Below are 110762 nucleotides of genomic sequence, written 5' to 3'. Positions count from 1 at the left end.
GGCCGTGCTGCCGAGCGTGCTGACCCCGATCGCCGACTGACTCGATAACCGCCGGTCAAGGCGGCAGGAGTTCACCTCGTGTTGTCCGCCGTACGGCACAATCTCCCGCGTGACCACTCGGATCTCTGTTGCAGGACTCGGCTACGTCGGGCTGTCGATGGCGGTGCTGCTCGCGCGCCACAACACGGTCGTGGGCCTCGACCTCGACGAGCGCCGGATCGAGGGGCTCAAGCGCGGCGAGAGCCCGATCCACGACGACGACATCTCCCGCTTCCTCGCCGAGGAGGAGCTCGACCTCGCGTTCACGACCGACGCGGAGGAGGCCCACACCGGCGCCGACTTCGTGATCATCGCGACGCCGACCAACTACGACCCGGTGACCAACTACTTCGACACCGGCTCGATCGAGGCCGTCATGCGTGACGTGCAGCGGCTCAACCCCGACGCGACCATGGTCGTGAAGTCGACCGTGCCGGTGGGCTACATCGACGACGTACGCGCACGGCTCGGCACCGCCAACGTCATCTTCTCGCCCGAGTTCCTGCGCGAGGGCCGGGCGCTGCACGACAACCTGTTCCCTGCCCGCATCGTCGTCGGCGAGGACTCCGAGCGGGCCCGGGCCTTCGCCGAGCTGCTGGTGAAGGGCGCCGACGCGGACGACGTACCCCTGCTCTTCACCGCCCCCACCGAGGCCGAGGCGATCAAGCTCTTCGCCAACACCTACCTCGCGATGCGGGTGGCGTACTTCAACGAGCTCGACTCCTTCGCGCTCTCGCGCGGGCTCGACTCGCGCTCGATCATCGACGGCGTCGGGCTCGACCCGCGGATCGGCACGCACTACAACAACCCGTCGTTCGGCTACGGCGGCTACTGCCTGCCGAAGGACACCAAGCAGCTGCTGGCCAACTACTCCGACGTCCCGCAGACGCTGATCTCCGCGATCGTCGAGGCCAACACCACCCGCAAGGACTTCATCGCCTTCGACATCATCGACCGCGAGCCCGAGGTCGTCGGCATCCACCGCCTGATCATGAAGGCCGGCTCCGACAACTTCCGCGAGTCGTCCGTGCAGGGGATCATGAAGCGGCTCAAGGCCAAGGGCATCGAGGTCGTGGTCTACGAGCCCGAGCTCGAGGACGACCACTGGTTCGGCTCCGAGGTCACCCGCGACCTGGCGTCCTTCAAGGAGCGCTCCGACCTGATCGTCGCCAACCGCATGGTCGACGAGCTCCGCGACGTGAAGGACAAGGTCTACACCCGCGACCTCTTCGGCGGGGACTGAGACGCCCTCTTGCTGGTCGAGTAGCCCGCGAGCGCCAGCGAGCGGGCGTATCGAGACCCACTGATACAGCCAGGTCTCGATACGCCTCGCTCGTTCCTCGCTCGGCTACTCGACCACCTACGGGCGGCGGCGGCCGAAGAGACCCTTCTTCTCGACCTCGGGCTCGGACGCAGGAGCACGCTCCGAGGCATCGGCCTTCGCCAGGGCGCGGCGCAGCTTGTTCTCCGACTTGACCGGGTCCATCGCGGGCCGCGCGCCGAGGACGAAGCGCTCGACCTCGCGCTCGGCGGTGGGCACCCAGCCGACGGAGGCGGCGTCGTACTCCTTCACCCCGAACGACTCGTCGAGCAGGGCATCCCGGTCGTCGCCGTCACCGGCCAGTCGGGCGACGCGCGCGCTCGCGGCGGTGCGCTCGATCCGCGCCGCGACCCCGGTGCCGTACGACAGCAGGCGGACGCCGTGGTGGGTGCGCTCGAGGTCGTCGAGCACCGCCGAGACGGCCGGTGCCAGCGGCGCGAGCGAGACGTCGGGCAGCGTGAGCAGGAACTCCGCGTCGGTGGTGCCGTCGAACGACTCGACCAGGCGCACGCGCGGCTCGTGGAGGTAGGAGCGATGCACCAGCCGGGTCTCGAGCACCGGGTCCTCGACGGGCTGGACGCGGTCTTCGTGCACCGACGACCACGGCCCCACGATGGTGATCCGGAGGTCGGGGACGTCGCCGTCGAGCAGCGAGTCGACGACCCGGATCGTGTCGTCGGCAGGCCCGGCCTGGAGGACGACCTCGAGGTAGGGCACCTGGTAGGTCCGGCCGTGCCTGTTGCGCTTGGGTCGCATCGTCGGCACGAGGTCGGCGAGGTAGGGGTCGTTGTAGCGGTTGACCTGCTCGGCGCGGCGCAGCACCTGGGAGCGGCCGAGGTGCCAGCTGCGGGCCTCGCGGTCGACGACGAAGACGCCGCCGGCCTGGGCGAGCGAGTGGCCGAGGTGCATGTCCTCACCGAGGCGGAGCTGGCGGTCGAAGCCGTCGGAGTCGAGGTAGAGCGCCTTCGTCACCGAGCCGGTCATGCCGATGTGGTAGCGCTGGGCGCGCGGTCCGGCCGTGCGGAGGTCGTCGGTCTTGGCCCAGTAGTCCTCGACCCACTGGTGCGGCTCGTGCTCCTCGCCGGGGAACAGGTCGGCCGCCTCGCCTGCCGCCACCCGGTCCCGTACGACGGCCGGGTCGAGTTCGAAGAGCGAGGTCGGGTCGACGAAGAGCTTGTGCCCGCCGGGCACGGCGTAGTCGATCAGGTGGTGCCAGCGCGCGTGCGCCTCGACCTCCTCGCGGTGGGCCAGCATGTCGGCGTCGTACCAGTGCAGGACCTCGCCCTCCGCGGCGAGCGCGCCGAGGTGGCAGGCGTTGGCTCGGCCCCAGCCCTCCTCGACACGGATCAGCCGCGTGTTGTCGGGCCGGACCTCCGGCAGCTCCTGCGTCGGCGAGCTCTGGTCGTCGACGACGAGCACCTCGAGGAGGTGCGACGGGTAGGACTGCGCGGCGAGGCCGGCGAGGACGTAGGGCAGCTTCTGCTGGTAGTTGAAGGTCGGGACGACGACGGTCACCGACAGCGTCGGCTCCCAGTCGCCGAGCGTCGCGGGGGTCAGCGAGCCCCAGTCGTTGTGGCGCACCACCGGCTGACGGGCCATGTCCTAGTCACCCCCCGTCGGGTCCTGGTCGGGACGGTCGAGCGGATCGATCTCCAGCGCCGCGCTGGGCTGGAAACCCTGCCACTCGGCAGCCACGATGTCAGGTCGGCGGAACTCCTCGTCGTCACGCTGCCAGGTGTGTCCGGCACCGGTGCGCCGGAGGATGTAGCCGAGCCCGTGGGTGCGGTAGATCCGGCCGCCGGCGGCCTCGACGCCGGCCAGCAGCTGGGCGTCGACGAACTTCCGCACCCGCCGGAAGTCGCCGAGCGAGTGCAGCAGGCCGCGATCCATCAGCAGGGTCCCGCCGGCGACGAAGCGGGCGAAGATCTCGGACGGGTGGTTGCGCCGCACGGTGAGGTCGTCGCGGTGCTCGTTGGCGTGGAGGTAGACGAACTCCGACGGCATCCCGACGACGTCGGCGCCGGAGAAGCGGCGGGCCATCAGCAGGTCGTGGACGGCGTCGGGTGAGTACCAGTCGTCGTCGTCGACCTTGAGCAGCACCTCGCTCGACGCGGCCCGTGCAGCTGCGGTCAGCACGTCGCCGAAGAACGTCGACTCCCCGAAGGTGAGCACCTGGTGCGGGCGATCGCCGAGCGCACGTCGTACGGCGTCGCGGTCGGGCTCCCAGCCGTGGGCCGCGAGCACCAGCTCGACGTCGGCGCCGCGCTGGCGCGCGATCTGGCGCAGCGCGAAGTCGAGCATCTGCGGACGCTTGGTCGCGAGCAGCGCGCTGACCGGCGGCAGCCCGACGTGGCGCACGCCGGCGCGCGAGGCGAGCGACGCGCGCCAGGCCAGCGTGGAGTGGTGGTCGAAGGCGGCCCGGCGGACGGCGAGGCTGTGCTCCTCGCGCCGCAGCGCGTCGTCGAGGTCGACCTGCGCGTCGAGCGCGGCCGCCAGCCGCGGCGCCACGTCGAGCACGCCCTCGGTCACGAGCGGGACGCCCGAGATGGCGAGCGCGAGCAGGTCGGCGGTGCGGGTGTCGGCCGGCAGCCGGACGCCCTGGAACCCGCGCGCCGAGGCGATGACGTCCTCGGTGACCGGGCCGTTCGTGATGCGGGAGAGCTCGACGACGCCGTGGTCCCAGTCCTTGCGGAAGCCGATCGGGTTGAAGACCCGCTCGTCGACGGGCTCCGGGCCGGGGTCGGTGACGACAGTGGGCGCGCGGTCGATCACGTGGTGCTCGGCGACGCTCTGCTGACCGGTGGCCCCGCGACGGGCGACGACGACGTCGGGTGGCACGTCGCGCTCGGCGTCACCGGCGCCGGCCACGTCGGGCAGCAGCACGGACCGCGCGTCGAGGCCGGGGGCCGCGGGCCGACCGGCGTACGACACGACGAGCCCGCCGTGCGTGGTGTCGCCCGGTCCGGCCGCCTGGCGCGCCATCTCCATGACGACCAGCTGGGCGCGGGCTCCGGAGGCGAAGCGGACGACCGTCAGGACGCCGCGGTCGCCGGCCTCGCGTGCGGCGAGGTGGACCAGCGGCGGCCACTCCGGCCGGGGCACGAGCACCCACGGGGTGGGCGCGTCGGTGAGCCAGCAGGCGATGACCTTCGCCTGCCCGAGGAGGGGTACGGCGCTCGCCATCCGCCGCAGCCGGGCGCGGTCGGCGGCCACGACGAGCACCGAGCCCCAGCCCTTCAGCGGCCCGTCGAGCGATGACAGCGTGACCACCTGCGGCTTCAGGCCGGGCACGTCCTCGATGCCGTGGAGCGCGTCGAGGGCGAGCCCGTCGGAGTCGTCGACCAGGACCAGCGTGGGGCCGGGCATCCGGAGGTCGTGGAGGGGATGGGTCACGGTCGGACGCGCTCCTTCAGCGAGGCAGGCAGCGAGTGCTTGACCAGCGGTCGCGGCTGGCGCCAGAGCCAGTCGCGGCTGACGAAGTCGATGATGTGGACGCCCTCGGGCGCGGTCACCTTGACCAGCCCGCCCAGCGCCTCGGGGTCGCCGTTGCGGATGGCCTCGTCGACCTCGAACTCGCGGAGCTTGCGGTAGAGCCGGGTGTTCGTGAAGTCGACGCCGTCGCGCCGCCAGTGGGCGTACTCGTCGGCGTCGAGCCACTTCACCTCGAGCACCAGCCCCTGCTGGAGCACGATCCGCTCCACGCCGGGCGGGAACTCGCGCAGCTCCCAGTCGAAGGCCTTCACGAACGTGAAGTCCGGGCCCATCGGGTAGACCCACGGCTCGAGGAAGCGCAGCGACAGGTCGAGCCAGCCGGTGGACTCGTCGACGACGGTCAGCGGATGGCGCGGCATCGCGACGATCGCGCGCGTCGACTGGAGCTGCCACGACAGGTCGCGCAGGATGCCCGCACCCTCGGGCGTGAGCACCATGTCGCCGTCCCACTTCATGGAGTACGTCGTGCGCACGTGGGAGAAGCACCAGTTGTAGAAGTGCGTCAGCGAGTGAACGCTCGTCGCCGGGGTCGCGAGGTGTTCCCCACCGGCGCGCGCGACCTGGTGGGGGTAGTCGAGGACGGTGAGCCGGTCGGCCGCGCCGCACTCCTCCGCGACCTTCCGCGCGACGTCGGCCGTGCCGTCGTCGGAGCCGTTGTCGACCAGCAGCACGTGCTGCACCGCGGAGAAGATCGGCGGCAGGACCCACGGCAGGTTGCGCGCCTCGTTGCGGACCCGGAAGACGCACGTCAGCCCGGGCGTCAACGGCTCGCCCGAGGTCCACGGCCACGTGACGTCGTAGCCGGGCTCGCGCTCCAGCGAGGCGATGTCGGGCATCAGGCTCCTTGGCCCCGTTCACGGCCCATCGCCTTGCGCAGCTTCTGGCGGGCGGCCGGCGGCACCATCGCCCGCACGGCGTGGGGCACGCGGTCGGCGCCGCTCCTGCCGGGGGCCTGCTCGGACGCCTCGCGCCGCGCCTCCGCTGCCGCCGTACGACGCTGGGCGACGACGGTCGAGTGGGCGAACGCCTCGGCGTCGGCGTACTGCTCGGCGTAGGCGGCCCGCAGCTGGTCGCAGGTCTCGTGGAGGGCGGCCGAGTCATCCGTGGCGAGGGCGTCGAGCGCCTGCCAGGTCTCGTCGGCGAGCTCGCGCAGCCTCATCGGTACGCCGATGTCGTCCCACGTCATCGTGACGCGGCGCAGCGAGGGGTCGATGAAGCGGTGCACCTCGGCGATGTCGACGGCCATCGCGGTCTTCACGCCCGCCAGGTCGAAGGCCTCCCCGAGCGCGAAGACCGGCTGGGTCCAGTCGTCGAGCAGGTCGCCGTAGCGGACGAAGGCCCGCTGCTGGCCGCGCGTCGCGCGCTCGGTGTGCAGCATCATGTTGATCCAGGCAGCCGTGCGGGTGATCGCGCCCTGGTCGGACCCGGCGCCCATCCGGCCGTAGTAGGTCTGCTTCGAGCCGACCACCTCGGTCACTGGCCGCAGCATGGTGACGTACGACGACGTCGCGTCGCAGCGGTCGGCCGCGGCGCGCCACAGCCCGAGGAACCAGGCGGCCCGCGGGTCCTTGATGACGAGCTCGTCGGCGACGCCGAGCTGCTCCTCGAGCCAGGTCGTCACCCGCTCACGGGTGGCGTGGTCACCGCTCGTCGTGCCGGTGTCGAGCCACGCGCGCGGGCGGGCGTCGGAGACCTGCACGTTGCTGCGCTGCAGCAGCTCGGCGTGGAGGTCGACCACCCACCGCGGCTCGCCGAAGCCCTTCGGGTTGGTCGCGTCGGCGACCACCTCGGGCGGGGGCACGTGGAGCCCGAGCGTGCGCAGCGTGCCGGCCATGGTGCTCGTGCCGCTGCGGCCCGAACCCACGACGAACACGACGCGGCGGTTGCTCATGTCGCGAGCCTATCGATCGACGGACGCGGATCTCGATACGGCCTCGTCGCGACTTCGTCCCTCAGTCGCGGGCCTACTCGATCTGGCCGAGCCGACGCGCCGACCTCGTTCCTCGGTCGTCGCTGCTCGTCTCACAGGTGCTGGGGCTGCGCGGCGATGAGGTCGGCGTACCAGTGGAAGGAGTTCTTCCGGGTGCGCTTCAGGGTCTTGTAGTCGACGTGCACCAGGCCGAAGCGCTGGGTGTAGCCCTCGGCCCACTCGAAGTTGTCCATCAGCGACCACGTGTAGTAGCCGCGGACGTCGACGCCGCGGGTGATCGCCTCGGAGACGGCGTTGAGGTGGGAGCGGAGGTAGTCGATGCGGGCCTGGTCATCGACGACGCCGTTCTCGTCCGGGCCGACGTTGTAGCTGCAGCCTGACTCGGTGATCATGATCGGCGGCAGCGCGGCGCGGAAGCGGGCGCGGAACATGACCAGCCACTCGCGCAGCGCGTCGGGCACGATCGGCCACCCGAAGTCGGTCGTCGGGTAGCCGACGACCTCGCGGAAGTCGAAGGGGATCTCGGAGTCCTCGTCGGCGGCCGCGATCTTCATCGGGTTGTAGTAGTTGACGCCGTAGAAGTCGAGCGGCTGACGGATGGTCGCGAGGTCGCCGTCGGCCATCACGTCCTCGAAGAGCGGCATCAGGTCGGCGGGGTAGCGCCCGAGCAGCATCGGCTCGAGGAACATGCCGTTCCACAGCGCGTCGAAGATCTTGCTCATCCCGACGTCGGCGTCGTCGTCGCTCGCCGGCCAGATCGGCGCGTGGTTGTTGGCGCAGCCGATCGAGGTCGCGCCGGCCTTGCGCAGCTCGATCGCCGCGCGGCCGTGCGCGAGCAGCAGGTGGTGGGCGGCCGGCAGGCAGTCGAAGAGCATCGCCTTGCCGGGCGCGTGCGTTCCCATGCCGTAGCCCAGGATCGAGGCGACGTTGGGCTCGTTGATCGGGATCCAGTGCTCGACCCGGTCGGCGAAGCGCTCGCCGACGATCGCGGCGAACTCGGCGAAGCGGTCGACCGTCGCGCGGTTGAGCCAGCCGCCGTCGTCCTCGAGCGCCTGCGGCAGGTCCCAGTGGTAGAGCGTGACCATGGGCTGCTGGCCGTTGGCGAGGAGCGTGTCGATGAGCCGGTCGTAGAACGCCAGGCCCTTCTCGTTGGCCGGACCGCTGCCGGTCGGCTGGATCCGCGGCCAGCTGAGGGAGAACCGGTAGCCACCGGTCCCCAGCTCCTTCATCAGCGCCACGTCCTCCTCGACCCGGTGGTAGTGGTCGCAGGCGACGTCGCCGGTGCTGCCGTCGACGATCCGGCCGGGCTCCGCGGTGAAGGTGTCCCAGATGCTCGGGCCCTTGCCGTCCTCGTGCGCCGCACCCTCGATCTGGTAGCTGGCCGTGCTCGTGCCGAACCGGAAACCGGGCGGGAGCATGGGGAACTGATGCGGGGGAGGCACATCCGCGAAGATATCGGCATGTCCATGGCTCTGTACGCCGGTTCCACGAGGACGTCGGAGACCGTCAAGGGGCGCTTGACCAGGCATTCCTTCTCCTTCGGACCCCACTACGACCCGGCGAACCTCGGCTTCGGGCCGCTGGTCTGCCACAACGACGACCTGCTCGACCCGGCTACCGGGTACGCCGAGCACCCGCACTCCGAGCTCGAGATCGTCACCTGGGTGCTCGAGGGGGCGCTGGTCCACACCGACTCGACGGGCGCGTCGCACGTGGTCGAGGCCGGCCGGGCGCAGGTCCTCTCCGCGGGGTCGGGCATCCGGCACAGTGAGGTCGCCGACCGCTCGTCCGGCCGCTGCCGGTTCGTCCAGGCCTGGCTGGTGCCGTCGGCTGCCGGCACCGAGCCGTCGTACGTCCTGGGCGAGGCGCCGCCGCCCGCCTCCGGCCTGGTCGAGGTCGCCGGCGGCTCCGGCCTCCCGATCGGCACCGCCGGCGCCCGGCTGATGGTCGCCCGCCTGGCGGCTGGTCAGGCGGTCGCCCTCCCGGACGACCCCCGCCACCACGTCTTCGCCGCCACCGGCGCGGTCGACCTCGGCGAGCACTCCCTGCGCGGGGGCGACGCCGTACGCCTCACCGACGAGGGCGGCCAGCAGGTCCGGGCCACCGAGCCGACCGAGCTCCTCGTCTGGTCCTTCGCCACCTGAGCAGCTGCCGGATGGATTTCCACCCGAGTGCGTGGAAGTTCAGGCCCAATCCGGGCCGACCACGCTCAACCCCCGATGAACTTCCACCCGAGCGCGTGGAAGTTGATCGAGCGGCCAGATCAGGGGATCAGCACGCCCGGGTTGAGGATCCCGGCCGGGTCGAGCTCGGCCTTGACCGCGCGGAGGACCCGCACCCCGACGTCACCGATCTCCCGGGCGAACCACGGCTTGTGGTCGGTGCCGACGGCGTGGTGGTGGGTGATGGTGGCGCCTGCGGCGATCATCGCGTCGCTGGCGGCGGCCTTGGCGACCTGCCACTGCGCGATCGCGTCGTCGGCCTGGCGGGCGGCGACGGTGAAGTAGAGCGAGCAGCCGGTCTCGTAGACGTGCGAGATGTGGCAGAGCACGAGCGAGCCCTCGCCGAGCGACGACTGGAGGGCGGCCTTCACGTCGGCGTACAGCCGCTCCCGGTTGGACCAGAACGTCGCGGTCTCGAGCGTCTCGACGAGCACGCCGAGGTCGAGGAGCGAGTCGCGGAGGTAGGGCGCGTTGAAGCGGCCGTGCACCCACTTGTCCCCGGGCTCGGTGCCGAGCGCCGTGCCGCCGAGGTCGGTGAGCACCGCGGTGACGGCGGCCTGCCGGGCCGCGACCTGCGACGAGGCGCCCTCGTAGCCGGTGATCATCAGGCAGCCGGGGTCGTCGGTGCCGCCAATGGACGACGGGTCGGCGAGGTTGATCGCGGTCTCGGACTCGTCGGAGAGCCGGATGACCGTGGGCAGCAGCCCCGCCTGGGCGAGGGTGCGCATCGCGTCGGAGCCGGCGTCGAAGGACGGCCAGCGCCAGCCTTCGTACGACGTCACCTCGGGGACGCGGCGCACGCGGACCGTGACCGACGTGATGACGCCGAAGGCGCCCTCCGACCCGAGCAGCAGCTGGCGCAGGTCGGGCCCGGCGGCGTTGGCCGGCGAGGAGCCGAGGTCGAGCGAGCCGGTGGGCGTGGCGGCGGTGAGCCTGACGACCATGGCGTCGAAGCGGCCGTAGCCCGCACTCGACTGGCCGCTCGAGCGCGTGGCCGCGAAGCCGCCGATGGAGGCGTGCTCGAAGGACTGCGGGTAGTGCCCCAGCATCAGCCCGTGCTCGCCGAGCAGCGCCTCGGCCTCGGGCCCGCGCAGGCCCGGCTCGAGGGTCGCGGTCATCGAGACCTCGTCGACGGCGAGCACGCGCTTCATCCGCACCAGGTCCAGGCTGACGAGCCCGGCGAAGCCGTCGCGGCGAGCCGCGAGGCCGCCCGTCACGCAGGTGCCGCCGCCGAACGGGACGACGGCCACCCGGTGCTCAGCCGCCCAGGCGAGCACCGCGACGACATCGGCATGACCCATCGGGCGGACCACGGCGTCGGGGGCGTCGGCGAGGTCGCCGGACCGGGCGCGCAGCAGGTCGGGGGTCGACTTGCCGCGGGTGCGCAGGGTGCGGGTCGCGTCGTCGGTCAGCACGTGCTCGGCGCCGAGGACCCCCCGCAGCTCGTCGAGCAGCGCCCCGTCCAGCGCGGACGCGGGAGGCACGGCGTCGGTCACGGCCGGCCGGTCCTGCCGCCCGAAGGCCAGCTCGACCAGCCCACGTGCCGACTCGGGCAGCTCGGCGGCGGCAGCGGGGTCGCCCCAGCGCTGGGGGTGCATCTCGACGGTGGGCTCGAACAGGCTCATGCGTTACAGTGTGACATATGTCGTCACTTCGTCACATACCTGATGCGCGGCTCGATGCCTACCTCGACGCCGCACGGGACTGCATCCTCGACGTCGGCTGGCGTCGTACGACGCTGACGGAGGTCGCCAAGCGCGCCTCGGTCTCGCGGATGACGATCTACCGCGCGTGGCCCGACATGGGCTCCCTGCTGGGCGACCTGATGACCCGCGAGTGGGTCGGCATCGCCGCCGCCACCCGCGTCGCCGCCCGCGACACGACCACGCCCACCGGCATCGCCGCCGCCGCGCTCAGCACCGTTCGGGCACTGCGCGACAACGAGCTCTTCGTCCGCATCGTCGAGCTCGACCCCGACCTGATGCTCCCCTACCTGCTCTCGCGCCGCGGCCGCTCGCAGGAGGCGCTGATCGAGATCCTCGCCGCCGAGATCGAGAGCGGCCAGGCCTCCGGCGCGATCCGCCCCGGCAACCCGGTCCTGATGGCCCGCACCCTCACCCTCGCGGGGCACGGCTTCGTCTTCTCGGCGCTCACGATGGTCGACGCGGACGTCTCGCTCGAGGACCTCGACGAGGAGTACGTCCGGCTCATCACGCGGACGCTGGAACCCTGATGACGCGGATCGCTCCCGGGCTCGCCGGCATCCCCACCGAGGTCGACGTGGTGGTGGTCGGCCTCGGCATCACCGGCGCCGGCGTCGCCCTCGACGCGGTCACCCGCGGCCTGTCCGTGCTGGCGGTCGACGCCCACGACCTCGCCTTCGGCACCTCGCGCTGGTCCTCCAAGCTGGTGCACGGCGGCCTGCGCTACCTCGCGCAGGGCCAGTTCGCGATCGCCCACGAGAGCGCCGTCGAGCGCGGCATCCTGATGCAGGTCACCGCCCCGCACCTGGTCCACGCGCTGCCGATGCTCACGCCCGTCAACGACGCCATGCCCCGCAGCCGTACGGCGCTGACCTGGGCCGGGCTGCACGGCGGCGACGTCTTGCGTCGCACCGCCCGCACCTCCGCCCGCACCCTCCCCCGCCCGCGCCGGCTCAACGCCACCGAGGCGCTCAACCTCGCGCCCGCACTGCGAGCGGACACCCTCCGCGGCGGCTACCTCGCCTGGGACGGGCAGCTCGAGGACGACGCGCGGCTGGTGACCACCGTGGCGCGCACCGCGGCGTCGTACGGCGCCGAGGTGCGCACCCGCGCCCGCGTCACCTCGGCGACCGGCACCGCCGTCGAGCTCCGTGACGAGCTCACCGGGGAGGCCCACCGCGTCAGCGCGAAGGCCGTCGTCAACGCGACCGGCGTCTGGGCCGGCGACCTCGACGACCGGGTGCGGCTGCGCCCCAGCCGGGGCACCCACCTGGTGCTGCGCGGCTCCGCGCTGCCGGAGACCCGGGTCGCAGTGATGGTGCCGATCCCCGGCTCCCGGGCGCGCTTCGCGATGGTGCTGCCGCAGCCCGACGGCACGATCTACGTCGGCCTCACCGACGAGCCTGTCACCGGACCGGTGCCCGACGTCCCGGTGCCGAGCGAGGGCGAGATCGACTTCCTCCTCGACGTGGTGGCCACGGCGTTCGCCACCCCTCCCACGCGCGACGACGTGGTGGGCGCCTTCGCCGGCCTCCGGCCGCTGCTGGAGGTCGCCGACACCGACGAGACCTCCGACCTCTCACGCCGCCACGCCGTCCTCACCTCGCCCGCCGGCGTGACCACGGTGGTCGGCGGCAAGCTGACGACCTACCGCCGGATGGCCGAGGACGCCGTCGACGCCGTGGTCGCCTCGACCGGCCTGGCCGCGGACCCGTGCCGCACGGCCACCGTTCCGCTGCTGGGCGCCGCGTCGGCCGAGGAGCTGCGCCACAGCACCGCCCCCGCCCGGCTCGTACGCCGCTTCGGCACCGACGCCGACCTCGTCCTCGCAACGGCCCGCGAGGTCACCCGGCTCCCCGACGACGAGCTGCTCGCGCCGGCCTCCGACCTGGTGCCGGTGACCCTCGCCGAGCTGGTCTTCGCGATCACCCACGAGGGCGCCCACGACGTCGACGACCTGCTCGACCGGCGCACCCGCGTGGGCCTGGTCGCCGCCGACCGTGCGGCCGCCGAGCCCCTCGCGAGACGCGCCCTCGAGATCGTGGCCACGACGTCGCAACCAAACGCGCACGGCTAGCGTCTCCCGTCCAGGCGCACGGTGCGCCGACCGATCGGGGGATCACATGCTTCGTCGTCTCGGGGGCTGCGCGGTCGCGCTGGCCCTCCTCGTTCCGGCCCAGGCCACCGCCTCGCCCACGGCTCCCGCCGAGCGCGCGCAGGCCACCACGAAGACCAAGATCGTGAAGCTCGGGCACAAGCCCGTGCGCGCCACCACCTCGACCAAGGTCCGGCTCGTCTTCGAGGGTCGCAAGGGCCAGTTGGTCAACCTCGCCCGCGTCGGCGCGACCGATGAGTGCGGCGGCCGGGTCCTGCGATCCGGCGGCAAGACCGTCAAACACTGGGCGCAGGGCTTCTGGCGCCTGCCGCGCACCGCGACCTACACCGCGATCAACAAGCCGTGCCGCGGCGCCGCCAAGGCGTCCGTCAAGCTCCAGGTGCGCAAGGTGGTCCGTGAGGACCGTCTTCTGCCCGACTCCTCGACCGCCGTGGGCTCCAGCACGAAGGTCACCCACCTCGTGCCGTTCCGGATCCTCGCCCAGCAGATCGCCCAGGTGAACGCCGGCACCTTCGACCTCCTGCGGCCCGACCGCAGCATCGTCCGCAACGTGGGCAACGACGAGCTGGCCCACCTCGTCAGCGACATGCCCGGGCCGATGAGGTACGACCAGCCGAGCCCGGTGGGGCGCTACTTCGCGGTGGTCGACCCCGGTACGACGGTGAGCCTCGGCGTCACCCAGCTGCAGCCCGTCGCCGTGGACGGACCTGCCGTCACCGTGACGCGCGGAACGAAGGACAACGTGGCTGCCTACCTCGTCTTCACGGGCGAGGCCGGCCAGTGGATCTACCCCGAGCTGACCAGCGCGACCAACGACCCGACCGAGGTCCGGTGGTGGATCCCGCAGACGCTCGACGTGCTCGGCGAGTCCCCGGCAGCGGCCCGGGCCACGTGCCCGGGCGGCGACCAGACGTCGTACTGCCCGATCATCCAGCTCCCTGCGAGCGGGACCTACGTGATGAACGTGATCAACGGACCGGGCTACGGCACCGCGGTCAACGTGCGCGTCAGGAGCGCCGCCCGTGCCACCCCGGCCACGGTCAACGGGTCGACGGTGACCTACACAGTGACGAACCCCGGCCAGTGGGTCGTGGGCGAGCTGCCCGAGCTGCCCCGGCAGGCGTCCGGCGGGTCGGACGCGACCGTCACGCTCAGCAACCCCACCGGCTCCCTGGGTGACTGGCGGGTCCGGACGGTGAGCGGCTACGGACGGTGCAACGCCTCGGTCGACTTCGCGGCCTGCTTCGACATCCACGCACCGGCCAACGCGTTCACCATGACCCCCACGTCGCTGACCTCGCCAGCTCCGTGGGACGCCTTCGAGCACTCGTCGGTCGCCATCCTCGCCGTGCCTCCGGGCGCCACCGGGAGCCTCGACCTGGCCGTCACGCGTCCGGCCTCCTGATCCGCCATGAGCACCACATCGAACGGACACCCCATGTTGCGCCGTCTCGGGGACTGCGCCGTCGCGCTCGCCCTGCTCGTGCCCGTCCACGCCGCCACGGGCCGGGGCCGCGGGAGCGACCCCCTGCAGCCAAGCCCGGCGCCGGTCCCATCGCCCGCGACGTCCGCCTCGGTCACCGGCCGGTCCGGTACGACGGTGAGCGCCCCTCGGTGCGGCTCACCTTCCACGCCCGCAAGGGCCGGCTGGTCGAGCTCGCGGACTGGGAGGAGTGGCCGAGCCACCCGTGCGTGCGCAAGAGCCTGCGCACCTCGACCGGGAAGAAGCTGGCGAACTGGGCGACCGGCTACTGGCGCCTGCCGCGCACGGGCAGCTATACGGCAGTGCTGCGGCCGTGCGGTGCCGTCGACGATGTGATCCACGTCCAGGTGCGCAAGGTCGTGGTGCAGGACGCCGTCGTCGACGGGGGCGCCACCGCCGTCGGCGCCGACCCCGACGTCACCCACCTCGTCGGAGCGACCGTCACCGCCGACCAGCCACCGCTCGCGGTCGACGTCAGCCGCACGCCTCGGCACATCGTGCGTCCCGACGGGCGCCTCACCGAGGGCCTCCCCTACGGACGTCTGACGTTCGACCCGACCGGCACGACAGCGTGGTCCGGAGGGCCGGGCCGCTACTACGTCGCGGCCCGGCCCGACACCACCGTGACCGTGACCCGCACGCTCCGGCAGCAGAGCATGCTCGACGGCGCCGAGGTGGTCCTCGACAACCAGGGCGTGGGATCGCGGAGACACGAGGTCGTCTTCACCGGCCGCGCCGGCCAGTGGGTGTACCCGCAGCTGCAGGACACCACCGGTGCGCTCGTCAACGATGGCCAGCGCAACGTGGGACTGATCGGCCCGACGGGCGGCTCGGTCAACGACCGCGTGATGACCAGCTGCCCCGGCAAGGCGACCAGTGAGCAGTGCTCGTACCGGTCGGCGGCTCCGCGCCGGCGGACCTGTTCACGCTGCGGGTCCGGTCCGCAGCCGTTGCCGAGCCACTGACCCTCGACGGACCGGCGGTGACGTACACCTCGACGACGCCGGGACAATGGGTCGTCGGCCCCTACACCGAGCACCTCCCCGGCTACGGCCCGATCGTCACCGCGAGCAACGCCTCGGTCGACCTGACCGACTGGCGGATTTCGCTCGCCAGCGGCTTCCCCAACGTCTGCCCGCCCTACGACACCTCCAACGGATGTCCCGACTACTGGCACGTCACGCTCACCCCGGACAAGCCCCGGATGCTCGCTCCGTCGGACGGCAACGCCGGTCCCTCGATCGCCGTGCTGGCCGTCCCGCCGGGCGTCAAGGGCTCCCTCGAGGTGCGCCTCACCAGCCAGTGACCGAGGCGACAGCAAAATCCACCGGGCACTTCCCACGAACTCCGGACAGGACGCCGGACAGGGTGGGAAGGTTCTCCACGGCGCGCCCCTTGCTGACCCCATGCAGCAAGGGGCGCCCAGTCCATTTCTGTGCTGGTGTGGCTGCACCACCGGACGAGGATCGACCGCCCCGGGCGGGGATTGAATTGACCTCAAGTCAATCCGGACGAAAGCGGGGTTTCGCGGGCCGCTGGTTGAGCAGGGCGCCCTGGCGCCCGTGTCGAAACCAAGGCCTACCGGTGCCCTTGGTTTCGACACGCTCGCTTCGCTCGCTGCTCAACCAGCGGGGGGACTTCGCTCGCTGCTCAACCAGCGGGGGGACTTCGCTCGCTGCTCAACCAGCGGGGAGGTGCGTTCGCTGCTCAACCAGCGGGCGACAGAGCTACTCGACGGTGACCGACTTGGCGAGGTTGCGGGGCTTGTCGATGTCGTGACCCAGGTGTAGCGCGGCGTGGTAGGCCAGCAGCTGGAGCGGGATGGTGAGCAGGATCGGGTCGAGCTCCGGCTCGTTGCGGGGTACGACGATGCGGCGGGCGGCGAGCTCACCGAGGTCGACCTCGTCGTGGGTGATCACCACGAGCGGGCCGTGGCGCGCGTCGATCTCGTGCAGCGCACCGACGTTGCGCTCGGTCAGCTCGTCGTGCGGCACCAGCGCGACCGTCGGCACCTCGGGGTCGATCAGGGCGAGCGGTCCGTGCTTGAGCTCGGAGGTCTGGTAGGCCTCGGCGTGCCGGTAGCTGATCTCCTTGAACTTCTGCGCACCCTCGCGCGCGACCGGGAAGCCGCGCACCCGGCCGATGAAGAACAGGCTCTGCGCCTCGGCCAGCGACTTCGCGACCTCGACCATCTCGTCCTCGCCGCCGAGGATCTCCTCGATCTGGCCGGGCAGCTTCTCCAGACCGGCGACGAGCCGCTTCCCGTCGGCGATCGAGAGGTCGCGCACGCGACCGAGCTGGAGGGCGAGCAGTGCGAAGCCAAGGAACATGTTGGTCAGCGCCTTGGTGCTCGCGACCGCGACCTCAGGGCCCGCGTGGAGGTAGATGCCGCCGTCGCACTCACGCGCGATGGCCGACCCGACGACGTTGATCAGGCCCACGCAGCGCCCGCCCTTGCGTCGTACCTCCTGCACGGCGAGCAGCGTGTCGATGGTCTCGCCCGACTGGCTCACCGCGACGTAGAGGGTGTCCGGCTCGATGACCGGGTCGCGGTAGCGGAACTCGCTCGCCGCCTCCGCGTCGGCGGGGATGCGAGCCAGCTCCTCGATCAGGCCGGCGCCCATCTGGCCGACGTAGTAGGCCGAGCCGCAGCCCAGGATCTTCACGCGCCGCACCGCGCGGAGGTCGCGCGCGTCCATGTCGAGGCCGCCGAGGTGCGCGGTGCCGAAGCGCTCGTCGAGCCGGCCGCGCAGCACCGCCTGGGCGGTCGTCGGCTGCTCGAGGATCTCCTTGCGCATGTACGACGCGTGGTCGCCCGCCTCGTAGGCATCGGCGTCGATGTCGACCTCGGTCGCGGTCTTGCCCGTCGCCGCGAGGTCGTGGTGGCGCATCGTGCTGAAGCCGGCCGCGGTGATCGTGGCCATCTCGCCGTCGTCGAGCATCGCCACGGTCGTGGTGTGGCGCACGATCGCGGCGAGGTCCGAGGCGACGTACATCTCCTTGTCACCCACACCGACGACCAGCGGGCTGCCGTTGCGCGCCGCGACGATGCGGTCCGGGAAGTCGGCGTGCACGACGGCGAGGCCGTAGGTCCCGACCACGGCGCGCAGGGCGTCGCGCACCTTCCCCTCCAGGGTGTCGGCGTCGCTGCGCGCGACCAGGTGGGCGATGACCTCGGTGTCGGTGTCGCTGGCCAGCGAGACGCCGGCGTCGGCCAGCTCCGCGCGGAGGGCGGCCGAGTTGTCGATGATGCCGTTGTGCACCACCGCCACCTGCCCGAGCTCGTCGGTGTGGGGGTGGGCGTTCACGTCGGTCGCCGGGCCGTGGGTCGCCCAGCGGGTGTGGCCGATGCCGGTCGAGCCGGCGAAGCGCTTGGGCAGCGAGTCCTCGAGGTCGCGCACCCGCCCGGCCTGCTTGGCCACCCGGATCCCCCGGTTGCCGATGACGGCGACGCCGGCCGAGTCGTAGCCGCGGTGCTCGAGCCTGGTCAGTCCCTCGAGGACGACCGGAGCGGCGTCCTGGCGGCCGATGTAGCCGACGATTCCGCACATGGGTGGGTGTCTCCTATCCGTAGATGATCCGGCGCAGCTGCCTCTCGGACAGCTCGGGTGGTGCCACGACGCGCTCGCGCAGCTCCTCGGCGATGAGCGCGAAGATCTCGGGGTTCTTCGCGCCGTACGTCTTGAGGCTGGCGTGGCGCGCCCGGACGTAGTCCTCCACCGGCTGGGCGTGGAAGGCGATCACGTCGTCGATCACCCGGGCCGCCTCACCGGGCGTCAGCGACGTGGTGGCGACGACGTGGGACACGAGCGCGGGGTCGGGCACCGGAAGATCGTGCGTCCTGACGGGAGCAAAGGCAACTTCCTGCCCGAAATCGGGCAGAATGAGCGCATTGCCCGGACTGCTGTCCCGAGCACGGCAGTCACACCGGCCACAAAGGGAGGAAGATGCCCCCACTCGCCCTCTCGGAGTAGTCCGAGTGGAGGATCTTCGCCGATCTCCAGCGAAAAGATGGTGCGCGAGTGGGGACGTGATACCTTAGGTGAACAGAAAGTGAACGGGAGGTGTCACATGAGCAAGCACACGACGACTGGTGCGCCGGTCTGCACCTGGGTGGCCGTCACCGATGCGTCGGGTCGCACCCACATGGAGGCACGCTGGTCGATCGCCGGAGCAGCCCAGACCAAGGCCGCCTGAGCGCAGATCCCAGGAATTCGAGCCGCGTCCCCACCGGGGGCGCGGCTCGGTGCATGTCCGGCCCACACCGGTGGCACGGCAAAAACTTCCGCGGCGCGGGAATAAACCGTGGAAGCTCCTCGTTACTGTGGTTGAAAGTTCTACCAACCACCACTTCAGGAGCTCTCCCCATGACCACCGGTTTCGACGCCCCCACCACCGCCATCGACGACATCTCGGGCTCGTACGCCCTCGACGTGAGCCACAGCCGCCTCGGCTTCGTGGCGCGCCACGCGATGGTGACGAAGGTTCGCGGCCAGTTCGGCGCGTTCACCGGCACCGCCACCATCGACGAGGCCACCCCCGCCAGCTCGAAGGTCGAGCTCAGCATCGACGTCACCTCGATCGAGACCGGCAGCGCGGACCGCGACGGCCACCTCAAGTCGGCCGACTTCTTCGACGCCGAGACCTACCCGGCCATCACCTTCACCTCGACCGACGTGAAGCGCGACGGCAGCGACTGGACCATCACCGGCGACCTGACCATCAAGGACGTCACCAAGCCGGTCACCATCGAGTTCGAGCAGACCGGCTCGGCCGTCGACCCGTTCGGCAACACCCGCGTCGGCTTCGAGGGCGAGACCACCATCAACCGCAAGGACTGGGGCCTCACCTGGAACGCCGCACTCGAGACCGGCGGCGTCCTCGTCTCCGAGAAGATCAAGCTCGAGTTCGACGTCTCCGCCATCCAGGCCTGATCCACCGGGCACTTCGTGCCCGTCCTGATCATCGACCGGGCAGTTCGTGCCCGTCCTGATCACCCACCGGGCAGTTCGTGCCCGTCACGCGACAACGCCCCCTTCCTCAGCCGAGGGAGGGGGCGTTCGTCATGTCCGGACGGGCACGAAGGGGGGAGGTCAGCGGGGGTTCTTGCCCTTGTAGCCGCCGCCCCTGCGGTGTCCCTGGCCGCCGTGACCGCCACCGGGACGGCCGCGGTAGGGGCCGTTGTCGGGCTTGATCTCGATCAGCTTGCCGGAGATGCGGGTGCCGGCGAGGCGGTCGAGGGTGCCGGCCGGCAGGTCGGCGGGGAGCTCGACGACGGAGAAGTCGGGCTTGATGGAGATGTAGCCGAAGTCGCCGCGCGACAGGCCGCCCTCGTTGGCCAGCGCGCCGACGATCTGGCGCGGCTCGACCTTGTGCCGCTTGCCCACCTCGATGCGGTACGCCGCCATCGGCGCGCGGCTGCGCGACTCCCGCGGGTGCCGGTCGGCCTTGCCGCCGTGGCTCGAGCGCTCCTCGAAGGACCGCTGGCGCGGCTCGGGCTCCGGCTCGAGCAGCAGCGGCTGCTCGCCGTGCATGACCGCGGCCAGGGCGGCGGCCACGTCGACCTCGGCCACGTCGTGCTCGCTGACGTAGTGCGAGACCACGTCGCGGAAGAAGTCGATCCGCTCGGGCTGGGTGAGCGCCTGGGTGATCTGGTCGTCGAAGCGGGTGAGGCGGGTCGCGTTGACGTCGTCGACGGTCGGCAGCTGCATCTGGGTCAGCGGCTGGCGGGTCGCCTTCTCGATCGAGCGCAGCAGGTGGCGCTCGCGTGGGGTGACGAAGGCGATCGAGTCGCCGCTGCGACCGGCACGACCGGTGCGGCCGATGCGGTGGACGTAGGACTCGGTGTCGGTGGGGATGTCGTAGTTGACGACGTGGCTGATCCGCTCGACATCGAGGCCGCGGGCGGCGACGTCGGTGGCGACGAGGATGTCGAGCTTGCCGGCCTTGAGCTGGTTGATCGTGCGCTCGCGCTGGACCTGCGCGACGTCGCCGTTGATGGCCATCGCGCTGTAGCCGCGGGCCCGGAGCTTCTCGGCGAGGGTCTCGGTCTCGTTCTTGGTGCGGACGAAGACGATCATCCCCTCGAAGTTCTCCACCTCGAGGATGCGCGTGAGGGCGTCGACCTTCTGCGGGTAGGACACGATCAGGTAGCGCTGGGTGATGTTGGCCGACGTCGACGTCTTGTTCTTGACCGTGATCTCGACGGGGTCGTGGAGGTACTTCTTCGAGATCCGGCGGATCTGGGCCGGCATCGTCGCGGAGAAGAGCGCGACGTGCTTGTCGTCCGGGGTGTCGGCCAGGATCGTCTCGACGTCCTCGGCGAAGCCCATGTTGAGCATCTCGTCGGCCTCGTCGAGGACGAGGAAGCGCAGCTCGCTCAGGTCGAGCGTGCCCTTCTCGAGGTGGTCCATGATGCGGCCCGGCGTGCCGACGACGACGTGGACGCCACGGCGCAACGCCGACAGCTGGACGCCGTAGCCCTGGCCGCCGTAGATCGGCAGGACCTTCACGCCCTTCATGTGGGCGGCGTACTTCTCGAAGGCCTCGGACACCTGGATCGCGAGCTCGCGCGTCGGTGCGAGGACGAGGGCCTGCGGGGTCTTCTGGGAGAGGTCGAGCTGCGACAGGATCGGCAGGGCGAAGGCCGCCGTCTTGCCGGTGCCGGTCTGGGCGAGACCCACCACGTGGCGACCCTCGAGCAGCGGCGGGATCGTGGCCGCCTGGATCTGCGAGGGCGTCTCGTAGCCGACGGCGGCGAGGCCCTTGAGGACCTCGGGCGAGAGGCCCAGGTCGGAGAAGGTCTGCTCGGGCACTACGGGCTGGTCGTCACTCACCCGACAACGGTAGGGCCTCGCGCGGGATCATGACATTCCGCGAGCCCGGATATCGGCGCGACAAGCCCCCACGTGAGCAAGCACACTCCTGCCATGGCAGACAGCGCTCCTCCGCTCCCCGCGGGCCTCACCACCCGCCCGCTCGAGAAGACCGACGCGCACGCCGTGTTCGTGCTGATGGCTGCCCAGGAGCAGGAGGACATCGGCACCGTCGCGATCGAGGAGGCCGACATCGTCAGCGACTGGGCCCGGCCCAGCCACGACCTCGGTGCCCGCTCGGTCGGCGTCTTCGACGGCGACACCCTGGTGGCGTACGCCGAGCTGATGGGCGCCGACCGCGCCGACACCTCCGTGCTCCCGAGCCACCGCGGCCGCGGCATCGGCACCTGGCTCGCCCACTGGCTCCAGGACCTCGGCCGCCGCATGGGGTCGACGGTCATCGGGATGCCGGTCCCGCAGGGGTCCCCCGGCGACCGCCTGCTGGAGGACCTCGGCTTCCACGTCCGTTGGACCAGCTGGGTGCTCAAGCTGCCCGAGGGCGCGACGATCCCCGACCGCGACCTCCCCGACGGGTACGTCGTACGGACGGCGGAGGCCGGTGAGCTGCGGGCCGCCCACGACGTCCTGGAGGACGCCTTCCTCGAGTGGTCGAAGCGCGACCGCGAGCCGTTCGAGGACTTCGCGGCCTCCACGTCCGGACGCCCGGGCTTCGAGCCGTGGAACCTCCGCGTCGCCCTCGACCCCGCCGGCGAGGTCGTCGGCGTCTCGGTGGTGCTGGTGTCCGACAACGGCGCGACCGGGTACGTCGACCGGCTCGCCGTGCGCCGCGACCAGCGCAACCGCGGACTGGCCCAGGCGCTCCTCGTCGACTCCTTCGCCCGCGCCCGCGAGCACGGCACGACCACCTCCGAGCTCAGCACCGACTCCCGCACCGGGGCCCTGAGCCTCTATGAACGGGTCGGAATGGTGGCCGACAGCACGTGGGTCAACCGTGGCATCGACCTGGTCTAGCCGAGGAAAGCGTGGTCGAACGATCGATATTCAACTGAAACCGAGGTATCACGCGGTGGTCTAGACCCCGATGCCGCCCGGTGGATTGAGGCTCCCACAAAGCGGGTATGCCACTTACCATCGATCGACGCCGTTCGGGCGGTGCCACGGCGGGGGCGTGGGGCTCCTGTCTGGAAACTGTGGGGGGTAGGACGTGCAAGATCTTCATGCTCTGGTCGTCGAGGACGATCCGGACATCTCGTCGGCGTTGGTGGAGACCCTCGAGGGGGCGGGTTTCCGCGTGACGTCGGCTCGTGACGGCAGGGCGGCGGTGGACGTGGCGGCAGCCGATCCGCCCGACCTGGTCACGCTCGACCTGACGCTGCCGCACATGGACGGCATCGAGGTGTGCCGCCGGATCCGCGAGACCAGCGACTGCTACATCGTGATCGTCTCCGCCCGCTCCGACGAGGTCGACAAGCTGATCGGCCTCGAGGTCGGCGCCGACGACTTCGTTCTCAAGCCCTTCTCGCCGCGCGAGCTGCGGGCCCGGGTCGCGGCCCTGTTCCGCCGCCCCCGCTCGGCCACGCTGGTCGACGACACCCCGGTGGCCACCGCGCCGCACGTGCCGAGCCCGTCGCAGCCTGCCGACGAGCCGAGCGTGATCGCCTGCGGCGCCGGCCTGGTCATCAACTCGGCCCGCCGCGAGGTCCAGGTCGACGGCGACATCGTCGACCTGACCCGCATCGAGTACGACGTCCTGGAGTACCTCGCCACCCACCTGTCGCGGGTCTGCACCCGCGAGGAGATGGTCCTGGCGATCTGGAGCAGCGCGCTCACGCACGACCACCACCTGGTCGACGTGCACGTCGCCAACCTGCGCGGCAAGCTCCGGCGCCACTCCGACGCCACCTGGATCCACACCATCCGCGGCATCGGCTACCGGATGGACAAGGAGGGCCAGCAGCAGGGCCGCCGGGCGGGCGGGGGCCCCTACCTGGTGGCGCGCTTCGACTCCGAGGACTGGGCCCGCGGCCTCGACTTCTGAGCACGACGCACCCGCCGCGGACCGGGCGTCGACCGGGCGTCGGTAAAGCCTCGGTCCACAGCACCGCACACATCTGGTGGGCGCTCCGACGGCCCCACTAGACTCGACCAGCGGGGGGATAGGCGGGGGCACACAACATGATCAACCAACGCACGGCCGTTGTCGTCGAGGACGACAGCGACGTGGGTGAGCTCATCTCGGGGCTGCTGGACCAGGCAGGCTTCGTGGTCACTGTCGTGCCCACCGGCGCCGAGGCGCTCGCGGTCATCCGCGAGCAGATGCCCGACCTCGTCACCCTCGACCTGTCGCTGCCCGACATCGACGGGGTCGAGGTGTGCCGGCAGGTCCGGCTGATCACCGACTGCTACGTCATCGTGGTCAGTGCCCGCACCTCCGAGATCGACCGGCTCATCGGCCTCGAGGTCGGCGCCGACGACTACCTCGTCAAGCCGTTCTCGATGCGCGAGCTCCAGGCCCGCGTGGCCGCGCTGTTCCGCAGGCCCCGCACCACGACCGAGCTCACCCCCGAGCCGCGGCGCGCCGTCGCCGCGACGGCCGCGACCAACGGGCACGCCAGGTCGGAGCCCGGTCAGCTCGGCTGCGACGACCTCAGCCTCAACACCGGCGCCCGCGAGGTGCGCGTGCAGGGCGAGGAGGTCGACCTGACCCGCACCGAGTTCGACCTGCTCGCCCACCTGGTCAGCCACCCCGGTGTCGTCGTGCCGCGCGAGGACCTGCTCCGCGCCGTCTGGGCGACCGACTTCGTCCCCGAGAGCACCCACGTCGTCGACGTGCACCTCGCCAACCTGCGCCGCAAGCTCCGTGCCGAGGTCGACGGGTCGATGGAGCACGAGTGGATCCGCACGATCCGCGGCGTCGGGTTCCGGTTCGACCCCTGCTGCACCTGAGCCGCAGGCTCAGCGCGCCGACTCGCGCAGCGTCGCGCCGCGGGCACCGCGCACGGTCATCGACGCGCTGACCAGCGCGACGGCGCCGAACACCGCCGCGGCCAGCAGCGCCAGCACCACCAGACGCAGTGGCGAGATGGCCGCCACCAGCGCCGGCGTCGTGGTGTCGTCGGCGTACCCGAGCGTGATGGTGCGCAGCACCACCCACTGCGCCAGCGAGCCGGCCAGGATGCCCGCCAGGGCGGCGCTGCCGAGCACGACCGCGAGCTCCCTCACCACCGCCACCATCACCGCGCCACGAGGTACGCCGACCACGCGCAGCGCCGCGGCGTCGCGGCGGCGGGCCGGCAGCTGGACAGCGGCGCTGACGAAGAGGCCGGCGAGGGCCATCACCAGCACCAGCGCGGCGACGACGCCGTAGAGCCGGAGCGCGAGGGCGTACGCACTCTGGTCGAGCACGTGCCGCTCCTGGGCGAGGGTCGTCCCGACGCTCAGCCCGGCCTCCGACAGCGCCTCGGTGATCGAGGACGGAGTGCCCGCGCGGGCCAGCACGTGCACGGTCATGAGGTTGTTGTAGACGGGCCGGTCGGTGATGAACGAGGAGTAGTCGACGAGCAGGCCGGACGGGCCGGTGAACGGCATGCCCTCGATCTGGCCGACGCGGTCGACCGGGATCAGGCCGTAGCCCTCGTCGAGCTTGGCGATGGCGCGGTCCTGGACCTTCGGGCCCGACAGCGCCAGCCGGTCACGGGTGAGGCCGCCCGCGGTGAGGCGGGCCATGCCGACCGAGTCGCCGGTGTCGACCGTCAGGTCGAGCTCGCCGCCGGCGTCGGTCATGTCCGTGATCGAGGTGCGCACGGCCGGGTCGGGGGTCGGCGTCCAGCCGGCGCCGTCTATCCCACCCTCGACCGGGGTGCCGTCGACCGAGATGTCGGTCAGCCGGAGCGTGCCGGACATACGGGTGTTGGTGCCGGCGCCGCCGGCGAGGGTCATGCCCTCGAGCGGGCAGCCGTCCTTGCAGAACGGGATCTTCGTGGCGTGGGTGCTCTCGCCCTTCGGGTAGGGGCCGAGGTAGGCCTTGAGCGGCGTGCCGCCGCGACTGCCGAAGCGCACCTCGACGGCGAGGTCGCGGTCCATGTCGGCCCGGTTGTCGATGGTGATCGAGAGCCGCTTGCCCTGCACGGTCGGGACGACGCCGCCGGGCTTGATCTCGTCGACCACCTGGTCGACGTCGAGGCCGGGGCTCCAGGTCGGCGGCCAGGTCGCGACCCGGGCGAGCCGGCTGCTGTCGACGATCGAGAAGTTGGCGCCGGGGTTGGCGGCGCTCGCGGCGGCCATGATCCACTCGCCGTCGGGGTCGATGCGGCGGGTGAGGTCGACCGCCTCCGACATCGTGAGCGTCGTCGACCACGTGGTGTCGGCCGGCGAGGCCGTCGCCGCGACGCTCGTGCGCCACGTGGCGGCCGAGTCGTAGACGCCCGCACCGAAGACGGCGACCGCGATGGCGGCGGTGATCGGCAGGATCACCAGCGTCCCTTCCTGACGGCGCGAGATGGCCCGCGAGGAGACGAAGCCGCTCAGCGACCGGCCGCGCGACCGCGACGTCCACCAGGTGGCGAGCACCGCGGTGAGCTTCGTCGCGGCGAGACCGGCGACGACCGCCAGCAGCACCGGCAGGACGAGGTCGGTCGCGTCGGGCTCGCCGGGTCCGCTCGCGGAGAGCTTGCTGGCCAGCACGGCCACCGCGAGGGCGACGAGGGTGAGCTGGGCGATGACCGACCAGCGGCGCGCGGCGACCGGACGTCGTACGCCGGCGAGCTGGGACGCCAGCGACTCGCGGACCACCAGGCCGACGGCCACGCAGGCGACGGCGAAGGCGGCGACGAGCACCAGCCCGGCGGCGATCCAGCTCGCCGCGGGGAGCGGTAGGGGCAGCCCCGGGACCAGCCAGCTGCGCACCAGCAGCACCGAGAGACCGAGACCGAAGCCGGCGCCGATCGGGATGGCGATGAGCAGCAGCGCGAGCGGCTCGGCGAGGCCGAGTCCCCAGAGCCTGCGCGCGGTGACGCCGCGCAGCGAGGCGAGGGCGAGCTCGGGCACCCGCAGCTCGCTCGCGGCGTTGAGCAGCCGCATCAGCAGCGCGAGCGCGACGAGCACCAGCGACAGCACGGCAGGGGCGATGGAGCTGCGGGCCGTGGACTGCTGGAAGCGGACCTCGTCGACGACGTCGGCGAGGGAGTTCGTGTCGTCCTTGCGGAGCGTGCCGCCCTCGACCTCGAGCTCCGTGTCGCTGGGCAACGCCTTCGCGGCGGCAGCGGCCTCGTCGAGCTGGTCGGGGGTCAGGTCCGGCGGGACGTCGAGGGGCGTGTCGACGCGGATGGTCCAGGAGCCCATCGCGGTCACGGTGTCCTCGGTCGTGATCAGCGGGCCGGGCTGGTAGGGCGTGTAACCGCCGTTGATGGTGGTCTGCTCGTTGGTGCGGGTCAGCCGGCCCGGGATCAGCCACCCCTCGCCGGGGCCGGGGGTGTCGTACGTGCCCACCACCGTGACCTCGGACAGGCCCGGTCGCGGCAGGTCGAGGTCGATGACGCCACCCGGCTCGAAGATCGGCAGCTGGAGCGGCTCGCCGAGCTCGACGCTGTTGGCCTCGGCGTCGGCGGTGAGCATCAGCACCTCGCCCTTCTTCTGCGGGCAGCGGCCCTCGATCGCGAGGTGCTCGCAGGCGTCGGCGCGCGACCAGAAGGTCACCACGCCGCGCAGGGCGCTGAACTTCTCGGAGACGACGGTGACGTCGGGCTCCTGCCACGGGCCGGTCGTGAGCGACTCCGACGCCGCGACCGCGTCGCGCCGCGCCTGGTCGAGCGCGGTCCCGGTGTCGGGGGTGAAGATCCGGCTGAGGCCGGTGAGCCCCTGCGGTGTCTCCTGGAGCCGGGTGACGACGTAGGAGTTGGTGACGGCCTCGGAGAAGACCGGGCCGAGGACCGCGGACCCGATGGCGAGCGCCGTCAGCAGGACCGATCCGGCCGAGAGCAGGGCACGGGCGCGCAGGCCGCGGAGGATGGCGCCGAACAGCTGGGTCATCGACCCTCCTCCTCGCGCAGCAGGCTCGGCTGGGTCGTGGCCGAGCGCACCGCGCGGGCACGACCTCCGACGAGGACCACCGCGACCGCGGCGATGACCGCCGGGACCGCGAGCGGCCACAGGTGCGGCGTGGTGTCCACGGGCATGCCGGCCGCGGGGTTCGAGAGCAGCGGGATCCCGCCGAGCAGCAGCGTGACCGCGAGCCAGCCACCGGCGACGACGATGCCGAGCACCAGCAGGGTGAGGCTGATGAGCTCGGCGCGGCCGGCCCGGCGGGCCGTGGCCACCGAGATGCCGAGGACGCGGAGCGACGCGACGTCGCGGCGGTAGTCGCGCAGGTGCCGCGCGACACCCGCACCGAGGGCGAGGAGCGCGACGAGGGCGCAGGCGAGGGCGGTGAGGGCGTACGCCACGGACTGGGCGCCGCCGTACTGCTCGCCGAGCGCGTCGCGCACCGAGTCGAACGTGCGCCACGACGAGCCCGTCGCCTTCGCGACCTCGTCGAGCATCGCCTGCGGCGTGCCGGCCGCGGCGACCACCTGGACCTCGGCGGAGGGGACGGTCGGCCCCGACCCGACGGCCGAGGTGCGGATGTCGGTGAGCAGCCCGATGCTGCCGAGCAGCGGCAGCGTGCGGGCGACGCCGATGACGTCGGTGGCGCGGTCGTCGCCACCGAGGTCGAGGGCCTGGGGCTTCGACTCGTCGGCGACCAGCGCCGGGACGGCCGAGCCGACGTCGAGGTTGAGCTCGAGGGTCACGCTCGGCAGCAGCGCCACCTGCAGGCCGTCGGGCCGGTTGACCACGATGTCGCGGGGCGGCTCGTAGCCGGGGAAGAAGTTGTTGCCCAGCAAGGTCTCGATCGCCCCCGGGTCGGGGATCCAGGTCCGGCGGGAGAGGTCGGTGTCGCCGAGGGTGAAGCTGTGCACGAGGAACGTCATGCCCCGGTTGTCGAAGACGACGTCAGCACCGCGGGCGACGTCGATGCCGGTGATCGTGCAGCCCTTGGCGCAGTCGCGGACCCGTACGGACTTCGTCACCGAGCCACCGTCGCGCGGCACCACGAAGGTGACCGCGGCGGAGCCCGTGGCGTTGGCGGAGGTGACGTAGTGGAGGGTGAGCTCGGCGTTGCCGCCGCCGAAGGGGACGCGCTCGCCGTCGGGGCCGATGAAGAAGCGGACCTTGGGCACGTCGATGCCCGAGGCGGTGACGGTGAGCCGGTCGCCCTTCACCTGGAACGGGTCGGCGTCGGTGCTCAGCCGGTCGACCGCGTCGGAGGCCGCGCGCGCGGGAGTGCCGTCGTAGAAGCCTCCGACCACGGCGTCCCAGCGGTCGGCGTCGACGTAGGCGCGGCGCTCGGGCAGGCGGTCCTCGTTGCGGACGATCGCGGTGGCGATGAGGTGGGTGGCGTCGGGGTCGACGCGCTCGGTGAGCTCGACCGCTCCCATCGCACCGGTGTCGGCGGTGATCACCCGCGCTCCCGGCACCTCGACGCGGGACTGGTCGTCGGTCCAGCCGCTGACGCTCACGGCTCCGCTCAGCGCTAGCGATCCCACGACCGCCGCCGCGACGACGAGGCGGATCGGGGTGACCAGGTCGTCGGCGCGGGCCAGCCGGCGGGCCGCCAGGAAGGCGCCCATCCCCCGCCTCTCGGTCGTCGGGGTGAGGCCGCGCGCGGCGATCCGGATCACCCAGATCGCCAGCTGGCCCAGCGCCAGGCCGACGAGGGCGGGCCCGACGAGGACCACCAGGTCGGGCTCGCCGTCCGCCCCCCTGCTGCGGTACGACGCCACGCCGGCGCCGACGAAGACCAGGACGCTCAGGAAGATGGCCAGCGTGGTGGCCCGGCGCGGGCGACGTCGCGTCGACACCTGCACTGCCAGCGGTTCGCGCAGCGCGGCGGCGGCCGACACGCCGACGATCACCAGGCCGACGCCGGCGATCGCGGCGGTGGCCAGCAGCGCCGGCCGGCCCCACGGGTCGGCAGCCTCGTCGAGCCAGGTCTTCGTCGCGAGCACGGTGCCGACGGCGCCGAGGGCGAGCCCGACCAGGGCGCCGACCACGATGGCGAGCAGCGGCTCGAGGAGCAGGAAGCGCCACAGCCGCAGGCCGTGGATGCCGCGCAGCCGGGCCAGCCCGATCTCCTCGCGGCGCGCGACCGCGAGCTCGGCGCCGATGCTGGGCACGGCGACCGCGCCGAGGAGGAGCAGGGGTGCGGTGAGCCACGGCGAGAGGTCGGCGGCGCGGGCGAACTGCAGCACCGTCACCGCTCCGGCGACGACGACCACCGTCATCAGCACCAGGGTCGTCAGGGCTCCCCGACGGCTCCAGGCGCCACGAAGGACACGGCTCAAGGACGTGACCTCTTCAGGCTCGACGAGGCCGCGCTCACCGGACGACCCGGCCCTCGTCGAGGGCGATGTGGAGGTCGCAGGCCTCGACGACGGCGGGGTCGTGGGTGGCGACCACGACCACGGCACCGCGGGCGGCCTCCTCGCGGAGCTCCTGGAGCACCACGCCGCGGTTGCCCTCGTCGAGCTCGGAGGTGGGTTCGTCGGCCAGCAGCACGTCGGCGCCGACCACGAAGCCGCGGGCGCAGGCGACGCGCTGCATCTGGCCGCCGGACAGCTCCTCGACCTGGCGCTCACCGAGGTCGGCGATGCCGAAGCGGGCCAGCGCGGCCTCCGCTGCCTCGTCGGCGTCGGCAGGCGCGACGCCGCGTGCGCGCAGCGCGATCGACACGTTCTCGCGGGCGGACAGGATCGGCACCAGGCCGTAGACCTGGAGCACGAACGCCACCTCGGGCAGCGGGTCGCCGCTGCCGGTCCACATCTCCTGGCCGTCGCCGAGCACGGCGGTGCCAGACGTGGGCTGCAGCAGGCCACCGGCGATGGACAGCAGCGTGGTCTTGCCCGAGCCGCTCGGGCCCGACAGCGCGGTGACCTTGCCGGCCGGGAAGACGACGCTCACGTCGTCGAGCAGCGTGCGCCCGGCGACGTACGTGATCGCGTCGAGGCGCAGCTCGGTGGTGGATGTCTGGCTGGACGTCTCGGGGGACGCGTCGGCGCGGTGGCTCATGACGGGCTCCCCTCGCCGCTGGCGCGGGTGACGATGATGCGGCCCTGGTCGTCGTCCTCGAAGCGGACGAGCGTGCCGGGGGGCCACTCGGCGGCGATGTGGCCGGGCAGGTGGAGCACGCCGTCCTCGCCGACGACGGCGTACTCGGAGCCGCCGTGGCCCTCGGCGCCGACGCGGCCACCCTTCATGGTCACCGTGCGCGGGAACGTCGCGGCCACCTCGGGCTGGTGGGTGACGACGACGATCGTGGTCCCGAAGTCGTCGCCGAGGGAGTGGATCAGGTGCAGGACGTGGTCGCGGTCGGCGTGGCTGAGCTGGCTGGTCGGCTCGTCGGCGAGCAGCAGGCGCGGCGAGGTCGAGACGGCGCAGGCGAGGGCCAGGCGCTGGCGCTGGCCACCGGACATGGTGGAGACGACCTGGTCGGCCTGGTCGAGCAGGCCGACGCGGTCGAGCAGCTCGGTGTCGGCCAGCGCGTCGTCGCGCTCGGAGCCGGAGAGGGAGAGCCGGGCGAAGGCGATGTTCTGGCGGGCGGTGGCGTAGGGCAGCAGGTTGCGCGTGGAGCCCTGCAGCATCGTGGAGACCTGCCGCGATCGGATGCGGGCGAGGTAGCGCTCGCCCATCCGGGAGATCTCCTCCTCGCCGAGGAAGATCTTGCCGGCGCTGGGGCGCTGGATGCCGCCGAGCAGGGCGAGCAGCGTCGACTTGCCGGAGCCGCTCGGGCCGAGGAACGCGACGCGCTCGCCGGGGCGGATGGTCAGGTCGACACCGCGCAGCGCCACCACGTCGTGGCCGCCGAAGGTCTTGTAGAGGTGGACGACACCTTCGCACCGGATGCCGAGACCACCTGTGCGGGTCTCCTCGACCGCAGTCGCGCTCTCCCGCACGAACCCCCCTTATGAGTGAACAACGGCTTCAAGATACATAAACTGACGTACGTTGAACGCATGGTGATTCGAGTCGCGCTCGTCAATGACGACGAGGTCGTCGTGAGGGGCCTCGACGCGATGATGCGCAGCTACAGCCATCGCGTCGAGGTGGTCGAGCTCGTGGCCGGCAAGCCGGTCGCCCAGCCCGTCGACGTGGCGCTCTACGACACGTTCGGGATGGGCCAGGGCAACGGCGAGGCCGTCAAGCGCCTGGTCGAGAGCCCGCAGGTGCGCACCGTCGCGGTCTACACCTGGAACTTCCAGCCCTGGCTGACCCGCGACACCCTCAACCAGGGCGTCCGCGGCTATCTCTCGAAGAGCCTGCCGGCCGCCCGGCTCGTCGACGCGATCGGTGCGATCGCCGCGGGCCAGGTCGTCGTCTCGCCGTCGCGCGGCCGCTCCGCCCTCGTCGGCGGCGACTGGCCCGGCCGCGAGGAGGGCCTGACCGCGCGCGAGGCCGAGGTGCTGTCCCTCATCACGATGGGGCTGAGCAACCAGGAGATCGCCGAGCGCACCCTGCTCTCGCTCAACTCCATCAAGTCCTACATCCGCTCGGCCTACCGCAAGATCGACGTCGACTCCCGCTCCAAGGCGGTCCTCTGGGGCGTCGAGCACGGCATGCGCGCCGACCGGGTGCGGATCAACGGCTCGCCCGCGCGCGAGTGACCGGCGAGTAACCACCGTCACGCCTGCGTCGTTGACCTCCTGAACCCCTCAGGAGGTACGTCGTGCGCCAGCACCCCGCCCGCCCGTCCGTCGCGGCCCTCGTCATCGGCCTGCTCGCCGCCCTGCTGGTGGCCGGCAGCGCCCCCGGATCGGCCGCGCCCGACCGGCAGGGCAAGGTGCGGATCCAGGTGCTCTCCAACCGCGCCGACCTGGTCTCCGGTGGCGACGTGCTCGTGCGGATCACCGCACCCCGGAAGGCGGGCGCCCTGAAGGTGACGCTGGGCGGCAGGGACGTGTCGAAGAAGTTCCGGAAGCGCTCGACCGTCCTCCTCGCCGGGCTGCGCAACGGCCGCAACGTGCTCGTGGCGCGCGCAGGATCGGCCAAGGCCGACCGGGTCGTGATCACCAACCACCGCAACGGCGGTCCCGTGTTCAGCGGCCCGGTGGCGGCGGCGTACTCGTGCCAGGAGACGGCGAGGGACGCGCTCTGCAACGAGCCGGCGTCGTACTCCTTCCTCTACAAGCCGAAGGGCAAGAAGGCCCTCGAGCCCTACGACCCGGCCCAGCCCGCGACCGACGTCGACACCGCCACCACCGACCAGGGCAGGAAGGTCCCGTTCGTGGTGCGGCGCGAGGACGGCCACCAGGACCGCGACCGCTACGCGATCCTCACCCTCTTCACGCCGGGCCAGAAGTGGAAGGCGTGGGCGCCGCAACACCAGTGGAACCACAAGGTGCTGATCACGCATGGCGGTGGCTGCGGTGCGAGCTACGCGCCGGCCGAGCCGCCGCTGGCGGACGCCTCCGGCACCCTCGACGCGATCCCGGTCCCGCTGCTCGACAACACCTACGTCGAGGCGCTCGGCCGCGGCTTCGCGGTGATGTCGACGGCGCTGGCCAACACCGGCCACAACTGCAACGTCGCCCACAACGCCGAGTCGCTGATGATGGCCAAGGAGCGGATCGTCGAGCAGTACGGCACGATCCGCTACACCATCGGCACCGGCTGCAGCGGCGGCTCGGTCGCCCAGCACACCGTCGCCAACGCCTACCCCGGCATCTACCAGGGACTGGTGACCACCTGCTCCTACCCCGACGTGATGAGCCCGGGCTCGCAGTTCGCCGACTACCACCTGATGCGCGCCTACTTCGAGAACCCCTCGAGCTGGGGTGCCGGCGTGCTGTGGTCGCCCACCCAGATGGCCGACGTCGAGGGGCACCTCACGCCGGTCAACGCGGTGACCGCCGACGAGGGCCTCTTCAAGAGCGCGATCAACCCCGAGCACGCCTGCCCGGGCGTCCCCGAGCCGGTCGCCGGTGACACCCGAACGCGCTTCGACTCCGACACCAACCCGGGCGGCGTGCGCTGCGACATCCTCACCCTGATGCGCAACCAGCTCGGCCCGCGGCCCGAGTCGGTGTGGAGCGCGCAGGAGAAGGCCGTCGGCCACGGCTTCGCCGGACTGCCGTTCGGCAACACGGGTGTGCAGTACGGCCTGGAGGCGCTCGAGGGCGGGCGGATCACGCCCGAGCAGTTTGTCGACCTCAACGAGAAGATCGGCGGCCTCGACGTCAACGCCGACCCGATCGCCGCCCGCACCGCCGGCGACCCGGCGACGATCGCCAACGCCTACCGCACCGGCCTGCTCAACGAGTTCAGCAACACCAGCGAGGTCGCGATGATCAACCACGGCGGCCCCGACCCCGGCCTCGCGCACGACTACGCCCACGCCGTCTGGAGCCACCTGCGCCTCCAGCGCTCGCAGGGCCACACCGACAACCGGGTCGAGTGGTTCGGCCTGACCCCGCTGCTCGGCGACGTGCGCTGGCCGGTCGAGGCGTTCGTGGCGATGGACGGCTGGCTCGCGAAGGTCGAGAAGGACACCCGGACGGTGCCGCTGGCGACGAAGGTCGTCGAGGACAAGCCGGCCTCGCTGCAGGACAGGTGCCTCGCCGACGGCGTGCCCGGTGTCGTGTGCCGGGCCGACCTCGCGCGCACCAACCTGTCGACGCCTCGCCAGGAGGCGGGTGGTCCGGCGGCCAACGACGTGCTGGCCTGCCAGACCAAGCCGCTCGACCGGTCGTCGTACCTCCTGCCGGGCGGGCTGCCGGTCCCGTTCACCGATGCCCAGTGGTCGCGGCTCCAGGCCGTCTTCCCGACCGGTGTCTGCGAGTGGGCGCTGCCCGGCATCGGCCAGGGCCCGGCCCGGACGTGGCTCGGCTACGGCACCGCGACCACGGTGACGTACGGCGGCGAGGAGCTCGGGCGGGTGCCCGCCGGGTCCGGCCTCGGGTGGTTCGGACGGTCGTTCCGTCCGATGTGGCACTGATGGTTTCCCCGGATATCCGGTGAATCTCCCGCTTCGTACCTGATGCTTTCGCTACAAAGCAGGAGGATCCCCGGATATCCGGGGATCCTCCTGCGACCCGTACCCTTCTCCGGTGAACGAGCAGCATCAGCAGGACCAGCAGGGCATCGATCCCGAGAAGCTGGCGATCGCGCTCGAGGTGCTCCGCGACGTCGCGACCCTCGACCCCGAGCACGACGACGTACGCACCATGAAGCGGGCCGCCTCGTACATGTACAAGCTGATCAAGAAGCAGCGTCGCGCCGAGATCCGCCAGGAGCGGCTCCAGCACGACCTCGACATCATCGCGAAGACGGCCACCGGGTCGCCGATGCGGATCGACGACGAGACCGCCGGCATCCCGCTCGTGTCCACCACCGTCGGCGCGTTCGCCGGAGAGCTGATCACCGCGCGCGGCTGCTACATCTGCAAGCAGGACTTCACCCTCGTCGACGCGTTCTACCACTGGCTCTGCCCGAGCTGTGCGGCGATGAGCCACGCCAAGCGCGACCAGCGCACCGACCTCACCGGCAAGCGCGCGCTGCTCACGGGCGGCCGCGCGAAGATCGGGATGTACATCGCGCTGCGACTGCTCCGCGACGGCGCGCACACCACGATCACGACCCGCTTCCCGAAGGACGCGGTGCGTCGCTTCGCCGCGATGGAGGACTCGGCCGACTGGCTGCACCGCCTCAAAGTCGTCGGCATCGACCTGCGCGACCCGACCCAGGTCATCTCGCTGACCGACGACGTCGCGGCCGACGGCCCTCTCGACATCATCATCAACAACGCCTGCCAGACCGTACGACGCCTCCCCGGCGCGTACTCCCACCTCATCGACGGCGAGAACGCCCCGCTGCCGACCCCCGAGGCGCTCGGTGTCCAGGCGCTCCCCGAGATGGTCACCTTCGACCGGATCTCCGAGGCGCACCCGGCCGCGATCGCCGGTGCGCTGTCCTCGACCGCGGTCGCCCACCACGACGGCGAGACCGCCGAGCACGCGCTCGCCGCGCACAACGCCGCGTCGCTGACCGCCCTCGCACTCAAGGCGGGCGGCGCTTCGCTCGAGGCGCACCTGGCCGGCACGGCGATCGACGCCGGCGGCCTGATCCCCGACATCCAGGACAACAACTCGTGGACGCAGGTGCTCGACGAGGTCGACCCGCTGGAGCTCCTCGAGGTGCAGTTCTGCAACTCGATCGCGCCGTTCCTGATCAACTCCCGGCTGCGCCCGTCGATGCGCGCGGCCGTGGAGAACGGTGCGCGACGGGCGTACATCGTCAACGTCTCGGCGATGGAGGGGCAGTTCGGCGGTCGCCGCTACAAGGGCGCCGGCCACCCGCACACCAACATGGCCAAGGCCGCGCTCAACATGATGACCCGGACGTCGTCGGGTGAGCTGTTCGAGGCGGACAAGATCCTGATGACCGCCGTCGACACCGGCTGGATCACCGACGAGCGCCCGCACCACGAGAAGCTGCGCATCGCCGCCGAGGGCTGGCACGCACCGCTCGACCTGGTCGACGGCGCCGCGCGGGTCTACGACCCGATCGTCCTCGGCGAGCAGGGCGAGGACGTCTACGGCGTCTTCCTGAAGGACTACCAGCCCGCCCCCTGGTGAGACCTGGTGACGCGCGGGCTCAGACCTCGAGCCAGGCCAGCACCGCGAGCACCCGGCGGTTGTCGTCGGGGGCGACGGGCAGGTCGAGCTTGGTGAAGATGCTGTTGGCGTGCTTGTCGACGGCCTTCGGCGTGATGAAGAGCCCGGCGGCGATGGCGGCGTTGGACCGGCCCTCGGCCATCAGGCCCAGCACCTCGCGCTCCCGCTCGGAGAGGCGGTCGACCGCTCGCGCCCGCGGCCGCGCCATGATCGCGGAGACCACCTCGGCGTCGAGGACCGTACCGCCGCCCGCCACCCGGTGCACCGCGTCGACGAACTCGCGGATGTCGCCGACCCGGTCCTTGAGCAGGTAGCCGACCGCACCGCCGCCGTCGGCCAGGAGCTCGCGGGCGTAGAGGTGCTCGACCCACTGCGAGAGCACGACGACCGGGAAGCCCGGGCGTTCGGCGCGACAGGCGATCGCGGCCCGCAGGCCCTCGTCGGTGAGCGTGGGCGGGAGGCGTACGTCGAGGATCGCGGCCTCCGCGTCGGGGTCGGCCAGCGCCTCCTCGAGCTCCGGCGCGTTGTCCACGGAGTGCAGGATCGTGAAGCCGTGGGCCACCAGGATCCGGGTCAGCCCGTCGCGGAGGAGGGCGTTGTCCTCGGCGAGGACGACTCGCACGGCACCTCCAGCGTGACCAGGGTGGGACCACCCTCGGGGCTCGAGACTCTCACGCTGCCGTCGAGGGCCGCCAGACGCCGCGCCACCCCGCGCAGCCCGGTCCCGCCCGACGGGTCGGCGCCGCCGCGGCCGTCGTCGCCCACGACGACGACCAGGAGGTCGTCGCGGCGGTCCAGCTCGACCCAGGCGTGCTCGGCCTCGGCGTGCTTGGTGACGTTGGCCAGGCACTCGAGCACCGCGAAGTAGGCCGCTGTCTCCACCGGCGCCGACGGCCGGTCGGGCAGGTCGCCCGTCACCGTGACCGGGACGGCGAGGTCGAGGGCCAGCGCCTGCACCGCACCCGCGAGGCCGCGGTCGGCGAGCACGGGCGGGTGGATGCCGCGGACGACGTCGCGGATGTCGCCGAGCGCGGCACCCGTGGTCGTCGACGCCTCGGCGAGCAGGTCACGCGCGGCGGCCGGGTCGCTGTCCATCAGGTCGCGGGCCAGGCCGAGGTTCATCTGGAGGGCCACGAGACGGGCCTGGGCCCCGTCGTGGAGGTCGCGCTCGATGCGGCGCAGCTCCGCGGCGGAGTCCTCGACCGTCTCGGCGCGGGTCTCGGTGAGCACCTGCACGCGCTCCTCGAGGAGCTCGTGGTTGCCGCGGCTCAGCAGGCGGGCGTCGGTCAGGGCGCGCACCCGCATCAGCTGCGGAGCGGCGTACCACCAGAGCACGAGGGTGACGACGCAGACCATCAGCAGGACCACGAGCAGCGAGACGGCGAAGCCGAGCGTCACCGAGGCGAAGGCCCACGCCAGCTCGCGCCACGTCATCGGGTCGCGGCCCCAGATGGCCAGCCGGGCAGGCAGGGAGCGGTCGTCATCGGGGAGCCGGTCGGCCGGCACGGGGTGGCCGAGGGTCACGGCGGCCATCGCGCGGTGACGGTCGGCGATCCAGCGCAACAGTGGCAGGCCGAGGAGCAGGAACGGGATGCCGACGACGAGCAGCGCGGTCGCACCGCCGACCGCGACGAACACGGCAGCGACCACCGTCGGCACCACCAGCGCCACCTGGGCGAGGGCGTGGCCGGTCAGCCGGAGGGGGCTCGGTCGCGGTGCCATGGCTCCATCCTCACCGATGGCGGCGGCGGGGTCGGTGGGGTTTACCCCACCTCGGACCGGGAGGTGCCACCCCTGCCCTGACGGCGCATCGCCGGGAGCGTGGAGCCGACCGATCCACCCCACCGAACGGAGCACAGCCATGGCTGCCGACCTGATCACCCGGATCCCCCAGCGAGCCGCGCGCTGGAGCGCCGAGCACCCCTGGCGGGCGATCCTCACCTGGCTCTTCCTCGTCCTCGCGGCCACCAGCCTCGCCGTCCTGGTGCCGACCCACGAGGCGGAGGACGCCGACTACCGCATCGGTGAGTCCGGCCGGGCCGACGCGATGGCCGAGAAGGCCGGCCTCACCTCCCCCGACACCGAGGTCGTGCTGCTGAGCGGCGACCGGGCCCAGCTGCCGGACGCCGCCCGGGAGGTGGCTCGGCGGATGACCGACGCCGAGGGCGTCAGCGACGTCGCACCACCGATCTGGAACGACGACCGCACCGCGATGCTGGTATCGGTCGCGCTGGCCGACGGCGTCGATGACGTCGCCCCGCTCCAGGACGTGACCGCGAAGGTCGCGGCCGAGCACCCCGACCTGTCCGTACGACAGACCGGCGGGCTCAGCCTCGACGAGGACATCAACGACCAGGTGGCCGACGACCTCTCCTCGGCCGAGGGGATCAGCCTCCCCGTCACGCTCGTGCTGATGCTCCTGGCGTTCGGCGCCCTGATCGCGGCGGGCATCCCGGTGCTGCTCGCGCTGGGCAGCGTCGCCGCGACCATGGGCATCTCCGCGGTCGTCTCGCACCTCGTCCCGGCCGAGCCGACCGTCGGGTCGATGATCGTGCTGATCGGCATGGCCGTCGGCGTGGACTACTCGCTCTTCTACCTCAAGCGCGAGCGCGAGGAACGGGCCCGCGGGCGCAGCACCCTCGACGCGGTCGAGATCGCCGCGCAGACCTCGGGCCACTCCATCCTCGTGTCGGGCTTCGCGGTGGCCGCGGCGATGTCGGGCCTCTTCCTGGTCGACTTCGTCACCTTCACCTCGCTGGCGATGGGCGCGATCATCGTCGTCGCGGTCGCCGTGCTCGGATCCATCACGGTCCTGCCCGCGCTGCTGGTGAAGCTCGGCCGCTGGGTCGACCGGCCGCGGGTGCCGCTGCTGTGGCGGCTCAACCGCCGCATCGGCGCCGGCGGGATCAGCCGCCGCATCCTCGCCCCGGTCGTACGCCACCCGGCGCTGGCGCTCGCCGGCTCGGTCGCGGCCGCCACTGCCCTGGCCGTCCCGGCGCTCGGCATGACGATGCACGCCTCCAACCTGGAGACGCTGCCTGCCGGCATCCCGGCGGTGGAGACGATGCGCGACGTGGCCGCAGAGTTCCCCGGCGAGGGCACGACCGTCACGGTGCTGGCGCAGGGCGACGGCTCGGCGCAGGCACTGGACGACCTGGCGTCGAGCGCGACGGACTTCACCGCCGTGCCTGGCGGGGTGACCACGTCCGACGACGGCAGCACCTCCTCCCTCACCCTCGCCCTGCCGTGGTCGGACTCGGACCAGCGCACGACCGACGCGATCACCGACCTGCGCGAGGACCTCGCGCCCGCTTCACTGGACGGACTCGAGTGGGCGGTGGGCGGCGACGCCGCCTCCAACCTCGACTTCGACGAGCACCTCTCGTCGTGGATGCCGGTCGTCATCGGGTTCGTCCTGCTGCTGACGCTGGTGATGATGGGCGTCGCCTTCCGCAGCGTGCCGCTCGCGCTGGTCTCGACGGCGCTCAACCTGGTGTCGGTGGGGGTGGCCTTCGGGGTGCTGACCCTGGTCTTCCAGCACGGCTGGCTCGAGGACGCGCTCGGCTTCACCAGCACCGGCTTCGTCATCGACTGGATCCCGCTCTTCGTGCTCGTCGTGCTCGTCGGGCTGTCGATGGACTACCACGTCTTCGTCACCGGCCGGATCCGCGAGCTGGTGGGCCGCGGCCTGCCGACGAAGCTGGCCGTCGAGCAGGGCATCCGCGACAGCGCCTCGGTCGTCACCAGCGCCGCGGCGGTCATGGTCTCGGTGTTCGCGATCTTCGCGACGCTGAGCATGCTGGAGATGAAGATGATGGGCGTCGCGCTCTCGGTGGCGATCCTGCTCGACGCGACGATCATCCGCCTGGTGATGCTGCCTGCCGCCCTCGTCCTGCTGGGCGACCGGGTCTGGTGGCCGCGCCGACCGGCCGGCCCGACGGGCGAGGTGGTCGACGTACGCGTCGAGGAGCCGGAGCTCACCCCGGTCGCCTGACGGCGGAGCACAGACGCGCGGACCTGCTCCGGTCCGCGCGTCTGTGCCTGTCCTAGGAGCCGGTGACGGCCTGGCTCAGGTTGTCGAGGCTGTCCTCGAGCTGGTGCTGGGAGACCAGGGGGAAGCTGATCTTCTCGAGCAGCTCCTTGTCGGTGACGCTGCTCCAGTCGTACGTCAACCGCACCAGCGTCGCGTCGGAGCCCTCGGGCTCCAGCTCCCAGACCCACTGCCAGCCGGGCGGTTCCTGCCCGGCCGGCGCGGTCTGCCAGGCGAGCAGCTTGTTCTGCGAGAAACCGGTGACGTGGTTCTCGGTCTGGTAGTCCCCGCCCATGTGGTCGCCGGTCATGTTCATGGTGAACACGTCGCCGGTGCCCTGGATCCGGTCGGTCTTCTCGTCGCTGACGACGAAGCCCGACCCGTCGAGCTCGACGTGGCGCTCGGGGTTGCTCAGCACCTCGAAGACCTCGGCGCTCGACGCGGGGATGGTGCGCTCCACACTGATCTTGTCATCGCTCATGCCTTCGACCGTGCCTCGCCGACAGGCTGCGGACCACCCCACTAGGGGTGGGCGGTGGAAGACTCCCGGGCATGAGCGAGCTGGAGTCGATCGAGGACTACTACGCGCGGATCGCCGCCGCCACCGACGACGAGGGTCGGCTGGCCGTCGCGATCGAGGCGATGCCGGGGTGGGACGTGTTCCCGTTCGAGCTCGACGGGCTGCGGATCAAGCCGCTCGAGCCGCTGGTCGACGCCGAGCCGCCCCGCAACGGCGAGGACCCGGCCGCGTGCGACTGCCGCAACCCGTTGACGCCCGAGCAGGCGGCGCGGGTCGCGTGGAACAACGAGCGGTGGCGGGTCTCCGAGATCGGCATGCAGCTGCCGGTGACGCTGATCCTCAAGCCGCACGCCCACCACGACGTCGCCGACCTGCCCGACGACCTGGCCGCCGAGATGGGCCGGCTGATCGTCGCGATCACCGCGGCCGTCGAGGAGCTGCCGAGCGTCGGGCGCTGCCACATGGGCCGGTACGGCGACGGCGGGGCCCACGCCCACCCGTTCTTCTTCGGCCGCCCGGCCCGGATGATGCAGCTGCGTGGATCACCCCTCCTGGACTGGGAGGAGAACCTGCCCGAGGTCCCCGAGGACGTACGCCGCGCGAACGCCGGCCACGTCGGGCGCCGGCTCGTCGAGCGCTTCGGCGGCGAAGGCCCGGCCTGGGAGAACCAGCCCGGCTAGCGCCGATGGTGGCGGCACATCGCACGCCCACACGTCGCTCCGACGCAATCTGCCGCCACCCCCACGACGTACGACCCCAAGGTGGCGGCACATCGCACGCCCAGACCCCACCAGACGCAATCTGCCGCCACCCCCGGCGGCAGGGGCTCAGAGCGGCTTGGTCGTCTCGTGGGTGGTGACCACGTCGTTGGCCGCCGCCCACTCGCCGATGTCGCGCTTCTCGATGGCGGCCGCCATCAGGTCGGGGAAGAGGTCGGGCGTGCAGGCGAACGACGGTACGCCGATCTCGGCGAGCGCCGCCGCGTGGTCGGCGTCGAAGGACGGCTGGCCGGAGTCGCTCAGCGCGAGCAGTGCGATCATCGTCGCGCCCGAGCCGACGACCGCGCTGGCGCGGCTGATCATCTCCTCGGCGATGCCGCCCTCGTAGAGGTCGCTGATCAGCACGAGCACGGTGTCGGCCGGCTGGGTGATCCGGTCCTGGCAGTAGGCCAGCGCCCGGTTGATGTCGGTGCCGCCGCCGAGCTGGACGCCGAACAGGATGTCGACCGGGTCGTCGAGGTCGTCGGTCAGGTCGACGACCTCGGTGTCGAAGACCACCATCCGCGTGCCCACCGACTTGATCGAGGCGAGCACCGCGCCGAAGACCGAGCTGTAGACGATCGACTCCGCCATCGAGCCGGACTGGTCGATGCAGAGGATGATCTCGCGCTCGACCTGAGTCGACCGGCGGGCGTAGCCGACGAGCCGCTCGGGCACGACCGTGCGGTGCTCGGGCAGGTAGTGCTTGAGGTTGGCCGCGACCGTGCGGCGCCAGTCGACGTCGCGCATCCGCGGGCGTCGGGTCCGGGCGGACCGGTCCAGCGCGCCCGTCACGGCCTGCACGGTGCGCTGGCGCAGCCGTTCCTCGAGCTCGTCGGTGACCTGCCGGACGACCGCGCGCGCCGTCTCGCGGGAGTGCTCGGGGATCACCCGGCCCAGCCCGATCAGGGTGCTGACCAGGCCGACGTCGGGCTGGACGGCCCGCATCATCTCGGGCTCGAGCAGCATCTGGCGCAGCCCGAGCCGCTCCATCGCGTCGCCCTGCATGACCTGCACGACCGAGGACGGGAAGTAGGTCCGGATGTCGCCGAGCCAGCGCGCGACGCGGGGTGACGACCCGCCGAGGCCGGCCTTGCGCTCACCGTCGTACAACGCGGAGAGGGCGTCGTCGCGACGCCCGTCGCCCTCCGTCAGGCCGATGCCCTGCCCGTCGGCGCCGGTGAGGCCGTCGGCCTCCTGACCGCCGAGGATCAGCCGCCAGCGCGTGAGCCGGTCGCGGCTCTCAGCCTGCTCCGTCATGGTCCACCACCTTCCAGCCGACCAGCCGTGCCACGGCCTCCAGCGCCGGTCGGGCCTGCTCGAGGTCGAGCCCGCTGCTCGCCGTCGCGGGGCTCTCGCCCGGCCGCCCGAGGCGCGACAGCTGCTCGCCGATGGTGCGGCGCTCGGGCGCGCTGAATGCGGCGAACGTACGACGCACGAGCGGCAGCAGGTCCTCGAACGCCTCCTCGTCGAGGTCGCTGACCCACGCGTCGACGAGCCCCAGCAGCGTGGCGTCGTGCACCAGCAGCACCGCGTCGCCGGCGAGGAAGCCTGCCAGCCACGCCGCGGCCTGCGGCGCCGAAGCGGCGAGCGAGAGCCGCCGTCCCATCCTGTGGGCCGTGGTGCCGGAGTCGATCCGGCCGGCGTCGAGCAGGATGCGCGTGGCTCGGCCCGCGACACCGCCGGCGACGTGGTCGGGCGCGGAGATCGACTCCAGCGCCTCCGCCCAGGCGTCGTCGAGCTCGGGGTCGGCGAGGAGGGCGAGGCCGCGCTGCGCGCCGGCGATCGCGGTCGCCACCTGCTCGGCGGCCTCCTCGTCGAGGCTCGCGCACGCCATCGGCAACCCCACGCACGCGCGTACGACGGTGGCGCCGAGGACGGTGCGCACCCGCGCGGTGTCGACGCCGCGCACGTCGCCGTAGCGGCAGGTGCGGGCCAGCGGCTCGACGGTGGAGAGCAGGGCGGGCACGTCGTGCTGGACCGCGGCCCGGGCGTCGAGCGCGTCGAGCACGGCCTCTATCCCGTCGGGCAGGTCCGCGGTCAGGCAGGTGCTGACCAGCGCGGCCAGCTCGGTGAGGTCGGCCGAGTGGGCCGCCCGGTCTGCGGCGCGGGCGGCCGCGGCGACAGCGATGGTCGTGCCCCAGATGCTCGCCTCGACGAGGTCGACGGCGAGCTCGGGCCGCCACTCGAGCGACCAGCTCTCCTTGAACGTGCCGGTCGTGCGGCCCGCGTCGGTGACCTCGCCCCACCCGATGCCGAGCAGCCGGAGCCGGTGCAGCAGCACCGACCGGGCCAGCTGGCCCTCGCGCCGCAGGTCGAGGTCGACCTGCTGGACCGCCGCTGTGGGTCTGAGGCGCAGCGACCGCTGCTGGCGGGCGAGGTCGGCCGCCAGCGGGACGACGGGCGCCGACTCCGGCACCGAGCCGAGCTCCTCGCCCACCACCAAGCGGCGGTGGACCAGGTCGAGCGGCAGCCGCGAACCCTCGCAGAGCACGGTCTCCGCGGCGTCGTCGAGCTCGCTCAGCCCGACGGACGGACGGCCGCGGACGGTCGCGAGCGTCTCGGCCAGCCGCGCGGCCTCGACGACCGACGCGGTCGAGGCATCGAGCTTCTCCTCGCGCAGGGTGCGAGCCACACGGACCAGCCACGTCGTGGCGAGGCCGCGCGGGTCGGGCTCCGGCCGGCTGAGGTGGTCGAAGAGGTGCTGGTACCACCCCGGCGCGCTGACGCCGGCGCCGTAGCCCGAGGCGTAGCTGAGCCGCGCCGCGGTCCACGGGGTCCACGCCGCCGCGACCTTCGTCTTGGGCAGCTTGGTGATCAGGTGGTTGTCGCGGCTGGCCGGCGGGAAGTCCGCCGGCACGAGCGCCGGCGCGTGCCAGGCGCCGCACACCACCGCGATGCGGGCCTCGGGAGCGGCCTTGATCTCGGCGCGCAGCACCCGGCGCATCCACTGCTCGCGACGCGCGTTGCTCCGGACGTCGGGGTCGTCGTCGGGCCGGGTGTCGGCCGATCGGACGGCGGCCATCGCCTCGCGGATCGCGGCGAAGCGCTCGGCCGGCGAGCCGTGGCGCTGCTCGACGGCGTCCTCCCACCAGCGCTCGGCGTCGTCGTAGCCGGCGGTCGCGGCGAGCGTCCCGATCGGGTCGAGCCGTGCGGCCGGGATCGGCGGCTCCTCGACGGGCTCCGCGTCGTCGTCCAGCTCGGCGGGCTCGGGCGGGGCCGAATCCTCCTGCGCCAGCGCGAAGGAGTGCGCGGCTGGCAGGTCGAGGAACCGCACGGGCACACCGCGCTCGAGCGCCCACCGCGCCGCGACCCACTCGGGCGAGAAGAGCGCGAGCGGGTAGAACGTGGCCTGCCGCGGCTCGTCGACGGCGTACACCAGCCCGGCGACCGGCGGCACCATGTCGGTCTCGCCCAGCAGGTCGACGATGGCGTCGAGCTCCGGGCAGCCCTCGATGAGGACCAGGTCGGGCGGCTCCTCCTCGAGGGCAGCGCGCACCGCCCGGGCGGACCCGGGACCGTGGTGGCGTACGCCGTAGACGTCGACGGGCATCCGCGCGGCTCAGCCCAGGTCCCGGCAGGCGCGGTAGAGGTCGCTCCACTCGCGGCGGTTGCGCATGACCGTCTCGAGGTACTCCTGCCAGACCAGCCGGTCCTGCACGGGGTCCTTCACGACCGCGCCGATCAGGCCGCCGGCGACGTCGTCGGCCCGCACCGTGCCGTCGCCGAAGTGGGCGGCGAGGGCGAGCCCGTTGGTCATCACCGAGATCGCCTCGGCCGTGGACAGCGTCGCGCTCGGTGACTTGATCGTCGTGCGCTGGTCGGTGGTCACGCCGCTGCGGAGCTCGCGCATCACGGTGACCACGCGCTGGATCTCCGACAGCGAGGCGAGGTCGGCCGGCAGCTCGAGCGAGGCGCCCAGCGCCGTCACACGGGTGCGGACGATCTCGACCTCCTGCTCGAGCGAGTCCGGCAGGGGCAGTACGACGGTGTTGAAGCGCCGCCGCAGCGCCGAGGACAGGTCGTTGACGCCCTTGTCGCGGTTGTTGGCCGTGGCGATGAGGTTGAAACCGGGCCGGGCCTGGATCTCCTCGTCGAGCTCGGGCACCGGCAGCGTCTTCTCGGACAGGATGCTGATGAGGGAGTCCTGCACGTCGGAGGGGATGCGCGTGAGCTCCTCGACGCGCGCGATCGCGCCGGTCTCCATCGCGCGCATCACCGGGCCGGCGACGAGCGCCTCCCGCGAGGGGCCTTCAGCGAGCAGGCGGGCGTAGTTCCAGCCGTAGCGCAGGGCCTCCTCCTGGGTGCCGGCCGTGCCCTGCACGACCAGCGTGGAGCGTCCGCTGATCGCGGCGGCGAGGTGCTCGCCGAGCCACGACTTCGCGGTGCCGGGCACGCCGAGCAGGAGGAGCGCACGGTCTGTGGCCAGCGACGAGATCGCCACCTCCACCAGCCGGCGCTGGCCGAGGTACTTCGGGGTGATCCGGGTGCCGTCGGGCAGGTCGCCGCCCAGGACATAGGTCGCGACGGCCCACGGCGAGAGGTGCCACGACGGCGGTCGGGGGCGGTCGTCCACGGCGGCCAGCGCGGCGAGCTCGTCGGCGTACGCGTCCTCGGCGTGCTGGCGGAGCACGTCGGGCGTGGGCTGGGTGGTGGTCATCTGAAGGCCTCCGTGAGGGATGTGCGGAACGCGTGGAGCTGCAAGGTCTCGGTGAGGGCGCGGCGCAGGTGGCCGCCGTCGTCGGGCAGCCGGGAGAGGGCTGCGTTGATCTCGGGCGCGAGCGCCGGGCTCAGCCCGACCGGCAGGAGCGGGGCGGCGGTGTAGGCGAAGGACATGTCGGTGCGCTCGCCCTGGATCCGCTTCAGCACGGCCCGGCCGAGGTCGTCGGGCCAGGGGCGGGGTGCCTCGGAGAGCAGGCTGCGCAGGTCGCGGCCACGGGAGGCCTGGGTGACCCAGACGGTGAGCAGCTGGGCGCGGTGCTCGGCCGGCAGCAGCCACAGCAGCCGCGGGTCGGGTACGCCGTGGTCGACGCACGCGGCTGCCCACTCCCCGTCGCGGTGGTCGACGACCGCCTCGACGAGCCAGGAGAGCACGTCCTTGTCGCGGACCATCTTCAGCGTGGCCGCCGGGCCCTTCCCGGTGAGGTCGGTCCAGGTGCTCAACGGTGCCCCGCGGACGATCTGCGAGAGCCATTGGGTCGGCGTGGGGTTCACGCCCTTGGCCGGAGCGGTCAGCCCGTCACGCACCGCTGCCTCGTCGGGCGCGGCGGGCACGTCGACCTCGAGGTGGCGCACGAGCGTCCCCTTCACGGTCATGAGCCGCCGCAGCCTCTCGGCCATCCGGGCCGCACGCGCGCTCCCGGGGAGCCGGTCGAGCATCGCGGCGGCCGCCTCGCGCACGGACTTCGCCTTGTCGTCCAGCGCCTGCTCGAGGAGTGGCTCGTCGGCGCTCGAGAGCCCGGGGCCGAGGGCGCGCAACGCGTCGCTGCGGACCTTGGCCGACACGGTCGACCAGTGCTCCTCGAGCAGCTCGCGGGCGACGGTGGGATCCGCTCGGCGACCGAGCGCGAACGCCGTCACCGCCTCGGCGGTCGACATCGTCGGCCAGGCCTGCACCCAGTCGACGGGCGCGTAGACCCGCTCGTCGTCGCCGTCGAGCAGCCCGCTCCACTCCTGGTTGAGCCCGGCGAGCCAGCGGCCGCGCTCACCCAGCGCGCCGCCCATCGCGTTGGCGACGCGACGCCGGGGGGTGGCGTGGTCGAGCAGCGCAGGCAGTAGCGGCCAGGGCACCCGCTGGCCCGCGCCGTTGGCGAGCCGGAGCCACTCGACGACGAGCTCGTCGCGGGCGTTCTTGGACACCGGCGGCTGGGTCAGCAACAACGTGAGCAGCTGGGTGGCGCGCTCGCCGGCAGGCGGGCGCACCTCGTCGTCCGCGGCGAGGAGGTCGTCGCTCGCCGGCGGCAGCGTCGTACCTCCTCGGGTGAGGGCGTCGGCGACGGCAGCGCTGGCGAGCAGCCGGTGCTCGGCGGACTCCTCCGCCGGGCCGACGACGAGGCTGGGTGCGGGAGGTGGCTCGCGGCGGGCGCTGCCGACGAGCGCAGCCGTGGCGACGTCGGTCAGCCACTGGTCGAGGGTGCTCACAGGCCCATCACCTGGTCGTCCAGCCAGACCGCGAGCGGGCGGAACGCGCCCGACTCGACCTCGCCGAAGACGTCGACGGGCTCACCGCCGCTCACCGCGAGCAGCACCCACACCGGGGCACCGTCGGCCATCGGGAGCGAGCCGGTCGCGTCGCTGACCCGCCACTGCTCGCCCTCGCGCACGACGCGTACGTCGGCGAGCGGGGCCGGCTGCCGACCCCGCCACGGCGTCCGGCCGAGCCCCTCGGCGGCCGCGGCGTGCACCGCGGCGAGGGTGGTGCGACCGGGAAGACCGGTGACCGGCACCGCGCCGACGGGTGGGTCGCGGAAGAGCGCCCGGCGGGGCGCGGCCCCGGGGTAGCGCGAGACCGTGACGTCGAGGCGGGCACCGCTGAGCTGCGGCACCGCGAGGGTCTGGCCGTAGCCCGCGAAGTCGAGCACGGCGACCACCTCGCCGTCGTCGTGGGCGAGCCACGTGCGCTGCTCCTGCAGCTTGCCGTCGTCGGTGCGCACGGCGCCGAGGACGGTCCACGGACCCGGGCGGGCGTCGCCGTCGCGGACGTCCTCGCTCGACTGCGCCCATCCGACCGCGACGCGCACGTCGGCCATCGCGTCGGTGTCGAGGCCCTCGCGGGCCTGCCAGGCGCAGGTGATCGTCCACCAGCGGCCGAGCTCCGCGAGGAGGTACGCCGCCCACTCGCGGCTGGCGTGCACCTGCGAGCCCGCCTCGCGGACCCGCTCGGCCAGCGCCGGCAGCTGGGCGTCGACGAGCCGGGCGGCCGCGGTGTCCCAGTAGGAGTAGGGCTGGTTGCGCGCGGCAGCCAGGCCACCGCGGACGAGGTCGGCGAGCCACAGCCGGAAGTCCTCGACGCCGGCGTCCATCCGCGCGAGCCGCTGCTCGAGCCGCTTGGCCTGGGCCGCCGGGTCGGGCGTGCTCTCGGTCGCGGCCCGGGTCGGCTTCGCCGCCTTCTCGGCGCGCTGGGTGGCCCACTCGTCGGCGAAGGCCGCGATCTGGCCGGACTCGTCGATGACGCCCTCGGACCACAGCATCAGCAGGGCGAGGGCGTGCTTGCAGGGGAACTTCCGGCTCGGGCACGAGCAGCGGTAGGCAGGCCCGACGAGGTCGACGCTCACCTGGTAGGGCGTCTTGCCACTGCCCTGGCACTGGCCCCACACGAGCACGTCGCTGCACCCGGTCTCGCGCCACGGACCCGGCAGCGCGAGCTTGCGCGCGGCCGCCAGCGAGGACGCGTCAGGCGCGACCTCGGTCACCTGGCTGGCGCTCCATCGGGTCATGGCGCGGCCATCACACCACGCGGGACCGACGCCGGGAGCCGAATTGCGGGCGCTCCGCGGACGCGGGTGACCTAGCCTCCACTCGTTGCACGCGCTGGCGCTCCGTCCCGCGGGGTGCGGGCGGCGACCTGATCCGTCATCCCGACCCGACCTTGTCCGGTCGCCTTCGTATGACGGATCCGGCGGCAGCCGGAGCCCACCCTCCGGGGTGGAACCTGCGAATTGTTTCTCCGCACGACCCATCCGTCACATCTGTCGCGTCCGAACCCCTGTCGATGCTTCTCCGACGACGCTCCGGCCTTCTTGCCGGGGACGGCTCCGTCCCGATGCCCTCGGGCTCGCGTCGTCGTACGACACTCTGGCTGCTCTCCGGCCTCGGGTTCGTCGCGTTCTTCCTGCTGCTCGGAGCGGGCTCGGCCCAGGCCGACGACGGGATCGAGGACCCCGGATCAGCTGCCCCGGGCCTGCTCGAGACCGTCGGTGACGTCGGCTCCGACCTGACCGGCACGGTCGCCGAGCAGACCACCCCCGTGACCGACGCGGTTCGCGACGAGGTCGTGGAGCCGGTCGTCGTGCCGGTGACAGAGCCCGTGCGCAACGCGGTCGAGCCGGTCACGAAGCCCGTGCGCGACCGCGTGGTCCAGCCCGTCCGCGACCGAGTCGTCGAGCCCGTCACGCGGCCCGTCCGCAAGGCGGTCGAGCCCGTCGTGGAGCCCGTGCGCGAGACCGTTGAGCCGGTCGTTGAGCCGGTCGTCGAGCCGGTGCGCGACACCGCAGGGCAGGCCGTGGACCCGGTCGTCGAAGGCAGCGACACCCCGACCGCACCGAGCACCGACGCCCCGGCCGCCGTCCAACCCACTCCCGGCTCCGATCACGTCGCCGGCACCGCGATGTCGCGCGACGGAGAAGCCCGAGGCGCGGCCCGCTCATCGGCCGCAGTCCCGGAAGCCGCGCAGGTGGACGACACGATCGCGGACCAGACCGCCGAGGACCGGCCCGCCGCCGACCACGGCGACGACCGCCAGCCGACCCCGGCGCAGCCACAGGGCGTGACGTCCGTCCTCTCGACGCCGACGTCCTCACATGCGGGCGGGCACGGCGATGCCCAGGTCGGCGCTGCCTCGGCCGTCCTCCCCGACGCGCGGAACCACGCGCGCCGCGCCACCTGGTCGATCCGCGTCATCCCGCGCGACCACGTACTCCCGGGCTCGCCGACCTATCGTCCGGGCTTCTCACCCGACTGACCTCCTTCGTCCGGTCATCCGCGTCCGCGCACCTGCGCCGACGCTTGGCTTCGCGGTCCCGCGAAGCCTCCAGAAACCGACACGAAGGAACTCACATGAACACCTGGATCAAGCGATCCCTGGCCGTCACGGCCGTGGCGGGCGGGCTCATGCTCGCCGGCGCCGCGGCTGCGAACGCCGACGACACCGAGAGCACCTCGAGCAGCGACTCGAGCCTCTCCTCGCCGATCGAGATCGGCGGCGTGGACCTGGGGCTCGACCAGTCCCAGTCCTCGAGTGACAGCTCCACCACGACCCAGACCGACGAGGACGGTACGACGACGTCGAGCGACAGCAGCTCGACCGACACCGACCGGTCGCTCGGCCTGCAGAGCGACCCGACCACCATCGACCCCGGCGGGGCGCTCTCGTCGGCCCAGACCTCCGGGTCCGACGAGGCGGGCGACGCACAGTCGTCCGAGCAGTCCTCGCACAACAGCGGCTCGGCCCAGGCCCCGGTCCACGTCGGCGGCGTCACGGCCACCGCACAGCAGGACCAGACCACGCACGAGTCGCAGTCGTCCACGACCACCGATGAGGACGGCACCCGGTCGTCCTCCTCGGAGTCGACCGGGAGCCACTCCACCGGTGGCGCGCTCGGTACGGGCGACCTCGCGGTCGACCCGCAGGGCGCCATCGAGCAGTCGAACGCCTCGGCGTCCGACGACACGGGTGACGCCGGTTCGGACGAGTCGCAGTCCAGCGGCTCGTTCGCGGGCTCGGCGCCGTACTCCTTCGACGGCTTGACCTTCGCCTTCGTCGACGACCAGGCCTCGCAGGGCTCGTCGTCCTCGAGCGTGGCCGACGAGGACGGCACCCGGTCGTCCGAGGAGTCGCACGCGGACGCGACGTCCACCGAGGGCGGCTTCGTCCTCGGCGAGATCGCCGGCAACCCGGCCGGCACGTTCTCGCAGTCGGACAGCTCGTCCTCCGGCCAGGCCGGTGACGACATCGCCGGCAACGACAGCTCGCACCAGTCGGCCGGCTCGCTGAGCGGTCCCTCGTCCTTCGAGGGCGCCGGCGGCTTCCTCGGCCAGGAGACCTCGAGCACCGACAGCAGCAGCTCCGCCGTCGCGGACGAGGACGGCACCCGGTCGTCCTCCTCGCACGACGAGTCGTACGCCGACCGCCAGCTCGGCGGCGCCTCCGGTGCCTTCACCAGCGACCCGTCGCTGGTGTTCGCGCAGCAGGGCTCCGAGGAGTCCGGTCGGGTCGGCGACGACTCCGACAGCGACTCGGCGAGCAGCGCGCAAGGCGCGTACGCGTTCCCGTTCGACTACGACGGGTTCGCGGCGTACGCCGCCTCGGTGACCGACGACCGGTCCACGGACGCCAGCACCGTGACCGACGAGGACGGCACCAGCGCCACGCAGGACGAGACGCACAACCACGACGAGACCGCGCCGACCTTCGGGTTCGACGGTCTCGCCGGCCACCCCGCCGGTGACCTCGACTCCGAGGACCTCACCGAGCAGGACTGACCGCAGCACCGCGTCGGCGGCGCGCCCTCCCCGGGCGTGTCGCCGGCGTGCGCGGTGGGCTACCCGCAGTCGACCCCGCCACCGCCGCCGCAGTCACCACCGGCGCCGTGGAACCCGACCCCGCCGCCGAGGGCGTCGCCGCCGTACCCGTGCCCGAGGTGGCCGCTGCCGCGGAAGTCGGGGTTGCCGGGCGACACGATCGCGTCGAGCACGGCAGTCAGCACCCCGATCACCACCACGCCGGTGAAGGCCGTCATGACGACGCCGACCCGGCCGGCACCCTGTAGGAGCGCCACGGAGACCGCGGCGGCCAGACCGGTCGCCGCGATGCCGCCGAAGGTCAGCCAGGACTGCCGCGGGTGGGCGGCCAGGGCACGGGAGGCTCGGGTGGTCATGGGACGAGTGTGAGGCTCGGGGGCCTCGTGCGGAAGAGGTTCGTCAGGAAGGCGCACCCGCGATGTTGAAGAGCCACGAGATCCCGAACCGGTCCTTGAACATCCCGAACTCGTCGCCCCACGGAGCGGCCTCGAGCGCCTGGCCGACCTCGCCGCCCTCGGACAGCGCGGCGAACCAGCCACGCAGCTGGTCGGCCTCGTCGTGGCCGCCCGAGATGCTCACCGAGACGTTGTCACCGAAGGTCACCTGCACCATCTCCGGCGGCGCGTCGGCACCCATCAGCGTGAAGCCGGACGGCGTCTCGAGCTGGCCGTGCATCACCTGTGTGGCCATCGGACCCTCGGTGCCCATGTCGCCGAAGGTCATCACGTTGAGCTCGCCGCCGAGGACCGAGGCGTAGAACTCCATGGCCTCCCGCGCCTTCGCGTCGGGGAAGTTGAGGTAGGGGTTGAGGGTGGCCATCACGCGCTCCTTCGGTCGGGTGCCTCCAACCTAGGACGCCCGACCGACAGCCCGGAAGGCTCAGCTCCGGACCGGCCGCTCCCAGCTCCGCAGCGCACCGCACTGCTCCACGAAAGCCGGCACGGACGACGCCGTGAGCTCTGGGCACCCGTCGTCGGGCGTGACGCCGGCCGCGTCGAGCAGCGCCTGCGCGTCGGCCACCCACCCGAGGAACTTCTGGTGCGCGAAGGCGTCGTCGACGAAGTCGCAGGCGCTCTTGCGGCCCGCGAGGTCGGCGGCGCCGTCGGCCGACGTCACCACGGCGACGGCGTCGAACAGCACCGACGGTGCACCGGGCACCGCGTGGTCCGGCGTGAGCTTGCGACCACCCTTGAACCTGAGCGGCCCGGCGGCAGGAGCGACGTACTCCACGACGGCGCCCGCCTCCGTGAACGCCTCCTCGAGCGCCTTGAGGAGCGCCCCGTCGGCACCCGGGGTCACCAGCACGCCGAGCTTGCGGCCGGCGAAGGAGTCGGGCCCGTTGCGCAGGATGCTGAGCGCCTCCGACTCCGGCAGGTCGGTCCGCGTCGGCAACGCGGGCTCGTTCGCCTCGGGCAGGGGCATGCCGAGCTCGTCGGCGACGCCCTGGGCGAGGTCCTCGTGGACGTTGCGGAGGTTGCCGAGCATGCGGGTGCGGATGGCCGGCTCCTCGCACTTGCCGAGCTCGAAGCCGTACGCCGCCACGATGTGCTGCTGCTCGACCTCGGTCTGGCTGATCCAGAACTGGCGGGCCTGGCTGTAGTGGTCGGCGAAGGTCTCCGAGCGCACGCGTCGGACCTCGCCGCCCTCCTCGCGCGGCACGCTGCGGAAGCCCTGCTCGACGTCGGCGCGCGGTCCGCGCTCGTCACCGGAGAGGGAGTTGGGCTCGTAGTTGGCGCGGCCCTCCTGGCGCGACATCTGCATGTGCCCGTCGCGCTGGAAGTGCGTCACCGGGCAGCGGGGGGCGTTGATCGGGATCTGGGTGAAGTTGGTGCTGCCGAGCCGCTTGAGCTGGGTGTCGAGGTAGGAGAAGTTGCGACCCTGCAGCAGCGGGTCGTCGCTGAAGTCCACGCCCGGCACGATGTTCTGCGTGCAGAAGGCCACCTGCTCGGTCTCGGCGAAGACGTTGCTCGCCACCCGGTCGAGCGTGAGCCGGGCGATCACCCGGACCGGGACCTGCTCCTCCGGGATCAGCTTCGTCGCGTCGAGGACGTCGAACTCGAACTCCTCGGCAAAGGCCTCGTCGAAGACCTGCACGCCGAGGTCCCACTGCGGGAAGTCGCCGGCCTCGATGGCGGCGTAGAGGTCACGGCGGTGGAAGTCGGGGTCGGCGCCGTTGATCTTCACGGCCTCGTTCCACACCACCGACTGCAGGCCCTGGCGCGGCTTCCAGTGGAACTTCACGAAGGTCGCGTCGCCGTCGGCGTTGACGAAGCGGAAGGTGTGGACGCCGAAGCCCTCCATGAAGCGGAACGAGCGCGGGATCGTGCGGTCCGACATCTGCCACAGCGTCATGTGGGTCGACTCGGGCATCAGCGAGATGAAGTCCCAGAACGTGTCGTGCGCGCTCTGCGCCTGCGGCCACCCGCGGTCCTGCTCCTCCTTGACCGCGTGCACGAGGTCGGGGAACTTCATCGCGTCCTGGATGAAGAAGACCGGGATGTTGTTGCCGACGATGTCCCAGTTGCCCTCGTCGGTGTAGAGCTTCACCGCGAAGCCACGCACGTCGCGCGCCAGGTCGGGCGAGCCGAGGTTGCCCGCCACGGTGGAGAAGCGCACGAACGCCTCGGTGCGCTTGCCCTTGCGGGCGAACGGCGTGGCCCGGGTCAGGTCGGTCACCGGGTCGAGGCACTCGAGGTAGCCGTGGGCGCCGTACCCACGCGCGTGCACGACGCGCTCCGGGATCCGCTCGTGGTCGAAGTGGAAGATCTTCTCCCGCATCGCGAAGTCCTCGAGCAGCGTCGGCCCGCGATCACCCGCCCGCAACGAGTTCTGGTCGTCGCCCATCGGCACACCCTGGGCGGTCGTCATCACCTGGCCGCGCGCCGGCGCCTGGTGGAGCTCACCGCCCGCTCCGGTCTGGTCCTGCGCCTTCGTCGTCCTGCGTGCCATCGGGCCGTCCTTTCCGAGAGGTGGCCTTCGACGCTAGGCGCGCATCGACGAGCCCGGCTCACCCGTTGGGGCTTGCCCGGGCTGCGTGGCCCACACCTCGGGGTGGGGCCTCAGTCGGAGCCGGAGTGCCCGCGCAGCAGGTCGCCGAAGGGCGTCACGTCGGCCTCGACCTGCGTGCCGGCGGTACGCCGCGGGCGCGCCGCGAGGTCGGGCGCGAAGCCGCCGACGGCGTAGCCGCCCTGGCTCAGCACGAGGTTCGCCAGCTCGGCCGCCGCGCGGGTGATCCGGTCGGCGAGGCCGTGGCTGCCGAAGTCCTCGGTGGCCGCGAACACCCCCGTGGGTACGACGATCGCGCGGAGGTAGGTGAACAGCGGCCGCATCGCGTGGTCGAGGACCAGCGAGTGCCGGGCGGTGCCGGCCGTGGCGGCGATGAGCACAGGCGTGCCGGTCAGCGAGTCCTTGTCGACGGCGTCGAAGAACATCTTGAACAGCCCGCTGTAGCTGCCGTTGAAGACCGGCGTCACCGCGACCAGGCCGTCGGCGGAGGCGACCTGCTCGCGCAGCTCGGTGAGCCGCGGCGTCGGGACGCCGCCGGTCACCATGAAGGACGCCAGCTCGCCGGCGACCTCGCGGAGCTCGACGTACTCGACATCGAGGGACTCCCCCCGCGCAGTCACCTGCGCGGAGGTCGCCTCGGCGATCTGGTCGGCGAGCAGCCGGGTGGACGACGGGACGGTGAGCCCCGCCGTGACCACGACGATGCGACGGGTCATGCCTCCACCTTGTCAGCCTCTGCCTGCTCGGCCGCTGCCTGCATCTCCTCGACGCGGGCCCGGGCGGGCTCGACGAGGTGGTGCGGGGCGTCGGGTCCGGCGGCCACGAGCGAGGCGTGGGTGGGCGGGTCGCTCGGCACGTGGGCGGGGCGACGGCGCTCGAACTCCTTGCGGAGCACCGGCACGACCTCGGTGCCGAGCATCTCCATCTGCTCCATCACCAGCGACGTCGGCAGGCCGGCGTGGTCGATGAGGAACAGCTGGCGCTGGTAGTCACCGACGTAGTCGGCGAAGCCGAGCGTGCGCTCGATGACCTGCTCGGGCGTGCCGACGGTCAGCGGCGTCATCTCCGTGAAGTCCTCCAGCGACGGGCCGTGGCCGTAGACCGGGGCGTTGTCGAAGTAGGGCCGGAAGGTGCGCTTGGCCTCGGCCTCGGTCGACGCCATGAACACCTGGCCGCCCAGCCCGACGTAGGCCTGGTCGGCGGCGCCGTGGCCGTAGAACTCGAAGCGGCGACGGTAGAGCTGCACCATCTGCTCGGTGTGCTCCTTGTTCCAGAAGATGTGGTTGTGGAAGAAGCCGTCGCCGTAGTAGGCCGCCTGCTCGGCGATCTCCGTGCTGCGGATCGAGCCGTGCCAGACGAACGGGGGCGTGCCGTCGAGCGGCGCCGGCGTCGAGGTGTAGCCCTGGAGCGGCGTGCGGAACTGGCCCTGCCAGTTGACGACCGGCTCGCGCCACAGCTTGCGCAGCAGGTGGTAGTTCTCGACCGCGAGCTTGATGCCGTCGCGGATGTCCTTGCCGAACCACGGGTAGACCGGGCCGGTGTTGCCGCGGCCCATCATCAGGTCGACGCGACCGCCGGAGAGGTGCTGCAGGAAGGCGTAGTCCTCGGCGATCTTCACCGGGTCGTTGGTGGTGATCAGCGTGGTGCTGGTCGAGAGGATGAGCTTCTCGGTCTGCGCCGCGATGAAGCCGAGGTGGGTCGTGGGGGACGACACCACGAAGGGCGGGTTGTGGTGCTCGCCGGTCGCGAAGACGTCGAGACCGACCTCCTCCGCCTTGAGCGCCAGCTGCGTGATCGACGCGATGCGCTCGGCCTCGGACGGCGTGCGCCCGGTGGTCGGGTCCGTGGTGACGTCGCCGACGCTGAAGATGCCGAACTGCATGCTTTCCTCCACTGGTTGAAGTTTGTACGACCTTCAACGGCGCCGTCGGGTCCAGTATTCCGCGGAATCGCCGGGCGACGTACGGCGTTGAGGCGGCATCCGGGCGCACGCTCGGAGTACCCACTGCCGCGGTACGTCTGCGCGAGAGGAGCGACGATGACCGACTTCACCCCCTTCGACCAGACCTCATTCGAGCAGTTGCTGCGCGGACACGCGGGCCTGCTCGAGGACTCCACCCACGACCGCTGGGTGCGCGCCCAGGCGCTGTTCGACGAGCGCGCCTACCGCGAGGCCGCCGTGCTGCTGGCCGAGCTGCTCGACGACCCGGGCGACGTGGGCCACGAGCTCACCGACGTACGCCTCCTGCTGGCACGCTCGCTCTTCCACTCCGCCCAGCTCGACGGCACCATCCGGGTCGCCACCGAGCTGCTCGAGCACGACCCCAACGAGCCCTACGCCCACCTGCTGCTGGGCCGCTCCCTGCAGCGCAAGGGCCGGCGCGACGAGGCGCAGCCGCACCTGCGGCTCGCCGAGCTGCTGGGTGGCTACCGGAGCTGATCCACCCGGCCGTGGCGCGAAGCCTCGGTGAACACTCGCTCCACGGCCCCGTCCGGGCGCGACAAGCCCGGCGGGGCCGACCCATGCTGGTTCCGTGACCAGCTACGGCGACCCCCGCTACGGACACGAGGGTGGACCGCTCGCCATCGCCCACCGCGGTGGCATGGCGCTCGCACCCGAGAACACCCTCGCCGCCTTCGGGCGTGCCACCTCCCTGGGCCTCACCTACCTCGAGACCGACGTGCACACCACCCGCGACGGGCACGTCGTCTGCTTCCACGACGCCACGCTGCGGCGGGTCACCGGCCACCCCGGCCGGATCGCCGACCTCGACCTCGCCGACGTACGACGCCTGCGGGTGCACGGCACCGACCAGGTCCCGACGCTGGCCGAGGCGATGGCGGCCTTCCCGCAGGCGAAGTTCGCGATAGACCTCAAGGACGAGGCCTCGATCGGCGCGATGGCGCGGCTGCTCGCCGCGAACCCCCGGTGGGCCGAGCGGATCCTGGTCGCCGGCGCGTGGAGCCGCTGGTTGCGACGGCTCCAGGACGAGGCACCGGGCGTGACCACCGCCCTCGGGTGGCGGTCGCTGACCACGCTCATCGCGTGCTCACGCGGCGGCGTACGACCCCTCGGCGTCGGCACGTCGGGTGGCGCGTTCGCGCACGTGCCGCTGCGGCTCGGCCGGCTGCCGATCCACTCCGAGCGGGTGATCGCGCGGGCCCACGAGCTCGGCATCCGCGTGGTCGTGTGGACCGTCGACGACCCGGCCACGATGCGTACGCTCCTCGACGCCGGTGTCGACGGGATCATCACCGACCGGCCCGACCTGCTGCGTGAGGTGCTGATCAGCCGCGGCGAGTGGACCGCCCTGCCTGCGCGGGCCGACGTGGCCGCCGAAGTGGCTCAGGGGGAGACGGTCGTCCGGACGACCTGAGTCCGGCCGTCCTGGCCCGGGTCGGCACAGGCGACGGCGCTCGCCCGCTCGAGCAGGGCCGTGCGCTCGAGCATCTCGGCACCGAGCCCGTGCGAGACGGCCCACAGGACGGCCTGGCTCCGGCTCTGGACGCCGGTCTTGGCGTAGGCGCTGCGGATGTAGGACTTCACCGAGTTGAGCGAGATCTGCATCTCGGCGGCGATGTCGACGTTGCTGCGGCCCGTGGCGATGTGGGCGAGGGTCTCGCGTTCGCGGGCGGTGAGCCGGTCGAGGTCGCTGGCGCTGTCGGCGGCGGCGGGGGACCCGGCGGGCACCGTCGGCGCAACGACCGTCTCGCCCGCGTGGATGGCATGGAGGGCGCGGCCGAGCTGCTGGGCGCTGAGGCTGGTGCCGAGGTAGCCGACGACCCCGTTGCGCACGACCTCGCGAGCCAGGCCGGGGTGGTGGTTCCAAGTGAGGACGGCGACCCGCCGGATGTAGGGGTCGGCGACCGCACGGGCAAGCGTGGTGTCGTCCGCCGCGACCCCGAAGGTCTCGAAGAGGGCGATGTCGACCGGGTTCCGGTCGCGGCCCTGGGTCGTCACCGGCTCGAAGCCGCCGAGGACCCTGAGCATGCCGTCCAGGCCACGTCGCAGGATCTCGTCGCCGCCCAGCAGCGCTACTCGGATGGTCATGTGTGGTCCTTGCACCTCGGGAGAGGACCGCGCGTGCGCACGCTCCCCGACGTCCCCCCGGACCGCCGCTCGCCACACTAGGTCGACTGGACCAGACCAGTGACCCCACGAGCCCCACCACGCTCGACTTTTGACCTCAAGTCCACCCCAATGGGTGACTTCCGGCTTGATCCAGATACCCCCTGGGGGTATCTTGGCCACATGAGCGAACAGCACGGGCACCTCGAGGGCAACGACGAAGCCGTCCAGGCCCACCTCAAGCGGCTGCGCCGCATCGAGGGCCAGGTCCGCGGCATCCAGCGGATGGTCGAGGAGGAGAAGTACTGCATCGACATCCTCACGCAGGTGTCCGCGGCCACCAAGGCGCTGCAGGCGCTCGCGCTGTCACTGCTCGACGACCACATGGCGCACTGCCTCGTCGATGCCGCCCGCCAGGGCGGTGCCGAGCAGGAGCAGAAGCTCAAGGAAGCCTCCGAGGCGATCGCCCGCCTCGTGAAGTCCTAGTCAGAGCCGACGAGAAGGAAGACGCAATGACCACCGAGACCTACACCGTCACCGGCATGACCTGCGGCCACTGCGCCGCCTCCGTCACCGAGGAGATCTCCGATATCGCCGGCGTCGAGGACGTCGCCGTCGTCGTGGAGACCGGCGCCGTCACCGTGACCAGCACCGCCCCGCTCGACGAGTCGGCCGTCCGTGCCGCCGTCGAGGAGGCCGGCTACACGTTGGTGTGACAACCCACCGTCTGGAGGAGTCATGAGTACGCCGTTGCGGGTCGCCGCGTTCGTCGCCGCCCTGGTCGCCGCCTTCGCGGCCGCCTGGGGCGGGGGGCGGCTCGTCGGGCCGATCGACACCGAGCCGGTCGCGGCCCACGACGACATGGCCGGTCACGAGGGATCCGACGAGGGTCGCGCCGAGGGCGAGGGCCACGAGGGCCACACCGCCGGCGTCGCCGAGGCGGCCGGGCTCACAGCCCGCGCCGATGGCTTCACCCTCGCGCTGGCCGACCGGGAGGTGTCCGCCGGCCGCACCCGGCTCGCCTTCCGGGTGCTGACCTCCAGCGGCCGGCCGCTCCTCGACTACACCGAGGAGCATGAGAAGGACCTCCACCTCATCGTCGTACCACGCGACCTGACCGGCTTCCAGCACGTGCACCCCACGCTCGACCGGGCGACGGGCACGTGGTCGGTCGACGTGCGCCTGACGCCGGGCGTGTGGCGGGTGATCGCCGACTTCACGCCCGAGGGCTGGAACGGCATCACGCTGGCCGACGACCTCGCCGTCGCCGGTGAGTTCGAGCCCCGGCCGCTGCCGGGCGACGACCGCGTCGCGACCGTCGAGACCGACCAGGGCACCTACACCGTGGCCCTCTCGGGCGACACGGCCCCCGGCGCGAGCACGGTGCTGACCACGCGCATCGAGCTCGACGGCGAGCCGGTGACGGACCTCGAGCCCTACCTCGGCGCCTACGGCCACCTCGTCGCGATCCGCGCGGGCGACCTCGGCTACCTCCACGTCCACCCGGAGGAGGGCGAGCCGGGGCCGGCGATCGAGTTCGCGACCGCGTTCCCCGAGCCGGCGACGTACCGCCTCTTCCTGGACTTCCAGCACCGCGGAGAGGTCCGCACCGCGGCGTTCACGGTCGAGTCGGGCGGCACGCCGACCGGCGACAACGAGGAGGGCGGCCATGACCACTGAGCAGCTCACCGACGTCGAGCTCGCGATCACCGGCATGACCTGCGCGTCGTGCGCCAACCGGATCGAGCGCAAGCTCAACAAGCTCGACGGCGTCACCGCGACCGTCAACTACGCCACCGAGAAGGCCAAGGTCTCCTACCCCGGCACCGTCTCCACCGACGAGCTGCTCAAGACCGTCGAGGCGGCCGGGTACGCCGCCGCGCTCCCAACACCGCCGTCGACCGAGGTGGCCGACGAGGTGCCGGCGGCCGACCCGCTGCTCCAGCGGCTGCTGGTCAGCGCCGCGCTGAGCATCCCCGTGGTCGCGATGGCGATGGTGCCCGCGTGGCAGTTCACGTACTGGCAGTGGGCCTCGCTCGTCCTCGCCGCGCCCGTCGTGGTGTGGGGCGCGTGGCCCTTCCACCGCGCCGCATGGACCAACCTGCGCCACGGCGCGACCACCATGGACACCCTCGTCTCGGTCGGCGTGCTGGCCGCCTTCGGCTGGTCGCTGTGGGCGCTCTTCTTCGGCACCGCCGGCGAGCCCGGGATGACGCACCCGTTCCGGATCGCGATCGACCGCACCGACGGCGCGGGCAACATCTACCTCGAGGCCGCTGCCGGGGTCACCACGTTCATCCTCGCCGGCCGCTGGCTCGAGCACCGCTCGAAGCGGCAGGCCGGAGCCGCGCTCCGCGCGCTGATGGAGCTGGGTGCCCGCGACGTCGCGGTGCTGCGCGACAGCGCTTCTGGTGGGCAGAGCGAGGTCCGGATTCCGATCGACCAGCTCGCCGTCGGTGACATCTTCGTCGTCCGGCCGGGCGAGAAGGTCGCCACCGACGGGTCGGTGGAGTCCGGCACCAGCGCGGTCGACGCGTCGATGCTCACCGGCGAGTCCGTCCCGGTCGAGGTCGGCCCGGGCGACGCGGTCGTCGGCGCGACCGTGAACGCCGGTGGCCGACTGACCGTCCGGGCCACCCGCGTCGGCGCCGACACCCAGCTCGCGCAGATGGCGCGGCTCGTCGAGGACGCCCAGAACGGCAAGGCCGAGGTGCAGCGCCTCGCCGACCGGATCTCCGGCGTCTTCGTCCCGATCGTGATCGGGCTGTCGGTCGCGACGCTCGGCTTCTGGCTCGGCGCCGGTTCCGGCGCGACGGCCGCCTTCACCGCCGCCGTGGCCGTGCTGATCATCGCCTGCCCCTGCGCCCTCGGCCTGGCGACGCCGACCGCCCTCATGGTCGGCACCGGTCGCGGCGCCCAGCTCGGCATCCTGATCAAGGGCCCGGAGGTCCTCGAGTCGACCCGTCGCGTCGACACGGTCGTGCTCGACAAGACCGGCACCGTGACCACCGGCGAGATGGCCGTCCACGAGGTCGTGGCCGCGGACGGCGAGTCCCCTGACGACGTACGACGTCTCGCTGCCGCCCTCGAGTCCGCGTCCGAGCACCCGATCGGCCGAGCCATCGCCGCCGCCGCGACATCTGAGGACGTCATGGTCGAAATCGACCCCGGATCCCGTTCGCCACGTCCTCAGATACCGGTGGTGGAGGGCTTCGCCAGCCGCGACGGCCTCGGGGTCGAGGGCGTGGTCGACGGGCACGCTGTGGTCGTCGGGCGACCGAGCCTGCTCGCCGACTGGTCGCAGCACCTCCCGCCCGCGCTGGCCGAGGCCGTCGAGCGGGCCCAGGGCGAGGGGCGTACTGCTGTCGCCGTCGGTTGGGACGGCCGCGCCCGTGGCGTGGTCGTGGTCGGCGACACCGTGAAGCCGACCTCCGCCGAAGCCGTACGACGTCTGCGCGAGCTCGGCCTCGAGCCCGTCCTGCTGACCGGGGACAACGAGTCCGCGGCCCGTCAGGTCGCCGCCCAGGTCGGCATCGGGACGGTCATCGCCGACGTGCTGCCGGCCGACAAGGTCGCCGAGGTGCAGCGCCTGCAGGCCGCCGGCAAGGTCGTCGCGATGGTGGGCGACGGCGTCAACGACGCCGCCGCCCTGGCCCAGGCCGACCTCGGGCTCGCGATGGGCACCGGCACCGACGTGGCGATCGAGGCGAGCGACCTGACGCTGGTGCGCGGCGACCTGCTGGTGGCCGTCGACGCGATCCGCCTCGCCCGCCGCACACTCTCGACGATCAAGGGCAACCTGTTCTGGGCGTTCGCCTACAACGTCGCCGCGCTGCCGCTCGCCGCCGCCGGCCTGCTCAACCCCATGCTCGCCGGCGCCGCGATGGCCTCGTCCAGCGTCTTCGTGGTGACCAACTCGCTCCGGCTCCGCGGCTTCCGCTCGTCGATCTGAGCGGTGGTCCACCTACATTTCGTCGCTCGGAAATGTGGGTCCACCACCGGCCGTCGGCGTGTCGAGACGTCGCGCTCCGAGAGCGGTGGTCCACCCACATTTCACCGGCCCAGAATGTAGGTGGGCCACCGCTGGGGCCCGGGTTCGTAGGGTGGCGGCATGGGCATCAAGGACCTCGTCACCGGCGGCCGCTCCGACGACACGCCGCGGTCGGCGCTCGACGCCGCCGCGGACCCGCGGCCCGACCCCGGGGCCGTCGACAGGATGGTCGACCTCCTCGTCGACATCGGCATCGACGGCCGTGGTCCGCTCGACCCGGTGCGGTCGGTCGCCGGTCAGGCGCTCGACAAGGCCGGTGGCGACCGCGAGAAGGCGATCGCCGCCCTCGCTCGCCGGTCGATGGTCACCGGCGGCGTCGGCGGCTTCGTCACCGGGCTGGGTGGCTTCGTCACCATGCCGGTCTCGCTTCCGGTCAACGTCGCCGAGTTCTACCTCCAGGCCACCAGAATGGTCGCCGGGATCGCCTCGCTGCGGGGGTACGACGTCGAGGACCCGCACGTGCGCAGCGCGATCCTGCTGACCCTCGTGGGGTCCGATGCCGACGAGGTCCTCAAGAAGGCCGGGATGACCTCGGCCACCGGCGCGGTCACGTCGTATGCCCTCAAGGGCCTGCCGCCGGCGGCCCTGATGATGATCAACAAGGCCGTCGGCTTCCGGCTGCTGCGCGGCGTCAGCGAGAAGGTGCTGTCCCGCTTCGGCCGTGGTTTGCCGCTCGCGGGCGGCGTCCTCGGCGGCGGGATCGACGGCTTCATGATGAAGAAGATCGCCGACCACGCGATGAAGGAGTTCCCGCCGGTCAACCGCTGATCGACTCCCGGATGGCGTCGGCCTCCTGCTGGACCGTGTCGGCGTCGACCAGGTCGCCCGCCTGCTCGGTGAGGACGGTGGACCAGCGGCCGAGGACCTCCTCGGCGTAGCCGCTGTCGTAGAGCTCGGCGGTCAGGTCGGCCTTCGCCTGCTCGACGAGGTCGGCCCACTCGTCGACGGCGGTGAAGCGCTCCACCAGGACGTTGGAGCGACCGCCCATCCCGCCACCGCCGCCGGGACCGCCGCCCTCGGGGCGAGCGCCCTCGGGCATGTCGGTCGGCATCCCCTCGGGACGCTCGCCGTCACCACCGCCGCCGGAAAAGCCCCCGGCCCCGCCACCACGCCCGCCGAAGGCGAGGTTGTGGTCCCACGCCACGACGGTGAAGCCGCCGGTCTCGGCGTCGTACCGCAGGAAGGAGTTGTTGCCCGGCCCGTCGATGTCGTCGAAGTTGTCCACGAGCTCCTCGAAGGCGAGGTAGCGTGCGAACGACGCGACGTCGAGGCGGTCGGGCAGCTCGGCGGCGAAGTCCTCGTCGCTGCTGTTGTTGAGGAAGTCGAGGAAGTCGATCAGCGGCGCGAGGTCGTCGTCGCCGGTCTCCTGGTCGAAGACGTCGGTGTAGGAGTCGGGGTCGTCGCCGCGGTAGGACCAGTCGCCACCGGCATCCGCCTTGTAGAGCAGCCCGTCCCCCGCGAAGTTCTCCGCCTCCCAGTCCTCGTCGAGGTTCTGCACGACGAGCCGCAGCCGCGCGTCGGCGCCGTTGATGCTGAACGACGAGGCGACCGCGTGCTCGCTGGCCAGCCCGGCCTTCGCGAGCAGGTCGAGGGCGACCGCCTCGTTGAGCGCGGTCTCGGAGCTGTTCGACCGGACGATGAGCTCGCTCGAGCCGTCGATCGCCTGGCCGTCGACGTACTTGTCGAGGCGGATCAGCCACGGCAGGTCGGTGGGCTCGGCATCGTCGGTGACGCCACGTAGCGAGGAGTTCCCCTTGAGCCGCAGCCCGGCCTTCAGATAGGTCTCGCCGTCGATCGTGACCGTCGCCTCGACCCACTCCTTCTCGCCGGACTCCTGGTAGGTGTCGACCATCGCCGCGACCGCGTCGTCGTCGACCTCGATCGAGATGTCGTGCACGGTGTCGGCGTCCCACACCCCGTCGCCGTCTTCCACGGTCCGCGTGGCGGGCGCGACGCCGCTCGTGGAGACCGAGTCGTCGCCGGTGATCGCGGCACAGCCACCGAGGGCCATCGTCGCGGCGACCGCCAGGGCAGCGACGCGGGACCTGACCGGCCTCACGCCGCGGCCCCGGTGCGGACCGTGAGGTGCTCGGCGAGGTGGCGCGAGGTGACGCGGTGCCAGCGGTTGGTCTGCAGGTCGGGGGTCAGCAGCGCCAGCCCGGTGCCGTACTTCGAGATGCGCGTCGGCCGGTGCCCGAGCTCCCACAGCCGCCGGTCGAGCGGACCGGGACCGGCGGAGGCGGCCTTCGTCTCGACCACGAGTACGTCGCCGACCTCCGCGGTGCCGTGGGCCGAGGTCCAGCGCAGGTCGCGGTCGATGGTGGCGCGGCCGGCGCCGCCGGGCAGCAGCAGGGTCGTGCGGAGGTAGCTCGTGTGCAGCGTCGCGACCAGGCCGGTCGGGTCGACGCCGTGCACGTGGGCCGCACCGAGCCTGTCGCGCACCCAGGCGTCGGCGCCGTCGGACACCTCGACGCCGTCGTGGGCCAGCCGCTCCTTCACGGTCGAACCTCGCGTGCCGCGGGTCTTCACCTCGAGCCAGCGCTCGCCGGTGTCGGCGTACACGCGCGTGCGGACCTTCCAGCGGCGCCGGCGCCGGTGGGCGGAGGCAGTCCAGCTGTCGAGGTCGACGGTGTCGAGGTAGGTCGACTCGTAGCGCGAGGCACGTCGGCCGTCGATCTCGAGCACGCGCAGTCCGACGATGCCGGTGACCAGCGCGTCGAGGTCGCCGGCGGGGACGACGTACTTCCGGTCGACGCGGGTGAGCAGCTCGGCCTCGGCGTTGAGCTCCGCGAGGGTGACGGTCGGCAGCCGGTCGACGGCGCTCATTCCGGGGTCCCTGCGGCGTTGTTCGGCGGAGCGAAGCGGGGGAGAAGAACGTCGTGGGGTGGTCATCGCGTCAGCACCGGGGCGTCGTGGCGCTCGGCGCGCGGGAGGGCGGGAGCCGACGAGGCGGCGTAGTGCACCTCGACCGTGGTGGTGTCGTTGACCAGGTCGACGCGGATCGGGGTGACGCGGGTGACCCGCGCGTCGAGGAGCAGCTCGAGGCGCGCGACGAGCGTCGGCTCGTCGGTGATCGCCGAGTCGAGTACGACGACCTGCCGCAGGCCGGTGCTGTGCAGCAGCCGGCTGTCGGCGAGGGCGAGCACGCCGACGAGTCCGAGCATGAGCGTGATCGAGAGGGCGGGGTCGCCGGTGCCGAGGCCGCCGAGGAGGCCGATGGCGAGGGCGGCGAAGTAGTAGGCGATCTCGTGCTGGCCGAGCTCGTCGGAGCGCAGCCGGATGATCGAGAGGACACCGAACAGGCCCAGCCCGAGGCCGACGGTCGCGGTGCTGCTGGAGAGCACGATCGTGACGGCCAGGACGCCCATGTTGACCGCGACGAAGGCGGTGACCAGGTCGGCGCGGCGGTGGCGCGGGTAGTAGACGGCCAAAGCGAGCACCAGCACGGCGACCAGGTCGACGGCGGCGAGCAGGTAGGTGGGGTTCATGCGGGTTCCTTCGGGTCGGTGTGCCCCCGACGCTCGCGTGTTCACCTGTTGTTCACCTGCCACGGACCTGTGGCAGGTCTGTGAGGTCTGCTCTGCGAGAATCCGACCTCGTGGACGGACCCCTGCCCCTGGCGCTGATCGCGGCCTCGCTGGCCTTCACCCTGGTGGCGCTGGCGTACGTCGCCCTCGACCGCACGCCCGACTGGGGCCTGCTCGGCTTCGCGGGCGTGATCGAGCTCGGCACCCTCGTGCTGCTCGTCGTCGCGGCCTTCCAGGTGGGCGACGTGTCGATCCCGGGCGCCGGCGAGATCACCCTCTTCGGCTACCTCGTCGCCGGGCTCGTGCTGCTGCCGATCGGCTTCGCGTGGTCGCTCGCGGAGCGCAGCCGCGGTGCCACGGCGGTGCTGATGGTGGCCGGGCTCGCGCAGGCGTTCGTCGTCGTACGCACCCTGCAGGTGTGGCCGGCATGAGCTCGACCCGCACCGGCGCCGGCCGCGTCCTCGTCGCGATCTACGGCGTCTTCGCCCTCGCCGCCACCGCGCGCTCGCTGGTCCAGCTGCTCACCAAGGCGTCCGAGGCACCGCTCGCCTACTCGCTGTCCGCCCTCGCCGGCCTCGTCTACATCGCCGCCACCCTCGGCCTCGCCGAAGTCGGCCCCTCCCCCCGCCGGACCGCCTGGGCCGCCGTCGGCTTCGAGCTCGTCGGTGTGCTCACCGTCGGCACCCTCACCGTGCTCGACCCCGAGCTCTTCCCCGACGCGACCGTCTGGTCGGCGTACGGCGAGGGTTACGGCTGGTTGCCGTTGGTGCTCCCGTTCGTGGGACTGGCGTGGTTGTGGCGCACGCGCGCGCAGGACTCCGTCAGCGCAGCATGAAGCCCGCCACGACCTGACCCAGGTCGGCACCGGCGTCCTCCTGGAGGAAGTGGCCGGCGTCCGCGATCGTCGGGTGCTCGAGGCCGCGCGTGCCCGGGATGAGCTTGCGCAGGACGGGCGCCATGCCGCCCGTGATCGGGTCGCCGTCGCTGAAGGCCACGAGGAACGGCGTCTCGCTGGCCGACAGCACCTCCCAGGCGGCCCGGTTGGCGGCGCTGGCTGGGTCGTCGGGCCGCGTGGGCACGAGGGTCGGGAGCGCGCGTACGCCGGCCTTGGCGCGCTCCTCGGGGAAGGGCGCGTCGTAGGCCGCCCTGACGTCGTCGGTCATCGGGCGGACGCAACCGGCGGCGACCAGCCGGCCCACGTCGAGCGTCTCGGCGCTCTCGACGGCCCGGCGGAACTGCCACCAGATCTCGGGCATGTCGAAGTCGCCGGTCGGCAGCCCGGTGTTGGCCGCGACCACGCGGGCGAAGCGGTCGGGGTGCTCGGCGACCAGGCGGAGCCCGACCAGGCCGCCCCAGTCCTGGCCGACGAGGGTGGCCTCGCGGATGTCGAGGTGGTCGACGACCAGCTCGCGCGTCCACTCCACCAGGCGGGCGAACGAGTAGTCCGCGGTCTCCATCGGCTTGTCAGAGCGCCCGAAACCGATCAGGTCCGGCACCACGCACCGGATCCCGCGATCGACGAGCACCTCGATCACGTGCCGGTAGAGGAACGACCACGACGGCTCGCCGTGCAGCAGCAGGGCCACCGGGCCGTCCGCCGGGCCCGCGTCGACGTACGCCATCCGCAGGCGGCCGCCGTCGGGGTCGGCCACCTCGACGTACGTCGGCTGCCACGGGAAGTCGGGCAGGTGGTCGAACGCGTCGTCCGGGGTTCGGTAGACCTCCATGTCGGCCAGTCTCGCAGCGCCCGGGCCCCCGCGCCGGTGGGCAAGGGGCCGCGACACGTGTGGTCGCCCGTCCTAGGGTCGATCCATGGCCACCGCTGACCTCCGCTTCTACTTCGACCCGGTGTGCCCGTTCTGCTGGCTGACCAGCAAGTGGGTCCGGATGGTGCAGGCCGAGCGCGACCTGACGGTGGACTGGCGGTTCATCTCGCTGCGCCAGATCAACCAGCACATCGACTACGACGCGCACTTCCCACCGGAGTACAAGGCGGGCCACACCGCGGGCCTGCGCCTGCTGCGCGTGGTCGCGCGAGCACGCGAGGAGCACGGGCCCGCGGCCGTGTACGCGCTGCAGGCCGCGCTCGGCGCCCACGCCTTCGACTCGCCGCCGCCCGACTCGGACGCGGAGCCCGGCTGGCAAGGCACCCGAGGGTTCCTCGAGCCCGTCCTGCGCGAAGTCGACCTGCCCACTGACCTCGCCGACGCCCTCGACGACACCTCCTGGGACGACGCGATCCGCGCGGACGGCGACGAGGCGCTCGCCGCGACGGGCAAGGACGTCGGCACGCCGATCATCCACTTCCAGCCGCCGGACGGCGTGGCGTTCTTCGGCCCCGTCATCAGCCGGCTGCCCGAGCCCGGCCGGGCCGGGGAGCTCTGGGACCACGTCGTCGGTCTGGCCGGCTTTCCCGGCTTCGCCGAGCTCAAGCGCAGCCTGCGTGAGCGACCCCAGCTGATGGCGTTCGGCGTCGACCCCGGCGACGTCGGCGTCGAGGAGGACTGGCACGGTGGCAGCCGTCGACAGAGGAGCGAGCGCGGATGACCCAGGCAGCACTGACCCACCAGGACTCCGTGGTTGTCGCGGCCTCGCCCGAGGCGGTCTACGACCTGGTCAGCGACGTCACTCGCACCGGCGAGTGGAGCCCGGTCTGCGCGTCGTGCTGGTGGGACGACGAGACCCAGGCAGGCCAAGACGGCGCGTGGTTCACCGGTCGCAACGAGCTGCCGGAGCGCACGTGGGAGACCCGGTCCCAGGTGGTCGTCGCCGAGCGCGGGCGCGAGTTCGCCTGGCTGGTCGGCCAAGGGTATGTCCGGTGGGCCTTCGTCCTGTCGCCGGAGGGCGGGGGCACACGGCTGACCGAGACCTGGGAGTTCCTGCCCGCTGGGCAGGCGGTGTTCGTTGAGAGGTACGGCGACCGCGCTGAGGCGGAGATCGAGGACCGCACCCGCCACGCCCACGCCGGCATCCCGCGGACCCTCACCGCGATCAAGCGGATCGCCGAGGACGGCTGAGCCGGTGGGACGCGAGCTGCCCAGACCCGTGCGGGTCTTCACGCCGGCGGACCTGGCACCGGCAGATCCGACGCCGGGCATGCACCGTGAACGTGCCTTCGAGCTGCCGCTGCTCTGGGCCGGACAGGTCGAGACCGAGCCCGGTGCGGTGTCGGGCTGGCACCACCACGAGCGCAACGAGTCGAGCCTCTACATCGTGCGCGGCGTGCTCCGCCTCGAGTTCGAGGGCTATGAGGGCCATCTCGATGCCGGCCCCGGCGACTTCGTCCATGTCCCCGCCTGGACCGTGCACCGCGAGTCGAACCCCACGCGGGAGACGTCGCTCGCCATCATCGCGCGGGTGGGTGGGGGTGTGCCGACCGTCAACGTGGACGGGCCGGTCGGGCGCTGACGCTCGTGGGGGCGCCCTGATCGGGATCCGGGTCTATGTCCGCCTGGCGAACGTGACCTTGTTGTCGGCGTGGACGGTCATCGCGTAGCGCGAGTCGTGAGCCAGCCGGTGGTGGCGGGGGCACAGGAGCCGCCCTTTGGCGAGGTCGGTGAGCCCGCCACGCGACCACGGGTCGTCGTGGTGGGCGTGACAGCCGGAGGCGGTGGTCTCGCAGCCGCGGGCGGTGCAGCCGCCGTCGCGCAGGCCGAGGGCGATGCGCTGTGCTTTGGTGAAGAGTCGCCGGCTGCGGCCCAGGTCGAGCGGGATCGAGTGGCCGTCGAGGACGACGGGGATGATGCCGGCCTCGCACGCCAGCCGCCGGGCCTGCCCAGCGCTCATGCGGGAGCCGTCGTCGAGCAGCGCGGTCGCGTGCTCGCCGAGGAGCTGCTCGAGCGTCATCGTGACCACCACGGTCGCGTTGACCCCGGCTGTCTGCGGTGTGGCGTCGACCGGGTAGCGCTCGACGTACTCGATGAACGCCTCGCCAAGCCGGCGGCGCATCGGCTTCCAGTCACCGGACTCATCACGCAGCTCGGCCTCGGGGTGGCGGGCCGGGTTCGCGAGAGCGAGGAGGTGCCGCTTGAGCATCGCGCCGATGTGCGACGGCACGGTGAACCGGCCGTGGCAGCGGCCCTCGCCGTCGTCATTCATCTCGAAATCGGGGCTCGCGTCGGCGCGTGCCTCTTCTCTCGCAAGGGTGGCGGCTTCCTGTGCCTCGCCCAGCTCGGGCGCGACCACGTCGAGGATCCGCCTGCCCAACCGGCGCAGGGCCTTGGCGTCGTGCTCGGCAGCGGCGGCGAGGAGGTGGTCCCGTGCCTGTGCCCGGACCCCTGCTTCGATGATCCTGGTCGCCCCGTCAGCAGTGCGGACCATCGCAGGGATCGCGTCGACCGCACCGACGATCACCCGCGCCTGCTCCACCCGCAGCCGGCCGTCCGCCAGCGCCCGGCCGGTCGGGGCGTGCAGGTCGTCCTCCAGCGCGCGGCCGAGCTTCGTCAAGCGCGCCGCGTCCGCGTGGGTGTGCCGGCTGCGCCCGGCCCACCACTGATGAGTGTGCCGCGCGCCCGTGGCGTCCCCGAGCCGCCGGCGGTCAGCCTCGGCCAGCACGCGGCACAGCTCGCGAGTCAGGCGACTCGACGCGCCCGTCAACGCGTCGAGCACACGTACGACGTCTCCGTCACCGAGCGACATCTCTCCCAGCTGAGCCAGGTCGGTCAGCGTCGCGTCCACACGACGGAGCACCTCGCGCACGACCGGTGACTCCTCCGGTTGCGTGCCCGGGGCACGCCACCCGCCTCCGTGGAGCGGTTCTGCAGGCACTGCGCTCACGGTCACTGCCCCTTCCGCACCACTCGTGGGCGCGTCGACAACTACAGTCGTGGGTCAGTGTCTGGAGGAGGATTCAGCCGGATGTGTGGCTTCAGGGAGGACCCGAGCTCGCTCGCTCGAATGCTTCGATCGTACGCGTCGCCACCGACAACGGCGGTCGCGTGATTGGCATGGTCGTTGAGGGGATCCCGTCGCGCTCGCTCGCGTTGGCGGCTTTCTCGTGTGAGGGCCCGCTGCATAAGCGGCGCTATGACGCATGCGCGTCACCGCTCTCTAACGGTTCCGCGCTTCCACCAGTCGATTGCGGGGTCCTCTCGTATGTATCGTGCGACCACATCGACGTTGCCTAGGTTGCAGTACTTCCAGAGCTCCTTCGCCGCTCGGGAGTACTGGAACAGCACGCGGTCCATGTCGAACGGGTCGAGATTTCCGTCGCGGAACTGATCGATGGCGCCGGCGACGTGTGCGACGAGTCCGGCGAGCTCTGCTTCGTGGTAGGCGGCCACTTGTTGGCGTGCTTGTCGACGCGCTGCCTTCTCGGACACCCACTCAGGCTAGTGCGACTCTCCGTCGAGAGCCTCGCACTCATCGCGGCAGATCCGGACGTTCATGCGTCGGGTCCGCACTATCGTGCGATGCGTGCCTGTGCGAATAGAGTGGTGGCCGGAACATGGCTCAGGGCCCATGTGGGTGGACGGAGTCTCTGTCGAGCCCGCGTCTCTTCTGCGCGACGATCTCGCTGCTCGTGTCATCGAGTGGAACGATGCCTTTGTCGACGATCGGATGCTGCCAATCGAAGGCAGTGGCGATCCAGTTTGGATCGCGGAAGGTAGGCAACTCCTAGAGTCCGTCCGCGCTGCGCTCGCAGCGACGCATGAGGTCGTAGTCACCGAGCCATGGTGGGGTGACTCGCCCAGGCAGTCCTCGTGACCGATGCGCACTCATCTCGGCAGATCCGGATGTCCCCACCAAGCGGCGGTATGCCGCAGTTGCGCCGTACGCTCCGGCTGTGATCTGGATTGATTACTACGAGTTCGAGGACGCTTTCCAAGACTCGCGGATTGAACCCGACGGTTCGCGTTTCTCCGACCGGCTCGCGACCGAGGTCGCGCCTGGTCACCCGCTTCACGGGCGCGACTGGGTTGTAATCGCCAAGTACGAGCCGCAGGACGAGGTGGTTGTCCGCCAGGGCTCGGACGTGGCATTGGTGCATCTGACGTTCACAGCCAACCCGCCCGAGCGCCCGCCTCTGCCGTCGACGACCTTCTTCGAGTCCGCCCGAGCGTTCGAGGCGTACTTCGAATTCCGCTGAACAGATTCCCGCCCGGGAATGTGGGAGCGGCACCCTCGCCCATGGGGATCGACTCAGTTGACGCGGACAAGCGGCGGGGTGGGGCGCACCCACAAGAGCCAGGGGTCAGCTGTTCTCCGGCAGGTGCTTCTTCATCAGGCGGCGGACGCGCTTCTGCTTGCGGTCGGGGATCATCGAGCGCATCTCCTCGAGCTTGCCGAAGCAGAGGAGGCGGTCCTCGCCCTCGAGGACGGTCTTGTTGCGCGGGTTCGGGATGACCTGCGGGCCGCGGTGGAGGGTGAGCACGGTGATGTCGCGCTCGTCGAGACCGGAGTCACCGAGCTTCTTGCCGACCATGTCGGAGCCGGAGTGCACGACGATCTCGGCCACGCCGTAACCGGTGGAGACGGTGAGCCGCTGGCGTACGTCGATGTCGGGGAAGGCCACCTGGTTGGAGATGTAGTCGACGATCGCGCCGGCGACGTCGAGCTTGGTCGCGGCCTCGATGCCCTCCAGGCCGGGCGAGGAGTTCACCTCCATCACCTGCGGACCCTTGCGGCCCTCGAGCATGTCGACACCAGCGACGCGCAGGCCCATGATCTGCGCCGAGCGCACGGCCACGCGCTCGAACTCCTCGTCCAGCTCGACCGGCTCGACGCTGCCGCCGCGGTGCACGTTGGAGCGGAACTCGTCGCCCTGCGCGACGCGGCGCATCGCCGCGACCACGCGGTCACCGACGACGAGCGCACGGATGTCGCGGCCCTTGCTCTCCTTCACAAAGCGCTGGATCAGCACGTTCTGCCGGGTGCTCTGGAGCGTCTCGATGATCGCCTCGGCGACCTTCAGCGTCGGGGCGAGGATCACGCCGATGCCCTGGGTGCCCTCGAGCAGCTTGATCACGACCGGCGCCCCGCCGACCCGCTCGATCGCGGGGATCACGTCGGCGCGGTCCTGCACGAAGGTCGTCGCCGGCATCGGGATCCGGTGGCGCGAGAGGATCTGCGTCGCGCGGAGCTTGTCGCGGCTGTTCGCGATGCCGTAGCTCGTGTTCGGCGTGTAGACGTCCATCTGCTCGAACTGCCGCACGACGGCGGTGCCGAAGTAGGTGATCGAGTTGCCGATGCGCGGCAGCACGGCGTCGTACGTCGAGAGCTGCTTGCCGCGGAAGAGCAGGTCGGGCTCGTCCCCCGTCAGGTCGATGCCGAAGCGCAGCGTGTTGAGCACCTTGACGTCGTGGCCACGGTCGAGCGCGGCCGTGCGCAGTCGCTGGGTGCTGTAGGAGCGCGGGGCCCGAGAGAGGATGGCGAGCTTCATGGGGAGCCATACAACCACCCCGGCTCACGTGCCCTGACAGGATGGCGTGGTGTCCTCCACACCGAACCCGCCCGATGCACCGGACGAGTCCGCCCCCGAGACCGTCGTGGTCGGCTGGCGGGAGTGGGTGTCCCTCCCCCAGGCCGACGTGCCGTGGGTGAAGGCCAAGATCGACACCGGCGCCCGCTCGTCCTCCATCCACGCCTTCGACCTCGAGGTGGCCGAGCGTGACGGTCAGGAGTGGGTCACCTTCTCCATCCACCCGTGGCAGCGCTCCGACGACGAGGCCCACGAGCTGAGCCTGCCGGTGCTCGACCGCCGCGAGGTGCGCAGCAGCAACGGCCAGACCGAGCTGAGGTACGCCGTCGCCCTCGACGTCGTCCTCGCGGGCCGCACGATCACCACGGTCATGACCCTGAGCAACCGTGACGAGATGGGCTTCCGGATGCTGATCGGCCGCGAGGCCCTCGAGCGCGGCTTCCTCGTCGACTCCTCGAAGTCGTACGCCGGCGGGCGTCCGCGCCGGGCGGTGCGCCGGAAGAACTGGGGCAAGTAGCGCCTCAGCGGAGCTTGACCTCGCAGCTCCTCAGCCTCTCGCCGGAGCAGCGGTCGCGGTTGGCGTTGCCGTCGATCCTGTCGCGCCCCGGCCCGCCGACGAGCAGGTCCCTGCCGCGGCTGCCGGAGAGGGTGTCGTTGCCGCCGTCGCCGTAGAGGCGGATCGTCGACTTCCGGGCGTCGCAGTCGAGCAGGTAGCCGTCGTCGCCGGTGCGGTAGGACTCCAGCGTGTCCTCGCCGGCGCGGCCGCGGATGGTCGCCGTGCAGGCGTAGAAGCGGATGTCGTCGGCCTTCTTCGTGCCGCGGACGGTCATCCGCTTCGCCCCCACGCGGACGTCCTCCCAGCTCCCGAACGCGCTGCGCTGGGTCTTGCCGAAGAACCTGTTCTCCAGCCGGTCCCGGCCCAGGTCGAGGTCGAGCCGCGAGCCGGCCCACAGGTCGACCGCGTCCTCGCCCGGACCGCCGAGGTAGGCGCTGCCCTTCCAGCCGATGCCGTCCGGCGCGAGCAGGGTGTCGTCGCCCCTGGCCAGGTTGAGGCGCAGCTTCGTGCGTGCGCCGCGGTTGAGGAGGACGCTGACGTACTCGTCGCGGTCACTGCCGGTGACGGACAGGGAGCGCGGCGCGCCAGGACCCAGGTCGAAGCGGGTGACGTCTCCCGTCCAGGAGAGCACCGGTGCACCGTCCTCGGTCCAGGTCCGCCGGGCGGCGTCGAAGACCAGGTCGCCGACTCCGAGGGCCGGTCGCAGCTCGGCCGAGGAGCCGACCGCCACCTGCGAGCCGGGCGCCTGGATGCCGTACCAGTAGACGATGTGCCCGTCACCAGCGAGCTGCAGGGTGTCGGGGTTCGGCACGTCGCGCATCCCGGTGAAGAACTGGTCGGCGGACTGCCCCGGGCGCACACCGGTCGTCGCGACGACGGCGTCGGCCTCCAGATCCACCGGCCCCGCGTCGTTGGACCCGAGGACGACGTAGTCCCGGCCCAGCGAGGCGGTGTAGTGGTCCGACCCGGTGCCGAGCTCGGCGTCGATCGACGACTGAGAGGCGGAGGCGTCCACCACGTCGTTGCCCGCACCGGTGCGCAGCTGCACGATGCCCGGGCGGGTCACGTCGGTGACGCAGACGAGGTCGTCACCACCCAGGGTGTCGACGCCGGTGGCGCCGTTGGTCACCACGACGTCACGTCCCTCCGTGCCGACGAGCCCGGTCTGCAACGGCTGTCCCACGATCGTCGCGGGCTGCCCCTGGCACGTCTCGCCCGCGGCGGAGGCGGGCGGAGTGCCCGCCACGGTGCCGGCGAGGAGGCCGGCCGCAAGACCGGCTGCGGACACGAAGCGGCCCTTCACGACGTCACCTTGATCTCGCAGCTCCGCAGCTTCTCGCCGCTGCAGCGGTCGCGGTCGCTGTTGCCGAAGACAGTGTCACGCCCCGGCCCCCCGACGAGCAGGTCGCGACCGGTGCCGCCCCGCAGGGTGTCGTTGCCGCGGCCGCCGAAGAGGCGGAACGCGCGCGTCCCGCACTCCAGCCGTGTCGGGAAGCGCCTGCCCGAGGTGTTCCCGCCGATGACGTCCTTCCCGCCGCGGCCGCGCACCGTCGCCCGGCACGCGCGGAAGGGCAGGGCGTCGGCCTTCGGGGTGCCGGTCAGGACCAGCTTCCTCGCCCCGACGAGCTGGCTCTCGAAGCCGGTGAACGTGCTGCGGAAGGTCGTCCCGCTGCGCACCCTCTTGATCCGCTCCTGCGCGAGGTCGACGTCGAGGTTCGTGCCTCCCCAGATGAGAGCGTGGTCCTTGCCGGGACCGCCGATGTAGCGGCTCCCGCGGGAGCCGAGGCTGTCGCCCGCGCCCATCCACAGGTTGTCGTCGCCCCCGCCGAGGTCGATGCGCTGGTCCACGGTGTGGGCGTCCGCGAAGTCGAGCTCGAGCTCCTCGTCGCGGTCGCTCCCGACGAAGGAGAACGACGACGGGGTGCCCGAGGGGGCGCCCCCCGTGCGGTAGCGGTCGAACCCGGTCCAGCGCAGCTGGAGGGCCCCGTCCTGGCTCATCGTGCCCGAGACGGCGTCGACGACCACCGCGCCGCTGCCCACCGTGAAGTCGAGCTTGCTGCCGCCTCCGCCGTCGAGACGACCCCCTGCCGCGAGCGGACCGACCCAGGTGAGGCGTCCTCCGCCACCGCTGAGCACGACGGTGTCGCTGTTGAGCACCGTGCGGTCGGAGCCCGAGAAGACGAGGTCGGTGCCGCCGGCACCCGTGGTGACGACGTCCGGCTCGGTGTCGACGGACGTGCCCGTGGCGAAGGGGTTGGTGCCGGCGTAGACCGACTCACCATGGGGTGACCCGGTATAGGTGTCACTGCCCGTGCCGAGCGCGGTCCAGACGTCGCTGCCCGACGCCGAGGCGTCGACGACGTCGTCGCCGGCACCCGCGTCGACGACCACGTGCGGCTGCGTCGGCGTGCCGCCGGTGACGCACACCAGGTCGTCGCCGCCGAGCGCACTCACCGAGGTGGCGCCGTTGGTGACGATGACGTCGGCGCCCTCCGTCCCGGTCAGGCCGAACTGACCCGGCGTGCCGACGATCGTCGCCGGCTGTCCCTGGCAGGTCTCGCCCGCGGCGTACGCCGTCGGGGTGGCCAGGAGTGCCGAAGCGGCGAGGAGGCCGGTGGCCAGGAGGGGCGTCGTGCGCATGAAGTCTCTTCCGTCCGAGTGCGGGTCACCTGTCTGACGCAGCCGGACCGCCAGAAGTTGCGACGGCCCGGGACCGCTCCCCGCCGAGGTCACACCGGATCGCTGGCTGCACCACAGTGTCCGGACAGCGGCGCCTCGCATCGTCGGGGCATGCCTGCACCCTCGCGCCGCGCCTTCCTCATCGGCGGCCTGACCACCCTGACCCTCACGACCGGCGGCGGCGCCTGGGCGCTCGACCGCTACGTCGTCGACCACGTCGAGGTCGCCGACGCCTCGGCGTACGAGGCGAGCCAGGGCAGCGACGGCACCGAGCTCGACACCTCGCAGGCCGTGCTGACCGACGACAGCTGGAGCGCCGACGGGACGACGATCACCGTGAAGGAGGTCAGCACCGGCAGCGGCGACGCGACCGTGACGTACTTCGTCGCCGACCTCGTGCTCAGCGACGCGACCGTGCTGCGGTCGGCCTTCGCCGGCGACGCCTTCGGCACCAACATCGTCGACGAGACCTCCGACATCGCCGAGCAGAACGGCGCGATCTTCACCATCAACGGCGACTACTACGGCTTCCGCGAGACCGGCATCGTGGTGCGCAACGGCGTCGCCTACCGCGATGCCGGCGCCCGCGAGGGGCTCGCGTTCTACCGCGACGGACACGTCGAGCTCTACGACGAGACCGCGACCGACGCCCAGAGCCTCGTCGACGACGGGGTCTGGAACACGCTGTCCTTCGGCCCAGCGCTCGTCGCCGACGGCGAGGTGCTGGACGGGATCGACGACGTCGAGGTCGACACCAACTTCGGCAACCACTCGATCCAGGGCGACCAGCCGCGCACCGCGATCGGCGTCGTCGACGACAACCACCTCGTGCTCGTCGTGGTCGACGGTCGGTCCACCGGCTACAGCGCCGGCGCCTCGATGACCGAGCTCGCCACGTTGATGAAGAGCCTCGGCGCCGTCACCGCCTACAACATCGACGGCGGCGGCTCCTCGACGATGTACTTCGACGGCGAGGTGGTCAACCGCCCCAGCAACGGCGGCGAGCGCGGCACCTCCGACATCCTCTACGTCAAGGGCTGACCCGTGCCGGCCCCGACGCTGCTGGTCCCGGCGTACTGCCCCGGACCCGCCCTCCTCCGCACCCTCGCCGACGTGCGCGTGGCGCGTCCCGACTGGGCGATCCTCGTCGTCGACGACGGCTCCGGTGAGGAGTACGACCACGTCCTCGCGCAAGCGCGCACGGCCGGCGCCGAGGTGCTGACCCTTCCGGTCAACCGCGGCAAGGGGGCGGCGCTCAAGGCGGGCTTCGCGCACCTGGCCGCCACTCGACCCGGCTCGCCGGTGGTGTGCGCCGACGCCGACGGACAGCACGCGCTGCACGACATCCTCGCCGTCGGCGAGCGCCTGCTCGAGGACCCCACCGCCCGACGCGTGGTGCTCGGCTCCCGCACCTTCGACGCCCACGTCCCGCTGCGCAGCCGGATCGGCAACACCGTCACCCGCTGGCTCTTCACCGCGGCCACCCGCACCCGCGTCACCGACACCCAGACCGGTCTCCGCGGCCTGCCCGCCGGGCTCCTGGAGTGGGCGTGCTCGGTGCCGGGTGAGAGGTACGAGTACGAGCTGCAGGTGTTGCTCCATGCCGGCCGGTCCGGCATCGTCCTCGACCAGGTGCCGATCGCGACGATCTACCTCGACGACAACAGCTCGTCGCACTTCCGGCCGGTCGTCGACTCGGTGCGGGTCTACGCACCACTGCTCGTCTTCCTCGCCTCCGCCCTCGCTGCCTTCGCGATCGACACCCTCGCGCTCCTGCTGCTCCAGGCCCTGACGGGAGACCTCCTCGTCTCCGTCGTCGGCGCCCGCCTCACCAGCGCCGGGGTCAACTTCGTCGTCAACCGGCGACTGGTGTTCGACGGCGAGCACCGCGTCCGTACGGGCCGCGCCGCCCGCCGCTACGCCGCGCTCGCGACGTGCCTGCTCGGTCTCAACTACCTGCTCCTCAGCGGCCTCACCGGACTGGGCCTCGCCCTCCTCCCGGCCAAGGTCCTGACCGAGCTCGCGCTGGTCTCCACCAGCTTCGCCGCCCAGCGGGCCTACGTCTTCCGGCCTCACCGGAACCTCACAGGAGGCGCACAAGGAGAGCCCACGCCCTCGACAGGTCCGACCAGCAGCATCGATCTCACCAGCCGCTGACCCGGCACGACCCGATCCACCGACGAAAGGCCGCATCCATGCGCCTCCCCTCCCGACCGGCCCGGCTCCGCCAGGCCGTCGCCGCCTCCGCGGCCGCCCTGCTCCTCGCCGGGTGCGGCGCCTCCGTGGCCAGCGACACGACCAGCACCGCGACGACGTCGAGCTCGTCCAGCAGCTCCACCACCGTCACGACGAGCGACGGCACGACGGTCGACGGCGCGCTCGCCGACGACATCGCCGTCGAGACCGGCGACACCTCCTACGACGAGGCCGACGCCACGACCATCACCCTGTCCGGCTCGAGCGCCGAGTCCGACAGCGACGCGGTCAGCACCTCCGACGGCACGGTGACCATCTCCGCGGCCGGCACCTACGTGCTCAGCGGCGACCTCACCGGCCAGGTCGTCGTCGACAGCACCGGCGACGGCGTCGTACGCCTCGTGCTCGACGACGCCTCGATCACCTCCGAGACCTCCGCCGCCATCGACGTCGTGGACGCCGAGTCCGTGGTCGTGGTGCTCGCCGACGGCAGCGACAACTCACTGGCCGACGCAACGACGTACGCCGACACGTCCGAGGACGCGCCCACCGGCACGCTCTACTCGACCGCCGACCTGACGATCGGCGGCACCGGCTCGCTGACGGTGACCGGCAACAGCAACAACGCGATCGTCGGCAAGGACGGCCTGGTGATCACCGGCGGCACCATCGACGTCACCTCCGTCGACGACGGCATCATCGGCAAGGACTACCTCGTCCTCACCGACGGCACCGTCACGGTCGATGCGACCGACGACGCCTTCAAGTCCGACAACACCGAGGACGCCGGCGCCGGCTTCGTGCTCATCGAGGGCGGCGAGCTGACGGTGACCTCGCAGGACGACGGCATCAAGGGCGTCCAGGTGCTCGTCTCCGGCGGCACGATCGACGTCGCGGAGTCCAACGAGGCCATGGAGGGCTCGCTGATCATCATCGACGACGGCGACATCGAGCTGCACTCCGCCGACGACGGCGTCAACGTCTCGTCCTCCGACGACAGCGCCTCGACCGACGGCCAGCCCGGGATGGGCGGCGGCATGGAGGCCGACGACTCGCTCCAGCTGTACGTCAACGGCGGCACCCTCGAGGTGTGGGCCAGCGGCGACGGTCTGGACTCCAACGGCTCGGCGACGATCACCGGCGGCGACATCGTGGTCTACGGCCCGACCACCGACGGCAACGGCGCACTCGACGTGAACGGCACCTTCGAGGTCACCGGCGGCACGCTGATGGCCGCCGGCAGCTCCGGGATGATGGTCGCCCCCTCGACCGACTCCGCCCAGGGCTGGATCGCCACCGCGCTCGACACCACGGCGACCGCGGGCTCGGAGGTCGCGATCACCGACGCCGACGGCGCCGAGGTGGCGACGTACACGATCGAGAAGGACTTCGCCTCCGTCGTCTACTCCTCCGCCGACATCACCCAGGGCGAGACCTACACGGTCACCGTCGACGGCAGCGCCACCACCGTCACCGCGGGCGAGGCGCCCGCCGGCGGCCACGGCGGCCCGATGGGCGGCTGAGCCATGACGACCCCTCCCACACCCGCACCCCGATCCGAACCAGAAGGAAGCACGATGAACGACACCACCCCCGACACCCCGACCACCGAGACCCCCGCAGCCGAGGCGATCAGCCCCGAGCAGCCCGCGCGCAGCCGCTCGTGGCACGTCGCCCGCGGCCGCCGCGCCATGGCAGCCGGCGCGGTCGTGGCCGGGCTCGCGATCGGCGGCGCCGGCTTCGGTGCCGGGTACGCCGTGGGCGACCACGGCTCCGACACCACCGGGACGACGCAGCAGACCACGCAGGACGGCTTCGGCGACCGCGGCTTCCCGGGCGGTGGCCCGGGTGGCGACATGGGCGCCCCTCCCGGCGACGGTCAGATGGGCGGCCAGATGGGCGGCCAGACCGACCAGCAGGGCGGCACGACCGGACAGCAGCCGGACTTCGACGGCGACGGCCAGCCCGACACGGACTCCGGCTCGAGCTCCGACTCGGGCTCCGACTCGGGCACCAGCAGCTCCGGGACCACCCAGAACAGCTGACCTCCAGACCGGTTCGCCCCGGGTCACCTCCTTCCCCCGGGGAGGTGCCCGGGGCGAGCCTTGCCCACCACTACCCTGAGCAGGGTGACCACCTCCGCCGCTCCCCGCAGGGCCGCGTAGTGGCACGCGAGTCGTTCGCCATCGGCAACGTCCGGATCCGGGCCGGGTCGCTGCGCGCGATCGAGCTGCCGATCACCCGGCTCGTCACCGGCTCCGACGTGACGCTGCCCGTCCGCGTCGTCCACGGCCGCGAGGACGGGCCGCGCGTGTGGATCGACGCGGCCATCCACGGCGACGAGGTCGTCGGCGTGGAGGTGATCCGCCAGGTGATGTCCGGGCTCGACCCGAAGACGTTCCGCGGGACGCTCGTCGCGGTGCCGATCGTCAACGTGCTCGGCTTCATGACCGGCGACCGCTACCTCCCCGACCGCCGCGACCTCAACCGCTCCTTCCCGGGCTCGGCCCGCGGCTCGCTGGCCAGCCGGATCGCCCACCTCTTCATGCAGGAGGTCGTCGCCGGCTGCGAGGTCGGCATCGACCTGCACACCGGGGCCGACCGCCGCAGCAACCTGCCGCAGATCCGGGCCGACCTCGACGACGACCGCACCCGCGAGCTGGCCGCCGCCTTCGGTGCGCCGGTGATGCTGCACGCCAAGATCCGCGACGGCTCGCTGCGCCACGCGGCCCGCGAGCAGGGCGCCAAGGTGCTGCTCTACGAGGCCGGCGAGCCCCTGCGCTTCGACGACTACGCCGTCGAGGCCGGCGTCGTCGGCGTACGCCGCGTGCTGGCCGCGCTCGGCATGACCGACCCGGTCGACGAGCCTCCCGTCGAGCCGAGCCTGGAGTGCCGGTCCAGCGGCTGGGTGCGCGCGCGGCGCACCGGGATCCTCCACCTCGACGCCCACCTCGGCCAGAAGGTCAGCGACGGCGAGCGCCTCGGCACCCTCTTCGACTCCTTCGGCAAGACGCTCCGCGCGGTCTACGCCAACCGCGACGGCATCGTGATCGGCCGCACCGAGGCACCGCTCGTGAACTCCGGCGACGCGGTCGTGCACATCGCCAACTAGCGTCTGCCACATGGCTTTCGACGTCGCCTCCTTCCGTGCGGGGTTCCCCTCCCTCACCTCCGGCATCGCGCACTTCGACAACCCCGGTGGCACCCAGACGCCCGCCGTCGTCGGCGAGGCGATCGCCCGCACCCTGACCGGCCCGCTGTCGCAGCGCGGCGCCGCGACGCTGAGCCAGCGCAACGCCGAGGAGGTGGTCGCCGGCTTCCGCTCCGCGATCGCCGACCTGCTCGGCGGCGTCCCCGGCGGCGTGGTCCACGGCCGCAGCGCGACGGCACTGACGTACGACTTCTCCCGCACGCTGGCGAAGACCTGGTCACCCGGCGACGAGGTCGTGCTCTGCGAGCTCGACCACGACTCCAACGTGCGCCCGTGGGTGCAGGCGGCCGAGCGGGCCGGCGTCACGGTGAGGTGGCTGCGCCTGGTGCCGGAGACCGGCGAGCTCGACCTCTCCTCGCTGGACGTGATCGGCCCGCGGACGCGACTCGTCGCCCTCACCGCGGCGTCCAACCTGCTCGGCACCCGCCCGCCCGTCGCCACCGTCGCGGCTCGCGCGCACGACGTCGGCGCACTGGTGTACGTCGACGCCGTCCACCACACCGCCCACGCGGCTCCCGACATCACGGCGATGGGTGCCGACCTCGTCGTGTGCTCTCCCTACAAGTTCTTCGGGCCGCACTGCGGCGCGCTCGTGGCCGACCCCGCGCTGCTCGAGACGCTCCGCCCCGACAAGCTCGTCCCGTCGACCGACGTCGTGCCCGAGCGCTTCGAGCTCGGGACGCTGCCGTACGAGCTGCTCGCCGGCGCGACGGCGGCGGTCGACTTCCTCGCCTCGTGGTCCCCCGTGGAGGCGAACCGCCGCGAACGCCTGGTCGCGGCGGCGGCCGACATCGCCGACCACGAGCTCCGGCTGCGGACCCGGATCGAGGCGGGGCTCGCCGACCTCGGCGACCGCCTCACCCTCCACTCACAGGCAGCCGAGCGGACCTCGACGCTGTTCGTCACGCTGCGCGACCGCCTGCCCGTCGAGGCGTACGAGCACCTGGCGAAGCAGGACGTCCTCGTCCCGGCAGGCACGTTCTACGCCTACGAGACCTTCCGCGCCCTCGGCCTGCCCGTCGACTCGGGCCTGCGCATCGGGCTCGCGGCCTACAACGACGACGCCGACGTGGACCGGCTGCTCGAGGGGCTCGCCGACTTCCTCACCTGATCCTTGCGCACGTATCTAGATACGTGTTGTACTTAGATACATGAGCGACACAGCGAGCTGGCCGACCCCGTGGGTCCGCGCCGCCCTCGACCTCGCCGTGCTGGCGAGTCTCACGGACGGGCGGCTCCACGGCTACGCCATCGCCCAAGCGCTGGCCGCGCACGGCTTCGGGCTGCTCAAGGGCGGCTCCCTCTACCCGGTCCTCAACCGGCTCGAGGAGGCCGGCGACGTCGAGGCCGCCTGGGTCGAGGGGCACGGCGGACCGGGTCGCCGGGAGTACGACCTGACGTCCGCCGGGCGTGGCCGGCTGGACCGCGAGCTCGCCTCCTGGCGAGAGCTCGGCGAGACGTTGACGACGATGAGCACGGCGGCGATCCGGAATGGCTGAGCAGACGACACCACTGGCGGCGACGCTGGAGGAGTTCGACCGGGCTCGCGGAGACGACATGGACGGGGTCTGGGCCTTCAGCGTCTCGTGGTCACTGATCATGCGCGACGTCGACCCGGGCCTGGTCCGGGAGGGTGTGGCCGAGGCGCTCGCGGTCGTCAGGCAGACCCAGGAGTCGCCGCAGGACCTGTTCGGGCCCCCACGCGATCACGCGGATGCGCTCTACGACCAGTGGCTCTCGGAGGGAAGGCTGGTGCTGGACGCACGCGTGACCTCGTGGTCAGGGGCGGTGCGCCTCGGTCTCGTACTGTCCGCTGCCTACGTCACCCTGTTCCTCGTCGTCGACCTCCTGCGCGGCGAGGCCACTGCCGCAGGGCTCATCCGGGTCGCGGCCATCTCGCTCGTGGCCGGTCTGGGATCGATGCTGGCGTACGCCGCGTGGGAGCGCCGACACCGGCCACGCGGCCTGGCGGTCGACGCCTCGACCGACCTGCGCTGGTCCGTCGAGCTCACCGAGATCCTCCGCACCCGCCACTCGATGTCCGGGCCACGGGTCCGGGGCATCGTCTCCGAGGCGCTCGCCCACGCCGCGGAGGCCGGTCGCCTGGTCCAGGAGGAGTTCGGGACGCCCGAGGAGTACGCCGCCCGCTTCGCGCCCGACGTCGCCCGCCGCTGCCTGCTGACCTCCGCGCTCCTGGGCGTCCTGGCCCTCGTGAACGTGATCCTGCTCATCGACGAACCCCACTGGTCGAACGCGGCTCTGCTGGTCGGCTTCGGCTGGCTCGCCATCGCCGAGCACCGGAAGTACCGGGCCCTTCGGGCTCGCTGACTCAGCGACGCCAGCGGTAGGTGCGCGTCCGGGCGCCGGGCCGGAAGCCGATGCCGCGGTAGAGCCGCGCCGGCGCCGGGTAGTCGTCATCGCCTCGCGGGCAGACCAGGCCCTCAGTGGCGCCGAGGTCACGGGCTGCGGTGAGCGCCGACACCGAGGCGGCGGTCGCCAGGCCACGGCGGCCGTGCTCCTCGACGCACCCGACCGGCTCGACGAGGGCGACGCCGGTCGTGTCGTCGACCCAGACGCAGCACGACGCCACCCATGTGCCGTCCGGTGCGACGACCACGTGGTCGGTCTCCGGGCGGTAGGGCGACGTCTGCATGAGTCGTCGGTAAGCAGCCGTCGTCACCCGCGACGTCGGCGACCAGGCCGCACGGTGGACGGCGGCCCGCTGCTCGTGCTCGCCCGGCCGCACCGCGCGGACGTCGTACCCCTCGGGGAGCGTGACGGGCGGCAGGTCGGCCAGGTCGAGGTGGTGGTGGGTGAACCACGGCGACTCGACCTCGGTGAACCCGGCGGCGGCCAGCACGTCGAGGACGGCGGTCTCGGTCTCCAACGTGCTGGTGGTGACCTCGTCCTCCGCCTCGGCGAGGGCGGCGTGCACGACCCGCTCGATGGCCTCCGGGTCTCGCCCGCAGACCTCCAGCCAGTCGCGCGACTCCAGCCACGCCCAGGCGGTGTCGGTGACGAAGGTCGGGCCGAGGTCGAGCACCTGCGGCTCGCCGTAGGACACCGACCACGCCAGCTGGCCGGGGTGGTGGCGCGACCCGTGCGACCACAGCTCGGAGGCGAGCGCCTGCATGCGGTGAAGGGCGTCGTCGACGTCGAGGCGCTCGGGTGTCATGGCCGCACTCTGGCAGCGCGGCGCCCGCGCACGCACCCGAGATTCAGTCCTCGACCTGGTCGGCGACCTCCTCGCCGGACGTGCCGCGCTCGGCCTCGGAGTCGACCTCGTCGGTGTCGACCGTGTCGCCGACGGTCGCGTTGCCACCGGGCTCGGCGTCGAGCGCCCGCTGCCGGTCCTCGTCGCTCACGCGCTCCCCGGCGCCGGGGAAGGCCGACTCGTCGGGGTGCTGTGCGTACGGATCGGGCTGGTCGCTCGTCATGGATTCGACCGTACGCCGACGACGTACGGCCGTGACCGCCCGCAGGGGTGGCGGCAGATCGCGTCGCAACCCGTCTCGGCCGCGCGATGTGCCGCCACCCCGACGCGCGCACCGGTGTCGGACCGCTCGGCCACAATGGCGAGGTGCCACAGCGCTGGGTGCTCCACGTCGACATGGACCAGTTCCTCGTCGCCGTCGAGCTGCTGCGCCGTCCCGAGCTGGTCGGCAAGCCGGTGGTGGTCGGCGGGCGTGGCGACCCGACCGAGCGCGCCGTGGTGTCGACGGCGTCCTACGAGGCGCGCGCCCACGGCGTGAGGAGCGGGCTGGCGTTGAAGATCGCGCACCGGCGCTCGCCCGACGCAGTGTTCCTGCCCGTCGACTTCCCCGTCTACGAGGAGGCCTCGGCGCGGGTCATGGAGACGCTGCGCGCCGTGCCCGGCGCGGTCGTGGAGGTGCTCGGCTGGGACGAGGCCTTCGTCGGCGTCGAGACCGACGACCCGCTGGCGAGCGCGCGTGAGATCCAGGCGGCGGTGCTCGAGGCGACCGGCCTGCACTGCTCGGTCGGCATCGGCGACACCCTGGTCCGGGCGAAGATCGCGACCGACTTCGGCAAGCCGCAGGGCACGTTCCGGCTCACCCGCGACAACTGGATGGAGGTCATGGGCGCCCGCCCGACCACCGCGCTCTGGGGCGTCGGCTCGAAGATCGGCAAGCGGCTCGAGGTGATCGGCCTGCGCACCGTCGAGGACCTCGCCGGTGCCGACGAGGAGGCGCTGGTCGCCGCGTTCGGCCCGACCAACGGCCCGCACATCGGCCGGCTCGGTCGCGGCGGGGGCCGCGCCTGGCCCGACGACACCCCGTGGGTCGCCCGCGCCCACGGCCGCGAGACGACCTACCAGGCCGACCTCACCGCACCCGCCGACGTCCTGGCGGCGATCGTCGAGCTCGCGGCGCGGGTCGTGGACGACGTACGGAAGGAGGGGCGCGCGGTGCAGCGGGTCCACCTGAAGATCCGGTTCGCGCCGTTCTTCACCTTCACCCGGATCCGCAAGCTCCCCGAGCCGACCTACGACGTCGACGCGATCGCGCAGACCGCCTACGCGCTCTACCTCGCCCTCGACGACGCCCGCCCGGTCCGGCTGCTCGGCGTGCGCGGGGAGATGGTGCCGCCGGAGGGCGGCTACTAGCCCCCGAGCAACGACAGACCGGCCGCGAGCGCGAAGCCGGCGACGGTCGCGAGGCCGGCGCGGTCCTTCGCCTTCTCCTTGGCCTCCGGGATCATCGAGTCGATCAGCATGGTGAGCAGCGCGCCGGCAGCAAAGCCGTCGATCGTGGCCTGGACCGTGGCACCGGCGGCGTCCATCGCGAGGTAGCCGATCACGGTGGCCAGGGCGCACGCGGCGGCAACGGCCGTCCAGAGCCGCAGCACCTGCACCGGCGTACGACCCGAGGCGCGCATGTCCGCACCCGAGCCGACCCCCTCGGGGAGGTTCGACACGAAGATCGCGACCAGCAGCGCTGCGCTGACGCCCTCTCCCGCTGCGAGCCCGATGCCGAGCACGGCCTGCTCGGGGATGCCGTCGAGGAAGGCGCCGAGCGCCAGGGTCGCGCCGCCGCCCGTGGAGCGCTTCCCCACGGCTCGATTGGCCAGGTAGAACGTCGCGGCGCCGAGGACCAGCCCGATCGCCACCGGCCAGGCGCCCCCGATCCGCAGCCCCTCCTCGGCGAGCTCGAAGGAGACGCTCGCGATCAGCGCACCGGCGCCGAACCCGAGGACCAGCCCGACGAACGTGTCGGACCACGTCCGCACCAGGGCGAGGGCGGCGCCCACCACCAGGGAGACGGCGGCCAGCGCTCCCCAGCCGAGGGACTCGATCACCGGGTCAGCATCGCAGGGGTCAGTCCACGCCTGCCATCAGCTTGTGGATCGGCTTCGAGGCCAGCATCACCACGACGCCTGTGACGACCGCGGCGAGGCCCACCCAGATGAAGAACGGCGCCTCCGCGTTCTCGTCGTAGTAGCCGGCCAGCGTGCCCGCCAGCGCGGTGCCCAGCGCGATCGAGAGGAAGTAGAGCGCGACCATCTGCGTCGCGAACTTCTTCGGCGCCAGCTTGGTCGCCGCGCTCAGGCCCACCGGCGAGATCAGCAGCTCGGCCAGCGTGAAGACCAGCAGGATGCCGACGATGCCCAGCAGCGGAGCCGTGTTCTCGCCGCTCGGCATCGGCAGGAAGCAGAAGAACGCGACGCCCATCAGCGCGGTGCCAGCGCCGAACTTGAACGGCGTCACCGGCTGCCGGTCGCCGAGTTTGGTCCACATCGCCGCGAAGACGCCGGCCAGCACGATGATGAAGACCGGGTTGATGCTGTTCACCCACGCGACGGGCATCTCCCAGCCGAACAGGTCGCGGTCGAGCCGCTTGTCGGCGTAGATCGCGACGACGGTGAACTGCTGCTGGTAGAGCGACCAGAAGACGACGTTGCACACGAAGAGCGGGATGAAGGCGAAGACCCGGCTGCGCTCCGTCCCGGTGACCTGCTTGTCCGTCAGGAGCAGGGCGAAGTACGCGATGGCAGCCACGAGGCTGATCCCGATCACGATGTTCGCGAGCCGGTCCGCGGTGATCACGTCGGCCCACACCAGTACGCCGATGAGCACAAGGAGGCCGGCCGCGCCGGCGGCGTACCCCACGCCACGGCCAGCGGGCAGCGGGTTGGCGACGTGGTGCGTCTCCTCGGGCAGGCGACCGCGGAAGATCGCGTACTGCGTCAGGCCGAGCGCCATGCCGACGGCTGCGGCGCCGAAGCCCCAGTGGAAGCCGATCTCCTTCTGGAGCAGGCCCGTCAGCAGCGGGCCGATCAGAGCGCCGATGTTGATGCCCATGTAGAACAGCGAGAAGCCGGCGTCGCGGCGCGGGTCGTGCTCGTCGTACAACGAGCCCACGAGCGCTGTCGCGTTGGCCTTCACGCCACCGGAGCCGAGCGCGATCAGCACCAGGCCGACGCCGACGCCGACGAGCCCGGGGAGGATCGCGAGGGCGATGTGGCCGCTCATCACGCAGACCGCGGCGTAGAACAGCGTCCGCTCGGGGCCGATCAGTCGGTCGGCGAACCAGGCGCCGAGGATGGTCGAGAGGTAGACGGCACCGCCGTAGGCGCCGACGATGCCCGTGGCCACCGTCTCGTCGATGCCCAGGCCGCCCTTGGCCGCCGAGTAGTACAGGTAGATGACCAGGATGCCCTGCATGCCGTAGAAGCTGAACCGCTCCCACAGCTCCACGCCGAAGAGGTTGGCCAGCACACCCGGCTGGCCGAAGAAGCTCCGGTCGGATCGTGTGTCGTGCGTCTTCTGTTGTGTCTCACTCACCCGCCCACGGTGCCACCGCGCCCCGCGGATGTCTCCACCCGGGGGCGCGGGGCCGTGACGCGCGCCACGCGTGGCCCTACTCGGTCGCGATCGCCTCGAGCACCTTCATCCGCGACGCCCGGATGGCGGGTACGACGGCCGCCAGCACGCCGAACAGCACGGCGACCACCAGGAAGGCGACCAGGCTGCTGAGCGGCAGGGCCAGCTCGGTGAGGTCGTCCTTGAGCGACTGGCGCAGCACCACCCCGATGACGAGGCCCAGCACCATGCCGAGCACCGCGCCCAGGAGGGCGATCGCCACCGACTCGAGGGTGATCATCCAGCGCAGCTTGCGCCGGGACAGCCCGATCGCGCGCAGCAGGCCGATCTCGCGGGTGCGCTCGATGACGCTCAGGCCGAGGGTGTTGACGATGCCGATCACGGCGATGACCACCGCGAGCGCGAGCAGGCCGTAGATGACGTAGAGCAGCTGGTTGACCTGTCCGCTGATGAGGTCCTTGAACTCCTCCTTGTCCTGGACCGACAAGATGGGCAGGTCCTTCACGATGAAGTCGAGGTCGGACCTCACGGAGCTCCGGTCGGCGCCGTCGGCGAGGGTGATGCTCAGCGAGGAGTCGCTGCGCTTGATCCCGGCCTCCCGGAGGACCGACAGCGGCATGGTGATGCCCGAGGTCGTCGGCGTCGACTCGAAGACGCCGCTCACCGTGAGCGGGATCGTCTTCCCGCCGGGGAAGTCGACCTTGATCGTGTCGCCGACACCCGCGTCGAGGTCCTTGGAGCGGTCCTCGCTGAGCATGACCCGGTCACCCGAGGCAGCCGTCTCGCCGTCGACGAGCTTCAGGTCGTAGATCTCGAAGAACGCCGCGTCGACCGCGCTGGCGAAGGTCTGCTCGGGCTTGGCCTGACCCTTCACGTCGACGTTGACCGGCGTGCCCTGCTGCCGCGAGACCAGGTCGACGCCGTTGACCTCCTCCATCTGGTCGCCGTAGCGCGCCGGGAAGCCCTGGAACGTCGGCATCTGGACCAGGAAGTCGGCGGTGAACTCGTCGTCGACGATCTTGTCCTGGGTGGCACCGAGCGAGGCGGCCAGCACGCCGACCGCCGAGACGACGGCCAGGCCGATCATGAGCGCCGAGGCCGTCGCGCCCGTACGGCGCGGGTTGCGCAGGGCGTTCTCGCCGGCGAGCCGGCCCGGCGTCCGGAAGAGCCGTCCGAACACCGCGCGGCACACCACCAGCACGGGGTGACCGAGCACCGGGGCGAGGACGGCAGTCGTGACGACCCAGATGACAGCGCCCGCACCGATCCAGATGGCGTCGGTGCCGGGTGCACCGGCGAGGCCGGCTGCGGCCAGCGCCGTACCGATCGCCATGGCGACCGTGCCGAGCACCAGGCGCCGGGTCATGCCCTTCTCCTGCACGACCAGGTCGTCGCGCATGGCCGCCACTGGCGGGACCTTGGCCGCCCGGCGCGCCGGGACGAAGGCCGCGAGCATCGTGACCACGATGCCGACGGCATAGCCGGCGACGACGGTGCCCGTGGTCAGGGTCAGCACCTCGCCCGCGATGTCGAGGCCGAAGCTGCGGAACAGCCCGGCGAGCAGGCGCGACAGGCCGAGGCCCAGGAGCAGCCCCAGGGTGGAGCCGACGAGGGCCATCAGGAAGGCCTCGACGAGCACCGACCTCGTGACCTGCCTCTTGCTCGCGCCGAGCGCCCGCAGCAGTGCCGACTCGCGCACGCGCTGGGAGACCAGGATCGAGAACGTGTTGAAGATGATGAACGCGCCCACCACGATCGCGATGACGGCGAAGGCGACGAGGAAGTAGGAGATGACGTCGAGGAACTGGCCGATCTGGTCCTGCGTCTCCTTGACCACCTTGTCGCCGGTGACCGCCGTGAACCCCGCGGGGACCACCGCCTTGGCGGCGTCCGCGAGCTCCTGCTGCGAGACGCCGTCGGCCCCGGTCAACGAGACGCTGGTGAAGGCGTCCTGCCCGTCGAGGAAGATGTCCTGCGCCTCCGCGGTGTCGAGCAGGACCAGCGTCGCTCCGGCCGTGCCGCCACCGTTGAAGTCGGCCGTGCCGACGAGGGTGAACTTCCGCTCGGGCTCCTTGCCCGTCGGCACGATCAGGGTGACGGTGTCGCCCACGTCGTAGGCGCCACGCTCGGCCGACGAGGTGTCGAGGGTGACCTCGCCGGGCTTCTCGGGCCAACGACCGTCGCTGAGCTCGAGGATCTGCTCGCCGGCCATGTTCTCGCCGGGGGCGTAGTTGAAGGCCAGCGTCGGAGCACCCTGCCCGCCGACGAGCTTGTCGTCCTTGCCGAGCAGGAACGAGCCGATGCCGTCGACGGAGCCCTCGGCCTGCTTCACCTCGGGCAGGGCGCGGAGCTTCTCGACGTCGGCCGGCGTGACCACCTGGTCGGTGCTGACCCCGGCGTTGGACGCCTGGAGGTCGCCGGAGGGTCGGACCATCGCGTCGGAGGTCGAGCCCTCCAGGATGTTGTCGAAGGTCTTGTTGAGCCCGCTGCTGAAGGTCATCACACCGGCCAGGAAGCCGATGCCCAGCACGATCGCGAGGGTGCTCATCAGCAGGCGGACCTTGCGCGCGAGCAGGTTGCGCAACGTGAGGCTGAGCATCAGCCGGCCGCCTTGAGGGCAGCGGCGTCCTGGAGGGCCGCCATCTTCTCGAGGATCGCGTCGCGGTCGGGCTTGCGCAGCTCGTCGACGATCTTGCCGTCGGCCAGGAACAGCACCCGGTCGGTGTACGACGCCGCGACGGGGTCGTGCGACACCATCACCACGGTCTGGCCGAACTCGTCGACGCTGCGCCGCAGGAAGGCGAGGACCTCCGCGGAGCTCGTCGAGTCGAGGTTGCCGGTGGGCTCGTCGGCGAAGACGATCGACGGCTTGCTGACCAGCGCGCGTGCGCAGGCGACCCGCTGCTGCTGGCCGCCGGACATCTCGCTGGGTCGGTGCCCGAGCCGCGGGCGGAGGCCGACGGCGTCGACGACGTTGTCGAACCACTCCCGGTCGGGCTTGCGGCCCGCCAGGCTCAGCGGCAGCAGGATGTTCTCCTCGGCGCTCAGCGTGGGCACGAGGTTGAAGGACTGGAAGACGAAGCCGACCCGCTCGCGACGCAGGGTCGTCAGGTCCTTGTCCTTGAGCTTGCCCAGCGACGTCCCGTCGACGACCGCCTCACCGGAGGTGGGGGTGTCGAGTGCGGCCAGGCAGTGCATCAGGGTCGACTTGCCGGAGCCCGAGGGGCCCATCACGGCGGTGAACTCACCGGCCATCAGGTCGACCGTGACCCCGTCCAGGGCTCGGACCTCGGCCTCCCCCTTGCCGTAGGTCTTCACCAGGTTCCGTGCGCTCGCTGCGACGCCGCGCGCCGCCTCCCCCGTGGGTTGCTCAGTCATACCGGCATCCTCCCAAAGGGTGGGAAACCCCGGCCATGGGATATCTCCCGCACGCGACCCTGACATCTGTCAGGGGGAGCTCGGGGTCCACGGAGCCCTAGATTGTGCCGCGTGGGAGACATCGCTGCCGGCCTGCTGACGGGCCTCTCCCTCATCGTGGCGATCGGTGCGCAGAACGCCTTCGTGCTGCGCCAGGGCCTGCGGCGCAGCCACGTCGGCCCGGTCGTGGCGATCTGCGCGCTCTCCGACCTGGTGCTGATCGTCGCCGGCGTGGCCGGCATCGGCGTGGTGGTCGACCGGGCACCGTGGGCGGTCGAGGTGGTGCGCTGGCTCGGCGTCGCGTTCCTGACGGCGTACGGCATCAGCTCGCTGCTGCGGGCCCGCCACCCCGAGGCCCTCGCCGTCGGCGAGGACGCCCCCGAGGCGCGGCGCGGCGTCGCCGCCAAGGCCGTCGCCCTCACCTGGCTCAACCCGCACGTCTACCTCGACACCGTCCTGCTGCTCGGCTCGATCGCCGGCACCCACGGCAGCCCCGGCCGCTGGTGGTTCGCCCTCGGGGCGTGCGTGGCGAGCATCGTGTGGTTCGCCGGTCTCGGGTACGGCGCCCGGCTGGCCGCCCCGCGGCTCGCCAACCCGCGCGCCTGGCAGGTCCTCGACGTCGCGATCGGCCTCGTGATGCTGGCGATCGCCCTCCGGCTCGCCCTCGGCGCCTGACCCCGCCGGCGTACTCCAGTGGCGAATGGCTGTCCCGCCGGGGTAGTCCAGCGACGAACGGTCGTCATCCCGGCCTCCAGACGACCACTTCCCACTGGACTACCCCGGGCGGCGGGGACGCGGCACCATGGACCGATGAGCGACCGCAAGACCCTCCCGAGCGCGACGTCCGTCGACGAGGTCGTCGAAGCGGCCCCGGACAGCAGGCGCGACGACACGCGTGAGGTGCTCGACCTGATGCGGCAGGTCACCGGTGCGGAGCCGGTGGTGTGGGGCTCCTCGATGATCGGGTTCGGGCGCCAGCCCTACACGACCGCGGACGGCAAGGAGCGCGAGTGGTTCGCGGTCGGTCTGGCGCCGCGCAAGGCGGCGCTGACGCTCTACGGCCTGACGTTCTACGGGTCGAACGACGACCTGCTCGAGCGCCTCGGGCCGCACACGACGGGCAAGGGCTGCCTGTACGTCAAGCGCCTCGACGCAGTCGACCGCGACGTCCTCGCCGAGCTGGTCGCGCGCGCCTGGCAGGAGAACAACCGGCCCGGCTGATCACGATCAGCCCTCGGCGGTCCCGGCCTCGCGGGCGACGGCCTCGTCGTGACGGGCGTGGAGGCGGTCGCGGATCTCGTTGGCGTCGTAGTGGCGTCGTACTCGCTCGTCGCGGGCCACGGCCGCGCCGGTGGCGACGCCGGCCAGGATGCCGGCGAGGCCGAGGAGCTTCCATGCGCGCATGCGGTGAGAGTAGCCCGGTGTCGCGACGGGTGCGGCAGACTTCGCGCCATGGCAGATGCGCTGAGCCTCGACGAGGCCGTCGACCTCACCCGCAGCGGAGACATCTGGCTCTTCAGGGGCAGGCGCGCGCCGGACCGGGCGATCCGCGCGGTGACCAACTCACCGGTCAACCACGTCGGCATGGCCGTCGTGGTCGACGACCTGCCCCCGCTGATCTTCCACGCCGAGCTCGGCAAGCGGCAGACGGACATGTGGACCGGCGGCAACCACCGCGGCGTCCAGCTGCACGACCTGCGCGAGGCGGTCGCGCGCTGGCAGGGCGAGTACAAGCAGGACGCCTGGTTCCGCCAGCTCGAGCCGCAGATCGGTCGCGACGAGGAGGACGGCATGCTCCGCGCGGTCGCCCGGCTCGACGGCGTCTCGTTCCCCAGCCTCACCAAGCTCGGCGCGCGCTGGCTGCGCGGGCGCGATGCGTACGTCCCGCGGCGCAAGCGCGGCATCCGGGTGACGCCGGAGGCGGCGTTCTGCGCGGAGATCGTGGCCACCTGCTACATCGACATGGGCATCCTGCGCGACGACCGGCGCGCCACCTGGTACGACCCGGGCAAGTTCTGGAGCGGCGACTACCTCCCGATCTCCGAGGGCTGGACCCTCGGCAAGGAGGTCGCGGTCAGTCGCTGACCGCGCCGGTCATCCGCTCGCCGACCGCGCGGACGGCGGCGCGCAGCTCCTCGCCGCCGACGACGGTGAACGGGAACGGGACGCCGGCCAGCCACTCACCGGCGTAGGCCTGCGCGTTGCTGGTGCTGCCGACGAGCTCGCAGCCGCCGTCGGGCCGCTCGCGCAGGTCGCCGAGGGTGGGCCGGATCCAGGGCCGCACCTCGGCGATGGGCAGGTCGAAGACGACGTGGGTGTCGTACTCCCAGCCCTTGCCGAGGTTGGCCTCGAGCTCACGGGCGGGGTCGAGGTCGACCGGCACCTCGAAGGTGCCCTCGAGCGCGGCCACCTCGGTGATCCGGTCGATCCGGAAGGTGCGCAGGGCGTCGGCGTGGTGGGAGTGGCACAGCAGGTACCACCGGCCGTAGCGGACGACGACCGACCACGGGTCGACCTCGAACGTGCGGGCGTTGCCGGCCGCGGTGCGGTAGCCGAGGCGGACCTGGCGCTGCGCCGCCACCGCGGCCACCAGCACGCTCGTGACGTCGGCGTCGGGCTTCACCGGCCAGCGGTCCGGTACGGCGTGGGCGTTCTCGCGCATCGTCACCGCCTGGCGTGCGACGTTGGTCGGCAGCACCCGCAGGATCTTGCCGAGGGCCGAGCCCACCGGGTCGTCCGGATCGGCGACGCGGTGCTGGGAGTCGAGCGCCGCCATCACCAGGCCGAGCGCCTCGGTCGCGGAGAACACGAGCGGCGGGAGCCGCAGCCCGCGGCCGAGCGTGTAGCCGCCGTAGGGACCGCGGGTCGACTCGACCGGGATGTCGGCCTCGCGCAGGATCGCGACGTAGCGCCGAGCGGCTCGCTCGGTGACGCCGAGCCGCTGGGCCAGCTCGGCCGCGGTGATCCCCGGCCGGCCCTGCAGGATGTCCAGCGCCCGCAGCGCTCGCGCGGTCGGGCTGATCTCGCTCATCCGGGGTCCCCGCGACGTCGTGCGACGGGGGAGCGCAGCGGAGGAGGCGCAGATCGTCGTGGGGTGGTCCTCATGGAGGGATCGTCGCACCTGTTCCGGACGTGGAGCGTCCGGAATGGGTCCTAACCTCGGATGAGCAGCTGGTCTCGAGGCCCGCTGCGCTCGCACCTCCACCACCGATGAAGGGAACCTCATGGACATCGTGCTCATCGCCGGACTCTGGCTCGACGGGTCGGCCTGGGACGACGTGCTGCCGGAGCTGGAGAAGCTCGGCCACCGCGGCATCCCGCTGACCCTGCCCGGCCAGGGCGACGGCGCCACCGCAGCGACGTACGACGACCAGGCCGGCGCGGTCGTGGCAGCGGTCGACGCGGCCGAGGGTCGCCCGCTCGTGGTCGGCCACTCCGCCGCCTGCACGCTGGCGTGGGTGGCGGCCGACCGGCGGCCCGACGCGGTCACCGGCGCCGTGCTGATCGGCGGCTTCCCCTCCACCGAGGGCGACGCGTACGCCGACTTCTTCGAGCCCGTCGACGGTGCGATGCCGTTCCCGGGGTGGGAGAAGTTCGAGGGCCCGGACTCCGACGACATGTCGGAGGAGCTGAAGACCGACCTCCTGGGCACGATGATCCCGGTGCCGGTGGGCGTCACCCGCGGGACCGTGCACTGGACCAGCGAGGCGCGTCACGACGTCCCCCTCACCCTGGTCTGCCCGGAGTTCAGCCCCGCCGAGGCCAAGGAGTGGATCGAGGCGGGCGACGTGCCCGAGCTCTCGGCAGCGAACAAGCTCGAGCTCGTCGACATCGACTCCGGCCACTGGCCGATGTTCACCCAGCCCGCCGCGCTCGCGGCGCTGCTGGACGAGGCCACCCGGCGCTGAGCGGGCAGGTCGGGATCAGTCGAGGAGCTGCTCGGGCCTGGCCGCCATCGTCGGGATGTCGGCCGGCTCGGCGGCCGGGGCCGCGCTGACCGGCGTCAGCGGGGTGAGCGGGGTGACCGGCAGGACGAGGTAGCCGCTCGCCACTCCCGAGGCCGGCTCGACGTCGAGACCGGAGAGCTCGGCGGGGGCGACGCCGAGCATGATCGCGACCTCGCGGGCGTTGGCGGGGCGCTGGGCCGGGTCCTTGTGGAGCAGCGCCTCGACCACGCCCCGGATGTCGTCGGGCACCTCGTCGCCCAGCGGCGGCGGTGGCTCGTTGACGTGGGACATCGCGGTCGCGATCGGCGTACCCCTGTCGAAGGGTCGGTGGCCGGTGAGCATCTCGTGCGCGACGACGCCGAGCGCGTAGAGGTCGCTGGCACCGGTGGCCTGCTGCCCGACGGCCTGCTCGGGGCTGATGTAGTTCGGCGTGCCGAGCATCTCGCCGACACGGGTGTGGCCGATGGCGTCGGTCGCGCGGGCGATGCCGAAGTCGGTGAGCTTCACCAGGCCGTCCTCGCGGACCAGGATGTTGGCGGGCTTCACGTCGCGGTGCACCACGCCGGCCTCGTGGGCCGTGCCGAGCGCCAGCGCGGCCTGGCCGAGGATCGAGCGCACGGCCTCGGGCTGCAGCGGACCCTGCTCGCGGATGATCGCGGACAGCGGCAGGCCGGGCACCAGCTCCATCACCAGGAAGGAGAGGTGGTCGTCCTCGCCGTAGTCGAAGAGCGTGGTGATGTTGGCGTGCAGCAGCGCTGCGGAGTGGAGGGCCTCGTCGCGGAAGCGCTCGGCGAAGACCTCCTCGTTGTCGGGGTCGGCCCGCATGACCTTGACCGCGACCTCACGCTGGAGCACGTCGTCCAGACCGCGCCACACGTCGGCCATGCCGCCGGGGGCGATGCGCTCCTGCAGCACGTAGCGGTCCCCGAGACGGAGTCCTGCCACGAGTCTGTGCACTTGGGGGGTGCCCCACTTCTCTCGGTGTTCGGTGTACGGGTGACACCGACCGGCGATGCTACTCCGCCCTCGACCGGAAACTCGGCGAACCGGGATCACCGCACACCCCTGCAGGTGGGCCCTTGACAACGTACAACCATTCGGTTGTATGTTTCTCCCATGAACGAGATGGACGAGGACCGGGCCGATGCCTGGTTCCACGCGCTCTCCGACCGCACACGGCGCGACATCCTGCGCCGGGTGCTGGCCGGCGAGCACTCGGTCTCGACCCTCGCGAAGAGCTACGACATGAGCTTCGCGGCCGTCCAGAAGCACGTCGCCGTGCTGGAGCGCGCGGGCCTGCTGACCAAGCGTCGGCAGGGTCGCGAGGCCCTGGCCAGCGGCGACGTGGAGGCCGTGCGGTCGGTGGGCGCGATGCTCACCGACCTCGAGGCCCTCTGGCGCGGCCGGATCGACCGCATGGACGAGCTCTTCGCCGAGGACGCACCGACCACCGACACCACCACTCACGGAACGGACTGACCCATGCCTGTCACCGACGTCGCCCACGACCTCGACGCCCTCACCCTGACGATCACCGCCGACTTCGCGGCACCCGTGGACCGGGTGTGGAGGGTCTACGAGGACCCGCGCCAGCTCGAGCGCGTGTGGGGCCCGCCGACCTACCCGGCCACCTTCGTCGACCACGACCTGACCCCCGGCGGGCGGATGAACTACTACCTGACCTCCCCCGAGGGCGAGCACCACTACGCCTACTGGGACATCACGCACGTCCAGGCACCGACCGGTTTCGGCTTCCGCGACGGCTTCGCGCTCGACGACACGTTCACCCCCAACCCCGCGATGCCGCAGTCCACCCAGGAGATCGCCCTCACCGAGGCCGACGGCGCCACCCGGGCCACCTTCGTCTCGACCTATGCCAGCGCCGAGGACCTGCAGACGGTGCTGGCGATGGGCGTCGTCGAGGGCGCTTCCTCCGCCATCAACCAGATCGACGACCTGCTCGCCGCCTGACCCACCACCACTTCGAGAGAGGCACACCCGTGCGACCCATCGTGATCACCACCTTCCTGTCCCTCGACGGCGTCATGGAAGCGCCCGGCGGCGGCGACCACCCGCACGCCGGCTGGACCTTCAAGGACGTCGCCTTCGAGGAGGCCGCCTACGAGGTCAAGGGCCGCGAGATGGGCGAGGCCAGCGCGCTCATGTTCGGTCGGCAGTCCTACGACGAGTTCGCGCCCGTGTGGCCCTCGATGGAGGAGTTCGCGACCTACAACGCGATGCCGAAGTACGTCGTCTCGACCACCATGTCCGGCGACACCGCGCCGTGGGGCGACGGCCAGGTCGAGGTGCTCCACTCGCTCGACGACGTCGCCGCGCTGAAGGAGACCGACGGCGGCGAGATCCACGTCCACGGCAGCGCCAACCTTGCCCAGTCCCTGGCCCGGGCCGGACTCGTCGACCGCTACACGCTGCTCGTCTTCCCGCTCCTGCTCGGCAGCGGCAAGCGCCTCTTCGCCGACGGCGACAAGACCAAGCTCACCCTCGTCGAGCACGCGGCGTACGCCAACGGGATCACGCTCCAGCGCTACGACGTCGTCCGCTGACCTCCTTGCTGGTTGAGGTGCGAGGAGCGCACCCAGGTTCTGCCAGACTCGCCGGGTGGAACTCGCCCTGCTCCTCGTCTCGATGGCGGCGGTCGTCCTGGCCGCGACCGCCATCAGCGACCGCCTGCACGTCCCGGCGCCGCTGCTGCTGATCCTCGTCGGCGCGGCGGCGTCGTACGTCCCCGGCGTGCCGACCATCCACCTCGAGTCCGAGGTCGTGCTGCTCGGCCTGCTGCCACCCCTGCTCTACGCGGCCGCGATCCAGACCTCGCTCGTCGACTTCAACGCCAACCGCGGCACGATCCTGCGCCTCTCGGTGCTGCTCGTGGTGGTCTCCGCGCTGGCCGTCGCAGCGGTCGTCCACTGGCTGGTGCCTGACATCGGGTGGGCGGCGGCGATCGCGATCGGCGCCGTCGTCGCGCCGCCGGACGCGGTGGCCGCCACCGCGGTCGCCCGACGGATCGGCCTGCCACGACGCGTGGTGACGATCCTCGAGGGCGAGTCGCTGCTCAACGACGCCACCGCGCTGGTCGCCCTCCGCACCGCGACCGCCGCCCTGGGCGGGAGCGTCGCGATGGCGGAGGTGGGCCTGGACTTCGCCGTCGCCGCCGGTGGCGGCGTCCTCATCGGCGTCGCGCTCTTCCTGCTCATCGCGTGGCTGCGCAAGCGGATCACCGACCCGCTGATGGACACCGCGATCTCCTTCCTGACTCCGTTCGCCGCCTTCGTCGCCGCCGAGGAGATCCACGCCTCCGGCGTCATCTCGGTCGTGGTCGCCGGCCTGCTGCTCGGCCACAAGGCGCCGATCATCCAGACCGCCCAGTCGCGGATCACCGAGCGGATCACCTGGCGCACGGTCGCCTTCGTGCTGGAGAACACCGTCTTCCTGCTGATCGGCCTCCAGCTCGACTGGATCCTGGAGGACGTCCGCGAGTCGACCCTCCCGGTCGGCCGGATCGCGCTGGTCTGCGTGGCGACGGTCGCGACGGTCATCGTGGTGCGGCTCGTCTACATGTACGTCACCTGGGTCTTCCGCCGCAGCAACCCGATCCCGGCGACGTGGACCTTCCTCATCGGCTGGGCCGGCATGCGCGGCGTGGTCACGCTGGCCGCCGCGTTCGTCATCCCCGAGGACGCCCCGCACCGCGAGGTGCTGCTGCTGGTCGCCTTCTCGGTGGTGGCCGGCACGCTGTTCCTGCAGGGCCTGACGCTGCCGCTGGTCACCCGCCTGCTCGACGTCCCTCCCCCGGATCCCGCCGAGGACGCGCTCTCCCGCGCGGCCCTGCTCCAGCAGGCGTCGGACGCCGGGTTCGCCAAGCTCGAGGAGCTGGAGTTCGACGACGACCACGGGGTGATGGACCAGATCCGGGCGCGGCTCGAGCAGCGCACGTTCGCCGCCTGGGAGCAGCTCGCCACGGCCCCCGGCCAGGAGACGCCGTCCGAGCTCTACGCACGCATCCGCGGCGAGATGATCGAGGCCGAGCGCGCCAAGGTGCTGCTCGTGCGCAACAAGGGCAAGCTCGCCTCGGAGGTCGTCAGCCAGGTGCTCGGCATGCTCGACATCGAGGAGTCGATGCTCGACGCCGGGGCCGACGCGCGCGAGGGCGTGCGGACCGGCACGCTCGTCTTCACCGCGGGCCGCCAGTGCGAGGACCTCGAGACCCACCCGGCGGTCGAGACCCGGTCGGGCCCCGGCTGCGCGACCTGCCTGGCCGACGGCACCCGCTGGGTCTCGCTGCGCCAGTGCCTGGAGTGCGGCAACATCGGCTGCTGCGACTCCTCCATCGGCAAGCACGCCACCGCGCACTTCCACGACACGCTGCACCCGGTCATCGAGTCCGCCGAGCCGGACGAGTCCTGGCGCTGGTGCTACGTGCACAACCTCACCGGCTGACGGCACCGGACTACGATTCCCCGGTATGGGAGCGCCCGCGATCGTGATCGCCTCGGCCCACCACGGTGACGTGCTGGCCGACGCCTTCGCCCGCTACGAACGTGAGTACGACGTCCGGCTCGTGCACGACGAGCTGTCGGCCAAGCACACCGCCAAGGACCTGCTGGCCACCGGTCACCAGGTCGCGCTGTTCGTCGTCGACACCGACCACGACCAGGAGAAGCTCTACGCCCTGATCGGCGGCACCCGGAAGGTCGTGCCGACCGCGCGCCGGCTGCTGGTGTCGCACATCAGCCGCTTCCGCGTCGACAACGCCGACTTCCGGCACGCGGTCGCCGCCGGCAAGGTCGACGCGCTGCTGCTGATGCCGCAGGGTCCGCGCGACGAGGAGTTCCACGGTGCCGTCGGCGAGATGCTCAACGAGTGGAACGCCACGGTGGCGACGCCGGTCGTGGAGAACGTCCGGATCATCACGCCCGAGAAGGACGCGCTGACCCGCGAGCTGCTCGACTACCTCGGCCGCGTCGGCATGCCCGCGGGCGTGCACCACCCCGACAGCGAGGTCGGGCGCGAGGTGATGGCGAAGTGCCCCGACGACGTCGGCAGGTGGCCGGTGGTCTCGTCGCTCGTCGGGTGGTGCGGCCACTGCCCGAGCGTGCGCGCCCTCGCCAACCAGCTCTATGGGCGGCCCGACGAGATCGACGTCGACGAGGTGGTCGACCTCGTCGTGGTGGGCGCCGGGCCGGCGGGGCTCGCCGCGAGCGTGTACGCCTCGAGCGAGGGCCTCGTGACCGTCTGCCTGGAGGCCGAGGCGATCGGCGGCCAGGCCGGCACGAGCTCGATGATCCGCAACTACCTCGGCTTCCCCCGCGGCATCTCCGGGATGCGCCTGGCGCAGCGGGCCCGCGGACAGGCCCTGCGCTTCGGCACCCGCTTCTTCACCGGCTGGCCGGCGACCGGCATCTCGCCCTGCACCGACGGCGGTCACCACATCGTCCACACCGAGGGCGGCGACGTCCACACGCGGTCGGTCCTGGTCGCCACGGGCGTCAACTACCGCCGCCTCGGGGTGGAGTCGCTGGAGGACCTCGTCGGCAGCGGCGTCTACTACGGGGCGGCGATGGCCGCGGCCCGCGAGCTCGCCGGCGACCACATCGTCATCGTGGGCGGCGGGAACTCCGCCGGGCAGGCGGCCATCCACGCGGCACGCTTCGCCAGCAAGGTGACCATCGCGGTGCGGCGACCCGACCTCAGCGCCACCATGTCGTCGTACCTCATCAACGAGATCGAGTGGAACCCGCGCATCACCGTGCGGGGCTCGACGCGGGTCGTCGACGGCGGCCCGGACGACGTACGCCACCTGGCCTGGCTCGACCTGGAGCACGTCGACTCCGGCGAGCGCGAGCGCGTCGAGGCGCGCGGGCTGTTCCTGCTCATCGGTGCGGCCCCCGAGTGCTCGTGGCTGCCCGAGGACGTGCTCCGCGACGAGCGCGGCTTCGTGCTCACCGGCCGCGACATCCCACGCGAGCTGTGGCACGAGGACGTGCCGCCCCAGGACCTCGCCACCTCGGTGCCGGGCATCTTTGCGGGCGGGGACATCCGTGCGGGATCCATGAAGCGGGTCGCGTCGGCGACCGGCGAGGGCGCGTCCGTGGTCTCGCTGGTCCACTCCTGGCTGGAGAGCCAGGCGACCGCCGCTCCGGTCGCGCCGGTCTAGACCGTTCGGTCGGGTGTCATCCTCACCGACCCGCCGCGCGACCATGAGTCATGCGGCAGGTCGTCCTCGACGTCGCCCCCGATGTGGCCACGCCCGCGCGCCGGGCAGCGGCCACCCACGAGCGCGAACGCTTCGCTGACTTCTACCGGGCCGAGCTGCCCGGGCTGGTCAGCCTCGCCCGCGGCCTGTGCGGCGCCGCGGCCGCAGAGGACGTCGCGCAGGAGGCGATGCTGGCGGCCTACCGGCGCTGGGCCGAGGTGGAGGACGCCCAGTCGCCCCACGCGTGGGTCCGCCGGACCTGCGCGAACCTGGCGATCTCCTCGTTCCGGCGGCGCCTCGTCGAGCTGAAGGCACTCGCCCGCATCTCCCCGCGTGCGCCCGTGGTGCCACTGGACGAGGAGTCGGAGGAGTTCTGGGCCGCGGTCCGGAGCCTGCCCAGGCGCCAGGCCCAGTGTGCCGCCCTGCGCTACGTCTACGGGATGAGCGGCGCCGACATCGCCGGCACTCTCGCGATCAGCGAGGGGTCGGTGAAGGCGCACCTGGCGCGGGCCCGCGCGACTCTCGCGCAGCGCCTCGGCGTGGAGGGGTCATGACGACGGACATCGACGTGCTCGGCGAGCGGGCCGCACGGGCCCTGCACGAGGTCAGCCCTGCCGACGTCGAGGCCCGGCTCTCCGACCTGCACCGCACCCGACGTCGCCGCGCACGCGGACGTACGACGGCCGTGGCCCTGGTGGCGGTGATGGCAGGGGTCGCGGCGTGGGGGCGCGGTGCGGATCGACCGGCCGAGCAGGTCGCCACCGACACGGTGCCCGCGTCGGTGCGCGCGGCCCTCGGCGAGGATGCGACCGTGGTCGACGTCGCGCGGTCGCCCTCCGGCGACCGGGACGTGGTCGCGGCGCTGCGCGGCGAGCTGCCGTCGGTCGTCGCGGTCGTGCCCGTCGGCAGGTCGACGGCCACGGTCGTGTGGAGCGCCCCCACTCCGGGGGAGTCCGATGCACGTCGGCTGTCGTGGGCCACTGCCGTCGCCTGGGCGCCCGACGAGTCGCGCCTGGCGATCGTCCTCGCGACCCGCACGGCCGGGGACGGAACCGGCAGCGCGGTGCGACTCACCCTGGTGACGGTCGGGCCCGACGGCTCCGGCCGCGAGCTCGTGGGCCCGGTGGGCCGGTGCGCGTGCGACGGGACGACGCCGGACCTCGTCTGGCCATCGCCCGACGAGGTCGAGGTCCGCATTCCCGACGGGTCGGACGAGGGAACCGTGAGGAGGAGCGTGCGATGAAGAGTCTCGGCATCCCAGGACTGGTCCTGGTCGTGTGCGCACTCGTCGGCGGCTGCGGGGCAGACGTTCCGAGCGGACAGCCCGCTCCGAGCTCGGTCTCTCCGGACGACGAGGGTCGCGTCAAGGTCACTGAGCAGGTCTACGACGTCGATGGCCACGGGATCTACATGACGTGCTCGGGCGAGGGGCCGGTGACCGTGGTGTTCCTCCACGGCTGGGTCGATGACAAGGCGTTCATCCCCCACGAGCACGTCCTGACGGTGGGCAACCTCCTCGTGGACGACTACCGGTTCTGCGCCTACGACCGGCGCAACGTGGGCTCGAGCGAGACCGTGGACGCACCGCAGACACCGGACGACGTCGTCAGCGACATGGAGGGGGTCCTCGCAGCCGCCCGCGTCGAGCCTCCGTACCTCCTGTACGCCGGCTCGTTCGGCGGGGTCGTGGCGAGTGCGTACCTTGCCAAGCACCCCGACGACGTCGTCGCCATGGTGCTCGGCGACAGCGCCTTCCCGGACGAGCTCACGCTGGACCACCTCCTCCCGAAGCGCTTCCGGCAGCGTCACTTCGACAAGGAGGACGCGTGCTGCTCGGTCGAGCGGATCTCGCAGTACGACCTCTACCGGTCGCTCCAGCCGACCATCGGCCACGAGCCCGCGATCCCCGTCGTCTACCTCGCCTCGAAGCAGGAGCCCTGGGACCAGAACGACTACGAGTCACCCGAGTACGACGCCCGGATCCTCGACCTGCAGGCCGACTACGTCGACCGCTTCTCGCCCGGCGTGCTGCACTGGGTGGACGCCCCGCACTGGATGGAGCCCGTCGTCCCCGAGGTGATCGCTGACGCGATCCGCGAGGCCGACTCCCTGCGCCAGTAGGGCCTCAGAGCTGGAGCAGCAGGAAGACGACCGCGAGGAGCGGGATCGTGCCCTGGGTCGCGGCCGCCCGCGCCATCGACCGGTCGTGGGTGACCAGCACGACCGCGGCTGCCAGCATCGAGCCGGTGCCGGCGAGTGCGAGCGCCGTGCCGGTGGTGTTGTCGGAGCTGATCATCGCGACGCCGACGAACGTGACGATCGCCAGGAAGAGGTTGTAGAAGCCCTGGTTGTAGGCCATCGGCGCCAGGATCGGGGCGTCGGACTCGGAGACACCGAAGGTCTTGCGCGTCGCCGGCTCGTTCCAGCGGAACGCCTCGAGGACGAAGATGTAGACGTGGAGCAGCGCGGCCAGGACCGCGAGGACCACAGCGATGATCGTCATGCACGCACCCTAGGAGTTGAGGGCCATCAGCGACCAGCACCGACACCTGCACGCCCACCACAGCCCGGAGGCGTGGGACGAGCGCTACGGCGACCAGGCGATGTGGAGCGGCCACCCCAACGAGGCGCTGGTGCGCGAGGTCGCGGACATGACGCCGCGCACGGCGCTCGATGTCGGCTGCGGTGAGGGTGCCGACGCGATCTGGCTGGCGCTGCGGGGCTGGCGGGTCGACGCGCTCGACGTCTCGGGCAAGGCGCTGGACCGTGCCCGCGAGGCCGCCGAGCAGGCCGGGGTCGAGGTCCGCTGGCTGCACCACGGCCTGGAGGACCTGCCCGATGAGTCGGCCTACGACCTGGTCTCGGTGTTCTACCCCGCCCTGCTGCGGGCCGACGGGTCGGTGCTCGACGTGCTGCTCGACGCGGTCGCCGAGGGCGGCACGCTGCTGGTCGTGCACCACGCGCACGTCGACCGCGAGCGCGCGAGGGAGCACGGCTTCGACCCCGACGACTACGTCCGGCACGAGGACGTGCTCGCCGCTCTCCCACCGACGGACTGGGCCGTCGAGCAGGCGGGCGAGAGGCGTCGTACGGCACCGGAGGGGCCCGGTGCGCACCACCACACCGACCTCGTCCTGCGCGCGTGGCGCAAGGTCAGCGCCTGATGTCCCCCTACCCCTGAGTGGGTGGTGGGCCCGTCCGGGCGGGCGCATGCTCGGTCGATCGGCTCACGAGGCCGTACGACACGAGGAGGACCCCCATGGGACGACTGATCGGAATCCTGGTGGTGATCTGGCTGGTGATCGGCGCCTTCGCCGCCTACCAGCGCGACTACTTCGACGACGCGGACACCAACTGCTCGGAGGCCGGCGACATCGCGCTCACCGTGGTCGCCGGGCCGCTCAACTACACCGGGGTCAACCCGAAGGTGGACTGCAAGGACGTCAAGATCCCGGAGCCGTCCGAGTAGGGGCTCAGCGGCCCGCGTTGCGCGGGTGGTTCTTCGCGGTGCGCTCGTTGCCGCGCCGGTAGTTGCCGGTGAGGCGCGCCATCAGCTCCTGGTCGTCCTCGCGCTCGACGTCGTCGAGGAAGCGGGCCGCGGCGCTGCCGCGCAGCACGGTCGCGCGGCGGCCGTGGTGCGTGATCAGCACCTCGGTGCCGCGCACCTCGTAGTCGAACCCCTCGGGTCCGGGCATCAGGGCCTCCAGTCGTCGGGCGGGTCCTCACCGACGCGTCCGTCGACCGCCTCGCGGATCAAGTCGGCGTGGCCGGTGTGGCGACCGTACTCCTCGAGCATGTCGAAGAGCAGGCGGCGCAGCCGCGGGTGGTTGCCGTTGCCGTCGTCGACGTGCGCGACCAGGTCGAGGCCGCCGTCGGCGAGCGCTGCCTCGATCCGCTCGTCGGCGCGCTCGACCGCCTCGTCGTACACCGCATAGAGCGTGGTCGCGGGCATCGTGTCGGCGTGGGCGAACTCCCAGTCGTTGCTGCCGTCGGAGCCCATCGAGGCCCATGGCTCCTCCAGCTCGACCCCGCGCAGCTTCGTGAGCAGGTAGTAGTCCTCGGCCGCGGCGAGGTGGAGCAGCAGCCCGCCGAGCGACAGGCTCGAGGAGGGCAGCCGCTGCCGCAGCCCGGTCTCGTCCAGCCCGTCGGCCTTCCACCGGAAGGTCGCGCGCATCCGGCCCAGGGCACCCAGCAGGTGCTCGACCTCGGTGCCGGCCAGCGGCGGCTCCCACCACGGCGGGACCCAGACATCGGACGTGGTCGTGTCGTCGGCGCTCATGCTGTGACGGTAGGCCCGGAACCGGACGTTCCGGTACCGCATGGTGCGGGCCGTGTCGAGTCTGGACAACCCCGTGGGTGCGGAGCAGGGTGGCCGGATGCGACGACTCGGAGCAACCCTCATCCCCGTGGCCGTGCTGACCGCACTGGCCCTCACCCTCCCCGCCAGCACCTCGGCCGCACCCGGCCACGCCGGCGCCAAGCCCAAGGGCCACAACCCGTTCGCGAGCGGGTGGACCGAGAAGGTCCTCGACGCCGACCAGAACTTCCGCGGCCTCGAGGCGGTCAGCCGGAAGGAGGCCTGGGTCACCGGCGAGAGCCTCACCAAGGGCGGCCCGGCCCGGGTCTTCCGCACGACCGACCGCGGCGAGACCTGGACCGACGTGAGCCCGGCCGACACCGGCGGCCTGTCCTTCCGCGACGTCGAGGTGCACGGCAAGGTCGCGCACGTCCTGGCGATCGGTCCGGGCGACGCCTCGCGGATCTACCGCTCGACCGACGGCGGCGCCTCGTGGACCGAGTCCTTCCGCAACGACGACGAGAACGCGTTCTACGACTGCATGGCGTTCTACGGCAGCGGCCGGCGCGGGCTCGCGGTGAGCGACCCGGTCGACGGCAAGCTGCGCATCCTCTCGACGAAGGACCGCGGCCGCAGCTGGGAGGTGCTGCCGTCCAAGGGCATGCCCGCCTCCGACAAGGAGTTCGGCTTCGCCGCCAGCGGCGACTGCCTGGTCACCTCCGGCCGAGCGGCCTTCATCGTCACCGGCGGCGCGAAGTCGCGCGTCCTCAAGTCGGTTGACCGCGGCCTGACCTGGACCGCGGTCGAGTCCGGCATCCCGGCCGGTGAGGCTGCCGGCGGCTTCGCCGGAGCCTTCTCCTCACCGCAGCGCGGCATCGCCGTGGGTGGCGACTTCGCTGACTCCAAGGACACGGCCGACACGACGGCGTACACCCGCAACGGGCGGACGTGGTCGGTCGGCGGCGACCTGACCCACATCGGCGAGGACGTCACCGTGCTGCACAGCTGGCGCTACGCCGTCGCGACCGGCGACTACGACGGCTCGACCGGCTCCAGCGTCACCAGCGACGGCGGCGCGACCTGGCAGCGGGTCAGCGACAAGGGCTACCACGCGATCGACTGCGTCGGGAAGGTCTGCTGGGCCGCCGGCGGCAAGGGCCGCGTCGGTCACAACTGACCTCGGGACGGCCGGTGGTCTGGAGGCTCAGACCACCGGCTGGAGCGGGTGGACCGCGACCTCACCACTCAAGGCTCCGTCCGCCGCGGCGAAGGCATCGGCGACGTGGGACGACGACAGGTGGACGTCCAGTGCCGCCGCGTCCGTCCACCGCTCCACGGTGACGAACGTGCCCGGCGCGGTCGCCGACTCGAAGAGGTCGTAGGACAGGCAGCCCTCTTCCGCGCGGGTCGCATCAGCCAGCACCTGGAGCGCGGCCCGGATCTGGTCGACCGCCTCGGGCTTGGCGGGGATGGTGGCGACGACCTGCAGCTCGGTCACGACGGGAGTCCTCTCGGTGGCGGACCCCCAGTCTGCGTCCTCGCGGCCGTCGTGACCACGGTCACCGAGGTTCAGTCGTGGTCGCGGCTCGTCGGCACGTAGCCCTTCTCGCCCGGGTGGTCGCCCTCGACCTCGCGGGCACCCATCATCCGCAGGGCCACGTAGGCCACAGCACCCACCACGAGCACGGCCAGCAGGACTGCCGCCACCACACCTGGGCTCATCATGTCCATCTCGTCTGCACCTCCTCGCTTCGAGGCTAGGCCGGTTTCGCGGTCGTGCTCCTTACGGTGTCGTGACACCTGCGGAAAGGGCCGACACCCGGCTGGCTACGCTCGAGCGGTGCCCGACCTCTCCCGCGTCCCCACCGCTCCCCTGCTCGCCGGCGGCCTCGTCGGCGGCTTCGTGCTGGCCCAGCAGACCGGCGTACGGCCTCTCGGCGGAGCCGCGATGCTCGCGGCCAACGCGGTGGCGGCGCGGCAGTGGTACGCCGTCGGCGGCGCGCCGCTCGCGGCCGGTCTCACCGCGGCCTACTGGAGCGCGATGGGCGTCTCGCACCCGCTGGCGAAGAAGGTCGGCCGCTGGCCGGCCGTCTTCGGCGTGACCGCCGCGGCCGCCGGTCTGGCGTGGGGCCTGGCGGACCGCCGCCGCTGACTGTCCACCACGGTATGTAGGCCAATGGGCACCTGCCTCGGTCAGGTGACCGTGGCAAGCGCCCATTCGACGACATCCCATGGTGAAGCGTCAGCAGGGGAGGCGTCAGTCCTCGGGAAGCGCGGCGAACGCGGCCTTCATGTCGCGGTACCAGCCCATCGACTTCTTGGGGTGGCGCCAGCGACCCTTCATCTCGTCGCGCGCCGGCTGGTGGGCGGCGTCGCCGGCCTTCTCGGCCTGCTTGAGGTGCTTGTCCTGGGCGTTGATGACGTCGTCGTGGGTCTCGCCGTGGTGGGCGAGGTCGCACGGGCCGCCGAGCTGGGTGCAGGTCATGGTCTTCATGTCGGTCTCCTCGACTCTGGTGTGTGGGGGGTCTGCTGGTCTGACGATCGAGCGGCCACGGGTGTGACCGCTCGGGCTACTTCGGGTCGGCGCCGTCGCGGCGTACGACCTGGGCGAGGACGTCGGGAGCCGCGCGGAAGGTGATGCCCGCGACGTGGCCGTCGACGACCTCGAAGTCGAAGACGACCTTGGCCTCGCCCTTGAGGTACCAGGCCGAGGCGGGGCGCTCGCCCACGAAGACCGAGAGGGCGGTCTGGGCGCTGCCGTTGAAGAAGGTGGCGACCTCGTCGCGGCCCTGGATCGAGGCCGGGGTGCCGGCCAGGATCGCGGCCTCGTCGGCGCCGACGACGGCGTCGGGGGCGAGCAGCTGGAGCAGTCGCTCGAAGTCACCGCCGCGGGCGGCGTCCATGAACGCGTCGACGACCTCCCAGTCGGCCAGCGCGTCCTCCGAAGACGGCTGGGCGACCTTGGAGCGGGCGCGCGAGGCGAGCTTGCGGGCCGCGGCGGGCGTGGTGTCGAGGACCGCGGCGATCGTGCCGAACTCGAAGCCGAAGCTGTCGTGCAGCACGAAGGCCACCCGCTCGCGCGGCGAGAGCCGGTCGATGACCGCCTGCAGCGCGATGCCGACCGTGTCGGCCAGGGCGACGTCGTCCGCCGGGTCGGGGACGGTCGGCTGGTCGCCGTGGTCGCCGAACTCGACGTCCTCGACCGGCACGGGCGTGCGGGAGCGCAGCCGGTCCAGGCACAGCCGGGTGGTGACGGTGGTCAGCCAGGCCGGCAGGTTCTCGATCTCGATGCCGTCACGGGTCACCGCCCGGTCCAGCCGCAACCACGCCTGCTGCACGACGTCCTCGGCCTCGGCGTGGTCCGCCAGCACGCGGCCGGCGATGCCGAGGAGACGAGGCCTCTCGGCCTCGAAGATCTCCGTCTGGTCCATGTGGTCGCCCTCTCGTGTGCGCTGTTCATTCTCCTGACGAACGGGAGGCCGGATGTGTGACCGGACGCCCGGCTGGGTCGGGTCCCGCACACTGGAGGCATGGACGCCCACCGGCGGCGAGCCGCCCAGCTGGCCACGACGGCCGTCGTCTCCCTGCCCCTGCTGGCCGCCTGCTCCGGCGAGCGCGAGTCCGCGGACCCGCCCGGCTCCGCCCCGTCGAGCCGGTCGACCTCGGCTGCGCCGTCGCCCTCGCCCAGCGAGGAGCCGACGCCGGAGGCCACCTCCGAGCCGACGGAGCCGCCGGACCCGATCTCCGTGGCGGCGCTGGCCGACGCCGAGCTGACGGGCGGTGGCCTGCGGCTGGGCGCGGTGCGCGAGCGGACGTCCGCCTACACGTCGTACGACGTCACGTTCGCGTCGACGACGTCGGGCAATGGCTCGGCGCCGTTGCGGATCAGCGGGGTGCTCAACGTGCCGACCTGGCGCGGGCCCCAGGGTGATCAGGGATG

At 72.1% G+C, this 110762-nt stretch carries 112 protein-coding genes and 1 pseudogene (2 of these 113 only partly in view); 60 read left to right on the top strand and 53 right to left on the bottom strand.

From position 1 onward, the window contains the following. Both J2X46_RS11075 and J2X46_RS11070 read left to right on the top strand, forming a co-directional pair. Window positions 1-40, top strand: partial view of a hypothetical protein gene (locus J2X46_RS11075; protein WP_310250162.1) — the end only. Its footprint begins 992 nt before the window's first position; 40 of the gene's 1032 nt are visible here — the last part of the coding sequence; its start codon lies off the left edge, out of view; its stop codon occupies window positions 38-40. Window positions 41-151: 111 nt separating this feature from the next. Continuing rightward, window positions 152-1282, top strand: a complete 1131-nt coding sequence (locus J2X46_RS11070) for a nucleotide sugar dehydrogenase (RefSeq protein WP_397214106.1) — start codon at window positions 152-154, stop codon at window positions 1280-1282. 117 nt (window positions 1283-1399) lie between these two features. Here the strand turns inward: J2X46_RS11070 and J2X46_RS11065 are convergent, their stop codons facing one another. The 5 genes from J2X46_RS11065 to J2X46_RS11045 all read right to left on the bottom strand — a co-directional run bounded on the left by J2X46_RS11065 (window position 1400) and on the right by J2X46_RS11045 (window position 8200). Then, entirely contained in the window at window positions 1400-2959 is a 1560-nt protein-coding gene (locus J2X46_RS11065; RefSeq protein ID WP_310250157.1) for a glycosyltransferase, read from the bottom strand. 3 nt (window positions 2960-2962) lie between these two features. Beyond that, window positions 2963-4753, bottom strand: coding sequence for a glycosyltransferase family A protein (locus J2X46_RS11060; RefSeq protein WP_310250154.1), 1791 nt, complete (start codon window positions 4751-4753; stop codon window positions 2963-2965). After that, complete coding sequence (locus J2X46_RS11055; RefSeq protein ID WP_310250151.1) at window positions 4750-5688, bottom strand: hypothetical protein; 939 nt, start codon at window positions 5686-5688, stop codon at window positions 4750-4752. The genes J2X46_RS11060 and J2X46_RS11055 overlap by 4 nt, the downstream gene beginning before the upstream one ends. Further along, the gene (locus J2X46_RS11050) at window positions 5688-6743 is read right to left on the bottom strand and encodes a sulfotransferase family protein (RefSeq protein ID WP_310250149.1); all 1056 of its coding nucleotides are present in this window, start codon (window positions 6741-6743) and stop codon (window positions 5688-5690) included. Before J2X46_RS11050 ends, J2X46_RS11055 begins: the two co-directional genes overlap by 1 nt. 131 nt (window positions 6744-6874) lie before the next feature. Beyond that, window positions 6875-8200, bottom strand: coding sequence for a GH1 family beta-glucosidase (locus J2X46_RS11045; protein WP_310250147.1), 1326 nt, complete (start codon window positions 8198-8200; stop codon window positions 6875-6877). A 42-nt stretch (window positions 8201-8242) separates the two neighbouring features. Between J2X46_RS11045 and J2X46_RS11040 the strand changes: the two genes are divergently transcribed. Beyond that, complete coding sequence (locus J2X46_RS11040; RefSeq protein WP_310250144.1) at window positions 8243-8926, top strand: pirin family protein; 684 nt, start codon at window positions 8243-8245, stop codon at window positions 8924-8926. Window positions 8927-9045: 119 nt separating this feature from the next. On the opposite strand, the gene J2X46_RS11035 is transcribed toward J2X46_RS11040, so the two are convergent. Then, the gene (locus J2X46_RS11035; RefSeq protein ID WP_310250141.1) at window positions 9046-10629 is read right to left on the bottom strand and encodes an FAD-binding oxidoreductase; all 1584 of its coding nucleotides are present in this window, start codon (window positions 10627-10629) and stop codon (window positions 9046-9048) included. 17 nt (window positions 10630-10646) lie between these two features. On the opposite strand from J2X46_RS11035, the gene J2X46_RS11030 reads away from it, so the two are divergent. The 5 genes from J2X46_RS11030 (at window position 10647) to J2X46_RS11010 (ending at window position 15612) form a co-directional block, all read left to right on the top strand. Continuing rightward, the gene (locus J2X46_RS11030; RefSeq protein WP_310250139.1) at window positions 10647-11237 is read left to right on the top strand and encodes a TetR/AcrR family transcriptional regulator; all 591 of its coding nucleotides are present in this window, start codon (window positions 10647-10649) and stop codon (window positions 11235-11237) included. Beyond that, entirely contained in the window at window positions 11237-12784 is a 1548-nt protein-coding gene (locus J2X46_RS11025) for a glycerol-3-phosphate dehydrogenase/oxidase (RefSeq protein WP_310250136.1), read from the top strand. Before J2X46_RS11030 ends, J2X46_RS11025 begins: the two co-directional genes overlap by 1 nt. Before the next feature lie 46 nt (window positions 12785-12830). Further along, window positions 12831-14228, top strand: a complete 1398-nt coding sequence (locus tag J2X46_RS11020; RefSeq protein WP_310250133.1) for a hypothetical protein — start codon at window positions 12831-12833, stop codon at window positions 14226-14228. Between the two features lie 209 nt (window positions 14229-14437). After that, window positions 14438-15271: a hypothetical protein gene (locus J2X46_RS11015; protein WP_310250130.1), complete on the top strand. Its 834-nt coding sequence runs from the start codon at window positions 14438-14440 to the stop codon at window positions 15269-15271. 17 nt (window positions 15272-15288) lie between these two features. Then, window positions 15289-15612: a hypothetical protein gene (locus tag J2X46_RS11010; RefSeq protein WP_310250128.1), complete on the top strand. Its 324-nt coding sequence runs from the start codon at window positions 15289-15291 to the stop codon at window positions 15610-15612. Window positions 15613-16033: 421 nt separating this feature from the next. Here J2X46_RS11010 and glmS read toward each other — a convergent pair whose 3' ends face one another. Beyond that, complete coding sequence (gene glmS / locus J2X46_RS11005; RefSeq protein ID WP_310250127.1) at window positions 16034-17857, bottom strand: glutamine--fructose-6-phosphate transaminase (isomerizing); 1824 nt, start codon at window positions 17855-17857, stop codon at window positions 16034-16036. Window positions 17858-17870: 13 nt separating this feature from the next. Beyond that, on the bottom strand, window positions 17871-18131 hold the full coding sequence (locus J2X46_RS11000; RefSeq protein WP_310250124.1) for a hypothetical protein: 261 nt from the start codon (window positions 18129-18131) through the stop codon (window positions 17871-17873). Between the two features lie 246 nt (window positions 18132-18377). On the opposite strand from J2X46_RS11000, the gene J2X46_RS10995 reads away from it, so the two are divergent. Beyond that, window positions 18378-18503, top strand: coding sequence for a hypothetical protein (locus tag J2X46_RS10995; protein ID WP_310250122.1), 126 nt, complete (start codon window positions 18378-18380; stop codon window positions 18501-18503). 170 nt (window positions 18504-18673) lie between these two features. Further along, window positions 18674-19240 (top strand): YceI family protein, encoded by a 567-nt coding sequence (locus J2X46_RS10990; protein ID WP_310250119.1) that lies wholly within the window; start codon window positions 18674-18676, stop codon window positions 19238-19240. 159 nt (window positions 19241-19399) lie between these two features. Here the strand turns inward: J2X46_RS10990 and J2X46_RS10985 are convergent, their stop codons facing one another. Next, window positions 19400-21142, bottom strand: coding sequence for a DEAD/DEAH box helicase (locus J2X46_RS10985; protein ID WP_310250116.1), 1743 nt, complete (start codon window positions 21140-21142; stop codon window positions 19400-19402). A gap of 93 nt (window positions 21143-21235) precedes the next feature. On the opposite strand from J2X46_RS10985, the gene J2X46_RS10980 reads away from it, so the two are divergent. The 3 genes from J2X46_RS10980 (at window position 21236) to J2X46_RS10970 (ending at window position 24088) form a co-directional block, all read left to right on the top strand. After that, window positions 21236-22153 carry a GNAT family N-acetyltransferase gene (locus tag J2X46_RS10980; protein WP_310250113.1) on the top strand — a complete coding sequence of 306 codons (918 nt, stop codon included), beginning with the start codon at window positions 21236-21238 and terminating at the stop codon, window positions 22151-22153. 193 nt (window positions 22154-22346) lie between these two features. Then, complete coding sequence (locus tag J2X46_RS10975; protein WP_310250111.1) at window positions 22347-23180, top strand: response regulator transcription factor; 834 nt, start codon at window positions 22347-22349, stop codon at window positions 23178-23180. Between the two features lie 137 nt (window positions 23181-23317). Then, window positions 23318-24088 carry a response regulator transcription factor gene (locus J2X46_RS10970; protein ID WP_310250110.1) on the top strand — a complete coding sequence of 257 codons (771 nt, stop codon included), beginning with the start codon at window positions 23318-23320 and terminating at the stop codon, window positions 24086-24088. A gap of 9 nt (window positions 24089-24097) precedes the next feature. Here J2X46_RS10970 and J2X46_RS10965 read toward each other — a convergent pair whose 3' ends face one another. From J2X46_RS10965 to J2X46_RS10950, 4 genes are all read right to left on the bottom strand, one after another. Next, window positions 24098-27169: an FtsX-like permease family protein gene (locus J2X46_RS10965; RefSeq protein WP_310250108.1), complete on the bottom strand. Its 3072-nt coding sequence runs from the start codon at window positions 27167-27169 to the stop codon at window positions 24098-24100. Further along, window positions 27166-29460, bottom strand: coding sequence for a hypothetical protein (locus J2X46_RS10960; protein WP_310250105.1), 2295 nt, complete (start codon window positions 29458-29460; stop codon window positions 27166-27168). Before J2X46_RS10960 ends, J2X46_RS10965 begins: the two co-directional genes overlap by 4 nt. A 94-nt stretch (window positions 29461-29554) precedes the next feature. Beyond that, the gene (locus J2X46_RS10955; RefSeq protein ID WP_310250103.1) at window positions 29555-30244 is read right to left on the bottom strand and encodes an ABC transporter ATP-binding protein; all 690 of its coding nucleotides are present in this window, start codon (window positions 30242-30244) and stop codon (window positions 29555-29557) included. Then, window positions 30241-31128 (bottom strand): ABC transporter ATP-binding protein, encoded by an 888-nt coding sequence (locus tag J2X46_RS10950; protein WP_310250100.1) that lies wholly within the window; start codon window positions 31126-31128, stop codon window positions 30241-30243. Before J2X46_RS10950 ends, J2X46_RS10955 begins: the two co-directional genes overlap by 4 nt. 60 nt (window positions 31129-31188) lie before the next feature. Between J2X46_RS10950 and J2X46_RS10945 the strand changes: the two genes are divergently transcribed. The 3 genes from J2X46_RS10945 to J2X46_RS10935 all read left to right on the top strand — a co-directional run bounded on the left by J2X46_RS10945 (window position 31189) and on the right by J2X46_RS10935 (window position 35805). Further along, window positions 31189-31836: a response regulator transcription factor gene (locus J2X46_RS10945; RefSeq protein WP_310250096.1), complete on the top strand. Its 648-nt coding sequence runs from the start codon at window positions 31189-31191 to the stop codon at window positions 31834-31836. Window positions 31837-31898: 62 nt separating this feature from the next. Next, window positions 31899-34166, top strand: coding sequence for a DUF6351 family protein (locus J2X46_RS10940; protein ID WP_310250094.1), 2268 nt, complete (start codon window positions 31899-31901; stop codon window positions 34164-34166). A 112-nt stretch (window positions 34167-34278) separates the two neighbouring features. After that, window positions 34279-35805, top strand: a complete 1527-nt coding sequence (locus J2X46_RS10935) for an SDR family NAD(P)-dependent oxidoreductase (RefSeq protein WP_310250091.1) — start codon at window positions 34279-34281, stop codon at window positions 35803-35805. Window positions 35806-35824: 19 nt separating this feature from the next. On the opposite strand, the gene J2X46_RS10930 is transcribed toward J2X46_RS10935, so the two are convergent. Both J2X46_RS10930 and J2X46_RS10925 read right to left on the bottom strand, forming a co-directional pair. Beyond that, a complete protein-coding gene (locus tag J2X46_RS10930; protein WP_310250089.1) occupies window positions 35825-36466 on the bottom strand; it encodes a response regulator transcription factor in 642 nt (213 codons plus the stop codon). Beyond that, a complete protein-coding gene (locus J2X46_RS10925; protein ID WP_310250085.1) occupies window positions 36418-37566 on the bottom strand; it encodes a sensor domain-containing protein in 1149 nt (382 codons plus the stop codon). Before J2X46_RS10925 ends, J2X46_RS10930 begins: the two co-directional genes overlap by 49 nt. A 139-nt stretch (window positions 37567-37705) precedes the next feature. Here J2X46_RS10925 and J2X46_RS10920 point away from each other — a divergent pair, with 139 nt between their 5' ends. Beyond that, complete coding sequence (locus J2X46_RS10920; RefSeq protein ID WP_310250084.1) at window positions 37706-39838, top strand: MMPL family transporter; 2133 nt, start codon at window positions 37706-37708, stop codon at window positions 39836-39838. Between the two features lie 52 nt (window positions 39839-39890). Here J2X46_RS10920 and J2X46_RS10915 read toward each other — a convergent pair whose 3' ends face one another. Beyond that, window positions 39891-40355, bottom strand: coding sequence for an SRPBCC family protein (locus J2X46_RS10915; protein WP_310250082.1), 465 nt, complete (start codon window positions 40353-40355; stop codon window positions 39891-39893). A gap of 71 nt (window positions 40356-40426) precedes the next feature. On the opposite strand from J2X46_RS10915, the gene J2X46_RS10910 reads away from it, so the two are divergent. Beyond that, window positions 40427-41074 (top strand): hypothetical protein, encoded by a 648-nt coding sequence (locus tag J2X46_RS10910; RefSeq protein WP_310250079.1) that lies wholly within the window; start codon window positions 40427-40429, stop codon window positions 41072-41074. Window positions 41075-41221: 147 nt separating this feature from the next. Here the strand turns inward: J2X46_RS10910 and J2X46_RS10905 are convergent, their stop codons facing one another. Genes J2X46_RS10905 through J2X46_RS10885 form a run of 5 tightly spaced genes read right to left on the bottom strand, consistent with a single transcriptional unit; the run spans window position 41222 to window position 48588 of the window. Next, window positions 41222-42412 carry a VWA domain-containing protein gene (locus J2X46_RS10905; RefSeq protein WP_310250077.1) on the bottom strand — a complete coding sequence of 397 codons (1191 nt, stop codon included), beginning with the start codon at window positions 42410-42412 and terminating at the stop codon, window positions 41222-41224. Continuing rightward, window positions 42396-44705 (bottom strand): DUF5682 family protein, encoded by a 2310-nt coding sequence (locus J2X46_RS10900; protein ID WP_310250074.1) that lies wholly within the window; start codon window positions 44703-44705, stop codon window positions 42396-42398. The genes J2X46_RS10905 and J2X46_RS10900 overlap by 17 nt, the downstream gene beginning before the upstream one ends. A 9-nt stretch (window positions 44706-44714) precedes the next feature. Further along, entirely contained in the window at window positions 44715-45812 is a 1098-nt protein-coding gene (locus J2X46_RS10895; RefSeq protein WP_310250072.1) for an AAA family ATPase, read from the bottom strand. Beyond that, the gene (locus J2X46_RS10890) at window positions 45809-47293 is read right to left on the bottom strand and encodes a DUF5691 domain-containing protein (protein ID WP_310250070.1); all 1485 of its coding nucleotides are present in this window, start codon (window positions 47291-47293) and stop codon (window positions 45809-45811) included. The genes J2X46_RS10895 and J2X46_RS10890 overlap by 4 nt, the downstream gene beginning before the upstream one ends. Beyond that, on the bottom strand, window positions 47290-48588 hold the full coding sequence (locus J2X46_RS10885) for an SWIM zinc finger family protein (protein WP_310250068.1): 1299 nt from the start codon (window positions 48586-48588) through the stop codon (window positions 47290-47292). Before J2X46_RS10885 ends, J2X46_RS10890 begins: the two co-directional genes overlap by 4 nt. A 275-nt stretch (window positions 48589-48863) precedes the next feature. Between J2X46_RS10885 and J2X46_RS10880 the strand changes: the two genes are divergently transcribed. Further along, entirely contained in the window at window positions 48864-49832 is a 969-nt protein-coding gene (locus J2X46_RS10880; RefSeq protein ID WP_310250065.1) for a hypothetical protein, read from the top strand. 95 nt (window positions 49833-49927) lie between these two features. Beyond that, complete coding sequence (locus J2X46_RS10875) at window positions 49928-51352, top strand: hypothetical protein (RefSeq protein WP_310250063.1); 1425 nt, start codon at window positions 49928-49930, stop codon at window positions 51350-51352. A gap of 59 nt (window positions 51353-51411) precedes the next feature. Here the strand turns inward: J2X46_RS10875 and J2X46_RS10870 are convergent, their stop codons facing one another. The 5 genes from J2X46_RS10870 to J2X46_RS10850 all read right to left on the bottom strand — a co-directional run bounded on the left by J2X46_RS10870 (window position 51412) and on the right by J2X46_RS10850 (window position 56279). Continuing rightward, the gene (locus J2X46_RS10870; RefSeq protein WP_310250060.1) at window positions 51412-51747 is read right to left on the bottom strand and encodes a hypothetical protein; all 336 of its coding nucleotides are present in this window, start codon (window positions 51745-51747) and stop codon (window positions 51412-51414) included. Between the two features lie 43 nt (window positions 51748-51790). Continuing rightward, window positions 51791-52210, bottom strand: a complete 420-nt coding sequence (locus J2X46_RS10865; protein ID WP_310250057.1) for a VOC family protein — start codon at window positions 52208-52210, stop codon at window positions 51791-51793. Window positions 52211-52270: 60 nt separating this feature from the next. Beyond that, on the bottom strand, window positions 52271-54340 hold the full coding sequence (locus tag J2X46_RS10860) for a catalase (protein ID WP_310250055.1): 2070 nt from the start codon (window positions 54338-54340) through the stop codon (window positions 52271-52273). Between the two features lie 110 nt (window positions 54341-54450). After that, window positions 54451-55113 (bottom strand): FMN reductase, encoded by a 663-nt coding sequence (locus J2X46_RS10855; protein ID WP_310250052.1) that lies wholly within the window; start codon window positions 55111-55113, stop codon window positions 54451-54453. Continuing rightward, a complete protein-coding gene (locus J2X46_RS10850) occupies window positions 55110-56279 on the bottom strand; it encodes an LLM class flavin-dependent oxidoreductase (RefSeq protein WP_310250049.1) in 1170 nt (389 codons plus the stop codon). The genes J2X46_RS10855 and J2X46_RS10850 overlap by 4 nt, the downstream gene beginning before the upstream one ends. A 156-nt stretch (window positions 56280-56435) precedes the next feature. On the opposite strand from J2X46_RS10850, the gene J2X46_RS10845 reads away from it, so the two are divergent. Beyond that, complete coding sequence (locus J2X46_RS10845) at window positions 56436-56837, top strand: tetratricopeptide repeat protein (RefSeq protein ID WP_310250047.1); 402 nt, start codon at window positions 56436-56438, stop codon at window positions 56835-56837. A gap of 94 nt (window positions 56838-56931) precedes the next feature. Next, the gene (locus J2X46_RS10840) at window positions 56932-57774 is read left to right on the top strand and encodes a glycerophosphodiester phosphodiesterase family protein (RefSeq protein ID WP_310250046.1); all 843 of its coding nucleotides are present in this window, start codon (window positions 56932-56934) and stop codon (window positions 57772-57774) included. Here the strand turns inward: J2X46_RS10840 and J2X46_RS10835 are convergent. After that, a complete protein-coding gene (locus tag J2X46_RS10835; protein WP_310250045.1) occupies window positions 57744-58448 on the bottom strand; it encodes a response regulator transcription factor in 705 nt (234 codons plus the stop codon). The genes J2X46_RS10840 and J2X46_RS10835 overlap by 31 nt on opposite strands. 201 nt (window positions 58449-58649) lie before the next feature. Here J2X46_RS10835 and J2X46_RS10830 point away from each other — a divergent pair, with 201 nt between their 5' ends. From J2X46_RS10830 to J2X46_RS10810, 5 genes are all read left to right on the top strand, one after another. Continuing rightward, window positions 58650-58952, top strand: a complete 303-nt coding sequence (locus J2X46_RS10830; protein ID WP_129477404.1) for a metal-sensitive transcriptional regulator — start codon at window positions 58650-58652, stop codon at window positions 58950-58952. A 26-nt stretch (window positions 58953-58978) separates the two neighbouring features. After that, the gene (locus tag J2X46_RS10825; protein ID WP_310250042.1) at window positions 58979-59182 is read left to right on the top strand and encodes a heavy-metal-associated domain-containing protein; all 204 of its coding nucleotides are present in this window, start codon (window positions 58979-58981) and stop codon (window positions 59180-59182) included. A 22-nt stretch (window positions 59183-59204) separates the two neighbouring features. Further along, window positions 59205-60146 (top strand): hypothetical protein, encoded by a 942-nt coding sequence (locus tag J2X46_RS10820; protein ID WP_310250040.1) that lies wholly within the window; start codon window positions 59205-59207, stop codon window positions 60144-60146. Continuing rightward, on the top strand, window positions 60136-62418 hold the full coding sequence (locus tag J2X46_RS10815; RefSeq protein ID WP_310250039.1) for a heavy metal translocating P-type ATPase: 2283 nt from the start codon (window positions 60136-60138) through the stop codon (window positions 62416-62418). The genes J2X46_RS10820 and J2X46_RS10815 overlap by 11 nt, the downstream gene beginning before the upstream one ends. Window positions 62419-62577: 159 nt before the next feature. Next, window positions 62578-63285, top strand: coding sequence for an EcsC family protein (locus J2X46_RS10810; protein WP_310250037.1), 708 nt, complete (start codon window positions 62578-62580; stop codon window positions 63283-63285). Here the strand turns inward: J2X46_RS10810 and J2X46_RS10805 are convergent. The 3 genes from J2X46_RS10805 to J2X46_RS10795 form a co-directional block, all read right to left on the bottom strand. Further along, entirely contained in the window at window positions 63275-64576 is a 1302-nt protein-coding gene (locus J2X46_RS10805; protein WP_310250036.1) for a CotH kinase family protein, read from the bottom strand. The genes J2X46_RS10810 and J2X46_RS10805 overlap by 11 nt on opposite strands. Then, complete coding sequence (locus tag J2X46_RS10800; protein WP_310250035.1) at window positions 64573-65343, bottom strand: polyphosphate polymerase domain-containing protein; 771 nt, start codon at window positions 65341-65343, stop codon at window positions 64573-64575. Before J2X46_RS10800 ends, J2X46_RS10805 begins: the two co-directional genes overlap by 4 nt. Before the next feature lie 62 nt (window positions 65344-65405). Then, window positions 65406-66005 (bottom strand): DUF4956 domain-containing protein, encoded by a 600-nt coding sequence (locus tag J2X46_RS10795; protein WP_310250033.1) that lies wholly within the window; start codon window positions 66003-66005, stop codon window positions 65406-65408. A gap of 110 nt (window positions 66006-66115) precedes the next feature. Here J2X46_RS10795 and J2X46_RS10790 point away from each other — a divergent pair, with 110 nt between their 5' ends. Further along, entirely contained in the window at window positions 66116-66475 is a 360-nt protein-coding gene (locus tag J2X46_RS10790) for a hypothetical protein (protein ID WP_310250031.1), read from the top strand. After that, on the top strand, window positions 66472-66879 hold the full coding sequence (locus J2X46_RS10785; RefSeq protein ID WP_310250029.1) for a hypothetical protein: 408 nt from the start codon (window positions 66472-66474) through the stop codon (window positions 66877-66879). The genes J2X46_RS10790 and J2X46_RS10785 overlap by 4 nt, the downstream gene beginning before the upstream one ends. Here J2X46_RS10785 and J2X46_RS10780 read toward each other — a convergent pair. After that, a complete protein-coding gene (locus tag J2X46_RS10780; RefSeq protein WP_310250028.1) occupies window positions 66866-67771 on the bottom strand; it encodes a haloalkane dehalogenase in 906 nt (301 codons plus the stop codon). The genes J2X46_RS10785 and J2X46_RS10780 overlap by 14 nt on opposite strands. A gap of 85 nt (window positions 67772-67856) precedes the next feature. Here J2X46_RS10780 and J2X46_RS10775 point away from each other — a divergent pair, with 85 nt between their 5' ends. The 3 genes from J2X46_RS10775 to J2X46_RS10765 are packed head-to-tail and all read left to right on the top strand — an operon-like array spanning window position 67857 to window position 69452. Beyond that, the gene (locus J2X46_RS10775; protein ID WP_310250026.1) at window positions 67857-68591 is read left to right on the top strand and encodes a DsbA family protein; all 735 of its coding nucleotides are present in this window, start codon (window positions 67857-67859) and stop codon (window positions 68589-68591) included. Further along, window positions 68588-69061 carry an SRPBCC family protein gene (locus J2X46_RS10770; protein ID WP_310250025.1) on the top strand — a complete coding sequence of 158 codons (474 nt, stop codon included), beginning with the start codon at window positions 68588-68590 and terminating at the stop codon, window positions 69059-69061. Before J2X46_RS10775 ends, J2X46_RS10770 begins: the two co-directional genes overlap by 4 nt. Before the next feature lie 4 nt (window positions 69062-69065). Then, window positions 69066-69452 (top strand): cupin domain-containing protein, encoded by a 387-nt coding sequence (locus J2X46_RS10765; RefSeq protein WP_310250023.1) that lies wholly within the window; start codon window positions 69066-69068, stop codon window positions 69450-69452. A 33-nt stretch (window positions 69453-69485) separates the two neighbouring features. Here the strand turns inward: J2X46_RS10765 and J2X46_RS10760 are convergent, their stop codons facing one another. After that, on the bottom strand, window positions 69486-70742 hold the full coding sequence (locus J2X46_RS10760; RefSeq protein ID WP_310250020.1) for a DUF222 domain-containing protein: 1257 nt from the start codon (window positions 70740-70742) through the stop codon (window positions 69486-69488). A 341-nt stretch (window positions 70743-71083) separates the two neighbouring features. Beyond that, the gene (locus tag J2X46_RS10755; RefSeq protein WP_310250018.1) at window positions 71084-71365 is read right to left on the bottom strand and encodes a hypothetical protein; all 282 of its coding nucleotides are present in this window, start codon (window positions 71363-71365) and stop codon (window positions 71084-71086) included. Window positions 71366-71829: 464 nt separating this feature from the next. Between J2X46_RS10755 and J2X46_RS10750 the strand changes: the two genes are divergently transcribed. Beyond that, complete coding sequence (locus J2X46_RS10750) at window positions 71830-72132, top strand: hypothetical protein (RefSeq protein ID WP_310250017.1); 303 nt, start codon at window positions 71830-71832, stop codon at window positions 72130-72132. A 105-nt stretch (window positions 72133-72237) separates the two neighbouring features. Here J2X46_RS10750 and J2X46_RS24100 read toward each other — a convergent pair whose 3' ends face one another. Next, the gene (locus J2X46_RS24100; protein ID WP_397214103.1) at window positions 72238-72501 is read right to left on the bottom strand and encodes a cation:proton antiporter regulatory subunit; all 264 of its coding nucleotides are present in this window, start codon (window positions 72499-72501) and stop codon (window positions 72238-72240) included. Between the two features lie 66 nt (window positions 72502-72567). Next, window positions 72568-73425 (bottom strand): annotated as a pseudogene (locus J2X46_RS10745) (RimK family alpha-L-glutamate ligase); the annotation flags it as partial. A 49-nt stretch (window positions 73426-73474) separates the two neighbouring features. Between J2X46_RS10745 and J2X46_RS10740 the strand changes: the two are divergent. Next, on the top strand, window positions 73475-73981 hold the full coding sequence (locus J2X46_RS10740) for an ATP-dependent zinc protease (protein ID WP_310250015.1): 507 nt from the start codon (window positions 73475-73477) through the stop codon (window positions 73979-73981). A gap of 4 nt (window positions 73982-73985) precedes the next feature. Here the strand turns inward: J2X46_RS10740 and J2X46_RS10735 are convergent, their stop codons facing one another. Both J2X46_RS10735 and J2X46_RS10730 read right to left on the bottom strand, forming a co-directional pair. Beyond that, window positions 73986-75323, bottom strand: coding sequence for a hypothetical protein (locus J2X46_RS10735; RefSeq protein ID WP_310250013.1), 1338 nt, complete (start codon window positions 75321-75323; stop codon window positions 73986-73988). Then, complete coding sequence (locus J2X46_RS10730; protein WP_310250012.1) at window positions 75320-76660, bottom strand: hypothetical protein; 1341 nt, start codon at window positions 76658-76660, stop codon at window positions 75320-75322. Before J2X46_RS10730 ends, J2X46_RS10735 begins: the two co-directional genes overlap by 4 nt. 150 nt (window positions 76661-76810) lie before the next feature. Here J2X46_RS10730 and J2X46_RS10725 point away from each other — a divergent pair, with 150 nt between their 5' ends. The 8 genes from J2X46_RS10725 (at window position 76811) to J2X46_RS10690 (ending at window position 84434) form a co-directional block, all read left to right on the top strand. After that, on the top strand, window positions 76811-77740 hold the full coding sequence (locus J2X46_RS10725; protein WP_310250010.1) for a phosphodiester glycosidase family protein: 930 nt from the start codon (window positions 76811-76813) through the stop codon (window positions 77738-77740). A 3-nt stretch (window positions 77741-77743) separates the two neighbouring features. Beyond that, window positions 77744-78856 carry a glycosyltransferase family 2 protein gene (locus tag J2X46_RS10720; RefSeq protein ID WP_310250008.1) on the top strand — a complete coding sequence of 371 codons (1113 nt, stop codon included), beginning with the start codon at window positions 77744-77746 and terminating at the stop codon, window positions 78854-78856. A gap of 38 nt (window positions 78857-78894) precedes the next feature. Continuing rightward, entirely contained in the window at window positions 78895-80418 is a 1524-nt protein-coding gene (locus tag J2X46_RS10715; protein WP_310250006.1) for a carbohydrate-binding domain-containing protein, read from the top strand. Window positions 80419-80472: 54 nt separating this feature from the next. Then, entirely contained in the window at window positions 80473-80940 is a 468-nt protein-coding gene (locus tag J2X46_RS10710; RefSeq protein WP_310250005.1) for a hypothetical protein, read from the top strand. Window positions 80941-81059: 119 nt separating this feature from the next. After that, window positions 81060-82007 carry a succinylglutamate desuccinylase/aspartoacylase family protein gene (locus tag J2X46_RS10705; RefSeq protein WP_310250003.1) on the top strand — a complete coding sequence of 316 codons (948 nt, stop codon included), beginning with the start codon at window positions 81060-81062 and terminating at the stop codon, window positions 82005-82007. A gap of 10 nt (window positions 82008-82017) precedes the next feature. Further along, on the top strand, window positions 82018-83217 hold the full coding sequence (locus J2X46_RS10700) for a cysteine desulfurase-like protein (protein WP_310250001.1): 1200 nt from the start codon (window positions 82018-82020) through the stop codon (window positions 83215-83217). A gap of 40 nt (window positions 83218-83257) precedes the next feature. Then, on the top strand, window positions 83258-83605 hold the full coding sequence (locus J2X46_RS10695) for a helix-turn-helix transcriptional regulator (protein WP_310249998.1): 348 nt from the start codon (window positions 83258-83260) through the stop codon (window positions 83603-83605). Further along, window positions 83598-84434, top strand: coding sequence for a hypothetical protein (locus J2X46_RS10690; protein ID WP_310249995.1), 837 nt, complete (start codon window positions 83598-83600; stop codon window positions 84432-84434). The genes J2X46_RS10695 and J2X46_RS10690 overlap by 8 nt, the downstream gene beginning before the upstream one ends. Before the next feature lies 1 nt (window position 84435). On the opposite strand, the gene J2X46_RS10685 is transcribed toward J2X46_RS10690, so the two are convergent. Continuing rightward, window positions 84436-85281, bottom strand: a complete 846-nt coding sequence (locus J2X46_RS10685) for a hypothetical protein (protein WP_310249992.1) — start codon at window positions 85279-85281, stop codon at window positions 84436-84438. A gap of 43 nt (window positions 85282-85324) precedes the next feature. After that, window positions 85325-85543, bottom strand: coding sequence for a hypothetical protein (locus J2X46_RS10680; protein WP_310249989.1), 219 nt, complete (start codon window positions 85541-85543; stop codon window positions 85325-85327). A 143-nt stretch (window positions 85544-85686) separates the two neighbouring features. Between J2X46_RS10680 and J2X46_RS10675 the strand changes: the two genes are divergently transcribed. Continuing rightward, entirely contained in the window at window positions 85687-86730 is a 1044-nt protein-coding gene (locus J2X46_RS10675; protein ID WP_310249983.1) for a DNA polymerase IV, read from the top strand. Here J2X46_RS10675 and J2X46_RS10670 read toward each other — a convergent pair. The 4 genes from J2X46_RS10670 to J2X46_RS10655 form a co-directional block, all read right to left on the bottom strand. After that, window positions 86727-87422, bottom strand: coding sequence for a ZIP family metal transporter (locus tag J2X46_RS10670; protein ID WP_310249980.1), 696 nt, complete (start codon window positions 87420-87422; stop codon window positions 86727-86729). The genes J2X46_RS10675 and J2X46_RS10670 overlap by 4 nt on opposite strands. A gap of 19 nt (window positions 87423-87441) precedes the next feature. After that, window positions 87442-88908, bottom strand: a complete 1467-nt coding sequence (locus tag J2X46_RS10665) for a peptide MFS transporter (RefSeq protein ID WP_310249977.1) — start codon at window positions 88906-88908, stop codon at window positions 87442-87444. A 76-nt stretch (window positions 88909-88984) separates the two neighbouring features. Then, window positions 88985-91546 carry an ABC transporter permease gene (locus J2X46_RS10660; protein ID WP_310249974.1) on the bottom strand — a complete coding sequence of 854 codons (2562 nt, stop codon included), beginning with the start codon at window positions 91544-91546 and terminating at the stop codon, window positions 88985-88987. Further along, window positions 91546-92325, bottom strand: a complete 780-nt coding sequence (locus J2X46_RS10655) for an ABC transporter ATP-binding protein (protein ID WP_310249971.1) — start codon at window positions 92323-92325, stop codon at window positions 91546-91548. Before J2X46_RS10655 ends, J2X46_RS10660 begins: the two co-directional genes overlap by 1 nt. 111 nt (window positions 92326-92436) lie before the next feature. Here J2X46_RS10655 and J2X46_RS10650 point away from each other — a divergent pair, with 111 nt between their 5' ends. Beyond that, window positions 92437-93039, top strand: coding sequence for a LysE/ArgO family amino acid transporter (locus J2X46_RS10650; RefSeq protein WP_310249968.1), 603 nt, complete (start codon window positions 92437-92439; stop codon window positions 93037-93039). Between the two features lie 135 nt (window positions 93040-93174). Next, complete coding sequence (locus tag J2X46_RS10645; protein ID WP_310249966.1) at window positions 93175-93585, top strand: DUF1801 domain-containing protein; 411 nt, start codon at window positions 93175-93177, stop codon at window positions 93583-93585. A gap of 6 nt (window positions 93586-93591) precedes the next feature. Here J2X46_RS10645 and J2X46_RS10640 read toward each other — a convergent pair whose 3' ends face one another. Then, window positions 93592-93768, bottom strand: coding sequence for a hypothetical protein (locus tag J2X46_RS10640; RefSeq protein ID WP_310249963.1), 177 nt, complete (start codon window positions 93766-93768; stop codon window positions 93592-93594). A 48-nt stretch (window positions 93769-93816) separates the two neighbouring features. On the opposite strand from J2X46_RS10640, the gene J2X46_RS10635 reads away from it, so the two are divergent. Next, on the top strand, window positions 93817-94449 hold the full coding sequence (locus tag J2X46_RS10635) for a hypothetical protein (protein ID WP_310249960.1): 633 nt from the start codon (window positions 93817-93819) through the stop codon (window positions 94447-94449). Here J2X46_RS10635 and J2X46_RS10630 read toward each other — a convergent pair. Further along, window positions 94439-95395: a WYL domain-containing protein gene (locus J2X46_RS10630; protein WP_310249958.1), complete on the bottom strand. Its 957-nt coding sequence runs from the start codon at window positions 95393-95395 to the stop codon at window positions 94439-94441. The genes J2X46_RS10635 and J2X46_RS10630 overlap by 11 nt on opposite strands. A gap of 193 nt (window positions 95396-95588) precedes the next feature. Between J2X46_RS10630 and J2X46_RS10625 the strand changes: the two genes are divergently transcribed. After that, window positions 95589-96272 carry an alpha/beta hydrolase gene (locus tag J2X46_RS10625; protein WP_310249956.1) on the top strand — a complete coding sequence of 228 codons (684 nt, stop codon included), beginning with the start codon at window positions 95589-95591 and terminating at the stop codon, window positions 96270-96272. A gap of 15 nt (window positions 96273-96287) precedes the next feature. Here the strand turns inward: J2X46_RS10625 and J2X46_RS10620 are convergent, their stop codons facing one another. Beyond that, entirely contained in the window at window positions 96288-97256 is a 969-nt protein-coding gene (locus tag J2X46_RS10620; RefSeq protein WP_310249954.1) for a serine/threonine-protein kinase, read from the bottom strand. A 171-nt stretch (window positions 97257-97427) separates the two neighbouring features. Between J2X46_RS10620 and J2X46_RS10615 the strand changes: the two genes are divergently transcribed. The 8 genes from J2X46_RS10615 to J2X46_RS10580 are packed head-to-tail and all read left to right on the top strand — an operon-like array spanning window position 97428 to window position 104646. Beyond that, a complete protein-coding gene (locus J2X46_RS10615) occupies window positions 97428-97790 on the top strand; it encodes a metalloregulator ArsR/SmtB family transcription factor (RefSeq protein ID WP_310249951.1) in 363 nt (120 codons plus the stop codon). Between the two features lie 3 nt (window positions 97791-97793). After that, window positions 97794-98282 (top strand): SRPBCC domain-containing protein, encoded by a 489-nt coding sequence (locus tag J2X46_RS10610; protein WP_310249949.1) that lies wholly within the window; start codon window positions 97794-97796, stop codon window positions 98280-98282. A 29-nt stretch (window positions 98283-98311) separates the two neighbouring features. Further along, window positions 98312-98875, top strand: coding sequence for a dihydrofolate reductase family protein (locus J2X46_RS10605; protein WP_310249948.1), 564 nt, complete (start codon window positions 98312-98314; stop codon window positions 98873-98875). A 55-nt stretch (window positions 98876-98930) separates the two neighbouring features. After that, window positions 98931-100769 carry a Na+/H+ antiporter gene (locus J2X46_RS10600; protein ID WP_310249947.1) on the top strand — a complete coding sequence of 613 codons (1839 nt, stop codon included), beginning with the start codon at window positions 98931-98933 and terminating at the stop codon, window positions 100767-100769. Between the two features lie 25 nt (window positions 100770-100794). Beyond that, complete coding sequence (locus J2X46_RS10595) at window positions 100795-102486, top strand: FAD-dependent oxidoreductase (RefSeq protein WP_310249944.1); 1692 nt, start codon at window positions 100795-100797, stop codon at window positions 102484-102486. Window positions 102487-102536: 50 nt separating this feature from the next. Beyond that, window positions 102537-103079, top strand: coding sequence for a sigma-70 family RNA polymerase sigma factor (locus tag J2X46_RS10590; protein ID WP_310249941.1), 543 nt, complete (start codon window positions 102537-102539; stop codon window positions 103077-103079). Further along, window positions 103076-103768, top strand: a complete 693-nt coding sequence (locus J2X46_RS10585; protein WP_310249939.1) for a hypothetical protein — start codon at window positions 103076-103078, stop codon at window positions 103766-103768. Before J2X46_RS10590 ends, J2X46_RS10585 begins: the two co-directional genes overlap by 4 nt. Next, window positions 103765-104646 (top strand): alpha/beta hydrolase, encoded by an 882-nt coding sequence (locus tag J2X46_RS10580; RefSeq protein ID WP_310249936.1) that lies wholly within the window; start codon window positions 103765-103767, stop codon window positions 104644-104646. The genes J2X46_RS10585 and J2X46_RS10580 overlap by 4 nt, the downstream gene beginning before the upstream one ends. Before the next feature lie 4 nt (window positions 104647-104650). Here the strand turns inward: J2X46_RS10580 and J2X46_RS10575 are convergent, their stop codons facing one another. Continuing rightward, complete coding sequence (locus J2X46_RS10575) at window positions 104651-105028, bottom strand: DUF1304 domain-containing protein (protein ID WP_310249932.1); 378 nt, start codon at window positions 105026-105028, stop codon at window positions 104651-104653. Window positions 105029-105044: 16 nt separating this feature from the next. Here J2X46_RS10575 and J2X46_RS10570 point away from each other — a divergent pair, with 16 nt between their 5' ends. Both J2X46_RS10570 and J2X46_RS10565 read left to right on the top strand, forming a co-directional pair. Further along, window positions 105045-105689, top strand: a complete 645-nt coding sequence (locus J2X46_RS10570) for a methyltransferase domain-containing protein (protein ID WP_310249929.1) — start codon at window positions 105045-105047, stop codon at window positions 105687-105689. A gap of 95 nt (window positions 105690-105784) precedes the next feature. Next, entirely contained in the window at window positions 105785-105994 is a 210-nt protein-coding gene (locus J2X46_RS10565; RefSeq protein ID WP_310249927.1) for a hypothetical protein, read from the top strand. Window positions 105995-105998: 4 nt separating this feature from the next. Here J2X46_RS10565 and J2X46_RS10560 read toward each other — a convergent pair whose 3' ends face one another. Both J2X46_RS10560 and J2X46_RS10555 read right to left on the bottom strand, forming a co-directional pair. After that, window positions 105999-106220, bottom strand: coding sequence for a hypothetical protein (locus tag J2X46_RS10560; protein ID WP_310249924.1), 222 nt, complete (start codon window positions 106218-106220; stop codon window positions 105999-106001). Further along, window positions 106220-106804: a DUF664 domain-containing protein gene (locus tag J2X46_RS10555; protein WP_310249923.1), complete on the bottom strand. Its 585-nt coding sequence runs from the start codon at window positions 106802-106804 to the stop codon at window positions 106220-106222. The genes J2X46_RS10560 and J2X46_RS10555 overlap by 1 nt, the downstream gene beginning before the upstream one ends. A 97-nt stretch (window positions 106805-106901) precedes the next feature. Between J2X46_RS10555 and J2X46_RS10550 the strand changes: the two genes are divergently transcribed. Next, a complete protein-coding gene (locus J2X46_RS10550; protein ID WP_310249921.1) occupies window positions 106902-107999 on the top strand; it encodes an oxidoreductase in 1098 nt (365 codons plus the stop codon). A 27-nt stretch (window positions 108000-108026) separates the two neighbouring features. Here J2X46_RS10550 and J2X46_RS10545 read toward each other — a convergent pair whose 3' ends face one another. Both J2X46_RS10545 and J2X46_RS10540 read right to left on the bottom strand, forming a co-directional pair. Continuing rightward, a complete protein-coding gene (locus J2X46_RS10545; protein WP_310249918.1) occupies window positions 108027-108320 on the bottom strand; it encodes a putative quinol monooxygenase in 294 nt (97 codons plus the stop codon). Window positions 108321-108391: 71 nt separating this feature from the next. Then, window positions 108392-108547: a hypothetical protein gene (locus tag J2X46_RS10540; RefSeq protein WP_310249916.1), complete on the bottom strand. Its 156-nt coding sequence runs from the start codon at window positions 108545-108547 to the stop codon at window positions 108392-108394. A 115-nt stretch (window positions 108548-108662) separates the two neighbouring features. Between J2X46_RS10540 and J2X46_RS10535 the strand changes: the two genes are divergently transcribed. Then, entirely contained in the window at window positions 108663-108974 is a 312-nt protein-coding gene (locus J2X46_RS10535; RefSeq protein WP_310249913.1) for a hypothetical protein, read from the top strand. A 105-nt stretch (window positions 108975-109079) separates the two neighbouring features. Here J2X46_RS10535 and J2X46_RS10530 read toward each other — a convergent pair whose 3' ends face one another. Then, window positions 109080-109316 carry a hypothetical protein gene (locus tag J2X46_RS10530; protein ID WP_310249910.1) on the bottom strand — a complete coding sequence of 79 codons (237 nt, stop codon included), beginning with the start codon at window positions 109314-109316 and terminating at the stop codon, window positions 109080-109082. Between the two features lie 76 nt (window positions 109317-109392). After that, complete coding sequence (locus J2X46_RS10525; protein WP_310249908.1) at window positions 109393-110253, bottom strand: sigma-70 family RNA polymerase sigma factor; 861 nt, start codon at window positions 110251-110253, stop codon at window positions 109393-109395. Between the two features lie 99 nt (window positions 110254-110352). Here J2X46_RS10525 and J2X46_RS10520 point away from each other — a divergent pair, with 99 nt between their 5' ends. After that, window positions 110353-110762: the beginning of a prolyl oligopeptidase family serine peptidase gene (locus J2X46_RS10520; RefSeq protein WP_310249903.1), read on the top strand. Its footprint extends 703 nt past the window's final position; only the first 410 of its 1113 coding nucleotides appear in the window; it begins with the start codon at window positions 110353-110355; its stop codon lies off the right edge, out of view.

The organism is Nocardioides sp. BE266 (assembly GCF_031457855.1).
In the GTDB taxonomy this organism is placed as follows: Bacteria; Actinomycetota; Actinomycetes; order Propionibacteriales; family Nocardioidaceae; genus Nocardioides.
The sequence above is the reverse complement of the archived record's forward strand: the minus strand, read 5'-3'. Positions and strand labels throughout refer to the sequence as shown.

Excerpts from the sequence above, each read along its gene's own strand:
- J2X46_RS11065 (WP_310250157.1), bottom strand. The coding sequence starts at position 2,959 with ATGGCCCGTCAGCCGGTGGTGCGCCACAACGACTGGGGCTCGCTGACC.
- J2X46_RS11055 (WP_310250151.1), bottom strand. The coding sequence starts at position 5,688 with ATGCCCGACATCGCCTCGCTGGAGCGCGAGCCCGGCTACGACGTCACG.
- J2X46_RS11050 (WP_310250149.1), bottom strand. The coding sequence starts at position 6,743 with ATGAGCAACCGCCGCGTCGTGTTCGTCGTGGGTTCGGGCCGCAGCGGC.
- J2X46_RS11045 (WP_310250147.1), bottom strand. The coding sequence starts at position 8,200 with ATGCTCCCGCCCGGTTTCCGGTTCGGCACGAGCACGGCCAGCTACCAG.
- J2X46_RS11040 (WP_310250144.1), top strand. The coding sequence starts at position 8,243 with ATGTCCATGGCTCTGTACGCCGGTTCCACGAGGACGTCGGAGACCGTC.
- J2X46_RS11035 (WP_310250141.1), bottom strand. The coding sequence starts at position 10,629 with ATGAGCCTGTTCGAGCCCACCGTCGAGATGCACCCCCAGCGCTGGGGC.
- J2X46_RS11030 (WP_310250139.1), top strand. The coding sequence starts at position 10,647 with ATGTCGTCACTTCGTCACATACCTGATGCGCGGCTCGATGCCTACCTC.
- J2X46_RS11025 (WP_310250136.1), top strand. The coding sequence starts at position 11,237 with ATGACGCGGATCGCTCCCGGGCTCGCCGGCATCCCCACCGAGGTCGAC.
- J2X46_RS11020 (WP_310250133.1), top strand. The coding sequence starts at position 12,831 with ATGCTTCGTCGTCTCGGGGGCTGCGCGGTCGCGCTGGCCCTCCTCGTT.
- glmS (WP_310250127.1), bottom strand. The coding sequence starts at position 17,857 with ATGTGCGGAATCGTCGGCTACATCGGCCGCCAGGACGCCGCTCCGGTC.
- J2X46_RS10995 (WP_310250122.1), top strand. The coding sequence starts at position 18,378 with ATGAGCAAGCACACGACGACTGGTGCGCCGGTCTGCACCTGGGTGGCC.
- J2X46_RS10990 (WP_310250119.1), top strand. The coding sequence starts at position 18,674 with ATGACCACCGGTTTCGACGCCCCCACCACCGCCATCGACGACATCTCG.
- J2X46_RS10980 (WP_310250113.1), top strand. The coding sequence starts at position 21,236 with ATGGCAGACAGCGCTCCTCCGCTCCCCGCGGGCCTCACCACCCGCCCG.
- J2X46_RS10970 (WP_310250110.1), top strand. The coding sequence starts at position 23,318 with ATGATCAACCAACGCACGGCCGTTGTCGTCGAGGACGACAGCGACGTG.
- J2X46_RS10965 (WP_310250108.1), bottom strand. The coding sequence starts at position 27,169 with ATGACCCAGCTGTTCGGCGCCATCCTCCGCGGCCTGCGCGCCCGTGCC.
- J2X46_RS10960 (WP_310250105.1), bottom strand. The coding sequence starts at position 29,460 with ATGACGGTGGTCGTCGTCGCCGGAGCGGTGACGGTGCTGCAGTTCGCC.
- J2X46_RS10955 (WP_310250103.1), bottom strand. The coding sequence starts at position 30,244 with ATGAGCCACCGCGCCGACGCGTCCCCCGAGACGTCCAGCCAGACATCC.
- J2X46_RS10945 (WP_310250096.1), top strand. The coding sequence starts at position 31,189 with ATGGTGATTCGAGTCGCGCTCGTCAATGACGACGAGGTCGTCGTGAGG.
- J2X46_RS10925 (WP_310250085.1), bottom strand. The coding sequence starts at position 37,566 with ATGGCACCGCGACCGAGCCCCCTCCGGCTGACCGGCCACGCCCTCGCC.
- J2X46_RS10920 (WP_310250084.1), top strand. The coding sequence starts at position 37,706 with ATGGCTGCCGACCTGATCACCCGGATCCCCCAGCGAGCCGCGCGCTGG.
- J2X46_RS10915 (WP_310250082.1), bottom strand. The coding sequence starts at position 40,355 with ATGAGCGATGACAAGATCAGTGTGGAGCGCACCATCCCCGCGTCGAGC.
- J2X46_RS10910 (WP_310250079.1), top strand. The coding sequence starts at position 40,427 with ATGAGCGAGCTGGAGTCGATCGAGGACTACTACGCGCGGATCGCCGCC.
- J2X46_RS10905 (WP_310250077.1), bottom strand. The coding sequence starts at position 42,412 with ATGACGGAGCAGGCTGAGAGCCGCGACCGGCTCACGCGCTGGCGGCTG.
- J2X46_RS10900 (WP_310250074.1), bottom strand. The coding sequence starts at position 44,705 with ATGCCCGTCGACGTCTACGGCGTACGCCACCACGGTCCCGGGTCCGCC.
- J2X46_RS10895 (WP_310250072.1), bottom strand. The coding sequence starts at position 45,812 with ATGACCACCACCCAGCCCACGCCCGACGTGCTCCGCCAGCACGCCGAG.
- J2X46_RS10885 (WP_310250068.1), bottom strand. The coding sequence starts at position 48,588 with ATGACCCGATGGAGCGCCAGCCAGGTGACCGAGGTCGCGCCTGACGCG.
- J2X46_RS10880 (WP_310250065.1), top strand. The coding sequence starts at position 48,864 with ATGCTTCTCCGACGACGCTCCGGCCTTCTTGCCGGGGACGGCTCCGTC.
- J2X46_RS10875 (WP_310250063.1), top strand. The coding sequence starts at position 49,928 with ATGAACACCTGGATCAAGCGATCCCTGGCCGTCACGGCCGTGGCGGGC.
- J2X46_RS10870 (WP_310250060.1), bottom strand. The coding sequence starts at position 51,747 with ATGACCACCCGAGCCTCCCGTGCCCTGGCCGCCCACCCGCGGCAGTCC.
- J2X46_RS10865 (WP_310250057.1), bottom strand. The coding sequence starts at position 52,210 with ATGGCCACCCTCAACCCCTACCTCAACTTCCCCGACGCGAAGGCGCGG.
- J2X46_RS10860 (WP_310250055.1), bottom strand. The coding sequence starts at position 54,340 with ATGGCACGCAGGACGACGAAGGCGCAGGACCAGACCGGAGCGGGCGGT.
- J2X46_RS10855 (WP_310250052.1), bottom strand. The coding sequence starts at position 55,113 with ATGACCCGTCGCATCGTCGTGGTCACGGCGGGGCTCACCGTCCCGTCG.
- J2X46_RS10850 (WP_310250049.1), bottom strand. The coding sequence starts at position 56,279 with ATGCAGTTCGGCATCTTCAGCGTCGGCGACGTCACCACGGACCCGACC.
- J2X46_RS10845 (WP_310250047.1), top strand. The coding sequence starts at position 56,436 with ATGACCGACTTCACCCCCTTCGACCAGACCTCATTCGAGCAGTTGCTG.
- J2X46_RS10835 (WP_310250045.1), bottom strand. The coding sequence starts at position 58,448 with ATGACCATCCGAGTAGCGCTGCTGGGCGGCGACGAGATCCTGCGACGT.
- J2X46_RS10830 (WP_129477404.1), top strand. The coding sequence starts at position 58,650 with ATGAGCGAACAGCACGGGCACCTCGAGGGCAACGACGAAGCCGTCCAG.
- J2X46_RS10825 (WP_310250042.1), top strand. The coding sequence starts at position 58,979 with ATGACCACCGAGACCTACACCGTCACCGGCATGACCTGCGGCCACTGC.
- J2X46_RS10820 (WP_310250040.1), top strand. The coding sequence starts at position 59,205 with ATGAGTACGCCGTTGCGGGTCGCCGCGTTCGTCGCCGCCCTGGTCGCC.
- J2X46_RS10815 (WP_310250039.1), top strand. The coding sequence starts at position 60,136 with ATGACCACTGAGCAGCTCACCGACGTCGAGCTCGCGATCACCGGCATG.
- J2X46_RS10810 (WP_310250037.1), top strand. The coding sequence starts at position 62,578 with ATGGGCATCAAGGACCTCGTCACCGGCGGCCGCTCCGACGACACGCCG.
- J2X46_RS10800 (WP_310250035.1), bottom strand. The coding sequence starts at position 65,343 with ATGAGCGCCGTCGACCGGCTGCCGACCGTCACCCTCGCGGAGCTCAAC.
- J2X46_RS10795 (WP_310250033.1), bottom strand. The coding sequence starts at position 66,005 with ATGAACCCCACCTACCTGCTCGCCGCCGTCGACCTGGTCGCCGTGCTG.
- J2X46_RS10785 (WP_310250029.1), top strand. The coding sequence starts at position 66,472 with ATGAGCTCGACCCGCACCGGCGCCGGCCGCGTCCTCGTCGCGATCTAC.
- J2X46_RS10780 (WP_310250028.1), bottom strand. The coding sequence starts at position 67,771 with ATGGAGGTCTACCGAACCCCGGACGACGCGTTCGACCACCTGCCCGAC.
- J2X46_RS10775 (WP_310250026.1), top strand. The coding sequence starts at position 67,857 with ATGGCCACCGCTGACCTCCGCTTCTACTTCGACCCGGTGTGCCCGTTC.
- J2X46_RS10770 (WP_310250025.1), top strand. The coding sequence starts at position 68,588 with ATGACCCAGGCAGCACTGACCCACCAGGACTCCGTGGTTGTCGCGGCC.
- J2X46_RS10730 (WP_310250012.1), bottom strand. The coding sequence starts at position 76,660 with ATGCGCACGACGCCCCTCCTGGCCACCGGCCTCCTCGCCGCTTCGGCA.
- J2X46_RS10725 (WP_310250010.1), top strand. The coding sequence starts at position 76,811 with ATGCCTGCACCCTCGCGCCGCGCCTTCCTCATCGGCGGCCTGACCACC.
- J2X46_RS10715 (WP_310250006.1), top strand. The coding sequence starts at position 78,895 with ATGCGCCTCCCCTCCCGACCGGCCCGGCTCCGCCAGGCCGTCGCCGCC.
- J2X46_RS10710 (WP_310250005.1), top strand. The coding sequence starts at position 80,473 with ATGAACGACACCACCCCCGACACCCCGACCACCGAGACCCCCGCAGCC.
- J2X46_RS10700 (WP_310250001.1), top strand. The coding sequence starts at position 82,018 with ATGGCTTTCGACGTCGCCTCCTTCCGTGCGGGGTTCCCCTCCCTCACC.
- J2X46_RS10695 (WP_310249998.1), top strand. The coding sequence starts at position 83,258 with ATGAGCGACACAGCGAGCTGGCCGACCCCGTGGGTCCGCGCCGCCCTC.
- J2X46_RS10690 (WP_310249995.1), top strand. The coding sequence starts at position 83,598 with ATGGCTGAGCAGACGACACCACTGGCGGCGACGCTGGAGGAGTTCGAC.
- J2X46_RS10685 (WP_310249992.1), bottom strand. The coding sequence starts at position 85,281 with ATGACACCCGAGCGCCTCGACGTCGACGACGCCCTTCACCGCATGCAG.
- J2X46_RS10680 (WP_310249989.1), bottom strand. The coding sequence starts at position 85,543 with ATGACGAGCGACCAGCCCGATCCGTACGCACAGCACCCCGACGAGTCG.
- J2X46_RS10660 (WP_310249974.1), bottom strand. The coding sequence starts at position 91,546 with ATGCTCAGCCTCACGTTGCGCAACCTGCTCGCGCGCAAGGTCCGCCTG.
- J2X46_RS10655 (WP_310249971.1), bottom strand. The coding sequence starts at position 92,325 with ATGACTGAGCAACCCACGGGGGAGGCGGCGCGCGGCGTCGCAGCGAGC.
- J2X46_RS10645 (WP_310249966.1), top strand. The coding sequence starts at position 93,175 with ATGAGCGACCGCAAGACCCTCCCGAGCGCGACGTCCGTCGACGAGGTC.
- J2X46_RS10640 (WP_310249963.1), bottom strand. The coding sequence starts at position 93,768 with ATGCGCGCATGGAAGCTCCTCGGCCTCGCCGGCATCCTGGCCGGCGTC.
- J2X46_RS10635 (WP_310249960.1), top strand. The coding sequence starts at position 93,817 with ATGGCAGATGCGCTGAGCCTCGACGAGGCCGTCGACCTCACCCGCAGC.
- J2X46_RS10630 (WP_310249958.1), bottom strand. The coding sequence starts at position 95,395 with ATGAGCGAGATCAGCCCGACCGCGCGAGCGCTGCGGGCGCTGGACATC.
- J2X46_RS10625 (WP_310249956.1), top strand. The coding sequence starts at position 95,589 with ATGGACATCGTGCTCATCGCCGGACTCTGGCTCGACGGGTCGGCCTGG.
- J2X46_RS10615 (WP_310249951.1), top strand. The coding sequence starts at position 97,428 with ATGAACGAGATGGACGAGGACCGGGCCGATGCCTGGTTCCACGCGCTC.
- J2X46_RS10610 (WP_310249949.1), top strand. The coding sequence starts at position 97,794 with ATGCCTGTCACCGACGTCGCCCACGACCTCGACGCCCTCACCCTGACG.
- J2X46_RS10595 (WP_310249944.1), top strand. The coding sequence starts at position 100,795 with ATGGGAGCGCCCGCGATCGTGATCGCCTCGGCCCACCACGGTGACGTG.
- J2X46_RS10590 (WP_310249941.1), top strand. The coding sequence starts at position 102,537 with ATGCGGCAGGTCGTCCTCGACGTCGCCCCCGATGTGGCCACGCCCGCG.
- J2X46_RS10585 (WP_310249939.1), top strand. The coding sequence starts at position 103,076 with ATGACGACGGACATCGACGTGCTCGGCGAGCGGGCCGCACGGGCCCTG.
- J2X46_RS10580 (WP_310249936.1), top strand. The coding sequence starts at position 103,765 with ATGAAGAGTCTCGGCATCCCAGGACTGGTCCTGGTCGTGTGCGCACTC.
- J2X46_RS10575 (WP_310249932.1), bottom strand. The coding sequence starts at position 105,028 with ATGACGATCATCGCTGTGGTCCTCGCGGTCCTGGCCGCGCTGCTCCAC.
- J2X46_RS10565 (WP_310249927.1), top strand. The coding sequence starts at position 105,785 with ATGGGACGACTGATCGGAATCCTGGTGGTGATCTGGCTGGTGATCGGC.
- J2X46_RS10560 (WP_310249924.1), bottom strand. The coding sequence starts at position 106,220 with ATGCCCGGACCCGAGGGGTTCGACTACGAGGTGCGCGGCACCGAGGTG.
- J2X46_RS10555 (WP_310249923.1), bottom strand. The coding sequence starts at position 106,804 with ATGAGCGCCGACGACACGACCACGTCCGATGTCTGGGTCCCGCCGTGG.
- J2X46_RS10550 (WP_310249921.1), top strand. The coding sequence starts at position 106,902 with ATGCGACGACTCGGAGCAACCCTCATCCCCGTGGCCGTGCTGACCGCA.
- J2X46_RS10540 (WP_310249916.1), bottom strand. The coding sequence starts at position 108,547 with ATGATGAGCCCAGGTGTGGTGGCGGCAGTCCTGCTGGCCGTGCTCGTG.
- J2X46_RS10530 (WP_310249910.1), bottom strand. The coding sequence starts at position 109,316 with ATGAAGACCATGACCTGCACCCAGCTCGGCGGCCCGTGCGACCTCGCC.
- J2X46_RS10525 (WP_310249908.1), bottom strand. The coding sequence starts at position 110,253 with ATGGACCAGACGGAGATCTTCGAGGCCGAGAGGCCTCGTCTCCTCGGC.